Annotated in this window: 96 protein-coding genes and 2 pseudogenes (1 of these 98 running past the window's edge); 38 read left to right on the top strand and 60 right to left on the bottom strand. The window is 46.6% G+C overall.

Annotated elements, in window-relative coordinates; all coding sequences use genetic code 11:
- Window positions 1–1244 carry the 3' portion of a S46 family peptidase gene (locus MO387_RS08930; protein ID WP_107946543.1) on the top strand. Its footprint begins 955 nt before the window's first position, so the window shows 1244 of its 2199 coding nt (coding positions 956–2199); its start codon lies beyond the left edge, outside the window; the stop codon is at window positions 1242–1244.
- A gap of 257 nt (window positions 1245–1501) precedes the next feature.
- Here the strand turns inward: MO387_RS08930 and rplI are convergent, their stop codons facing one another.
- The 4 genes from rplI to rpsF are packed head-to-tail and all read right to left on the bottom strand — an operon-like array spanning window position 1502 to window position 2940.
- Entirely contained in the window at window positions 1502–1954 is a 453-nt protein-coding gene (rplI, locus tag MO387_RS08925; RefSeq protein WP_006083041.1) for a 50S ribosomal protein L9, read from the bottom strand.
- Window positions 1955–1990: 36 nt separating this feature from the next.
- Window positions 1991–2218: a 30S ribosomal protein S18 gene (gene rpsR / locus MO387_RS08920; protein ID WP_006083042.1), complete on the bottom strand. Its 228-nt coding sequence runs from the start codon at window positions 2216–2218 to the stop codon at window positions 1991–1993.
- A gap of 12 nt (window positions 2219–2230) precedes the next feature.
- Window positions 2231–2536, bottom strand: a complete 306-nt coding sequence (gene priB, locus MO387_RS08915; protein WP_006083043.1) for a primosomal replication protein N — start codon at window positions 2534–2536, stop codon at window positions 2231–2233.
- Window positions 2537–2544: 8 nt separating this feature from the next.
- Window positions 2545–2940 (bottom strand): 30S ribosomal protein S6, encoded by a 396-nt coding sequence (gene rpsF, locus MO387_RS08910; RefSeq protein WP_006083044.1) that lies wholly within the window; start codon window positions 2938–2940, stop codon window positions 2545–2547.
- A gap of 213 nt (window positions 2941–3153) precedes the next feature.
- Here rpsF and MO387_RS08905 point away from each other — a divergent pair, with 213 nt between their 5' ends.
- Both MO387_RS08905 and MO387_RS08900 read left to right on the top strand, forming a co-directional pair.
- Complete coding sequence (locus MO387_RS08905; RefSeq protein WP_107402640.1) at window positions 3154–3897, top strand: DUF481 domain-containing protein; 744 nt, start codon at window positions 3154–3156, stop codon at window positions 3895–3897.
- A 237-nt stretch (window positions 3898–4134) separates the two neighbouring features.
- Entirely contained in the window at window positions 4135–5577 is a 1443-nt protein-coding gene (locus tag MO387_RS08900; RefSeq protein ID WP_107946542.1) for an MFS transporter, read from the top strand.
- A gap of 135 nt (window positions 5578–5712) precedes the next feature.
- Here MO387_RS08900 and rlmB read toward each other — a convergent pair whose 3' ends face one another.
- The 8 genes from rlmB to zapE form a co-directional block, all read right to left on the bottom strand.
- Window positions 5713–6453 (bottom strand): 23S rRNA (guanosine(2251)-2'-O)-methyltransferase RlmB, encoded by a 741-nt coding sequence (gene rlmB / locus MO387_RS08895; protein ID WP_006083047.1) that lies wholly within the window; start codon window positions 6451–6453, stop codon window positions 5713–5715.
- On the bottom strand, window positions 6454–8877 hold the full coding sequence (rnr, locus tag MO387_RS08890) for a ribonuclease R (protein ID WP_107946541.1): 2424 nt from the start codon (window positions 8875–8877) through the stop codon (window positions 6454–6456).
- Between the two features lie 39 nt (window positions 8878–8916).
- Window positions 8917–9573 (bottom strand): flagellar protein MotX, encoded by a 657-nt coding sequence (gene motX, locus MO387_RS08885; RefSeq protein ID WP_011847814.1) that lies wholly within the window; start codon window positions 9571–9573, stop codon window positions 8917–8919.
- Window positions 9574–9685: 112 nt separating this feature from the next.
- The gene (locus MO387_RS08880; protein WP_006083050.1) at window positions 9686–10981 is read right to left on the bottom strand and encodes an adenylosuccinate synthase; all 1296 of its coding nucleotides are present in this window, start codon (window positions 10979–10981) and stop codon (window positions 9686–9688) included.
- 72 nt (window positions 10982–11053) lie between these two features.
- Window positions 11054–11242: a DUF2065 domain-containing protein gene (locus MO387_RS08875; RefSeq protein ID WP_006083051.1), complete on the bottom strand. Its 189-nt coding sequence runs from the start codon at window positions 11240–11242 to the stop codon at window positions 11054–11056.
- Between the two features lie 154 nt (window positions 11243–11396).
- Window positions 11397–11789: a 30S ribosomal protein S9 gene (rpsI, locus tag MO387_RS08870; protein ID WP_006083052.1), complete on the bottom strand. Its 393-nt coding sequence runs from the start codon at window positions 11787–11789 to the stop codon at window positions 11397–11399.
- 14 nt (window positions 11790–11803) lie between these two features.
- On the bottom strand, window positions 11804–12232 hold the full coding sequence (gene rplM / locus MO387_RS08865; RefSeq protein WP_006083053.1) for a 50S ribosomal protein L13: 429 nt from the start codon (window positions 12230–12232) through the stop codon (window positions 11804–11806).
- Between the two features lie 290 nt (window positions 12233–12522).
- On the bottom strand, window positions 12523–13635 hold the full coding sequence (gene zapE / locus MO387_RS08860; RefSeq protein ID WP_107946540.1) for a cell division protein ZapE: 1113 nt from the start codon (window positions 13633–13635) through the stop codon (window positions 12523–12525).
- 413 nt (window positions 13636–14048) lie between these two features.
- On the opposite strand from zapE, the gene degQ reads away from it, so the two are divergent.
- On the top strand, window positions 14049–15401 hold the full coding sequence (gene degQ / locus MO387_RS08855; RefSeq protein ID WP_107402643.1) for a Do family serine endopeptidase DegQ: 1353 nt from the start codon (window positions 14049–14051) through the stop codon (window positions 15399–15401).
- Window positions 15402–15516: 115 nt separating this feature from the next.
- Window positions 15517–16599, top strand: coding sequence for an outer membrane-stress sensor serine endopeptidase DegS (gene degS, locus MO387_RS08850; protein WP_006083056.1), 1083 nt, complete (start codon window positions 15517–15519; stop codon window positions 16597–16599).
- 103 nt (window positions 16600–16702) lie between these two features.
- Here degS and murA read toward each other — a convergent pair whose 3' ends face one another.
- The 8 genes from murA to MO387_RS08810 form a co-directional block, all read right to left on the bottom strand.
- Window positions 16703–17962 (bottom strand): UDP-N-acetylglucosamine 1-carboxyvinyltransferase, encoded by a 1260-nt coding sequence (murA, locus tag MO387_RS08845; RefSeq protein WP_006083057.1) that lies wholly within the window; start codon window positions 17960–17962, stop codon window positions 16703–16705.
- Between the two features lie 9 nt (window positions 17963–17971).
- Window positions 17972–18229 carry a BolA family protein gene (locus tag MO387_RS08840; RefSeq protein ID WP_006086065.1) on the bottom strand — a complete coding sequence of 86 codons (258 nt, stop codon included), beginning with the start codon at window positions 18227–18229 and terminating at the stop codon, window positions 17972–17974.
- Window positions 18230–18248: 19 nt separating this feature from the next.
- The gene (locus MO387_RS08835) at window positions 18249–18533 is read right to left on the bottom strand and encodes an STAS domain-containing protein (RefSeq protein ID WP_006086066.1); all 285 of its coding nucleotides are present in this window, start codon (window positions 18531–18533) and stop codon (window positions 18249–18251) included.
- On the bottom strand, window positions 18530–19192 hold the full coding sequence (locus tag MO387_RS08830) for an ABC transporter substrate-binding protein (protein ID WP_107946539.1): 663 nt from the start codon (window positions 19190–19192) through the stop codon (window positions 18530–18532). The genes MO387_RS08835 and MO387_RS08830 overlap by 4 nt, the downstream gene beginning before the upstream one ends.
- 11 nt (window positions 19193–19203) lie before the next feature.
- Entirely contained in the window at window positions 19204–19677 is a 474-nt protein-coding gene (gene mlaD / locus MO387_RS08825; protein ID WP_006083061.1) for an outer membrane lipid asymmetry maintenance protein MlaD, read from the bottom strand.
- 56 nt (window positions 19678–19733) lie between these two features.
- On the bottom strand, window positions 19734–20519 hold the full coding sequence (mlaE, locus tag MO387_RS08820) for a lipid asymmetry maintenance ABC transporter permease subunit MlaE (protein WP_006083062.1): 786 nt from the start codon (window positions 20517–20519) through the stop codon (window positions 19734–19736).
- The gene (mlaF, locus tag MO387_RS08815; protein ID WP_063882287.1) at window positions 20516–21334 is read right to left on the bottom strand and encodes a phospholipid ABC transporter ATP-binding protein MlaF; all 819 of its coding nucleotides are present in this window, start codon (window positions 21332–21334) and stop codon (window positions 20516–20518) included. Before mlaF ends, mlaE begins: the two co-directional genes overlap by 4 nt.
- 205 nt (window positions 21335–21539) lie before the next feature.
- Window positions 21540–21698 (bottom strand): hypothetical protein, encoded by a 159-nt coding sequence (locus tag MO387_RS08810; RefSeq protein ID WP_159074997.1) that lies wholly within the window; start codon window positions 21696–21698, stop codon window positions 21540–21542.
- 279 nt (window positions 21699–21977) lie between these two features.
- Here MO387_RS08810 and MO387_RS08805 point away from each other — a divergent pair, with 279 nt between their 5' ends.
- The 11 genes from MO387_RS08805 (at window position 21978) to mgtE (ending at window position 30498) form a co-directional block, all read left to right on the top strand.
- A complete protein-coding gene (locus MO387_RS08805; RefSeq protein WP_107946538.1) occupies window positions 21978–22955 on the top strand; it encodes a KpsF/GutQ family sugar-phosphate isomerase in 978 nt (325 codons plus the stop codon).
- Window positions 22955–23506, top strand: coding sequence for a 3-deoxy-manno-octulosonate-8-phosphatase KdsC (gene kdsC, locus MO387_RS08800; RefSeq protein WP_006083065.1), 552 nt, complete (start codon window positions 22955–22957; stop codon window positions 23504–23506). Before MO387_RS08805 ends, kdsC begins: the two co-directional genes overlap by 1 nt.
- Entirely contained in the window at window positions 23503–24063 is a 561-nt protein-coding gene (lptC, locus tag MO387_RS08795; RefSeq protein WP_006086071.1) for an LPS export ABC transporter periplasmic protein LptC, read from the top strand. Before kdsC ends, lptC begins: the two co-directional genes overlap by 4 nt.
- On the top strand, window positions 24050–24604 hold the full coding sequence (gene lptA / locus MO387_RS08790) for a lipopolysaccharide transport periplasmic protein LptA (RefSeq protein WP_107946537.1): 555 nt from the start codon (window positions 24050–24052) through the stop codon (window positions 24602–24604). The genes lptC and lptA overlap by 14 nt, the downstream gene beginning before the upstream one ends.
- Complete coding sequence (lptB, locus tag MO387_RS08785) at window positions 24601–25332, top strand: LPS export ABC transporter ATP-binding protein (protein ID WP_106649416.1); 732 nt, start codon at window positions 24601–24603, stop codon at window positions 25330–25332. Before lptA ends, lptB begins: the two co-directional genes overlap by 4 nt.
- 107 nt (window positions 25333–25439) lie before the next feature.
- Window positions 25440–26918: an RNA polymerase factor sigma-54 gene (locus tag MO387_RS08780; RefSeq protein ID WP_107946536.1), complete on the top strand. Its 1479-nt coding sequence runs from the start codon at window positions 25440–25442 to the stop codon at window positions 26916–26918.
- A gap of 28 nt (window positions 26919–26946) precedes the next feature.
- Entirely contained in the window at window positions 26947–27234 is a 288-nt protein-coding gene (hpf, locus tag MO387_RS08775) for a ribosome hibernation promoting factor (RefSeq protein WP_006083070.1), read from the top strand.
- A gap of 2 nt (window positions 27235–27236) precedes the next feature.
- Entirely contained in the window at window positions 27237–27680 is a 444-nt protein-coding gene (ptsN, locus tag MO387_RS08770; protein WP_006083071.1) for a PTS IIA-like nitrogen regulatory protein PtsN, read from the top strand.
- On the top strand, window positions 27677–28531 hold the full coding sequence (gene rapZ, locus MO387_RS08765; protein ID WP_006083072.1) for an RNase adapter RapZ: 855 nt from the start codon (window positions 27677–27679) through the stop codon (window positions 28529–28531). Before ptsN ends, rapZ begins: the two co-directional genes overlap by 4 nt.
- Window positions 28518–28793 carry an HPr family phosphocarrier protein gene (locus MO387_RS08760; protein ID WP_006083073.1) on the top strand — a complete coding sequence of 92 codons (276 nt, stop codon included), beginning with the start codon at window positions 28518–28520 and terminating at the stop codon, window positions 28791–28793. Before rapZ ends, MO387_RS08760 begins: the two co-directional genes overlap by 14 nt.
- A gap of 340 nt (window positions 28794–29133) precedes the next feature.
- The gene (gene mgtE / locus MO387_RS08755) at window positions 29134–30498 is read left to right on the top strand and encodes a magnesium transporter (RefSeq protein WP_063882291.1); all 1365 of its coding nucleotides are present in this window, start codon (window positions 29134–29136) and stop codon (window positions 30496–30498) included.
- A 97-nt stretch (window positions 30499–30595) separates the two neighbouring features.
- Here the strand turns inward: mgtE and MO387_RS08750 are convergent, their stop codons facing one another.
- Window positions 30596–31432: a molybdate ABC transporter substrate-binding protein gene (locus tag MO387_RS08750; RefSeq protein WP_107946535.1), complete on the bottom strand. Its 837-nt coding sequence runs from the start codon at window positions 31430–31432 to the stop codon at window positions 30596–30598.
- Between the two features lie 259 nt (window positions 31433–31691).
- Window positions 31692–32381, bottom strand: coding sequence for an OmpA family protein (locus MO387_RS08745; protein WP_107950119.1), 690 nt, complete (start codon window positions 32379–32381; stop codon window positions 31692–31694).
- A 939-nt stretch (window positions 32382–33320) separates the two neighbouring features.
- On the opposite strand from MO387_RS08745, the gene MO387_RS08740 reads away from it, so the two are divergent.
- Complete coding sequence (locus MO387_RS08740) at window positions 33321–33554, top strand: transposase (RefSeq protein WP_107946534.1); 234 nt, start codon at window positions 33321–33323, stop codon at window positions 33552–33554.
- A 537-nt stretch (window positions 33555–34091) separates the two neighbouring features.
- On the opposite strand, the gene MO387_RS08735 is transcribed toward MO387_RS08740, so the two are convergent.
- Together MO387_RS08735 and MO387_RS08730 are read right to left on the bottom strand one after the other, a co-directional pair.
- Entirely contained in the window at window positions 34092–34952 is an 861-nt protein-coding gene (locus tag MO387_RS08735; RefSeq protein WP_106649407.1) for a PA4780 family RIO1-like protein kinase, read from the bottom strand.
- A gap of 335 nt (window positions 34953–35287) precedes the next feature.
- A complete protein-coding gene (locus MO387_RS08730) occupies window positions 35288–35608 on the bottom strand; it encodes a hypothetical protein (RefSeq protein WP_107946533.1) in 321 nt (106 codons plus the stop codon).
- Between the two features lie 179 nt (window positions 35609–35787).
- Between MO387_RS08730 and MO387_RS08725 the strand changes: the two genes are divergently transcribed.
- On the top strand, window positions 35788–36336 hold the full coding sequence (locus MO387_RS08725) for a DUF2799 domain-containing protein (RefSeq protein WP_107946532.1): 549 nt from the start codon (window positions 35788–35790) through the stop codon (window positions 36334–36336).
- A gap of 129 nt (window positions 36337–36465) precedes the next feature.
- Here MO387_RS08725 and MO387_RS08720 read toward each other — a convergent pair whose 3' ends face one another.
- Window positions 36466–37227: a phosphatase PAP2 family protein gene (locus tag MO387_RS08720; RefSeq protein ID WP_107946531.1), complete on the bottom strand. Its 762-nt coding sequence runs from the start codon at window positions 37225–37227 to the stop codon at window positions 36466–36468.
- Between the two features lie 224 nt (window positions 37228–37451).
- Between MO387_RS08720 and MO387_RS08715 the strand changes: the two genes are divergently transcribed.
- Window positions 37452–39392: a bifunctional diguanylate cyclase/phosphodiesterase gene (locus MO387_RS08715; protein ID WP_107946530.1), complete on the top strand. Its 1941-nt coding sequence runs from the start codon at window positions 37452–37454 to the stop codon at window positions 39390–39392.
- A 525-nt stretch (window positions 39393–39917) separates the two neighbouring features.
- Here the strand turns inward: MO387_RS08715 and MO387_RS08710 are convergent.
- The 8 genes from MO387_RS08710 to MO387_RS08675 form a co-directional block, all read right to left on the bottom strand.
- Entirely contained in the window at window positions 39918–40595 is a 678-nt protein-coding gene (locus MO387_RS08710) for a hypothetical protein (protein WP_234420995.1), read from the bottom strand.
- 580 nt (window positions 40596–41175) lie between these two features.
- Entirely contained in the window at window positions 41176–42006 is an 831-nt protein-coding gene (locus MO387_RS08705; protein ID WP_107946527.1) for a hypothetical protein, read from the bottom strand.
- Between the two features lie 98 nt (window positions 42007–42104).
- Complete coding sequence (locus tag MO387_RS08700; protein ID WP_107946526.1) at window positions 42105–42812, bottom strand: LysE family transporter; 708 nt, start codon at window positions 42810–42812, stop codon at window positions 42105–42107.
- Window positions 42813–42948: 136 nt separating this feature from the next.
- Entirely contained in the window at window positions 42949–43791 is an 843-nt protein-coding gene (locus tag MO387_RS08695) for an AraC family transcriptional regulator (protein WP_107946525.1), read from the bottom strand.
- A 115-nt stretch (window positions 43792–43906) separates the two neighbouring features.
- Window positions 43907–44635 (bottom strand): hypothetical protein, encoded by a 729-nt coding sequence (locus MO387_RS08690; protein ID WP_107946524.1) that lies wholly within the window; start codon window positions 44633–44635, stop codon window positions 43907–43909.
- 171 nt (window positions 44636–44806) lie between these two features.
- Entirely contained in the window at window positions 44807–46444 is a 1638-nt protein-coding gene (locus MO387_RS08685) for an alkaline phosphatase (protein WP_107946523.1), read from the bottom strand.
- A 40-nt stretch (window positions 46445–46484) separates the two neighbouring features.
- The gene (locus MO387_RS08680) at window positions 46485–47981 is read right to left on the bottom strand and encodes an alkaline phosphatase (protein ID WP_107950117.1); all 1497 of its coding nucleotides are present in this window, start codon (window positions 47979–47981) and stop codon (window positions 46485–46487) included.
- Between the two features lie 207 nt (window positions 47982–48188).
- Window positions 48189–50219, bottom strand: coding sequence for a TonB-dependent receptor (locus MO387_RS08675; protein WP_325050875.1), 2031 nt, complete (start codon window positions 50217–50219; stop codon window positions 48189–48191).
- 353 nt (window positions 50220–50572) lie between these two features.
- On the opposite strand from MO387_RS08675, the gene MO387_RS08670 reads away from it, so the two are divergent.
- Together MO387_RS08670 and MO387_RS08665 are read left to right on the top strand one after the other, a co-directional pair.
- Entirely contained in the window at window positions 50573–51388 is an 816-nt protein-coding gene (locus tag MO387_RS08670; RefSeq protein ID WP_107946521.1) for a hypothetical protein, read from the top strand.
- 312 nt (window positions 51389–51700) lie between these two features.
- Window positions 51701–53695, top strand: a complete 1995-nt coding sequence (locus tag MO387_RS08665) for a diguanylate cyclase (protein ID WP_107946520.1) — start codon at window positions 51701–51703, stop codon at window positions 53693–53695.
- On the opposite strand, the gene MO387_RS08660 is transcribed toward MO387_RS08665, so the two are convergent.
- Together MO387_RS08660 and MO387_RS08655 are read right to left on the bottom strand one after the other, a co-directional pair.
- Entirely contained in the window at window positions 53692–54657 is a 966-nt protein-coding gene (locus tag MO387_RS08660; RefSeq protein WP_107946519.1) for a hypothetical protein, read from the bottom strand. The two genes, MO387_RS08665 and MO387_RS08660, sit on opposite strands and share 4 nt — an antisense overlap.
- A gap of 1 nt (window position 54658) precedes the next feature.
- Entirely contained in the window at window positions 54659–55045 is a 387-nt protein-coding gene (locus tag MO387_RS08655) for a PadR family transcriptional regulator (protein ID WP_106649388.1), read from the bottom strand.
- A 412-nt stretch (window positions 55046–55457) separates the two neighbouring features.
- Here MO387_RS08655 and MO387_RS08650 point away from each other — a divergent pair, with 412 nt between their 5' ends.
- The gene (locus MO387_RS08650; protein WP_107946518.1) at window positions 55458–56111 is read left to right on the top strand and encodes an excalibur calcium-binding domain-containing protein; all 654 of its coding nucleotides are present in this window, start codon (window positions 55458–55460) and stop codon (window positions 56109–56111) included.
- A 51-nt stretch (window positions 56112–56162) separates the two neighbouring features.
- A complete protein-coding gene (locus tag MO387_RS08645; RefSeq protein WP_106649386.1) occupies window positions 56163–56510 on the top strand; it encodes a thioredoxin family protein in 348 nt (115 codons plus the stop codon).
- A 19-nt stretch (window positions 56511–56529) separates the two neighbouring features.
- Here MO387_RS08645 and MO387_RS08640 read toward each other — a convergent pair whose 3' ends face one another.
- From MO387_RS08640 to MO387_RS08630, 3 genes are all read right to left on the bottom strand, one after another.
- Window positions 56530–57045: a NifB/NifX family molybdenum-iron cluster-binding protein gene (locus MO387_RS08640; protein ID WP_107946517.1), complete on the bottom strand. Its 516-nt coding sequence runs from the start codon at window positions 57043–57045 to the stop codon at window positions 56530–56532.
- Window positions 57042–57338, bottom strand: coding sequence for a DUF134 domain-containing protein (locus tag MO387_RS08635; RefSeq protein WP_012088215.1), 297 nt, complete (start codon window positions 57336–57338; stop codon window positions 57042–57044). The genes MO387_RS08640 and MO387_RS08635 overlap by 4 nt, the downstream gene beginning before the upstream one ends.
- A 471-nt stretch (window positions 57339–57809) precedes the next feature.
- The gene (locus tag MO387_RS08630) at window positions 57810–59306 is read right to left on the bottom strand and encodes an ATP-binding cassette domain-containing protein (RefSeq protein WP_107946516.1); all 1497 of its coding nucleotides are present in this window, start codon (window positions 59304–59306) and stop codon (window positions 57810–57812) included.
- Between the two features lie 166 nt (window positions 59307–59472).
- Between MO387_RS08630 and MO387_RS08625 the strand changes: the two genes are divergently transcribed.
- Window positions 59473–59724, top strand: coding sequence for a DUF2999 family protein (locus tag MO387_RS08625; RefSeq protein ID WP_107946515.1), 252 nt, complete (start codon window positions 59473–59475; stop codon window positions 59722–59724).
- A 107-nt stretch (window positions 59725–59831) separates the two neighbouring features.
- On the opposite strand, the pseudogene MO387_RS08620 reads toward MO387_RS08625, so the two are convergent.
- Together MO387_RS08620 and MO387_RS08615 are read right to left on the bottom strand one after the other, a co-directional pair.
- Window positions 59832–59954: pseudogene (locus MO387_RS08620) on the bottom strand (4-carboxymuconolactone decarboxylase); the annotation flags it as partial.
- Between the two features lie 105 nt (window positions 59955–60059).
- On the bottom strand, window positions 60060–60623 hold the full coding sequence (locus MO387_RS08615; protein WP_168825548.1) for a hypothetical protein: 564 nt from the start codon (window positions 60621–60623) through the stop codon (window positions 60060–60062).
- 659 nt (window positions 60624–61282) lie between these two features.
- On the opposite strand from MO387_RS08615, the gene MO387_RS08610 reads away from it, so the two are divergent.
- Both MO387_RS08610 and MO387_RS08605 read left to right on the top strand, forming a co-directional pair.
- Window positions 61283–62089, top strand: coding sequence for an NYN domain-containing protein (locus MO387_RS08610; protein WP_107946512.1), 807 nt, complete (start codon window positions 61283–61285; stop codon window positions 62087–62089).
- Between the two features lie 191 nt (window positions 62090–62280).
- Window positions 62281–64764, top strand: a complete 2484-nt coding sequence (locus MO387_RS08605) for a hypothetical protein (RefSeq protein WP_234420994.1) — start codon at window positions 62281–62283, stop codon at window positions 64762–64764.
- A gap of 934 nt (window positions 64765–65698) precedes the next feature.
- Here MO387_RS08605 and MO387_RS08600 read toward each other — a convergent pair.
- From MO387_RS08600 to MO387_RS08585, 4 genes are all read right to left on the bottom strand, one after another.
- Window positions 65699–67000, bottom strand: coding sequence for a HipA domain-containing protein (locus MO387_RS08600; RefSeq protein WP_107946511.1), 1302 nt, complete (start codon window positions 66998–67000; stop codon window positions 65699–65701).
- Window positions 67001–67003: 3 nt separating this feature from the next.
- Window positions 67004–67240: a type II toxin-antitoxin system antitoxin HipB gene (gene hipB, locus MO387_RS08595; RefSeq protein ID WP_107950115.1), complete on the bottom strand. Its 237-nt coding sequence runs from the start codon at window positions 67238–67240 to the stop codon at window positions 67004–67006.
- A gap of 411 nt (window positions 67241–67651) precedes the next feature.
- Entirely contained in the window at window positions 67652–69289 is a 1638-nt protein-coding gene (groL, locus tag MO387_RS08590; RefSeq protein WP_106649377.1) for a chaperonin GroEL, read from the bottom strand.
- Between the two features lie 57 nt (window positions 69290–69346).
- Window positions 69347–69637: a co-chaperone GroES gene (locus tag MO387_RS08585; protein ID WP_006086113.1), complete on the bottom strand. Its 291-nt coding sequence runs from the start codon at window positions 69635–69637 to the stop codon at window positions 69347–69349.
- A 224-nt stretch (window positions 69638–69861) separates the two neighbouring features.
- On the opposite strand from MO387_RS08585, the gene MO387_RS08580 reads away from it, so the two are divergent.
- Complete coding sequence (locus tag MO387_RS08580) at window positions 69862–71223, top strand: MATE family efflux transporter (RefSeq protein WP_106649376.1); 1362 nt, start codon at window positions 69862–69864, stop codon at window positions 71221–71223.
- Here the strand turns inward: MO387_RS08580 and MO387_RS08575 are convergent.
- Entirely contained in the window at window positions 71220–72221 is a 1002-nt protein-coding gene (locus MO387_RS08575; RefSeq protein ID WP_107946510.1) for a LysR family transcriptional regulator, read from the bottom strand. The genes MO387_RS08580 and MO387_RS08575 overlap by 4 nt on opposite strands.
- A gap of 128 nt (window positions 72222–72349) precedes the next feature.
- On the opposite strand from MO387_RS08575, the gene MO387_RS08570 reads away from it, so the two are divergent.
- From MO387_RS08570 to MO387_RS08560, 3 genes are all read left to right on the top strand, one after another.
- Window positions 72350–73432, top strand: a complete 1083-nt coding sequence (locus tag MO387_RS08570; RefSeq protein WP_107946509.1) for an efflux RND transporter periplasmic adaptor subunit — start codon at window positions 72350–72352, stop codon at window positions 73430–73432.
- A 3-nt stretch (window positions 73433–73435) separates the two neighbouring features.
- Window positions 73436–76525, top strand: a complete 3090-nt coding sequence (locus MO387_RS08565; RefSeq protein WP_107946508.1) for an efflux RND transporter permease subunit — start codon at window positions 73436–73438, stop codon at window positions 76523–76525.
- A gap of 195 nt (window positions 76526–76720) precedes the next feature.
- Window positions 76721–77257: a hypothetical protein gene (locus tag MO387_RS08560; RefSeq protein WP_006086118.1), complete on the top strand. Its 537-nt coding sequence runs from the start codon at window positions 76721–76723 to the stop codon at window positions 77255–77257.
- A gap of 125 nt (window positions 77258–77382) precedes the next feature.
- Here MO387_RS08560 and MO387_RS08555 read toward each other — a convergent pair whose 3' ends face one another.
- On the bottom strand, window positions 77383–77991 hold the full coding sequence (locus MO387_RS08555; RefSeq protein WP_006086119.1) for an FxsA family protein: 609 nt from the start codon (window positions 77989–77991) through the stop codon (window positions 77383–77385).
- A gap of 251 nt (window positions 77992–78242) precedes the next feature.
- Here MO387_RS08555 and cutA point away from each other — a divergent pair, with 251 nt between their 5' ends.
- The 5 genes from cutA (at window position 78243) to MO387_RS08530 (ending at window position 84895) form a co-directional block, all read left to right on the top strand.
- Window positions 78243–78566: a divalent-cation tolerance protein CutA gene (cutA, locus tag MO387_RS08550; RefSeq protein ID WP_011847865.1), complete on the top strand. Its 324-nt coding sequence runs from the start codon at window positions 78243–78245 to the stop codon at window positions 78564–78566.
- On the top strand, window positions 78563–80422 hold the full coding sequence (locus MO387_RS08545; protein WP_242326215.1) for a protein-disulfide reductase DsbD: 1860 nt from the start codon (window positions 78563–78565) through the stop codon (window positions 80420–80422). Before cutA ends, MO387_RS08545 begins: the two co-directional genes overlap by 4 nt.
- Before the next feature lie 181 nt (window positions 80423–80603).
- Entirely contained in the window at window positions 80604–82259 is a 1656-nt protein-coding gene (locus MO387_RS08540) for a cation:proton antiporter family protein (protein ID WP_242326213.1), read from the top strand.
- Window positions 82260–82554: 295 nt separating this feature from the next.
- The gene (galK, locus tag MO387_RS08535) at window positions 82555–83700 is read left to right on the top strand and encodes a galactokinase (RefSeq protein ID WP_107946504.1); all 1146 of its coding nucleotides are present in this window, start codon (window positions 82555–82557) and stop codon (window positions 83698–83700) included.
- Window positions 83701–83860: 160 nt separating this feature from the next.
- Entirely contained in the window at window positions 83861–84895 is a 1035-nt protein-coding gene (locus MO387_RS08530) for an aldose epimerase family protein (RefSeq protein ID WP_107946503.1), read from the top strand.
- Window positions 84896–85064: 169 nt separating this feature from the next.
- On the opposite strand, the gene MO387_RS08525 is transcribed toward MO387_RS08530, so the two are convergent.
- Complete coding sequence (locus MO387_RS08525) at window positions 85065–85469, bottom strand: hypothetical protein (RefSeq protein ID WP_107946502.1); 405 nt, start codon at window positions 85467–85469, stop codon at window positions 85065–85067.
- A gap of 498 nt (window positions 85470–85967) precedes the next feature.
- Window positions 85968–86969, bottom strand: a complete 1002-nt coding sequence (locus tag MO387_RS08520) for an NAD(P)H-quinone oxidoreductase (RefSeq protein ID WP_242326211.1) — start codon at window positions 86967–86969, stop codon at window positions 85968–85970.
- A gap of 455 nt (window positions 86970–87424) precedes the next feature.
- Here MO387_RS08520 and MO387_RS08515 point away from each other — a divergent pair, with 455 nt between their 5' ends.
- Window positions 87425–90550 carry a M9 family metallopeptidase gene (locus MO387_RS08515; RefSeq protein ID WP_242326210.1) on the top strand — a complete coding sequence of 1042 codons (3126 nt, stop codon included), beginning with the start codon at window positions 87425–87427 and terminating at the stop codon, window positions 90548–90550.
- Window positions 90551–90716: 166 nt separating this feature from the next.
- Here the strand turns inward: MO387_RS08515 and MO387_RS08510 are convergent, their stop codons facing one another.
- The 4 genes from MO387_RS08510 to MO387_RS08495 form a co-directional block, all read right to left on the bottom strand.
- Window positions 90717–92534: a sel1 repeat family protein gene (locus MO387_RS08510; RefSeq protein WP_242326208.1), complete on the bottom strand. Its 1818-nt coding sequence runs from the start codon at window positions 92532–92534 to the stop codon at window positions 90717–90719.
- 193 nt (window positions 92535–92727) lie between these two features.
- A complete protein-coding gene (locus MO387_RS08505; protein ID WP_242326206.1) occupies window positions 92728–95805 on the bottom strand; it encodes an efflux RND transporter permease subunit in 3078 nt (1025 codons plus the stop codon).
- Window positions 95805–97037, bottom strand: a complete 1233-nt coding sequence (locus MO387_RS08500) for an efflux RND transporter periplasmic adaptor subunit (protein ID WP_242326204.1) — start codon at window positions 97035–97037, stop codon at window positions 95805–95807. Before MO387_RS08500 ends, MO387_RS08505 begins: the two co-directional genes overlap by 1 nt.
- Before the next feature lie 295 nt (window positions 97038–97332).
- Complete coding sequence (locus tag MO387_RS08495; RefSeq protein WP_242326202.1) at window positions 97333–98688, bottom strand: leucine-rich repeat-containing protein kinase family protein; 1356 nt, start codon at window positions 98686–98688, stop codon at window positions 97333–97335.
- Between the two features lie 220 nt (window positions 98689–98908).
- On the opposite strand from MO387_RS08495, the gene MO387_RS08490 reads away from it, so the two are divergent.
- Window positions 98909–100360 (top strand): LysM peptidoglycan-binding domain-containing protein, encoded by a 1452-nt coding sequence (locus tag MO387_RS08490; protein WP_242326200.1) that lies wholly within the window; start codon window positions 98909–98911, stop codon window positions 100358–100360.
- A gap of 208 nt (window positions 100361–100568) precedes the next feature.
- Here the strand turns inward: MO387_RS08490 and MO387_RS08485 are convergent, their stop codons facing one another.
- Entirely contained in the window at window positions 100569–101690 is a 1122-nt protein-coding gene (locus tag MO387_RS08485; protein ID WP_347342541.1) for a sterol desaturase family protein, read from the bottom strand.
- Between the two features lie 159 nt (window positions 101691–101849).
- A complete protein-coding gene (locus tag MO387_RS08480) occupies window positions 101850–103223 on the bottom strand; it encodes a DUF4397 domain-containing protein (RefSeq protein WP_242326198.1) in 1374 nt (457 codons plus the stop codon).
- A 376-nt stretch (window positions 103224–103599) separates the two neighbouring features.
- Between MO387_RS08480 and MO387_RS08475 the strand changes: the two genes are divergently transcribed.
- Window positions 103600–106314 carry a DEAD/DEAH box helicase gene (locus tag MO387_RS08475; RefSeq protein WP_242326197.1) on the top strand — a complete coding sequence of 905 codons (2715 nt, stop codon included), beginning with the start codon at window positions 103600–103602 and terminating at the stop codon, window positions 106312–106314.
- A gap of 80 nt (window positions 106315–106394) precedes the next feature.
- Here the strand turns inward: MO387_RS08475 and MO387_RS08470 are convergent, their stop codons facing one another.
- From MO387_RS08470 to MO387_RS08445, 6 genes and pseudogenes are all read right to left on the bottom strand, one after another.
- Complete coding sequence (locus MO387_RS08470) at window positions 106395–107159, bottom strand: HNH endonuclease (protein WP_242326196.1); 765 nt, start codon at window positions 107157–107159, stop codon at window positions 106395–106397.
- Window positions 107160–107409: 250 nt separating this feature from the next.
- Window positions 107410–108369 (bottom strand): HTH-type transcriptional regulator YidZ, encoded by a 960-nt coding sequence (yidZ, locus tag MO387_RS08465; RefSeq protein WP_242326195.1) that lies wholly within the window; start codon window positions 108367–108369, stop codon window positions 107410–107412.
- Complete coding sequence (locus tag MO387_RS08460; protein ID WP_242326194.1) at window positions 108344–109537, bottom strand: MFS transporter; 1194 nt, start codon at window positions 109535–109537, stop codon at window positions 108344–108346. Before MO387_RS08460 ends, yidZ begins: the two co-directional genes overlap by 26 nt.
- Before the next feature lie 233 nt (window positions 109538–109770).
- Window positions 109771–112578, bottom strand: a complete 2808-nt coding sequence (locus tag MO387_RS08455; RefSeq protein ID WP_242326217.1) for a M16 family metallopeptidase — start codon at window positions 112576–112578, stop codon at window positions 109771–109773.
- A gap of 432 nt (window positions 112579–113010) precedes the next feature.
- Window positions 113011–115215, bottom strand: a complete 2205-nt coding sequence (locus MO387_RS08450; RefSeq protein WP_242326193.1) for a hypothetical protein — start codon at window positions 115213–115215, stop codon at window positions 113011–113013.
- Window positions 115216–115246: 31 nt separating this feature from the next.
- A pseudogene (locus MO387_RS08445) lies at window positions 115247–115343 on the bottom strand (IS5/IS1182 family transposase); the annotation flags it as partial.

Genomic DNA, 115343 nt, shown 5'->3' with positions numbered 1-115343 from the left:
TGGCCAACCGAATGAAGAAACTCAATGGCCTGTTAGCGGGTTTTAAAGCCACGGATATCGTGGGCATTAAACAAAGCCGTGAGGATAACTTTTTAGCTTGGCTTAAAAAAAATCCTAAGCTAAATCAAAACCTCATCGCTGAGTTAGAAGTGCTACTTGCCGAGCAACAACAGGCGTTCCAAAGTAATTACTACTTTACTAATGCCCAATCGAGCACCCTGTTAACCGCAGCAAACAGCTTGTATCGTCTTGCGAAAGAAAAACAAAAGCCCGATGCCGAACGTGAACAAGGCTATCAAGAGCGTGATTTAGCGATGCTGAGCTCGCGTCTTAAACGTATCGATTCGAGTTTCGATGTCAAAGTCGATAAGACATTGTGGTTACAGGATTTAAATGCTTACCTAGGCCAATCGAATCGCGTGGCAGCGCTCGATAAAATGTTAAGTGTTAATAGTAAAGACGTAGATCTTGCGGCTAAGCTCGATGGTTTGTATTCACTCACTACGCTCACAGACCAAGCCCAACGTCTGGCGTGGATGAATGCCGATATTAACGCCTTCGAAGCCAGTGCCGATCCCTTTATTCGTTTAGCCGTAGCACTTTACGACACTAATATGGCGCAGGAAAAAACGGAAAAAATCTTAGACGGTAAGTTATCCACTGCTCGCCCAGACTATATGGCCGCAGTGATCGAATACTATAAAGCCAACAACTGGCCAGTCTACCCTGACGCCAACGGTACGCTGCGTATCAGCTACGGTATGGTCGATGGTTATCAATCACGTGATGCACTCTACAAACAGCCGTTTACTCGTCTAGATGGCATAGTCGCGAAACACACAGGCGTAGAGCCCTACAATGCACCGAAAAAGCTCCTCGATGCGATTAGCGAACAACGTTTTGGCAATCATTTAGTGAAGTCGGTTTATCAAGATCCTCGCGGCTGGATTTGCAGACTCTTCTCTTGCTTAGACAAACCCGAAGAATTTAACTCTGTACCGGTTAACTTCTTATCGAGCGTGGACACCACAGGCGGCAACTCCGGCTCACCCGTCTTCAACGGTAAAGGAGAACTCGTTGGCCTTAACTTCGACTCCACCTATGAAGCGATTACTAAAGACTGGTTCTTCAACCCAACCATCACCCGTGCCGTGCACGTGGATATCCGCTATATCCTGTGGATGATGGATGAAGTCGACCATGCCGATAATCTGATTAAAGAACTAGATTTAGTAAGAAATTAACACCCAGAGCTGAATCAGTTGCTCTAAACAAAAAGCCGCTCACTGTTTTGCAGTAAGCGGCTTTTATTTGGGCTCGTATTTTGCACTTTGAGATGGTGAGATTGAATGAATAGGGGTATATCACCTAGCAATTATACTAATCGCATTAAATCCATCGCAGAGTCGATATCCAAACCTAAATACACTCAAATCCTAAATTTCAGCCATAAAAAAACACCGCCTAGACGGTGTCTTTTTATATTTAAAGCGAGTCGTAATTAAGCTTCTGCAACCACAGATACTTTAACAACAGCTTTAACTTCAGTGTGTAACTGAACTTCAACTTCGAAGTCGCCAGTAGTACGCAGAGCGCCTAATGGTAAACGAACTTCAGCTTTAGCCAGCTCAACACCAGCAGCAGTCACTGCATCAGCGATGTCACGGTTGCCAACTGAACCAAACAGTTTGCCTTCATCACCAGCTTTAGAAGCGATTACAACCGCTTCCAGTGCAGTGATTTTCTCAGCACGTAGGTTAGCAGCAGCTAATTCAGCAGCTAATTTAGCTTCTAATTCAGCGCGACGAGCTTCAAATACTTTAACGTTGCTTTCGTTAGCAACAACAGCTTTACCTTGTGGCAAAAGGAAGTTACGTGCGTAACCAGCCTTAACTGATACTTGGTCACCCAAGTTGCCTAGGTTAGCGATTTTATCAAGCAGAATAACGTTCATTATCAAATCCTCTATATTCGATTAGGAATACTGCAATTACTGATGTAAATCAGTATATGGCAGTAGAGAAAGATAACGAGCACGCTTGATAGCGCGAGCTAGTTGGCGCTGATATTTAGCACTAGTACCAGTGATACGGCTTGGAACAATCTTGCCGCTTTCAGTGATGTAGTTCTTTAAAGTAACGATATCTTTGTAATCAATTTCTGCAACACCTTCAGCGGTGAAACGGCAGAACTTGCGACGACGGAAATAACGTGCCATGTTGACAGTCTCCTAAGTTTTCAATTCGACATTTTCGGCATGGATAACTAAGCGGTTTTGACCATTGCGCCCCTGTTGAAGCGTCATAAAGCCTTGCACTTGTACTTCCACACCTGCTTTCAGATCTTCTGCGACGCTTTCAAAGCGTGGGCCACTCAATATCACTTGAATTTGTACGTAGACGTTGCGAAGCATATCTGCTTCATAACGCTGCGATTTGTGTTCCAACATTATCACACTGTGTGCAATACCTGCTGGGCTTTTAAAGCGTCTTGAACGAGTTATCGTTCCTGACAACACCAAGTTATTGGTGGTCACAGATTACCTTACTCAGCGATTTCTTCAGCGTGAGCTTCATCGTATGAGCGTTCGCCAGCTGGGCCACGACGTGAATCGCGCTCATCTCTAGCTTTAGCCATTGGAGATGCTTCAGTAACGGCAACTTTAGTACGCATTACCATGTTACGCAGAACTGCGTCGTTGAAACGGAAAGCTGTTTCTAGCTCTTCAATCGTCTCTGCTTTAGCTTCAACGTTCATCAGAACGTAGTGAGCTTTATGCAGATCAAGGATTGGGTAAGCCAGTTGACGACGGCCCCAATCTTCTAAACGGTGAATTGTGCCGTTAGCTTCGGTGATAACACCTGTGTAACGCTCAATCATACCTGGTACTTGTTCACTTTGATCTGGGTGAACCATAAATACGATTTCGTAATGACGCATTTATTGCTCCTTACGGTTATGTAGCCTCGGTATTGGCTCAGTCAAACCAAATGGAGGCAAGGAACGAAAAATAGTGACTGATTTGAGCGCGAGATAGTACAGAAAGCAAGCCAGAAACTCAAGCAATAACTTTGCCTCGCCAATCAATACAGGTATGATGGCGCTTCATCTATATTCGGACGTCTGACATCAGCTAACCAAGAATAAAATATAATGCTAAAAGTTATTGCGCCAATCTTTTTATTTTCCCTTTCATTTCCTGCGCTTGCGCTTGTTCCACCTGATTATCAGGAACCGCCCAGCGATTTTACCGCAGAAATCGAAGCGGGTTTGCAACTGAATACAGGCAATACCGAATCCAGCAGTTTTAACGGTCGAACCCAACTGATTTACGACACTAAGCAAACCAAGCAAGAAGCCACGCTCAAAGCCTACTTTGCCTCAGAAAAAAGCAAGACGACTTCCGAAAAATACGAACTCCAACTCCAGTCGAACTATAAACTCACTAAGGGTTATATCTTCGGACGCGGTGATTTCACTTGGGATCAATTCGGTAGTTACACGCAAATATCAACTATTTCGAGTGGTTACGGTTTTAATGCCATCAGTAGCTACAAGACCAAACTCAGTCTCGAAGTCGGCCCCGGTTATCGATATAACTTACCGGCCGAATCTGTCGATATTCCCAATCCTGATGCTGAGAAAGATATCATTTTGCGTACCGCTGCAAAGTTTTCTCAAAAACTGCAGGAATACAGCAGTCTCAATGCCGATTTAACTGCGGAAATGGGCGAGAACAACAATACCCTTACCTTAGACATGAACTACAAAAATCTGGTGTTCCAAGATTGGGCTTTTAAAATCGGCATGAACATCAAATACACTGAAGTGGTACCAGAAGGTAGCCAACAGACAGATACCATCACCACCTTTAACCTGCTTTATACCTTTAGATAACCGCTTTTAGATAATCCGAAGCAATACAAGAACACGACGCCAATGTCATCTTCGGCTGGCGTCAATGTTAAAGTTCCTCCGCCCCCTCTCAAGTCACTTCGACATAATCTAAGGATTTTTTGAGCAGAAATGCGCAATTAATCAAGATTTACCAACAATTTGCAACACAACATAAACACCAACCCCTGATATACTCACGGTTTATTATCAATCTTGTTTGTGTTTTCGGAGTTGTATATGACTAATCCGCTGCGCACTTTCGCCTCTTTATATAGCACCACCTTGTTAATGGTACTGGCCGGCGGTTTGCTCACAACTTACCTTGGGCTCAGGCTCTCGGTGATGAACGTGCCACAGATATGGATAGGTGGCATGATGTCGGCCTATTATGTTGGCCTTGTGGCGGGCTCTAAGATTGGTCATAGACTTATCGCCCAAGTGGGCCATATCCGCGCCTTCGTTGCCAGTGCAGGCATAGTCGCCGCATCTGCATTGGGTCATGCACTCGTGGATGAGCTAGCAGTTTGGCTGCTCCTCAGGCTCGTTGTCGGCATGGGCATGATGTGCCAATACATGGTGCTCGAAAGTTGGCTTAACGAACAAGCAGAAAGTAACCAAAGGGGCACAGTGTTCGCGAGTTATATGATCGTATCTTACTTCGGCTTGATCTTAGGCCAAGGCGCAATCAGCATCTTCCCCGAATTAGGCCTTGAGCCATTACTGCTGATCGCGATTTGTTTCTCACTCTGTATCGTACCGATTTCACTCACGCGTCGTCTTCACCCTGCGCCTTTGGTCCCAGCTCCACTCAAAATTGCCCATTACTGGAAAAAAGCGCCGCAGGCACTCACAACCATCGCGATTGGTAGCATGATAGTGGGTTCGTTTTATGGTCTCGCGCCCGCCTATGCTAGTAACTTAGGTTTGCCGCCTGAAAAAGTCGCCACTTATATGACTGCAACAATTTTAGCAGGATTACTGGCACAATGGCCTATGGGGAAACTGTCCGACATTATGTCCCGCAGTCGCCTTATTCGTATCAACTGTATATTGCTTGGCATCTTAGCCTTAGCCATCGCCTTAACGCCCTATCATCCAGTGATTTCGCTGGTGATGACCTTCCTGTTTGGTATTTTAGGTTTCACCTTCTATCCACTTGCTACGGCACTGGCTAACTCACGAGTCGAACAGAATGAGCGGGTCGGTTTATCTGCCACCATCTTATTAACCTTCGGCTTAGGGGCGAGTATCGGTCCATTGATCGCCTCAACGTTGATGCAATGGCTTGGCAACAGCATGTTATATGGCTTTATATCTGCCTGTACCTTGATCCTGTTTGTGCGACTACGTTACGTGCATTCGCAGCAAAAAGTCGAAACCAATGTCACCCAAGATTACATAATGGCGACGGGCGACCTAGTCTCTTCACCACTGGCGGCGGCGCTAGACCCTAGGGTTGATGTTGAATCGATTCAAGAGCATATGACGCCCAGTGCTAACCTAGATGAATCTGAGCATGATTTAGGGGCTGATGGCGTCGATGACGATATTATCGACCAAAATGACAGTGATGAGGAGCAACTCGCCTTCAGTTTCGATATCGAGCAAGCAGAGCCTGAAGCCGTTCAAACGGATGAAGCCGATAGCCATCAGGTCAACCTAGACAAAGCGCAGACATAAAAAGACCAACAAAAAAGACCGATTAACTGTTTAAAGTTAATCGGTCTTTTTATTACTGCAAGTACTAACTACAACAAAAACAAGTTGTTACTGCAAGCCTGACCGCATATACGAAATCAGGCAAGCGTGAGCATATTAGCTGCGGCGCTGACGCACAGCTTCAAATAAGCAAATACCGGTCGCAACCGATACGTTCAAGCTAGACACACTTCCGGCCATAGGGATAGAGATCAGTGAATCGCAAGACTCACGGCTTAAACGGCGTAAACCTTTATCTTCCGCACCCATGGCAATCGCCAGTGGCCCTTTAAGATCGGCTTGATAAAGCTCGCAATCCGCCTCGCCCGCCGTACCCACAATCCATACACCTTTATCCTGCAGGTGACGCATAGTGCGCGCAAGATTAGTCACTTGGAATAAAGGCACAGTTTCCGCCGCGCCACATGCCACTTTACTCACAGTCGCAGTTAAGCCGACTGAGTTGTCTTTAGGCACGATAATACCTTGCACGCCTGCCGCATCGGCATTACGTAGGCAAGCGCCTAAGTTATGGGGATCCGTCACGCCATCCAAAATCAGCAGAAATGGTTGCTCAGTGTTGGCAAGCAGCACATCTAGATCTTGCTCATTCAACACTTTCGCCGCTTTAACGCGCGCGACTATGCCTTGATGTTGGCTGCTTTCCGCTTTGTCATCCAAGGCTTTACGAGAAGCGACTTGAATCGTCGTGCCAAAGGCTTTGGCCTGATTGGCCAGCACAGTTAAGCGCTCATCGTCACGGCCTTGTAAGAGCCATAACTCGATAATGCGCTCAGGGCTGTGTTTTAACAGGGCTTCAACTGCGTGGATCCCAAAAATAATATCTTGTTTTTTCATTTATTTCTTTCTCGTGCTCCGCTTAGCGGCTTTTGGCTTTTTAGCCGGATCTTTTACTGCTGTCTTTTTCGCTTTAGTGCCCGCTTTAGCCTTAGGTTTGGCTTTGCCAGCTTCAGCCTTAGTGCTAGGCGTTGCGGTTTTGCCCGCTTTACCTTGCTTAGCGCCTTCACGATTAACACGCTCACGGGCTGTCATCGGCTTATCACGGCTGGCTGATGCTTTACGCTTGCCACCTTTGCCGTCATCGCCCAGCATGACTAAATCAATCTGTCTGTCATCTAAGTTAACAGCAGCGACCTTAACCGTCACAGGATCGCCCACTTGATAGACTTGGCCTGTATGCTCACCAATAAGGCGTTGACGCATAGGATCGAATTGGTAGTAATCACTACCAAGACTTGAGATATGCACTAAGCCATCGATAAACAGCTCATTTAAGCGTACGAACAAACCAAAGCTCGTCACTGAGGCAATCACAGCTTCAAAGGTATCGCCGACGTGATCTTGCATAAACTCGCACTTGAGCCAATCGCTAACATCGCGGGTCGCTTCATCGGCACGACGCTCTGTAGTCGAACACTCTTCGCCCAATTGGTCGAGTTCATCGAGTTGATAATGGTAGCCACCATCCTGCGTCCACTTCTCAGTGGCTTCGCCTCTTTCCTTCGCCAGTAAATAACGGATCACACGATGTAAGACTAAATCCGGATAACGGCGAATTGGCGAGGTAAAATGCGCATATTCTTCTAAGGCTAGACCGAAGTGACCTTCATTATCTGGAGTGTAAATGGCCTGACGCATAGAGCGCAGCAACATCACTTGGATAAGTTCAGCATCGGGACGGTCGGCAATTTGCAGCATCACGTTCTGGTAATCTGACGGCGTTGGCTCAAGTCCGCCAGGCATAGTCAAACCACGCTCAGCAAGGAACTCTTTAAAGTTCGCCAACTTTTGCTCAGATGGTGCTTCATGCACTCGGTACAGCACGTCGCCTTTGTGTTTCTTCACAAATTTAGCTGCAGAAACGTTGGCTAAAATCATGCATTCTTCAATGATTTTATGTGCTTGATTACGGCCACGCGGCACGATTTTATCAATCTTGCGCTGCTCATTGAAAATGAACTGCGTTTCCATGGTTTCAAACGCAATCGCACCACGCTCAGCTCTTTGCTCATCTAGCGCTAAATACAATGACTGTAAACACTGCAGATGCGGGAACAAGGCTTCATGCTCAGGCGCAATCGAGCCGCCTTCTAACATCTCCGCCACTTGGGTATAAGTGAAACGGGCATGGGAATACATCACCGCCGGATAAAACTTATAACCCGACAACTTGCCTTTGGCAGACACTGTCATCTCGGCGACCATACATAAACGGTCGACGTGAGGATTAAGCGAACATAGGCCGTTGGAGATTTTCTCCGGCAGCATAGGGATCACTTGTGATGGGAAATACACTGAGTTACCACGGGCACGCGCTTCAGTATCTAAGGCTGAATCGGTGCGAACATAATAACTAACGTCAGCAATAGCAACCCATAAACGCCAGCCGCCACCGGCTTTTTTCTCCGCATACACGGCATCGTCAAAATCGCGAGCGTCTTCACCGTCGATAGTCACTAATGGCAGATGACGTAAATCTACACGGCCGACTTTATCGGCATCGGTCACTTCATCGGGAATTCGGCGCAGTTTCTTTTCGATCACAGGTGACCAAGTATGGGGCAAGTCATAGTTACGCAGGGCGATTTCGATTTCCATCCCCGGCGCCATTTGCTTACCAAGCACTTCAGTCACTTTACCCGCAGCCTTAACAAAACGACCTGGGCGACGCGTTAATTCAACCACAACCACATCGCCTTGACGGGCGCCGTTGCGATCTTCATTCGCGACTAAGATTTCTTGGGTTATACGCTTATCATCGGCAATGACAAATGCCATACCGCTATCAACATGATAACGGCCAACAATCGCGGCACTGCGCGGCTGGATCAAACGCACCAAACGCGCTTCGCGGCGACCACGACGATCTGTGCCCGCTTTTTGCGCCAGCACTTTATCACCGTGGAAATACATCAGCATATCGCGGTTCGAAATAAATAAGTCATCACCGCCTTCATCGGGTTTGAAAAAGCCGAAGCCTTCTCTGTGTCCGAGTACAGTGCCGGGGATAAGATCCATTTTCTCGGGCAAGCCATAGCTCTGCCCACGGGTGAACACGAGTTCGCCATCGCGTTCCATCGCACGTAGGCGACGGCGCAGGGCCTCAAGCTGTTCTTCCTCTTGGATGTTTAACGCCGCGGCAATACTGTCACGAGTGATAGGTGATTTCTGAGAACGTAAGTAATCGATAATATACTCACGGCTTGGGATAGGGTTTTCGTACTTATCCTGTTCACGCTCAAAATGAGGGTCTTTGATCATTCAATATCCAAATAATGTGTCTCTAGATTAAGAGACCACTTAACGGGTTCGCAACTGTTCTTGCTGGGCCCGCGCCACTGCACTGGGGGGCATTTTAGCTGCTAACACCTGCAGTAAAGACAAGGCTTTTTTCTTCGTCGCCTCGTCCGCAAATACATCGTTATATAACCAGTGATAGGCCATCTCGTAATCCCTAGGACTACCATAACCTTCACCGAATAAACGCACTAACATCATACGAGCGGGTAAATCACCACTTGCAGCCGCAGGCAGTAAATAATGCACTGCTCTGTCTTTATTGCGGATGACAAATTTCCCACTCTGATAATACTCGGCAAGCTTTAACATCGCTTCTGAGCTACCTTGTTCGGCCGAGTCACGTAACAAAGCAATGCCCTTCACAGGGTTTGCCTTTACACAGGTTCCATAATTGAGCATTTCGCCCCACAGGAATTGATATAAAGGCTGTTTTAAGACTTGGGCTCGCGCCTCAATGTCTTGGACTAACTGGCAATCATCACGCTTCACTTTCGCTAAATATTGATCGCTGCGGATCAAATCAAGCAATTGATCTTGGCTATAAATATCCACCGCCTGCGTTTCAGCAAAGCACATTGAAGATACTAAGGGCAGTAGCGCAACTAGTGCTGTACGTAGCATAACGACTCTCAATGACAAAAGGGTGAATACTTGCATCGGCAGTATAACCTATTTCTTGAGCTTGAGCTGAATTTCTAACCGTAGAATTAAACAGAGAAAGGCATAAAGAAGCAGAGAAAAAGGCCGTGAAAAACGGCCTTAACAGGTCTTAATTGAACGGATTAACCAAAATCATGGTTTCGTTACGGTCAGGACCAGTAGAGATAATGTCGATTGGTGTTTCTAATAGCTCTTCAAGACGCTTGATATAATTGATCGCTGCCGGTGGCAGTTGCTCAATGGATGTCGCGCCAAAAGTCGACTCGCTCCAACCTGGCATAGTTTCATAAACAGGCGTAACCAGTTCATAACCTTCAGCCGCAAGCGGGGTCACTTTAGAGATAGTGCCATCAGGATTCTGATAACCCACACAAATTTTCACTTCTTTCAGACCATCAAGTACATCTAACTTAGTCAAGCAGAAGCCACTCACACTGTTGATTTGAACTGCGCGGCGCATTGCCACAGCATCCAACCAACCTGGACGACGCTTACGACCCGTTGTCGCACCAAACTCATGACCTTTAGTACCTAAATGATCACCAACTTCACATAACAGTTCAGTTGGGAATGGACCTGCACCCACGCGAGTGGTGTAAGCCTTCATGATACCTAAGACATAGTCTAAGTGACGCGGACCAAAACCTGAACCCGTCGCAACACCACCTGCAGTGGTATTTGAAGAGGTTACAAAAGGATAAGTTCCGTGGTCGATGTCGAGTAATGTACCTTGAGCGCCTTCGAACAGGATTGGCTCACCGGCTTTACGCGCAGTATCCAACAGTTCAGTCACGTCAACACACATGCTCTTCAGATAATCGGCCATAGCCAAAGCATCTGCTAGCGTTTGCTCGTAATCAACAGCTTCGACTTGATAGTACTCTGTCAGCATAAAGTTATGGTATTTCATAACTTCTTTCAGCTTTTCAGCAAACAGTTCAGCATTGAACAAGTCGCCTACTCGCAGACCGCGACGGGAGATCTTGTCTTCATACGCAGGTCCGATACCGCGGCCAGTTGTACCAATAGCTTTATTGCCACGTGCTTTTTCACGGGCGATATCTAAGGCGCAATGGAATGGTAGGATCAGCGGACACGCTTCAGAGATCAACAGACGTTCCTCAACAGGAACACCACGATCTTTCAGCATGTTGATCTCTTTCATCAGAGCGTCAGGTGCAAGCACCACACCGTTGCCAATAATGCATTTCACATTATCGCGCAGGATACCCGATGGGATCAGATGAAGAACGGTTTTATCACCATCGATAACCAAGGTATGACCAGCATTGTGGCCGCCTTGATAGCGAACTACATATTTTGCCTGTTCTGTTAGAAGGTCGACAATCTTACCTTTTCCTTCGTCACCCCATTGGGTGCCGAGAACAACTACGTTTTTGCCCATTATTTGCTGCAAGGTTGCGGTTAAAAAAGAATTTTAACAGATCTTAGTAAGCAAGGGCAAGCAGGCTGTTTTTTACGCAAAAATCACCAGGATCACCACTCCTGCCGTGACTAATGCGCCACCAAGTCGCTGGATAACCTGCTGATTTTGATGGGAGAGCTCATTTAAATAACGACGCCACTTGTTCGGAAAGAGTAAGGGTCCGACGCCCTCTAAAAGTAATACAAGTGCCACTGCCAGCATAAAAACTTGAAAAGTCATGCGCACCTCAAACTCAGTCGTGCAATACACATTTATTGTATATCAGCCCACCTCAACAACAGAGTCTCTTATTTAAATGAATTCGCCAGCACCGTAAATTTTAGCCAATAAAAAACCCAGCATAGACTGGGTTTTTTGATATTCCAAAAACGAATTAACGCTTAGAGAATTGTGGCTTACGACGTGCTTTACGTAGACCCACTTTCTTACGCTCAACTTTACGAGCGTCACGGGTAACGAAACCAGCAGAACGTAGTGATGGACGCAGTGCTTCATCTAATTGCATCAGAGCACGGGTAATACCGTGACGGATTGCGCCTGCTTGGCCAGTGATACCACCGCCTTTAACAGTTACATAGATGTCCAGCTTGTCAGTCATTTCAACTAACTCTAAAGGTTGACGAACAACCATACGAGCAGTTTCACGACCAAAATACTGATCCAAAGGACGTTGATTTACAACGATGTTGCCACTACCTGCTTTAGCGAAAACGCGAGCTGTAGAGGTTTTGCGACGGCCAGTGCCGTAGTACTGAGTTGCAGCCATTTGCTTAATCCCGTTTAGATATCAAGAACTTGAGGTTGTTGTGCAGTGTGGTTATGTTCTGCGCCAGCGTAAACTTTCAGTTTACGGAACATGGCACGGCCCAGAGGACCTTTTGGTAACATACCCTTAACTGCTTTCTCGATGATCATTTCTGGCTTTTGCGCTTGCAGCTTTTCAAAGCTGATTTGCTTAATGCCACCAGGGAAGCCTGAATGCGAGTAGTACGTTTTGCCTTTCGCTTTGTTACCAGTAACAGTCACTTTTTCAGCATTAACAACGATGATGTAATCACCGGTATCAACGTGTGGAGTGTATTCTGGCTTATGCTTACCGCGTAAACGGGTAGCAATTTCAGTAGCGATACGACCTAAAGTTTTGCCGTCTGCATCAACGACGAACCAGTCACGAGTTACGGTTTCTGGTGTAGCAGTAAAAGTCTTCATTATTACAAAAACCCAAAGTTAATTTTCTGTCTCACATGCTGTCTGCATTTGCAAACAACACAAAATTGCCTTTTAGCACCCCTTCGAGCACTGACTTCGGCTTACAACTTCCGCCCAATTGGCGGAGTAACGTGGGCAGGTGGCGGAGTATAGACAAAGCTGAGTTAAAAATCACCTGATATTTTGATAAAAATTATAAAATATCGACCAATCTGGCTTGTCATCCTAAGGATTAGCAAGCCAGTGGTGATTTAACACGGGAGTTAAAGCGAAACTCTTGCGCCGCAGGGTTAAGGCAGGTGCTCTGTTTTCAAATAATCGTGTGATTGCATCTCAATAAGACGCGAGCGACAACGTCTAAATTCGAAGTTAAGCAAGCCATCGGCGTAGATGTCTTCGAGTGGCACTTGGGCCGATACGATAAGCTTTACATTGCGCTCGTAAAACTCATCGACCATAGCTAAAAATCGTCTGGCGATATCATCACCGGTCAGAAATGCACCCATTTGCTCAATGCCGCTGACCAGTACAGTATGGTAAATCCGCGCCAATTCCATGTAGTCACGCTGACTTCGCGGACCATCACAGAGCGCTCTAAAATCGGCCAACAATACGCCCTGCGCCTGCTGACGAATACTGATACTACGACCTTCGATTTCGATGTCGGCGGTAAGCACCTCTGACTCAGGCGCTAACTGGCTAAAATAACGCATAAGATTGGCATCGGCTTGTGCGTCTAACGGATGATGATAAATCTCCGCTTGCTCAAGGGTGCGCAGTCGATAATCGATGCCAGAATCCACATTGAGTACTTCACAATGTTGATTAATTAAGGCAATCGCGGGTAAGAAACGTGCCCGCTGTAAGCCATTTTTATATAAGTCGTCGGGGATGATGTTAGACGTAGCGACCAGCACAACGCCTTCTTTAAATAGCGCTTGAAACAGCGTACCTAACAACATGGCATCGGTAATATCGGAGACAAAGAATTCATCGAAGCAGATAACGCGATATTTCGCGGCCATCTTTTTCGCAATCACCAGCAAGGGATCGCGCACGCCTTTCAGCTCATCTAAATCTAAATGTAGCTGATGCATAAAACGATGGAAGTGAGCCCGCAGCTTTTGATCGCCAGGCAAGGCATCAAAAAAAGTATCCATCAGATAGGTTTTACCGCGACCCACACCGCCCCAAAGATACAGGCCCTTAGGTGAAGCCGGCGCCGATTTTAAGCCTAATGCACTAAACAATTTCCCCACGACAGAAGTCGGCTCTTCCGCCGCCGTTAAGTCTTCATAGACACGTTGTAATGCTTTGACGGCAATTTCTTGGGCCGGATCATGGGAAAAACCGTCACGGGTAAGATCTTTTTGATAATGCTGCCAAGGGCTTAACTGAGGCACTTTTTAATTCTCTTATGTCCTTTACTAAAACTGCAACGATATTAGCACGGCCAATGTGACGCAGGATATATTAATGCAGAATACGACTTTTGCCTCAAGGTTAAACAGCATACAAACGACGAATAAACCTCTATGCTGTAGGTCATTTTAATCGGCAAGACTTGTTGTTTTCAGGGCTTGAAAAATGCGTATCTTGCCCACAGTTTTCCACTCAGCAACGAGCATGAAACAGCCGATAAAATAGGCTCAAAAAAATTAACATTTGTTAATATGATGAACTTTTTCAATTAGGTGCGTGTCCGAATGGTTACCTAGGCAAATAGCCGGTACCGATACAGATTTGATCTGGCACTCGCACAATAGCTGATGCATTACATCCAGATCGTTCAACCCTTATTTGGAGTTATGAATAGATGAAAACAAAATTATCTGTACTTTCAGCCGCAATGTTAGCCGCGACCCTGACTATGATGCCTGTCGTCTCACAGGCCGCCATTCCACAGACGGTTGAGGGACAATCCATTCCAAGTCTTGCGCCCATGCTTGAGCGTACGACACCTGCTGTTGTGTCCGTAGCCGTTACGGGTACTCATGTTTCAAAACAAAGAGTACCTGATGTTTTCCGTTACTTCTTTGGCCCCAATGCGCCGCAGGAGCAAGTGCAGGAACGTCCTTTTAGAGGCTTAGGCTCAGGCGTTATTATTGATGCCGAAAAAGGCTACATAGTCACTAACAACCACGTGATTGACGGTGCTGATGATATTCAAGTTGGTCTACATGACGGTCGTGAAGTAAAAGCCAAACTCATTGGTACTGACTCAGAGTCTGATATTGCATTGCTGCAAATTGAGGCAAAAAATCTTATCGCAATCAAGTCATCAGACTCTGACGACTTGCGTGTTGGTGACTTTGCCGTTGCCATTGGTAACCCCTTCGGTTTAGGGCAAACCGTGACTTCAGGTATTGTCAGTGCTTTAGGCCGTAGCGGTTTAGGCATAGAAATGCTGGAAAACTTTATTCAAACCGATGCCGCCATTAACAGTGGTAACTCGGGTGGTGCACTCGTTAACTTAAACGGGGAATTGATTGGGATTAACACCGCAATAGTAGCACCAGGCGGTGGTAACGTTGGTATCGGCTTTGCGATCCCTGCCAATATGGTGAAAAACTTGGTCGCACAAATTGCCGAACACGGTGAAGTACGCCGCGGAGTACTGGGGATTTCGGGACGCGATCTTGATAGCCAACTCGCCCAAGGCTTTGGTTTAGACACCCAGCACGGCGGCTTCGTGAATGAAGTCGCTAAAGACAGTGCCGCCGAGAAAGCCGGTATTAAAGCGGGTGATATCATTATCAGCGTCGATGGCCGTGGCATTAAGTCCTTCCAAGAACTGCGTGCCAAAGTCGCCACTATGGGCGCGGGTGCTAAGGTTGAGCTAGGACTCATCCGTGACGGCGATAAGAAAACCGTTAAGGTGACCTTAGGTGAAGCAAGCCAAACCAGTGAATCTGCGGCGGGCGCCGTGCATCCTATGTTGCAAGGTGCATCCTTAGAAAACTCATCTAAGGGCATTGAAATCACCGATGTCGCCCAAGGTTCACCTGCGGCAATGAGTGGCTTACAAAAAGGAGATGTGATTGTCGGTATTAACCGTACTGCAATTAAAGATCTTAAGGCACTTAAAGCACAACTAAAAGATCAAGAAGGTGCGGTGGCACTGAAGATCATGCGTGATAAGAGCATGTTGTATTTAGTCCTACGTTAATCGACTAAATAGGCCATTTTTTCTGCCACACATAAGCATAGGGAGCTTAGGTTCCCTATGCTTACATAGATTAAACATGTTAATCTAACTCACCTTTTTCAAGATCCATCCTGCCATGACGATAAAAGACACACTATTATATCTCGGTAAAGCCACCCTTTTTGGTCTTATCATGGCGGCCATGTTTTTATTGGTAACCCGTTATTTCGATAACCAGTCCCTCGGTAATAGTCTGCTACAAACCCGAGCCAACAACACAGTCGAGCTCTCCTTTGCCAAGGCGGTCCGCCGCGCAGCCCCTGCCGTTGTTAACATTTATAGCCTCAGCATAGATCAGAACCGCCCACTTAACTCGGGTTCGCTACAGGGCCTAGGTTCTGGGGTGATAATGAGCAAAGAAGGCTATATTCTTACGAATTATCATGTCATTAAAAAGGCCGACGAAATTGTTGTCGCCCTGCAAGATGGACGCAAATTTACCTCTGAAGTGGTTGGCTTCGATCCAGAAACCGATTTATCGGTACTCAAGATTGAAGGCGATAACTTACCGATTGTCCCCGTTAACCTCGACAGTCCGCCTCAAGTTGGTGATGTCGTACTCGCCATTGGTAATCCCTACAATTTGGGCCAAACCATTACCCAAGGTATCATCAGTGCCACAGGTCGTAACGGCTTAAGTTCAGGTTACTTAGACTTCTTACAAACCGACGCGGCGATTAATGCCGGTAACTCGGGCGGCGCACTGATTGACACCAACGGCAGCCTTATTGGTATTAATACCGCAGCATTCCAAGTGGGTGAAGAAGGCGGCGGCCATGGGATTAACTTCGCTATCCCGATTAAATTGGCCCACAGCATTATGGGCAAGTTGATTAAGAATGGCCGCGTGATCCGTGGTGCCTTAGGGATTTCTGGCGAGCCAATTAACCCTGTGGTGGCGCAGATCCTTAATCTACCCGACCTTAAAGGTGTGCTCGTTACAGGTGTCGATCCTAATGGCCCTGCGGCGCGTGCCCTCTTAATGCCAAGGGATGTGATTATTAAATACGATGGTGAAGATGTGCCAGGTGTTGAAATGCTGATGGACCGCATCGCTGAAACCACACCGGGTAAGAAAGTGATGATGACTGTGATACGCCAAGGGAAACAACAGGAGTTGCCCGTGATTATCGATGAAAAGGTTGTGGTCGATAACTAGAGCGGCACCCATCATTGCGTACGCAGACAACAAAAAACCAGCTTTTAAGCTGGTTTTTTAATGGGTCGAGATTTTAATCTCTCAGGCCTAGCTCAATAGCTCATTACTGAGTACGCACAACCTGCGCGCCTAAACCTTGGAACTTATTCTCAATGTGCTCATAACCGCGGTCTAAGTGATAAATACGATCAACAATCGTCTTACCATCGGCCACTAAGCCCGCAATCACCAGACTCGCTGACGCACGTAAATCCGTTGCCATCACCTGAGCACCACTCAAGGACTCAATCCCTTGGATGATGCAGGTATTACCTTCAAGCTCCATGGTTGCGCCCATACGAATAAGCTCTGGCACGTGCATAAAGCGGTTTTCGAAGATGGTCTCGGTAATGGTTGCCGTACCTTGCGCTAAAGCGTTGAGCACACAAAACTGCGCCTGCATATCCGTTGGAAAACCGGGATAAGGTGCCGTCTTGATATTGACCGCCTTTGGACGTTTACCTTGCATATCAAGCTCAATCCAATCTTCACCTGTAGTGATCTTAGCACCCGCATCTTCCAGCTTAGCGATAACTGACTCAAGTGATGCAGGATCGGCTTTTAGGCAACGAATACGCCCACGAGTTACCGCAGCAGCAACCAGGAACGAACCGGTTTCGATACGGTCTGGCATCACGCGGTAATTACAGCCCTGTAAACGCTCAACCCCTTGAATACGCAAGGTTGCACTGCCTACGCCGGTGATTTTTGCGCCCATGGCAATCAAGCAATTGGCCAAATCGATCACTTCAGGTTCGCGCGCCGCGTTTTCAATCACGGTTTCGCCATCGGCCAACGCCGCAGCCATCAGCAAGTTTTCGGTTGCACCGACACTGACCATGTCCATGAAAATGTGTGCGCCCTTAAGACGACCATCAACACGGGCTTTAATATAGCCTTCTTTCACTTCAATCTTGGCACCCATCATTTCGAGGCCATGTAAGTGTAAGTTAACCGGTCTTGCGCCAATGGCACAGCCGCCTGGCAATGACACGTCTGCGGTACCATAACGCGCCAATAACGGCCCTAAGATTAAGATAGACGCGCGCATGGTTTTCACGAGATCGTAGGGAGCGCAAAACTCATTCAGATTAGTGGTTGAAATGCGGATCTGTCCGTCGCCAAGCTCAGTCACTTCAGCACCGAGGCAGCGTAATAATTTACAGCTAGTAGTCACATCGCGAAGATTCGGCACGTTAGAAACCACAAAATCGGTTTCGGCCAATACGCCTGCCATCAGAATAGGCAGAGCCGCATTTTTAGCACCTGAAATGATCACATCACCGGCAAGCGGGGGGCTTGCCTGAATTGTTAGTTTATCCACTTTTCCTCACTAGCTAGGCATGTTGAAAACTTTTTCGCGTTTCCATTGAGTCGGCGTGAAAGTTTTGATCGTTAATGCATGTAATTCACCGCTGGCAATGTGTGCCGTCAACGGTGCATAAATGGCTTGTTGCTGTTTGACTCGGCTCATACCATCGAAGCATTCGCCTACGGCGATCACTTTATAATGGCTACCATCCGAGCTAGCGTGAACTTCTTCAAGCCCTAACGCATCACGTAAAATCTGTTCGATTAAGCTGCATTCCATGAAATCTATTACCCTATTCTCAATGCGCTTCTTCGGTAAAGAAGGCATGTAAATCATATAAATCGATGAGTTTTTTAAGTTGTGGTGAGGCAGAACTCAATTCAAGTTGGCTGCCATGTTCACGCACTAACGCCAGCAAAAATGCCATACCAGCGCTATCACTGTATTCAAGCCCAGATAAAGACAATATCTGAGTAGACTCGCCCAGCAGTTGTTGCCGCTGTGGCCAAAGTGTAATGACATCGGCTTGGGTTATGCGCCCTTTGAGATGACAAACTGTGCCTTGTTGCACAAATTCAATCACGACTGCGACTTCCCTGATTTAGCCTTGATGGTCACTTTTTCTTTGGTACGATCTTCGAGCATCTTAATCACAGGATCGATACCCTGCTGACGAATCAGATTCGAGATTTCAGACTGCTTAGAAGACAGTAAGCTCACACCTTCGGCGACTAAGTCGAATGCCTTCCATGAGTCATCTTTCAAACGGCGTGCCTTAAACAGCAGTTTGATTGGCGGACGACCGGCTTCTATGATCTGCACGTTCACATCCACCATTTTCTCTTTGCTAAAATCAACCCCAGGTGAAAATTCCACTTTTTGATTGGTATATTCAGTAAAGGCTTGGGCATAGGTCGACACTAAATAACCTTCAAAGGCATCGACGAAACGATTACGCTGATCTTCGGTTGAATCCTTAAGATATTGGCCTAAGACTTTGTAAGAAGCGTATTTATAATCAATATAAGGCATCAGCTCTTCACGAACGATCACCTTTAAATGATCTGAGTCAGCATCGATTAACGCTTTATCTTTATGAAAACGATCGAAGGTTTTATTAGCAACGGCTTTCACCATGGCATACGGGTCCTTAGTGTCGACCACCACATCGGCGGCGACAGCGCTCGTTGCCCCTAAAACCATCACTAACGGCAGTAAAAAACGAGATAAGTTTTTAAACATAGCGGTAACCCCTATTTATCCTTCGAACCCATACTATATAAGAACTGACCAATCAGTTCCTCCAACACTAATGCCGAGCGCGTGTCATCAATCTTATCGCCATCTTTGAGCATACTGACATCATCGTCGACAAAACCCGGTGTTAACCCTAAGAATTGCTCGCCCAATAAACCCGAAGTTAAAATTGCTAAACTACTGGTTTCTGGGAATTTATCGTAACGCTTATCCATCACTAAGGTGACCACAGCCACTAACTTAACGGGATCTAAATCAATGCCACTGACGCGGCCAACCACAACACCGCCGACCTTAACGGGCGAACGTACCTTCAAGCCACCAATATTGGTGAAATTGGCTTTTATGGTATAAGTGCTATCGCTGCTTTTAACTTCAATATTGGCGACGTTAAAGACTAAGACCAAAAAAGCGGCCAATCCAGTTAAAAGAAACACACCCACTAATAATTCAATTTTTCGTGTCAACATGTTCAGCTACCACTCTGTTAATCCATCTTACCTGTGTCGAAATCCGCAGTGTTCCGTTAGCGGCCAAACATCAGGGCTGTCAGTAAAAAATCTAATGCCAATACAGCGAGGCTCGACTGAACCACAGTCTGAGTCGTTGCACGGCTGATGCCTTCCGGATTTGGGATCACTTGATAACCGCGATATAACGCAATCCAAGTCACCACTACGGCAAACACACCACTCTTGATCAGGCAGTTAACTATGTCCTGACGCCATTCGACCGACGCCTGCAGAATCGACCAAAACGCCCCGCTGTCGATTCCTTTCCATTCCACGCCGACAATGTGACCACCGTAAATACCCACAGCGGTAAACATTAACGCCAGCAATGGCATACTGATCACCCCAGCCCAAAAGCGCGGTGCAATAATCTGCCTTAATGGGTCGATAGCCATCATCTCTAAACTCGAGAGCTGCTCGGTACTTTTCATTAAACCAATTTCAGCGGTTAAGGCTGAACCCGCACGTCCCGCAAACAAAAGTGCGGTAACCACGGGCCCTAACTCACGCAGTAAACTGAGCGCCACCATAGGGCCTAAGCTTTCTTCGGTGCCGAAGCCAACTAAGATGTTGTAGCCTTGCAGCGCCAACACCATGCCGATAAAAAGCCCTGAGACTAAAATAATCACCATAGATTGCACGCCGACCACATAAATCTGGCGTACTAATAGTGGAAAACCTTTGCGCACCCGTGGCCAGCGAAAAATCGCCCCCCACAACATGAGCCCTGCGCGGCCAAAACCGAGCACTAACTCAATCGCGCTACGGCCCAAGTCGGCAATACTGTCTATTAACTTCACTTGCCAACTCCTTTTGCCATTAATTCTTGTTGGTAATCATTCGCCGGATAATGGAACGGTACAGGGCCATCCGGCGCGCCTTGAATAAACTGTTTCAGCTGCGGATTGTCGGCGTACTTCAATTCTTCTGGCGTGCCGTGGGCGATGACTTTTTTGTCGGCCACCACATATACATAATCGGCAATACCGAGGACTTCATCCACATCGTGGGAGACCACAATGGAGGTCAGATTCAGCGCATCGGATAACTCACGAATAAGCTTCACTAACACGCCCATAGAGATAGGATCTTGGCCGGCAAAAGGTTCATCGTACATCACCATTTCAGGCTCAAGCGCGATGGCTCTAGCCAATGCCGCGCGGCGTTGCATACCACCGGATAACTCACTTGGCATCATCTGAGCGGCACCACGTAAACCTACGGCTTCAAGCTTCATCAGCACGATAGTGCGAATAATGTCTTCTGGCAGACCTGAATGTTCGCGCAGCGCAAACGCCACGTTATCGAACACATTAATGTCAGTAAACAGCGCGCCGCTCTGAAACAACATGCTCATCCGCTTACGCAGACTAAATAATTCATTGCGACTCACGCCATGGATATCGTGGCCATCAAATAGCACTTGTCCGTGGTCAGGCGTTAATTGGCCGCCGATCAACTTTAACAGGGTCGTTTTGCCTATGCCGCTCGGCCCCATGATCGCCGTCACCTTACCCCTTGGAATGGACAGGCTAATATCTTCATATATCACACGCTGACCGCGGCTAAACCCCAAATTACGGATCTCAACCAACGGCGTTTGTTCTTGAGTCATGCTTGATTCCGACATTTGCAAAGAGGTGATCCTAGTCTTCCTAGACTGACCAATCGAAGAGCCGCAAATTGTACGTAATTGCGCTTTAACCTACAACCGAATCGACACTATCGCCCTGCGATACTTTCAATTTGCCTCATTTACAGCGAAAATGCGCCCTAAGTTTTCACTCTGCACAAGTAAAATGTTATTTAATGTTTTCAACCTAGTTGCAGAATTGGCGATATTGGCTAATTCGTTCGCACTTAGCTCGCTCTTCGTCCACTTTTAGGTGCGATGCGTCGATATACGAGTGTGAAATAGAGGCATCCCGTGCGGTAAGACCCGCCGCGATACGGGATAAATCCATTGAAATAAACGACAAAGACGATGATATTGCTCAAGACCTTATACCGCTAAACAGGGTATTGTGCATGCATAGCTGCCGCAGCTGAACTTGACGAGTCGGATCAATCGCTCTAGCCTGCCGCAATTGTTTTGTTGTTTTAGGGAATTCACCACAACAAGACATAAGCTAAATCGTCTGAAAACAAACTAAAACTTGGCAGAAAGCCTATTACATATCATCTTTATCGCGTACCAAATTGTGCTATTCCAATCCCATCAATGGGGCGACAAAGACAATGCAAAAAGAGAGATAGACATGGTAGACAAATCACAACTGCGCCAATGGGGCTGTAAAGTTATCGACATTGAAAAGTCAGCCCTAGACAATCTTTATCAATATGTTGATTCGGCTGAATTTGCAGAAGCTTGCGAGTTGATCCTTAACTGCACAGGCAAAGTGATTGTCATGGGAATGGGCAAGTCGGGCCATATCGGCAATAAGATTTCTGCCACCCTCGCCAGCACAGGAACGCCCGCATTTTTTGTGCATCCGGGTGAAGCCAGCCACGGTGATCTCGGTGTATTAGCCGATAACGATGTGATTTTAGCGATTTCAAATTCCGGTGAGTCGAGCGAAATCCTCACCTTAATGCCCGTCATCCAACGTATGGGCGTACCCGTTATTGCGGTAACAGGTAAACCCGAATCGAACATGGCGCGCTTAGCTAAAGTGCATTTATGTATTGAAGTGCCAGAAGAGGCTTGCCCACTGGGACTCGCCCCAACATCAAGCACCACAGCGACCTTAGTGATGGGCGATGCCATTGCCATTGCGCTGCTACAAGCCAAAGGCTTTACCCGTGATGATTTTGCAATGTCCCATCCTGGCGGTGCTTTAGGACGCAAGTTATTGTTAAAAGTCTGCGATGTGATGCACAGCGGTGATGACTTACCGCTCGTTAACCACGATATTTGCATCACAGAAGCCCTGTACGAAATTTCCAAGAAAGGCTTAGGCATGACGGCAATTATTGATGATCAGCGCAAACTGGTCGGTATCTTCACCGATGGTGATTTACGCCGCGTTATCGATGCCGAAGTGAATCTGCGTACAACGCCCATCGCCGATGTGATGACCCGTAACTGCGTGACCATCACAGACGGTGTGTTGGCCGCCCAAGCGCTGCAAGTGATGGACTCAAAAAACATCAACGGATTAATTGTTATCGATAAAGACCGCCATCCTATCGGCGCTCTTAACATGCTAGACATGGTTAAAGCAGGAGTCATTTAATGCCACAGCAAGGATTTTACGGCCCAATCAGTGATGATGTGTGGCAACGCGCGCAAAAGATTAAACTGTTGATTTGTGACGTCGATGGAGTGTTTTCCGACGGCCGTATCTACTTAAGCAATAGCGGCGAAGAGCTAAAAGCCTTCCACACCCGCGACGGCTATGGCGTGCGCTCGATACTCACCAGCGGTTTTAATCTTGCGGTGATCACTGGACGTCAATCCAAAATCGTTGAAAACCGTATGACGGCGCTTGGCGTAACCCATATCTACCAAGGCGTAGACAATAAGTTCGAGCCCTATGAAGCATTGCTCGCACTCTATGGCGTTACCCCAGAAGAAGTGGCTTATATCGGTGATGATATTGTCGATCTGCCAGTGATGAATGTCGTCGGTTTAGCAGTCAGCGTAGCCGATGGTCATCCCTATGTTCGTCAGCACGCCCACTTTGTGACTACGCTCAATGGCGGCCACGGTGCCTTGCGTGAACTCACAGATCTATTGCTACTCAGTCAAAATAAATTCACTTCGGCCCATGGAATGAGTATATGAGTCGTGTGACACTCGCGATTATCGCTTTTTTTGGAACGGCATTAGTGCTTTATTGGCAAGTGCAGAACAAACACAGCGGTGATACCGATAACAGAGTAAAAGATCAAAATACCCCAGATTTCATCGTTGAAGATCTGCGCAGTGTTGAGTTCAATGAACACGGGCTAGTCAATAGCCGTGTGACGGCGAAACACATGGAACATTATGATTCAACGAATCAAACTTACTTTACTCAACCTGTTTATCTTGTTTATCCAGACCAAGGTAAAGCACAATGGCAACTCAGAGCAGATCAGGGCAAGCTAAACAAGGAAACGGGCAAGGTTGTATTAGAAAACAATGTTATTATTGATGCCATTAGCCCAGAAGAACCGATCCAGACCTTGTCCACCAGTTATCTGGAACTCGATCTCAATACGATGATAATGACCTCTGACCGCACCATTTACGTCACAGGGAAAGATTTTAATATTCAAGGCCAAGGCCTTTATGCCGACCTCAACGCGCAAGAAGTGCAATTGACCAGTCAGGTAGTAGGAACATATGAAGCAAAATAACGTATTACTTGCCAGCCTAATGCTAATAATGAGCATGAGCGCCTTTGCTAAAGTCGACGACCTGAAACAGGAAGTCAAAATCAAGGCTGTGAGCCAAACGGCAGATATCAAGAACAACCAGATCATCTTCTTTGGTCCGGTTGAAGTCACCCAAGGTTCGATTAAAATCCATGCAGATCAACTGCGTGCATTTTCTGCCGAAGGTGAAAATAGCAAAATTTTAGTGGCCACAGGTAACCCTGCGACGTACAGCCAAGTATTAGACGATGGCCGTCCAGCCTCGGCGAGCGCGAAAGAAATTCGTTACGATATGGCGAGCCGCACCCTGACACTGAAAGGCCAAGCTTCGTTAGATCAAGCAGGTAGCCAAGTGACGGGTAATGTGATCCGCTATAACATCATCCAGCAAAAATTGATTGCAGAAAGCACAGGTAGTGGTGACGATCGCGTGATCACTATTATTCAGCCAGAAAGCTATCAAGATGATGCCAAACCAGACGCGCCAGCGGATAAACCTGTGAAAAAGCAGGACTCTAAATGACCCAAATCACCCTAAGAGCACAAAATCTGGCGAAGAGTTATAAGAGTCGCCAAGTGGTTAAAGACGTCAGTCTGACGGTAAAAACCGGTCAGGTCGTTGGCCTACTCGGCCCAAACGGTGCGGGTAAAACCACCACCTTTTACATGGTCGTCGGTCTGGTTAAAAGCGATAAAGGCCACATCTTTATCGACGATGATGATTTAACCGCAGATCCTATGCACCTGCGCGCCCGCAAAGGCATAGGTTACTTGCCGCAGGAAGCCAGTATCTTCCGTAAGCTGACCGTCCATGACAACATCATGGCCGTACTGCAAACGCGCAAAGAATTGAAGAAAGAGCAAAGGGAAGAACAACTCGAGCATCTGCTCGAAGAATTCCACATCACCCACATCCGTGACAGCCAAGGCATGTCATTGTCGGGGGGCGAACGTCGCCGTGTCGAAATTGCACGGGCGTTAGCAGCAAATCCTAAGTTCATTTTGCTCGATGAACCCTTTGCGGGTGTCGATCCTATTTCAGTTATCGACATCAAAAAGATTATCGAACAGCTCAAAAGTCGTGGCCTTGGCGTGTTGATCACAGACCACAATGTCCGCGAGACATTAGATGTGTGTGAACATGCCTATATTGTGAGTCACGGAAACCTGATTGCCGAAGGAACACCTGCAGAGATCTTAGACAATCAGCAAGTTAGGGCTGTGTACTTAGGTGAACAATTCAGGCTATAGTTAATCAAGCGGAGCCAATGAAGGCAATTTGTGCCAGCATTGGGCTCCACTCAAGATGATAACAAGCGACCTCATCCAACAATAATAACGTAGGGATCAGCGGTAACATGAAAGCGTCACTCCAGCTCAAACTGGGTCAACAGTTAACCATGACGCCACAATTACAACAGGCCATTCGTCTGTTGCAACTGTCGTCATTAGAACTGCAGCAAGAGATCCAGCAAGCCTTAGATTCTAATCCCCTTCTCGAGCTGGAAGAGGATCAATTCGACGCCACTAAAGACCCTGTAAACCAAACGCTTTCCGATACGGATTTCAGTGAATCGAGCACTCTGCCGCCAGAGAAAGACAGCTCCACCATAGACACGGCAGAGTCCTTAACCAAAGAATCCATGCCCGACGAACTCCCCATGGACACCACCTGGGATGAAGTGTTCACCGCCTCCCCTAATTCTGGCCCCGGTGGCAGTCGTGAAGATGATATGCCCTTCCAAGGTGAGACCAGTGAAGGCTTGTATGAGCACTTAGAATGGCAAAAAAACCTCACGCCGTTTTCTGAAACCGATTTAGCCATTGCTACCGCCATTATTGATGCCATCGACGATCAGGGCTATCTCACCCAAAGCACTGATGAAATCCTCGAAGCTATGGGTAATCCTGAGGTCGAACTCGACGAAGTCGAAGCCGTACTCAAGCGCATTCAACATTTTGATCCCATTGGTGTGGCCGCCCGCGATTTAAGCGAGTGCCTGCTGATCCAACTGTCGCATTTCGCCGCTGACACTCCCCATCTAGAAAATGCCCGCATGTTGATCAAAGATCATTTAGATCTGATCGCCGCCCGCGATTTTAGATTGTTGATGCGTAAGACTAAATTAAAAGAGGATGAATTAAGGGACGGCATCGCGCTTATCCAAACCCTCAATCCCCGCCCAGGTTTATTGATTACGCCCAACGATGACGAATACGTCATCCCAGATGTGTCTGTGTCGAAGAAGAATGGCCGCTGGGTGGTTGAACTTAACCCAGACTGCATGCCAAAAATCAATGTAAATCAACATTATGCATCGATGGCGCGCAGTACTAAAAACCAAGCCGATAGCCAGTTTATTCGTGGCCATCTGCAAGAGGCTAAATGGTTTATCAAAAGCCTAGAAAGCCGTAACGACACTTTACTTAAAGTTGCGAATTGCATAGTGCAATATCAGCAAGGTTTCTTCGAATACGGTGAAGAAGCCATGAAACCTATGGTGCTTAACGATATTGCCGAAGCGGTAGAAATGCATGAGTCGACCATCTCACGGGTGACGACACAGAAATACATGCATACCCCTAAGGGACTTTTTGAACTAAAATACTTCTTCTCTAGCCACGTCGGTACTGACGATGGTGGGGAGTGCTCATCCACAGCAATCAGAGCCTTCATTAAGAAACTGGTTGCAGCGGAAAACCAGAAAAAACCATTGAGCGACAGTAAGATGGCACAACTTCTGGCAGAACAAGGGATCAACGTAGCCCGCAGAACCATTGCGAAGTACCGAGAGGCTATGCTCATTCCGCCTTCTAATCAGCGTAAAAGTTTATAACCTACAGTGGATATCGGAGGACGTTTCTATGCAAATAAACCTGAGTGGACACCATGTCGAAATTACCGAATCGTTACGCGCATATGTAGAAGAAAAGTTTTCAAAACTTGAACGCCATTTCGAACAGATCAATAATGTGCACGTTGTGCTCAATGTCGAGAAAATGCAACAGATTGCCGAAGCGAGAATAAATCTTATCGGTGGTGAAGTTTTTGCTACTTCAGAGCATGCTGACATGTATGCCGCTATAGACGCCCTGATTGACAAGCTTGATCGTCAGGTTATTAAACACAAAGAGAAGTTAACAAAACACTAATAATGGAACTTTGTACCATACTGCGGCCGGAGTGCACTACCTGCGCCACTCCGGGCAGCAAGAAAAAGGTACTGGAACTCATCAGCGACTTAGTCGCTGCCCAGTACCCGACCCTCTCATCTCAAGAGATATTCGAAAGCCTAGTGGCGCGCGAAAAGATGGGGAGCACAGGTATAGGTAACGGCATCGCCATTCCACATGGTCGACTAGCCGATATAGATCAGCCCATTGCCATACTCATTAAGTGTGAAGAGCCGATAGCATTCGATGCTATCGATAAGCAACCTGTTGATATTTTATTTGCACTACTGGTGCCTGCTGACCAATGTCAGCAACACTTAAGTACCTTGTCTTGCATGGCCGAAAAGCTGAGCGACAAGCAAATATTAAAGCAATTACGCAAGACGCATGATGAAACGGAACTCTATCAGGTAATCACTGGATGAAACTGGTCATAGTGTCGGGCCGCTCAGGCTCAGGCAAATCTGTCGCCCTAAGGGTACTCGAAGATCTCGGCTATTATTGTGTCGATAACCTTCCCTTGCCCTTAATCGGCACTTTGCTTGAGCAACTCAAAGGCAGTAACGATCTCGTCGCCATCAGTGTCGACGTGCGTAATATGCCTGAGCAGGATAAAGTCTTAGTGAAGCAACTCGCGAGCCTGCCTCCTGATACTGAGTTAACCAGCTTCTTCCTTAACTCCAGCGATAAAATTCTGCTCAAGCGTTACAGCGAAACCCGCCGTTTGCATCCTTTGTCGAAGAGCCAAGTCTCTTTGCAAGAAGCGATAAAGCTGGAAGGGAAGCTGCTCGAGCCTATGTCAAAACTGGTCGATCACTACATAGATACGTCGAATCTGAATATCTATGATTTAAGCGATCAAGTGAGACAAATTCTGCTCGGCAGCGTCGATAAAGAGTTAGTGATTAACTTCGAGTCCTTTGGCTTTAAGCACGGTATGCCAACCGAAGCCGACTTTATGTTCGATGTGCGCTTCCTGCCTAACCCACACTGGGAACTGGCGCTGCGTCCATTGACTGGCTTAGATGAACCCGTGGCTGAGTTCTTAAATCGTCAACCACTCGTGAATAAGTTCATCTGGCAAATCGAAAATTTACTGGAAACTTGGCTGCCGCATCTCGAACGCAACAATCGCAGTTATTTAACTGTGGCGATTGGCTGCACCGGTGGACAACACAGATCGGTTTACGTCGCAGAGCAATTGGCTAAACGCTTTAGTAACGGTAAACATAAAGTTTATGCCCGCCATCGAGAGCTGAATAATGCCAAAGCTTGAACGTCAGATCACCATCTGTAACAAACTGGGATTACATGCCCGTGCCGCCACTAAGTTGGTGGTACTGGCATCCGAGTTTGATGCGACCATCACCTTAATACAAGGCGATAAACAGGCATCCGCAGCCAGCGTGCTCGGCTTATTGATGCTTGAGACTGGCATGGGTAAAACCATTAAACTTATCGCCGAAGGCCCAGATGCTGAACCCGCTTTGGATGCCATTTGTGCCTTAATCGACGCTAAGTTTGACGAAGCCTGTTAGTTTGATTTCATACTCAGCGTTCCACACAGGCACTCAGATTAGTACACCTCACATTTAGCACTGCTGATTTGTGCAGTTCACATCTCGTTTCAAAAGCTTGGCGACACATTTGTCGCTCGACGACACGAACCATAGGCGATTACACTAGCGAGCATTACCGCTGACTCACCTTAGTCTTAGCCGCCTTAATCTATGCGTAAAACGCATGATCTATGCCAGAGCTCTCTATCTGTGACTGAAGCATAACTATCGCGAAGTCACCGCTAAGTCTCAGCCCTGCGCCAAGCAGCGCACTCTCGAACCAATTTGCCGCACAGTGGCGGACAACTATGGAGGACAAATGCCCGTAGATAACTCAGAAAACGATCACACCGGACATAGTCTCGACCAGTTAAATCAAGCGCTTAGCAGTGGCATGTTTGTGCACGTGCGTAACATGCTGCAAAAAATGGCCGCCTCCGATATCGCGCTGATCTTAGAATCCTCCCCCCCCAGCGCTAGACAAGTGCTGTGGCAGCTTATCGATCAGGAACAAATAGGCGACATACTCGACGAGTTAAGCGAGGAACTCAAAGATCCGCTGATCCGCAGCATGAGTCCTGAGCGGGTTGCGAAAGCGACGGCGAGCATGGACACCGATGATCTGGCCTATATTCTGCGAAGTCTTCCCGACGCCGTTTACAAGCAAGTGCTGCAGTCGATGACAGAACAAAACCGCCAGCGGGTAGAACAGGCTTTATCCTATCCCGATGAGACCGCCGGCAGCTTGATGAACACAGATACAGTCACCCTAAGACCCGATGTGAATATCGATGTGGTGCTACGCTATCTTCGTCAAAGGGGCAACCTGCCCGACACCACAGATACCTTATATGTGGTCGATAAACAGGACAAAGTGCTCGGCGGTGTCAGGCTGGCAGATCTGCTGACTTGCGCGCCAAGCACCACAATTCGCAACATCATGGACCCCGATATCCAAAGTATTCCGGTGAGCATGTCCGACAGTGAAGTGGCGCAGAAATTCGAACGCAATGACTGGGTATCAGCTCCCGTCGTTGACAGCGATGGCAAGCTGCTAGGACGGATCACAATCGATGACGTGGTCGATGTTATCCGCGAAGACGCCGAGCATTCCATGATGGGGATGGCGGGGATGGACGATGACGAGGATACTTTTGGCCCAGTGCTAAAAAGTACCCTACGTCGCTCACTCTGGCTCACGATTAACTTGTTCGCTGCACTGCTCGCCTCCTCTGTCAGCAATATGTTTGAAGGCACTATCGAGCAATTTGCTACCATCGCTATCTTGATGACAATTGTCCCTAGCATGGGCGGTGTGGCCGGTAATCAAACCTTAGCGCTCGTGATCCGCGGTATTGCCTTAGGCCATATAGGCCAAAGCAACGCCCGTTGGCTTATTGGTAAAGAATTATCGATTGGCTTTCTAAATGGCTTAATGTGGTCGATTTTGGTGTTTATTGCCGTATTGCTGTGGAAGGATGATATGGCACTGGCGGGCTTAATTGGTAGCGCCATGCTGATCAATATGACAGTGGCAGGTCTTGCAGGTGCGAGTATTCCATTGATTTTAAAACGCCTTAAAATCGATCCTGCCCTCGCGGGCGGCATGGTGCTAACCACAGTCACTGACGTGGTTGGTCTGTTCGCCTTCCTCGGATTAGCCACGCTCTACCTGATGCACTAACGCACTAATTCTTTAACGCTTTTACAGTTTGAGTTGATAACAAAAACGGCACCAAAAAGGATGCCGTTTTTTTATCTCGCTGAAAAACTAAATAAGGCTATTTTGCCGGAGGTTGAAAACCATAACTGCTCAGAATCGCTTGGCCTTTTGTCGATAGAATAAACTCAGCTAATGGCTTAGCGGCAGTATTAGCGCCTTGTAAAACCAGTAAACCATAGTCGGCCCCCACGGCGAGCTCCTGCGGTAAGTCAATGATTTGTAGACTCGGCACTTCTTGTTTAGCTAGCACAGCATTAGTGCAATAGGTTAAAAAGATATCCGCTTGTTTGTTTTCCATCACCCAGCCATAAGGATTGCGATCTTTAGGCGGTTTAGCACTCTCAGGGCCGCCCGTCAGTTGCAATGCCTTGGTCTCTAATGCGACTTTCGCATTGGGTTTTACCGCTTCTGCCTTAGCAAAAACGGCCCAGGCATAGTCCCCCGCCGGATCGGCTTTCGGGGTTGAAGTGCCAACTTTGACCTTAGGATCTAACAAGGTATCGAGTAGCGTTGCGCTCGTCACTTGGACATTATCTTGGGCAACCGCGCAGAGTTGATTACGGGCAAACATTTGCACTGCTTTACCCTGACCCGCATCCACTAACGCCTGCGGATGTTTCATGTTGGCCGAGGCAAAAATATCGACTTTCTCGCCCTCTTGAATGCGTTTCAACAATAAACCTGAGGGTGCATATTGCGCAGTAACACTCGTGTGCGACTGTGCTTGATAAGCGGCAATAATATCGTTCATCGCAGTTTTTAAGCTGCCAGCGGCGCGCAATTCTATCGGCGCAGCGCCCGTGGTCACTTCGGCTTTCATCGGTATTCCTTGTACAGCAGCCACCATGATGGCAGGGCTTAAACTCAAGGCGACTAACAGGTGTTTGCTTATCATAATCATATTCTCCTCTGGGCGCTAAAAGTCATTTTGGTGACTTATCCCCATACAGAACGTGAAATCGATAAAGGGATCAAGCTGAACTCATCCCAAGGCAAACCGCTGTGATGTGATTGTGGTGTAGATCACCCATAACACAGGTTAGCAAGGACAAATTGTCTAGCTAAAATCCGCGAGGCACTCATGGCTAAATATCCCGAACACGGACACAAAAAAGTCGCCCTCAGGCGACTTTTGTAAAACGGATAATGCTGAACTACTGACCCGTCGGCGTTAATACAATCTCAACACGGCGGTTTTGGGCGCGGCCATTGGCATTGGCATTCGATGCAATTGGACTCGCTTCACCCATGCCTTTTGATTTTACACGGGCAGAGGCGACGCCTTTGCTCATCAAGTAATTACCCACTTCGCCCGCACGCACTTGTGACAGACGTAAATTGTACGAGTCTGAGCCACTGCTGTCGGTATAACCTAATACGTTAAGCTGCGTTTTGCTGTATTCCTTGGCCACAAGCGCCACTGAGTTCAACACGCGTTTAGCGCCGTCACTTAACTCGGTTTGATCTACGCCGAAGGTGACTTCATTAGGCATGTTCAAAATGATGTTATCACCGCTACGGGTTACACTCACGCCAGTTGAAGCAAGTTGTTGGCGTAATTTGGTTTCTTGCACATCCATGTAATAACCAATACCACCACCGACTGCAGCGCCTGATGCCGCACCAATTAACGCACCTTTACCACGGTCGCTTTTACTCGAAGAGACGACGCCAATGGCAGCCCCTGCAACAGCACCAATCAATGCGCCACTGGTCGCTTTAGCGGTTTGCTCTTCGTTTGAATAAGGATTGATTGTTGTACAACCCGATGCAACTAACGCGGTCGTTAATACCACTATGGCTAACAGGGATGGTTTAGATTGCGCTGCCTGAAAACACTTCATCATTTATAACCTCTTTATATGATTGATGACTGTGAATACTGCTCAAAGGGCAAGAAATATCACTTCACACTAAATAATACGAATGACCTAGGGATTGCCACAAGGCAGGCAGTATATACCCAAACAACCTGAAGATGCAGGATTCAGCGGGAGTTTAACGCACTTTAGGCAAGGCGGTTATTTGCGGACCTAGTGGACTAAGTTAAAAATAACCAACGCAGCATAAAGTGCGTTAAAACCCGCCGGGACGGAGCGCCTAGGGCACTCCACTTCCGTGTTTCATCAATTCAAAAGGTGGCCGACATTCTGTCATTGATGCGCCTTGAATTGAAGCACCCTAGGCGCTCTGAAACTCGTATCTTCAGGTAGCTTGGGTATATAGACAATTACGCTCGAGACAATCCTTTATCCATATTCAATTCTGCTAATCCAGATTGTAGTCAGCAAAGATACAGATTTCGGGTTGCGATCGTGCCTTAGACAGCCCTGTACCATATCAAGCCGATGGCACCGAAATAGTGCGTCTTGCACTGTTTTTGGCAGCACTAAAAAATCACGCTGTTTTAATCGAATATACAACACAATGATTTTAATGAATAAAATAAAAATTAGAATATTGGCACGAATTTTACATACTACTAAGTGAGTAGACAGTCAGACGCGGTAGAAATCGCCGAAAACTCAAGTCGACTTCAACAGGATTAATCCAAATTAAATGGACCTATCGAGACAGAAAATGCACTCGAGTATTTAGGGTCATGAAGGAGGAAGTATGAAAACAGTCATGAACTTTATCGCACTATGTCGCCACGAATGGATCTGTCTGCGCCACCTAGGCCTGAGTCAGTGGGATTTAGAACAGCGTCAATATCCTCAATAACAGGCAACACAAACGCTCATATTTTAGTTAGAAAGCAGTAAGTAAAAGAGGGAACGCTCATGGGAATCTCAGAAAATAGTCTCAAGCTACATGTTATCACCGAGGTTAAAGTGCAAGGTCGCTTACTATCGGATGTTGCACGTCAATACGGTCTATCTGCCAAGGCAGTCTACCAATGGGTTCGGGAAAGCGATCTACAACCCCAGCAAAGAGAATGCGCATTAATGAGCGAGATTGCCCAACTGCAGAAAAGAATTAAACAGCTCAATAACGAGCTACGCACCATAGGTTAAGCGCTGCATGGCAATTGAGTGCCTGTACAACAAACTAAACGTGCCCGAATAGACAAGGCCGGACGAGATTGCATATCGCCCTGCTGATAACGCTAACGATGTAAAAGATGTGCTAACAACAATAATAACAGCGCCCTTTTTAGTCCGGCCTTGTCGTCCAAATTGATAGACCCAACGAAGATTGGGAAAGAGTATTAACAGCAACAAACGAATAGGGACAATGCAAAAGTTTCGGCAAGACTGGGGAGGGAGTTATCTCCCCCAAGATCAAATATGTGAATTGTGCTCCCCCAAGTCATGAACATATTTCTCTCTCTGGTCTTGTCATTTTATTCACAGTTCTATGATTGCTAGCTTGTTTGTAGCAACAAGGATGGCTCCAGCTTCTATTGGGGATTAAGCCAAGGATTGGCTAACGCCAAAAATTAAATAACAATAATAAAATCAACAATAAAAATAATAGTGACACTTAATTTTTAGCATAAAAAAGACGCTACTTTGAGCGTCTTTTTTATGGGCGAAAACAATGACTGACGATTAATAGTCTTCTTCGTTTGCCTCTTGGATTCTTTGTTTACGCTCTTGCGCCTCTTCAAAGGCCGCTTGAATTTCCTCTAACACGGCACTGACGTCGGCTTCGACCAACACTTCGGTAAACTCACCGGTTAATGGCGTTTCAGGTTTTAACTCACCCGCTTCAAACAGGGCCCAAATCTCTTTGGCGTATTGTGTTTTCAACAGCTCAGGAGCATACAGGCCATAGTATTGGGTCATATTATTCACATCACGCGCTAACATCCATTTGGCATGGTTATTCGCAGCGGCATCGACAGCTTGAGGCAAGTCAATAATCACAGGCCCTTCGCTATCGACTAGCACGTTAAACTCAGACAAGTCACCGTGCACTAACCCAGCACAAAGCATACGTTTGACATAGGTCATCACCAACGCATGATCTTTCAGGGCTTTTTCGGCCGACATACTGACATCGTTTAATCTCGGCGCCACATGTCCATCAGCATCCGTCACTAACTCCATCAGCAACACGCCATCGAAACAACCATAGGGTGTTGGTACACGCACACCTGCATTTGCTAAACGATAAAGCGCTTCAACCTCGGCATTTTGCCAAGCTTCTTCCTGCTGATCGCGGCCAAATTTAGACCCTTTTTCCATCGCACGCGCACGACGGCTATTGCGGACTTTTCGGCCTTCTTGATACAACACAGCTTGCTTAAAACTGCGCTTGTCCGCTTCTTTATAGACTTTGGCACAGCGGATATCATCACCACTGCGTACAACGTACACAGTCGCTTCTTTACCGCTCATTAACTGGCTAATGACCTCATCGACCAGTCCTTCATCAACCAGGGGTTGGATTCGTTTCGGAGTTTTCATAGCGCCCTTATACCTTACTTAGGCATGATATGGAATACTGCGGGCAAATCTTCATACAAAAGCGGTCTCCAGCGGAAGTTTGATGAATATAGTTCAGGATTATTAAACGAATTTTAAGTAAAAACTAATGCACTTGCGTGTTAAACACAATACCAGATTTACTGAGGACTTTGGCAAAGAAAGAGACTGAAAATGAAGCTTAAACTAAAAGAATATTCTTTTCCGCCAACCTGTATAAAGCAAGAGGTAAAACCACAGCCTCGATCCTGCTGCGAACATTCAAATTCAAGACCGCTCAAATAGATATCCGAGCTAGGTTTACGTAAAAACTTAACTCACACAAATAAGGCAATCACACTTCCCACAGTCGCTGCGGCTTTCAATATTTGCCCAGCGCTATAATAAGTATCGTTCGAATCGCGAGTGTCATTAGGGGCGGCATCATCGGGAGCTGGCAATAGTGGTTTGCTCGTCGCAGCAACATCGGAACTGGGCTCAGCTTTGGGAGCAGCCAAGCCTAAAGCGCCATAGGTAAAGGATTTTAGTCCACTTGGCTCTGCAATCTCGCGGGGTTGATGAACCGATTTGGCCGTCGGTAATGAAGCAGAATGCGCCGATGAAACGGGTGAAATCATAGCTAACCCCAAAGCAGACATGAAAGTGTTAATCGCAAACTAACATAATATCAGCCGGTTATCATGCATCCATCCGTTAAACTGTGATGGATTTTGCCCAAAAAAGCGCATCTAAGACAGAATCATCGGCGGTATATAAAACTAGATCTCCCCCAGAAGAGCCTTTATCCTAAACGCCACAACATATAGAGAACTTGTCCATGCATTATCCCAGCCTTTTCCTCGCCCTTTCGGTCCTATCGCTCACTCAATGCAGCAGCTTATCGATTGAAGAATGCGCCAATAGTGATTGGTTTGCCCTAGGACTGGCCGATGGCAACCGTGGGACGAGCGCAGGGCAATTGAATCAATATCAAAAAGATTGCCGAGAATTTAATCTCAGCGTCGATACCGCACAGTGGAAACAAGGATACCAGCAAGGGTTAGCCAGTTACTGTCTTCCCGAAAATGGCTACCGCGTGGGCTTAGCGGGAGAAAGCTATTATGGGGTTTGCAGCAATAACACCTTCGTTGAACGTTATAATCAGGGCCATCAACAATATCTAACGAACAAACGCTTATCTGAAATAGCCGATCGTTTAAATGCCATCGATAGAGAGATAAGCAGTCTTGATGGCAAGATCAATAATCTCACCGATAAGGCCGACTTATTGAAACAGAAAAACAGCCTACTCAATGAGAAGAACCAACTGTTAGATGAAAGATCTCGCCTACGCAGACCCGATATGCGCTTCGAATTGAGATTCTAAGCCATAAAAAAACACTGAGCCCAATTGGACTCAGTGCTTAGGTTAATCCTATAGGTTAGTAGCTTTAAATTAATAGCATAAATTAGTGGTATAGATTTAGTGGTATAGATTAGTCAGTTCCACAGTCCGCTATTTTTGCGGCAATCCAGCAGTGGATTTAACGTTTACCCTTTGGCTAACATCGGCAAATTTAGCTTTTTTTAACCCCGCTGGACGCAGGAAAAAACCATAGTAAAGTAGGCTCGCCGACGTCCATGCTATGGCTAAACTCCATAAGTCATGGCTCAAAAAATGGGCGCCACGTAACTCTTGGCCGATACCAAACACGAGTCCCAAACCCACCCCAAAAATCAAACCAAACTTAGCTAAATGCGGACGATACTCACGCAGCACGTAATATAAGGCAACCCAGGCAAACCCGCCGCTTGCATGGCCGCCAGGGAAACATTGACCAAATTCAGCGCCTTCAGGTAAACGGGCAAACAGGGATGAATGCAGCATATGGCCGCCAAACTCAATCACATCCCACGGGCAAGTCATGTGAGTAACGCTCTTGCCAATGCGTACCAGCAACACACTCGCCAATACGCTACAAAATAAATAAATCAAACCTTTGCGGTACGGCTTAATCCTGTCACTTCGAAAACTAAAGGCAATGCCGACTACAACGCTCACCGCCAGCAAGATAACAAAGTTACGCCCAGCAACGTGCAATACATTTTCAGTCAGCCAATGGCCTCTTAATGGCCAAGAGTCAACGCCACCCTGCCAATGAAATAACAAAGTCGCCACTTTCATATCAGCATGAGTCCATTCGAGCCCAATGATGATCGCCGCAAACACTAATAGTGGCGCGATTAGATGCCCTTTGGCAAAATCAATAAATGTCATCCTAACATTATCTTTCAAATCGTTACTCACGCATAAATCCACTGACTAGAATATCTTTTGTTAGCGTAGCGCTGAATTCTTATCTAAAACTTAAGAAACACAATCGTACGATGCTAACAAAAAACTTACATCTCAATACAAGTAAATTTCTGCAAAAAAACTCACAACATGAGTAAAAAGACTATAGTTTATAAATAATATCGCGCCTCTAGGACTGAGCATTCATGCCATACAATTTCGCCATTAATCAGTCTCAAAAAGATCGTTTATTCGCCGACATTGCTATCGACACAGACAAAATCGTGGTTCCCCAAGTCATGGTTGCTAACTGGCAACAAACCTTAGATTTGCTCTCTGAATTGGTCGACACTCCTGCCGCGTTGATCATGCGTGTCCATCAAACCGATATTGAAGTGTTTACCTCGAGCCGTACTCAAGGGAATCCCTATAAAAAACACGACAAAGACAGTTTAGGCCACGGACTTTACTGCGAGACTGTGATTAAAGCAGGCAAGGAACTCCACATTCCTAATGCCCTAAAAGATAAAAACTGGGATAAAAATCCGGATATTAAACTCGGCATGATTGCCTACTGTGGCTTGCCTTTACGTTGGCCCGATAACAGCGCCTTTGGCACTATCTGCATGCTCGATAACAAAGAGCATAATTACAGCCAACCGTTTCGCAGCTTACTCGCTCGTTTTCAAAATGGTATCGAAGCCAACCTAGTCACCCTCTATCAACAGGCTAAGCTGCAACTGCACAATCAAGAGTTAGAGCAAAAAGTGCAACAGCGCACCCATGAACTCGCCGAACTCAGTAGCAAGCTCATCAAAGAAATCGAAAAACGGACCTCCACCGAAACCTCACTGGAATACCACAAAAGCTATGATCCACTGACGGGATTACCCAATCGTATCAATTTGATTAATAGCCTTTCGACCATGCTAGAAGAAGTGGATCGCAAGGAAAAGATTTCAGTACTCTATCTGGGGCTACGTAATTTCAAATCCATCAACGACAGCTATGGCTATTTGATTGGCGATAAAATTCTCACTATTCTCAGCCACCGTTTACAACACTATGCCGATGAAAACACCTTCATAGCCCGTATTGCCGGTGCCGAATTTGTGATTATTCAAGCCCATAAACCTTCGAATAACGAAACTAATAGACTCATCAATAAAGTACTTAACTGCTGTAATACCCCCTTTGGCGTGGCGGATTTTGTGATCACTATTCCATCGAGCATGGGTATAGCTCAAGCGCCCATCGATGGCATAGATGCTGCCATTTTGCTGCAAAAAGCGGGGGCGGCGATGACGATAAGCAAAGCCGATGGCTCAACTCACAGCTTCTTTAATCAAGATACTCAAGCGGCTTTGAATCTACGCTATCAACTGGAATCTCACTTAGTCGATGCATTGAACAAAAACGAGTTAAGCCTTCATTACCAACCCTTTATTAACTTAAAAACTCAAAAAGTGATAGGCGCCGAAGCCCTGCTGCGCTGGCACAACCCGATTCTAGGCAATGTCGCCCCAGACAGATTTATCGCCTTAGCAGAACGTAATGGGCAGATTATAGATATTGGCAATTTTGTATTGCATAGCGCGCTGGCTCAGGCGGCAAAATGGTGTCGTGAGCTAGATCAGGAGTTTAAAATCGCCATCAATATCTCCCCTTTGCAAATGCGCAATCCTCGTTTTAGCGAGCACATAGCTGACTTACTCACCCTCTATCAATTGCCACCGACCGCCCTAGAGCTTGAAATCACCGAAGGCATGTTGATGCAGGACGAGCACATTGCCCACAACGCCATCCAAAAACTGCAGGAACTCGGGATCCGCATCTCCTTAGATGACTTTGGTACTGGCTATTCATCCCTAAGTTATCTACAAAAATACTCTTTCGACACCTTAAAAATAGATCGCTGTTTTATCAATAAACTCGAAGAAAACGAACAAGATAGGGAGCTCACTAAAGCGATTATTGCCATAGGCAAGAAACTGAACTTAGTCGTGATCGCCGAAGGCGTGGAAACCCTAGAACAAGATGCCTTTATTCGTCACGAGGAATGCGACTTAGGCCAAGGCTACCTGTACGGTAAACCCATTACCGCAACACAGTTTGAGCAGGCATTTATCCATAAAAAAGAGCATTAAGTTCATCCTTAATGCTCTTTTTATCTCACGAATAAAAATCGACTGCACAATACTGCGTGAATAGTCATTTCCACAGACAGTTATAAATTACATTGGGATAGATATGTGTTGAAGACTAATGTTTGGGACCAGTAATTTTAGTCGTTAGCAGTTTAGCGTCTGCTGATATCCACTCATATAGGTTTACCATGGTATTTGCTCGTCGACTCGCAGCCAGTCCGTCCTTGGATGCTCGACCACCCCGTCCATGGGGCGGACGGTCGTCTCGCTAATCACCATGGCGCACCTTTTTGGCATTAGCGTAATCTGTAGATTTAAAAGCCTTACGCTGCACGCTTTTGGACTTAAACGTGTTAGTTCCAACACTCTAACCTGTAATTTTCGGATTAAAATCTCTATATGTTAATGCCCCTATCAGAGGCAATAAAATAGCTGTCAAACACTGCAAAGAAGTGTAATAAACAGCTATTTTTTCCTTTGAATTTGCCAGAAAATTAATATGCCACTACAAATAACTATTTAATATTACTTTGTTGAAGGATTAGTTAAATCTATCATCCATGATCTTAAATCCTTCCATAAAACGATATCTCTTGGCAGCACTAATTCGTCCTTGTTCTTCACATCTACAGCAGATTCCGTTAATGGAACTAATTTTCCATTTTGCCTTACTTCGGATATATAAAAAGTATTATGAGGTAAATCATTAGGCGGGATCCGCCAATAACTTAAGGTCACTTTAGATTCTGAATCGCCGCTAAAGTAGGATGTAGTGAGCCAGTTACTTTTAAGTTTCGGAACTCGTGACAAGCAATCCTCGAATCTAGTTCTTTCATCTCCTTCACGTTTATAAATAACATCGTTAGCAAAACCACCACGTTCTTCAATAAAAAGAAGGTATCGTCGCCCTGGTATAAGTTCTTCTTTAGAGCCCAGGGTCAACTGGTCTGAATTGGGTTTAGACAAACTTTCATTTACCCTAACTTTATTCTTGTATCCGCAAAGCGATTTGTCGCCTAAACTTACCTTCCATTTGGGTGTATGTGTCCACTCAATCATTTCCGATGAAATAACAGTTACGTCAACGATGTTTTCAGCTGACAACACTGCCTGTGCTAAATCTTGACGAATAAAGCGTGCATCAGTGCTTCCTGCATACAGTAAAAAAAGAGCTAGTCCATAAGTAATAATCTGATTATTCATCAAAGCTAACCTTTGTCGCATTGAAACGTTCCAGTAATTGTGAACACTTTCTAACATTACTGAAACTTGGTCAATATGTCTGTAACTGGCAGAGCTAGTTTGATAAAGCGAAGCAAGCTTTGAGGTATCAGGGTGACAGTCAAATACAGGCCATTCCAGTATGAACTAAAGACAAGCATTTTTAGTAACATTATTAAAGTTTGGTCAACGACTATACGTTTCATTTAGCCTGTCTAGGTGCTCAAAACACGGAATTGGTTTAGCTAAGCTAACAGCGAAAAGGTTGGCTGAGATTGGCATTGTTGCAACAGTGACCGTTGGCGGCATGGATATCGCCGTCGAGCCTATAGGGATATATTTACGGCGAGTCACTGAGGTAATAATGACAATTCATGCTGCACAACTGAAGACAAAGTAAGATAACTTTGGGGCAATAGCTTTTTAGCTAAACGAACAGCGACAGGGTTAGTTAAGATTAGCACTGTTGCAACAGTGACCTTCTAAAACATGGATGATTAAAGCAGCGCCCATCAACCTAGGTCGCGGCTTTACATCTCACTATAGGGATAGGGAAACGAGACTAGTCTGCTTTGATGACGGCTTGTTTTAGTATTTCTTGGTCATTTTTATACACCACTAGCTCGCCTGGAGGGCTATCACTGGTGCCTAAGACGGTGACATAACAGTGATACTGGTATGGGCCGCTGCGAAATTGGAATGAATGATTCCCACCGCTACCGTCGAATACGAGTTTCCCCTTGTTCAGCACTAAATCTGGCTTTTCGCTCAATGACTTACCCTTTGCCCAAGCGGCATAACGATATTGGTTGTTGCCCATATTATCGACACGAATAGTAAACTTAGCGGTTTCCCAAGTGAATTCAGGGCTCACGAACTCACTCACGCTCGCATGTAATCCCGTTTGTTGCTTGGCGATTAGCTCAGCTTTCAGTTTTGCCTCTGCGGGTGTTTGAGCGTTAATGCCAATAATCTTGCCGTCAAAATCCAGCCACACCACACCGTTGCCGAGCATAATGCCGCGCCACCCCATAGTCTGCCAATCGGCTTCAACCTTAGAATGAGCAATCTGCCCAAGCAGCTGTGGATCGAAGACTTGGTTGAAACGTGCAACCATTTCCTGAGTATTTTGAATCGCTGGGATAGGATATTCACGTTTAAGTGGGTAAGCCACTCGCTTAGCAATGGCTTCTGGATCATTCGCTTTGGCCGCATCGATAAGCCCTTGCACCAGAGGAATATATTCCTTTGGTAATGCCTCGTCGGCCGCATTCACTGTGCTACTTAACCCCATAGCACCGAATATTAAGGCGGCATAACATAGGATTTGCATCAATTTAGCTTGGCCGAAAACAGCGTTTTTTATTGCCTTTAATGGTGAGGCGAGTGACATCTTTATCCCTTATATCCAAACGTCTCTGCTGAGACCAAAAACCAAGAATAACATAAGTACACAGGACAAAAACCTAAGCTGATTGACGCAATGCCTGACTAAACCGTCAGCAACAGGTTAGCGTAAATCGCCAGCGCGACCGACATAAAGATAACCCCAATAATTGCATCGATAATCGGTGTCAGTCGCTGCAATTTAAGTTGCACCTGCGCCTTAGATAACATCACAGCCACAAAGCCAAACCATGCTAGCGACAGCGATAACAACAAGATAGCGGCAGCGATTTTAGTGCTTGTGGTAACGCTTGGAGTAATCAAGGCCGAAAACAGGGTTAAGAAAAACACCAATGCTTTGGGATTCAATAGATTGGTATAAAGCCCAGTCAAAAAGCCTTGCCTGCGCGACATAGGTCCACCTAAGCCACCAGCAATAGACGCCGCGCCTTCAACGTCAGCAGAAAGAGCATCAACCTTTGTCCCAGCATTTGTACTGGCACTCACTTTACGTTTAGCCAGTATCGCAAGGCCTGCACGCAGGGCACCAAATCCCATCCAAGCTAGGTAAGACGCGCCTACGATTTGCACCAATAAATACAGAGTGTGCGAACTCTTAATGAGTAGACTCACGCCAGTTAGGCTCAAAATCGTGTGGGCTAAAATGGCCATTGAAATCCCCACGGCGGCGGCAATTGCCGTGCCCCTAGGCTGCTGAGTGGCAATCTTCACCATAATAGCGAAATCGGGTCCGGGGCTGATCAAGGCAACCGTGTGGATCACGGCCAAGGTGAGTAATAAAGATAAATCCATAGAGATGCGGCTCCGCAAGAAAAAGTAATAAACGATAACTGAGGCGGCCAGTATGGCCATTTGTCGCCGGGCTGAATTGTAATAAATTGCACGATTCTGTTTTATTCGAATCGGCAGTCGTCGAAAGACGGAAAAACTAGAGCATGCGCCGCTGAAATTGCACCGGCGATAATAGGAATGCCTGCTTAAAGGCTTTATTTAAATGGCTCTGGTCGAAAAATCCGAATTGCTGCGCCACATCCGCCACTAGAGCGCCATGGCTTAAGGATTTTTTCGCCAACTCTAAACGCACCCGCTTGAGATACGCATGGGGTGTCATCCCTGTTGCCTGTTTAAATTGCCGTAAAAACTGAAACTTACTTAAGCTCACTTCATTGGCTAAGGTTTCAAGCTGAGTATTATGCCAAGGCTCATCGTGAATTCGCTGCTTGACTAAGCTCACCTGTAACTTAGATAACCCCAGCTGTTGATTCGGTTTAGATATGCCAGATGAAACGCCGCTTGGGTAACGCTCCAGCAGCAGATGAATAAAGTTCAGTAAGTGGGACTCGCCAGCGAGCGCACTGCATTGGCCTTGGATCAATAGCTCGTGTAGCTGAATAAAATATTGATAAAGCGTTGGGTCATCCACCATAGGCGCGCTGAAAAAGTGCTCCTTCAAGCCCAGTTCTTGGCTGACTTCATTCATGTATTCCACGGGGATAGACATGACTTTCACCCGATAACCGTCGGCATCGCGGCTCTGGCCATCGTGGGTTTCGTCGGGATTTAAGGTCGATAGACTGTGCTGACCGAGTTGGTAACGACTGCCCTTATTCACAAACTGCTGCGCACCTTGGGTGACCACACCTAAGTGGTAATCCAGATGCACATGTTTATCAAAGCTGAAATGCGTGAATTCCGCCTGACTCAGTTCTATGCCTGATAAGCTGGGATGACGCCAATAGTTAATGTTTTCAATCGGTGTTGCTGTGCTCATCGCTCGCGGCTATTACCTATAAATCAGCATAAAAACTGGGGAAACTCAAATCCACTAAGGTTCATTCTAGCCTTCATTGTCAGCGCGGGAATAGTAAATTATTGCAGCCATATGGTTAATGCGAATGACTGCCGTGTCCGCCTTGGGCTTCAATCGCTTGGCCTTCGCTGTTGTAAAAACCGCTGCTGCCATGCTCGATAAAGCCTTGGTTGATCATCTTAGCGATAAAGGGATCGGACTCACTGTCGCCGACATCGGCAAAATCAATATCTTGATAATCTTGGGTTAATACCACAAAAGCATCGCTAGCAAATGGCTCTACGCCCACCAGCTTGTAGGCTAGATTCGGTTGAGATTGACCTAAGATAAACTCAGCGGGCAGGCCGATGGCATCAATCCATACCAGCTCACTCTCCAAGCCGTTAACCTTACCTTCAAAGCCTTGAGTCGCAAAACACGCCTCTTGTTTAGCATGTGTCTTGGTCATATGGGTCGGCAATGCGGGCGATACTACATGGTACAACTGGTCACGATCGTGCTGAATGTTGAGTGCGCGCAAGTCACCTTTGCGGTAAGTCACAGAACGTTTTTCAGCGGGGAAATAACGCACGTACTCGCCATTGTTCGACCATTGTTCAAATGTTGATCCATCACGCTGAATAATAAAGTCTTGTCCGTTACGGATGAGGGTCATTTGCCATTGCTGGCCCTTGCCATTGGTCACTTGATATTGAGCCTTTAAATGCTCGGCTTGTAGCGTTGGACACTGAGCCTCTTGCGCTGCCATAGCAACACTTGGCAGAACTAAGCTGGATAACATTAGAGCCAATAGACGGTTTTTCATTAGACTTCTCACTTGCTGAACAGGGTAAACACTTAAGCTTTTGTAAACGCTTTGGTATGTTAAATCGTTAGGCTAAAGGCCTATGGATGACATATGCCATCCATAGGCACTGCTTTTACTTAGCTATTACTGCACTATTTCTTACTTCACGATGCAGAGACTAAGCGGGTCTTACTTAACGGCAGCCGCTTCAGCTTTAGCCACTAAATTTGCCGCGCGATTCATCACGTGGAAAATGTGGTTCTGCTCAACCGTACCTTGGATAAGATCCGAACTTGGGCCGCGGGCGAAAATCGCCACATCTTCCCCAGCATGGGTTTCATCGCTTAATGGCACTAGGGCTTCTTGGTGGAATCCGGCGCTTTGGGTATCAACAAAGTTCAAATCCTTACGTCCTGAGTCCACTGGGAAGTTGTAACGCTCATCGCCACCTGTTGCTAATGACGCATAGCCCATGCCGTTAGCGTAACCGACTGTGGTATATGGCAAACCGTTAGCATCGGTAGAGTTAGTCACTTCAGCAACGCCATTGGCGTCGTTTGACTTCACTAAACCTAGGATAGGGTTACCACGGGTTGGATAACCTGCAATAGTGAACACATGGCTGTGATCCGCGGTAACCATTAACAAGGTATCGTTGGCCGAGGTTTTTTCCATCGCCACACGTACCGCTTCAGACAACGCCACTGTGTCATACAGCGCACGCGCCGCATTACCCGCATGGTGAGCGTGGTCGATACGGCCAGCTTCAACAATCAGCACGAAGCCTTTTGAGTTTTTCTTCAGAATATCAATCGACTTAGCGGTCATTTCCGCCAGTGATGGCTCGCCAGTCACGCCCGCTTCGGTGCGGTCGTAGTCGTATTCCATATGCGATGAGTTGAATAGGCCTAGCAAATGATCTGTGCTTGCTGCATCCACACTGAGGAAACCGTCTCTGTCTTGCACGTAAGCGGCGTTAGTGTATTTGCTCATCCACTCGGTTGTGAGGTCGCGGCCATCGTTACGCTTACCCGCTTTACCTTCTGGATCAATGGTCGTCTTAGGAATAAAGCTACGGCGACCGCCACCCATCATCACGTTAAGACCGCTGCCGTAGTTAAAGTCGAGCATTTGCGCGGCGATATCTTTACAGCCATTAGTCACAGCTTCGGCTGGTAGGTTTGAATCGGCTTCCCAGTCACGTTCTGGCACATGGGCGTAAGTCGCCGCTGGGGTTGCGTGGGTTAAACGCGCCGTTGTTACCACACCCGTTGCCATTCCCGCCATTGCGGCAAGCTCGAGTGACGTCACCAGATTTTGATCTTTAGTCGAAGCACAGTTAGCACGTACTACGCCTTCGGCCTGTGAAATCACACCGACATCGGTTTTGACACCTGTCATCATCGCCGACATAGTGCCTGCAGAATCCGGCGTTTGGCCGTCGACGTTATAGGTTTTAGAAAGACCCACATAGGGCAAAGTTTCGAAAGATAAGGAGTTTTCTTCGCCCGTTTTGCCTTTGAGCTGGCCTTCTAAAATACGTGCGGCGGTTATGGTCGATACGCCCATACCGTCACCCACAAACAGGATCACGTTTTTCGCGGCGCCCACATCATTGTTAACCGTTAAGCCTTCGGCTTTAGTCACGCGAGCTTGGGCATCGACATACCACTGATTCACAGCAGTCCAGTCTTTACCGTTGCTACCGTTCGAGCCATTTGATCCATTGCTACCCGGAGTGCCCGCGGCACCATTATCACCATCGCTACCGCATGCGGCTAAACCCAGCATGGCTGAAATCGCGACTACCAGTAATTTCTTATTCATTTTTTGCTCCAAAAGTGAGGACTCAGTAACTAATTCGGGATTAGTACTTAGTGCCGCCAAGCTGCTGCGCTTGGTTGATAATGTGGAAGATCACGTTCTGCTCAATCACGCCCTGAACCAGATTCGAACCTGGACCTCTGGCATGTAGGCTGATGTCTTCACCGGCGTGAGTCTCACTTTCCATTGGGATAAGCGCTTGTTGCATAAAATCTTTATCTTGCGTATCGACTGAGGTTAAGTCGTCACGCACACCCACCACAGCACCTGGGCCGTTGGTATAAGCCAGCGTGGTATAAGGCTTGTTGTCATTCGCTGTCGCTAATGTGCCATCGACGTTATGCACTAAACCTAAGATAGGGTTACCGCGTTTTGGGTAGCCTGCGATAGTGAACACATGGCTGTGGTCCGCTGTTACCATGATCAAGGTATCGTCGCTGCTGGTTGCATCCATTGCCGCTTTCACTGCATTAGATAATTCAACCGCATCGGTCAGGGCACGGCTCGCATTGCCCGCATGGTGACCATGGTCGATACGGCCAGATTCAACGATCAGCAAGTAGCCTTTATCGTTCTTCTTCAAAATATCGAGGGATTTGGCGGTCATTTCAGTCAGTGATGGCTCACCAGCTACGTCATCGGCGCGGTCTGCTTCGTATTCCATGTGCGATGGATTGAATAGGCCGAGTAAGTGATCTGTGTTGGCGGCATCAATGGCGTCGAAGCCTTTTTTGTCCCACACGTAGGCAGATTTGCTGAAGTTATCGACCCAAGCTTTGGTTAAGTCTTTGCCGTCTTTACGTTTACCGGCTTTGTTCTCACCGTCTGTCACTTCTTTCGGTAAGAAGTAGCTGCGACCGCCACCTAATGCCACAGTTAACGCATTAGCTTCATCGCGCATCACCAATTGGCTGGCGATGTCAGTACAGCCGTTCGCCACCGCTTCGGCAGGTAAGTTGAAATCGCCTTCCCAATCGCGCTCAGGTGATTTGGCATAGGTTGCCGCTGGCGTGGCGTGGGTTAAACGCGCCGTAGTGACTATGCCTGTTGATAATCCTTTGGCATTAGCAAGGTCGACCAGAGAAACAAGTTCATTGCCTTTTGAAGACAAACAGTTACCACGTAAGCTGGTATCTGAAATAGAAATAATACCCGCCTTGGTTTTAACGCCTGTCGCCATGGCCGTCATAGTGCCCGCAGAATCTGGCGTTTGTTGGTTAGTGTTATAGGTTTTCACTAACGCCGTATGGGGGAACTGTTCGAAACTTAAGAAGTTTTCTTCGCCGCCTTGGTTATCAGCTTTGTCCTGCCCTTGCAGAATACGGGCTGCCGTGAGCGTCGAAATACTCATGCCGTCACCGACAAATAAAATCACATTTTTAGCGGTTTTTTTAGTGTCAACTTGAGCTTTAGCCACCACGTTTGCCGCACTGTCTTTAAACCACTGGCTGTCTGTTTGCGTTGCGGGCAGGACTGCAGCGTGGGCCACAACCGTCATTAAGCTGCAGGAGATAGCTGCAGCGATCCGTTTAATATTCATCACGTTCATCACCGATTTATTATTGAGTGTATGAGGGTATTCCCTGTAGAGGCGACCCGATTTTCAGGCATTTATGTGACGAATAAGCGTGATTTAGATGGCGGTTTTATTGCAGCTAAGTGTCAGATTTATTTCAACTAACAATATGCCAGACGTTAAGTTTGACCACCAGCATGGTGGCCAAACTGATCAAAAGAAGGGGTAATCTTAGAAATGGTAACTCACGCTCACTCTTACCATACGCGGCTCAACGGGATGATAATGCTGATCTTCAACCCCTTCGGCGGCTTCACCGGGTAAGCGTGAGGCATAAAAGTAATCTATGTCGTGATCTTTACTATCGAACACATTGAGTAGCTCAAGCTTAGTGTCAAAGCGGCGGAACTCATACCCTAGCGCAAGGTTAACTAATGTGGTCGCATCGGCCTTGTGCTCATTAAAACTGTCGAGCACCCGCTCACCAAGGTGGCGCACCCGTACACTCGAATACAAACCATCGCCGTCGGGTCGATAGGTGATGCCCGCACTGGCAACAAAGGGAACCGCACCATCGATATACTTGCCCTCTTCAAGCTCGTTTTCAGTGAATCTGGCATTGGTCCAGGCCAACTCCATATCGATACTGACGGCATCATTCAACCAATAATAAGCCGTTAATTCAGCGCCATAACGTTCAGATGCGCGACTCGGTTCAGTGTTACCGGCATCGCCGACAAACACGAGTTCTGAATCTAATTGCAGATACCAAAGCGCGGCAGAGAAATTGATAAAGTCCCTATCATAATATTTCACCCCAAACTCACCGCCATTGGAGCGCACGAGCAGATCGACTTTCTCGACTCCATCGCCACTCACTGGATCGACGTTAATGGTCGCACCGCGGGCATCGTTCGAATGCAATCCTTGGCCCGCATTCACATACAACTCAAGATTATCGCTCCATAAATAGGAAGCGCCCGCCTTAAGACTGAACATGCCATCGGACGCATCACCACTGTTCAGCGGATTATCACTGTCGACCTGTACATCGAAATAGTCGTAACGCAGCCCAAGGTTGAAGCGCCATTGCTCTGCGGGCAGCCACTCCACTTTGCCAAATATGCCGCTCGACAACTCTTGCACTTCATCAAGCCTGACGGTATTCAACCTTTGTCGCGCCTGAGTGCTATACAAACCCACAGCGCCAATATCGTCATAACGCACATCGCCACCCACACTGTAATTCAGTTGAGTGCCGCCAAGGTAAGTGTGCCAGTCGCGTTTCAGATCGCCACCCCAAAGTGTGCGTTCATCGACTTGTTCAAACTCATCGCCATTAACGGGATCATTTAAGAAGTAGGTAAAATTAGAGAATAAATTCATGGTCGAGCGAATGGCATACACATTCCCCTGCCAATCGCCCGCATCGTAATTGGCTGAAATGCTATAGCGGCTTGAATCACCGCCGACGTCTGTATCTAACGAGCCGTAAAAATCGATTAATCCTGAGTCTACCGCACGGGCGGGAATTTGATCCGCCGAATTCCAACTGTTGTCGTAGGCCATCATAGTCACGCTCAAGTCACCCTCACCGAGCCGAGTTAAATAACGCCCGACGACACTGACCTTACTCACATCCTCATCGATATCCGTCCACGGACCATCATAGGCTTGTACTTCACCGCCAAGAATAAACCGCCCTATATCCGTGTTTAACTCCTGCGTCGCCACCAGCCGCTGGTAACCATATTCCCCCAAAGTCACACCTACTTGGTTGTGGGGCAATTGATCAGCCAGCAGCAATTGGGCGGCACCCGCACCGGAAAAATCGGCCACCTCGGGATAATAAGCCCCTTTGGCATAACGGATCTCACCGATAAGTTCTGGGATCAAAAAGTTAAGATCGGTATAACCCTGACCATGCCCATGGGTGCGCATATTCACCGGCATACCGTCGACGCGGGTATTAAAGTCAGTGCCATGGTCCAAGTTAAAGCCGCGTAGAAAATACTGATTCGCCTTACCCGAGCCGCTGTGCTGAGTGACTATCATACCTGGCACAAATTCAAGGATTTCCCCCGTGCGCAATAGTGGTCGACTCTCAATTTCAGCCGCGCCGACTATCCCCTCAGATGCCGAGGTGCTATGGCCTAAGGTATTAATCTGCCTGCCGCGCACCTCAAGGCGTTCAATATTGTCAGTCGCCGCATCAGCCATAACCACGCTGGATAAACTACAGAGAGGTAATAACCATGCCATTGATAACCAAAGTTTTGATAACCGCATTCCTGATAGTTCACGTCCCGACTTCATCCCTTATTTCCTAGTACAAGTAATAGATGACGCCGATTTAACGCCTAATTCACACGGAAAAAGCCGATCGAGCTCAAACTCTGATGAGTAAAAAAACAGCAAAATACCGGAAAATGTTAATTCTATGTGTTGTATCGCACATTTTTAAAGGCAAAAGGACAAAATGTCCGCCAGCAGATCACATTTCAATGTCCTATTGATGCGAGTTCATGGAAACGAGTGATTTAACTTGAATAAAAATGAACCCATTTATTAGGCTAGCTATACTCTAGAAAACTCAACACGTTTAGGGACAGGCTATGCAGCGACGGAGCAATATGCGCATTTTTTGGGGGGTGATAGTCCTATTCTTTTGTTTCTCAGTTCCTGCGATCTGTAAATCCACAGCAGAAACTACAACGGCGCTTGCAGCTAAACCTATTATTACCATGGCGTTTTATGAGGACCCCAAACACAACTTTTACTTTAAATGGGCTGAGCTGATATACACCCAAGCCTTTGAACGCTTAGGCTATGGCTTCGCCTATCAAGTGGTTCCCGCAGTCCGCGCCAGTATGATGGCTGACTCAGGAAAAGTGGATGGTGAACCGGGACGCGTATTTCATTATGGTGAAAAATTTACTAACCTAATTCGCATCGAAGAACCGGTTGTCGATACCCGTTTAATTGCCTTCGCACATAATCCCAACATCAAGATTACTAACTGGCAAGCACTGCAAAAGAGTCGATATAAGATCGAATACTATCGAGGCGTGTTCCTCGCAGAACAAAAGCTAAAAGGACTCATTCCAAAGGAACGCCTGACTGAATCCTCATCCCCTGTAAGCTCTTTTCGTAAAATACTCCGCGACCGGATCGATATCTATATTGATACAGAGGCAAGCTCATTAGATCTATTACAAACGCCAGAGTTTCGAGGTAGCGAGATCAGCGCGATTGCCACCCTAGAAGAACTCACCAGCTATGGTTACTTAAATAAACGTCACGCGGCACTCGCCGTTAATCTTGCTCGGGAGTTAAAACAGATGAAGCAAGAAGGCATATTTGAAACCTATAAACAGCAGGCAAAAAAATCACTTAATGATGCAGTGAATAATGGCGATGCCCCACAATAACTTAATCGGCATCGCCAATCTTGTTTCAATTATTTCATTGACTTAATTTCAAAGCGTTTTAGTGTTATCTAAAGTATGTCGCTGACATATATGGCTTAACTGACAGAACATGAATGAACTGGCAGTGTATTGACCAACAAAGAGGCTGACCCACAACCAAACGGTATTTAGATTTAGCATGTGGAACAATCAACCTAAGGAACAGATGAATAGCAAAATAGTCCTCAAAAATTGCAGACAAATCGATTTACCCCTTCTCCCTAAGCTGCCCACTCTGAAGTGGTATTGCTTTGCTGGCCGTGGAGCATAAGGATGGGGACTCAGTTCGCACGCACCTTCGCTAGGTTACGGCAACGAACTCGTTCAACCGTTGCTAAGGTTTTATTAATCATCAGCATGTTCGTAGGGATCTGCATCGCGCTCGTCGCCCTAGTGTATATTCAAGGCAATATATTTGATGGTGTACGCACCTATGTCCGTGGTGAAGGCTTATGGGCTAAGGCGCAAAAAGATGCGGTACTTTATCTCAACCACTATTCACACACCCAAAATGATGTGGACTTTCAGCGTTATCGTGCCGCGACGAGCGTCATGGAAGGCGATCATCGAGCTAGACAAGCCTTACTCGCCACACCCATTGATGAACAAGCCGCCAAACAGGGTTTTATTCAGGGCCTCAATGACGAACGGGATACCGACTCAATGATCTGGTTTTTCCGACACTTTCAATCCAATCATTATATGCAGCAAGCCATTCAGTTGTGGGGCTTAGCCGATCAACGCTTCGAGTTTGTGGTGCAACTCGCCGAAAATATGCGCATTGAAATCAATCAGCTTGGTGCTAGGCCCGAAGTTCTCGCACAATATCGCCAGCAATTGATTGATGCCAATGAAGAATTGCTCAGCCTAGAAATTGAATTTTCAGCTGTGCTCAGTGAAGGTGCGCGCTGGGTCAAGCAAATGACTTGGTTAATTAGCCTTGGTGCCCTATTGCTGTTTATCAGTATTGGGATCTTTGCCAGTCGGCAGATCATTCGTAACATCGCCAGATCCGAGCGCCTGTTACAGATAAGCGAATCTCGCTTCACTAGCCTGAAAAACTCCGACACTATCGGGATCATTTCATGGCAACTCGATGGCACTATACATGATGCCAATGATCATTTTCTCCAGATGCTCAATTTTGACCGTGCGGATTTAACTTCAGGCTTAATCAACTGGCGCTCAATTACCCCGCCTGAATATGAAACACGTGATGCCATTGCGATTACAGAGTTAGAACAGTTTGGCCGCTGCCAGCAATATGAAAAACAACTTATCAGCAAGAATGGCGTCTTAGTGCCAGTGATGCTAGCGGCGAGCTTTTTGAATGGCAGCAAACATGAAGGCGTAGCCTACTTTATGGACCTCACCGCCAGTAAGCAGGCCGAAGATAAACTCAGACTCGCGGCAACCGTTTTTAATGCCAGCACAGACGGCATAATGATCACCGATCCCCTGCTAAGCATTATCTCTATTAATCAAGCCTTTACCCATGTTACAGGTTTTACCAAACAGGATTTACACGGCGATGCCAACGACTTCCTCAATGATGGACACAATAACGATGACGCCCGCCAAGCCATGCGAAATCTGTTGCAGCAAGGCGAGCAATGGCAGGGAGAATTATTAAAAACGGTTAAATCAGGCGACTTACTGCCGCTGAGTGTACGCATCAATACAGTGCGAAATGAGCATGACCGCCTGACTCATTTTGTCATTGTGATTACCGACATTGCCGAACGTAAGGCAGAGGAAGAATATCTGCGTCATATCGCCCACCACGACGCCTTGACGAATCTGCCTAATCGCGTGTTATTTCACACTAAACTTGAACAAGCCATAGTGCATGCGCAACGCACTCAAAGCATTTTTGCGGTGTTATTTTTAGACTTAGATAATTTTAAGCCAGTGAATGATTCGTTTGGTCATGATGTGGGCGACAAATTACTGCAAGAAGTTGCGATGCGGCTACGCTCAAGTACTCGGCAAATGGATACCACCACTCGCCTAGGCGGCGATGAGTTTGTGATCTTGCTGGAACGCCTTGCCAATACCCACAATATCGCCCAACTGGTCCCTAAGATAACCCAAGCTATTTGCGCGCCCTACACTATCAATGGTCATCAAATCCATATTGGCGTCAGCGTCGGTTTGGCGCTTTATCCAGAAAACGGCACAGATGCAAAAAGCCTGATCAATCATGCAGATCAGGCCATGTATTCGATGAAAAAAATCAATAAGATTCAACGACAAAACTCAGTCTAAGTCTGACTAGCGAGTTTACGCCAACGCAATCCATCACGAATCACCTCATAGATGGGGAACATAGCGGCAATCACTAGACTATAACTGAGCCATTTATCTAGCTGCAGTAACGTAAATATCCCCTGTAATTCAGTTCCTTGGCTCTGTACTTGGGTTTGTAATAGTGGCGAGCTAAATGCCAGAAAGACTAAGAACGAGGCATAAGCAAGATTGATCCCCATATTTGCCAATAACAATTCACTGGTCCACACTCGGCGGCGTAACTGCCACAGACTATTGCCCATAGACAGCAAAATAATAGGGCTAAACCATTGCAGTAATTGCTGAGCATTGGCGCTAAAAATCACAGTGCGTGCGGCTAATTGCTCGCTACTCATCCACATAGAACACCATATCACCAGCAAGAGAAAGAGATACGTCGCCAGATCGGCAAACACATCACTTAAACTAATATGCTGCCAACCTGGGCCGACTTTTGGTAGGTTCTGCGGCTGCCATTTCTGGCAATTGCTGCCGGACAGCGGTTTTCCTTGAGCCGAAAAGCTCCAAAAAGACAAGCCAATTGCAGTAAAAGCTAGACAGGCATCGCCGATAAAACCACTAACGATATGCTGGATAAATCTGAATAGATTTCCCTCTGTTGAGCCCAACCATTGCGTCGTACCGCCCACCACCTGCAACACAAACAAGACACCCAACACCATGAAAAGTGTATGTTTAAACAGCGGAATATCCTCAGAGGCAATAATAGGCACTGCCGGTACAAATTGCTGCGCGACCTTACAGGGATGACCCATTTGCTTTAATACATCGGCAATTTGCGATTCACTCAATTCACCTTGTTCAGATAAGGCATCCAGTTGGTCGCAGATATTGGCTTTTAATTCACGGCCAATTTCCTGACGTTTGTTCTCGGGCAATTCACGCTGCACCGCGGCGATATAGCGATCGACTAATTCCATATCAAATCTCCTCTGCACTCTCGTCTGAGCGATTAATATCAGAGCCATTAGTGTCAGCGCTTTGCTCCAGTAAAAAAGCCAAGGCGCCATTAAGTTGCTGCCATTCATCGGTAAGTTGACTGAGCAACTCAGCGCCCAATGACGACAATTGGTAATAACGACGCTCACGCCCTTCGGCCTGTCGCCACTCACTATCCAACAATCCTTGATCGGCTAGGCGGCGCACTAAGGGATACAGAGTCCCCTCGTCAATATCGATACCGCCTTCCTGCAACTGTTTGCGGAGCGAATAGCCGTAATGGGCTTGTTTTAATAATCCCAGTACCGCCAACACTAATACCCCACGGCGCAACTCGAGTCGCATTTTGACTAGCTGTGAACTTGTCATAGTCGAATTCCTATCCTGAACACTGTGTCACACACACTGTGCGCCACACAGCAAATACTATGTAGCACACAGTAAGATTGCAAGTTTTTATTGCACACTTTTTGCGCTTTATGTTCAAAATAAACACAAGCAATTGTTTGTATTGAATTTAGAAAAATGCCAACCGCTTCTGCTAAGTGCTCACATATCCCCTACTCCATACGCTCAAAGCGAATGGCTCACACATAAGCAAATTCAGGATAAAAAATTGCAAAACTTCCTATGCTTGAGTAACTTAGCAGCCAACACGGGATAATCGACCAGTCAACCTAAAAACGGTTTGCTCCTCCAAGGGGATAAATCGGATCGACTCAAGTAAGTATTGATATCCAATAACTAAAACTATTAAGCGGTTAAATTAAGGACATAGAAAATGCTCATGGATAGAGGCGTGCTGGTACGCTGGAACGATGAAAAGGGATTTGGCTTTATTCAGCCTGAAAAAAACGCAGCCCAAGATGTGTTTATTCACATTTCGGTGCTAAAAAAGATGGCGAGAAAACCCATAGTGGGCGACAGCATTCTGTTTCAAACTGAAGTGCAAAATGACGGAAAAAGAAAAGCGGTTATCGCCTCGATTGAAGGCGTCGCTGTTATTTCAGCGAGTGCTACACCGCGCTCCCACTCTCATGTCCAAGCACGCAATGAAAACTTCAACTTCAACAACAAAAGCAAAGCGCATTCCCATAACCCACGAAAATCGTCATTTAATACGATAATCCCGCTGCTAATAATCGTGGCCATCGTTATCTTTGGCTTTAAACAATACCAAGAATTTAATGAAGCTCCTGCAATCGATGAAGTACCAGTCCTCACAAATGAAGACATTCAGCCAATGCCCATGTACGAAACGAAAGTGAGAACACAAGCAACGGCAACACCAAGTTTCCAATGTGAAGCGGGTAAAACCCATTGCAGCCACATGAGTTCCTGTGATGAGGCGACTTTCTACATCCAAAATTGCCCCAATACTCAAATGGATGGTGACGGTGATGGCATTCCCTGCGAGCGTCAGTGGTGCAGTTAGCGATGCGACACCCATGAATTCATACCCATAGCAACTTCTAAATAGCAACGCATGCACACCGATATCATTACGCACATTGATTCACCTGAGATACTGGAGTCCATGTTAACTGAGCATGCGGCGGTGCTGTTGTTATTTGGCGCGCCGGACTGCGGTGTGTGTCAAACGCTCAAACCGAGAATTGCTGAGATGTTAGCGCAAGCGTTCCCGCAGATGCGGATGGCCTATATTGATTGCCAAGCCCAAGGTGAGATAGCGGCGAGCCGCAATGTATTTGCCTTGCCTGTGGTGGAATGTGTGTTTTATGGCAAAACCTTTGGACGTTTTTCCAAGGTGTTTTCGTTAGCGGATATTCGAGGGGCGCTTGCCCGCCCCTATGGTTTAATCGTGACGGAATAATTCAAATTAAACACTGAGATTATTTGTTTACCAAGGGCCTAAACCCAGCGTAATGCACTGACTTATCGAGCTTAACCTGTACTGCTGGCGTGCTTATAAGACGTGTTGAGCCAGGTGCTGCTTTAGCTTTACCACTGCAACCACAGCCGTCACCTGTTGAATGACAACATCCGCCCTTGGCGGCATGTTTGAGTGAAGCGCGACCTTGGGATGCATCCGTCAACCTAAGATTCAAATCCGCCGCTTGTGCAAGTAAAGTCGCCACTGTTTGACTCGCACTACCTTTGCTCACGCTAACCCCCGCATCGAGCAACTTTCCTAACATGCGCTCACCGATATTCTGCACAAGTACAATGTCGGTACCTTGTTGAATAATCAGCTCTAATAAGGCTTTTTTAGCACTACAGTCACCCTCAATTGCCGGGTTATCGACCAGCTTGATCAGCTGAAGCTGTTCGTTATAAAAACCAATCTGTAGGGCTTTAGTAAAGTGACTGGCGAGGCGTTCGCGGCTCATCGGCATGGCAATAATCATGATAAATCCTTGTCTGTTTGGGTTGGCAGTCTCAAGGCTTGACCTTGAGTGATAGCCGTCGCCACCTTTTTACGGGCATTGGCGAGCAGGTAACCAAAGGTTTGCCGAGAGATCCCCATCAAGGCCGCGGCTTCGATCTGGCTTAATCTTTTAACATCACCCAGTTCGAGGGCCTCAAACTCATCGGCCTCTAATTGAATATGAGTTAATTTAACCGCAGGGATCCCATTAGGCTTAAATAGGCTACAGGGCACACAGCTCGATAATTGACGGCATTTTTTGGGTCTTGGCATAAATGTTTTATCTTTAAGTCGTCTTATATGTCTTGAAATCGTGTTTTAGGTCTTAGTGCACATCTTGTTTACAGCGCACGACACTCAGGCTTAACTTGGGCTCAACTAAAGCTCATCTAAGGCTCATCTCGCTAAGGGAGTCCATAGCTCTGGATTCTTAAGCGTGATAACTGACTTGATGAATAAGTTCGGTGGATGAACCATAAAACTGTCACGAGTTTCTGGCCTAGGCCAGAAACTATTATTCGCGCCAACGACATTAAAAACTGTAAGACGGCTCACAGTTACCTATATCAAGCATGACTAATTAACAGAACTGCTGCCTGGCGTGACTAACACACTCAATGGCTAGCGCCCATTAAGGTTAATCTTAACCTGCATTGGAGTGCCGAGAGATAATGACAAACTCTGCAAACAAATAAGCAGCCGTTAAGCTGCTGTGATAGGTGGCATTTACTGATTTAAACGGGTTTAATCCTCAGACTCACAGTAGTTCACCTGTACCGAATAGCCGTCATCTTGCTTGATGAAATCGACAAAGTTTTTAATCGCAGGTAAGGCATCTTCCCTATGGTGCGACACGTACAGCAATTGGCTCAGATGATGCTCGGCTATCATCTCCAGCGCCCGCATCACTAAGGTGCGATTGATAAAATCTAAGCCCTGATACGGCTCATCTAAAATCAGTAACAGTGGCTGTTTAATCAAGGCGCGACCTATTAGTAATAACCGCTGCTGACCATAATCGAGCTTCTTAAAGCTGGTGCTCGCCAACCCAGTCATGTGCAAAATCGCCAACCATTCCTTCGCCAAATCTAGCTGAGGTTTAGTGGGTTTCTGGTACAGGCCAATAGAGTCAAAAAAGCCCGAAAGCAGCACATCTAATGCCGAGCAACTGACGCGATATTGCAAGTGCAGCGCCGACGATACTATGCCAATCCGTTGTTTAATTTGCCAAATACTCTCGCCACTTCCGCGAGGTCGGCCAAAGAGTGTGATGTCGTTGCTATAGCATTGGGGATGGTCGCCTAAAATCAGCCCCAGCAAAGTGCTTTTACCGCAGCCATTTGGGCCACGAACTTGCCAATGTTGCCCCGCTTCAATGCGCCAATTCACGCCGCTGAAAATCAGCCCACTGACGTATTCCACTTTGCCATTTTTAATCTCGACCAGAGGATCAAACGCCTCGGCGTTATGCCTTTGCCGCTCCATCAAGGCCAAGAGTTCATCGCTACGCTGCGCCGATAACGCATTCAGCTGCGCCATCACAGGATGATTGTGCCATTGCTCAATCGACATCGACGGGCTGAGTTTGTGCACACTCTGCCCCGATTTGAGCATCTCGCCATTAAACAGCGCCACATGGCTGATGCACGGCGGCAATTCTTCTTGGCGCGAGGTGATGATCAGCAACTGAGTATGCGCGGCCACTTCACTCAGCAGCTCAGATAAACTCGCCTGATGTTCAACATCGAGCCCAGCATAAGGGTCATCTAAAATCAGTAATTGCGGTAACATTGCCAGCGCACGCGCCAGCATGACTCTGCGTGTTTCGCCCGTGGATAATTGCCGAAAACCGCGCAGGCGCAGCGGCTCAAGCCCAACCTTTTGTAATAATGCAGGGAGCTGCTTGGCATCTTGGCAGCATTCCAGCACTAAGGATTCGACACTCGAACCGTAATCCAGCTCGTCTTTTTCTAATTCGCGCTCCAGCAACGCTTGCTGCAACCCAAGTGACACCCAGCCGATACGTTGCGGCAGGCCAGCAATCGTCCCTTCATCGGGCAGAATGTCACCGGTTAATATTCGCCCGAGCAAGGAACCGCAATAACTGTCGGTCGCGAAAATCGCCCAATGTTCAGCAGGGTGCAGTTGCCATTCATCGACGACTAGCACCTCATTATCACGCCCGTATCGTAACTGTTTAACCAAAATACTTTTGTCTTGGTTCGCGACAACATCAAGCATAAACACAGTTCCTTTCTATTTTTAAGGGATGATAAAATCTAATGCGCTTAATAGCATAGGTAAAGCGTGGCAAAATCCAACGGGTACGCGTGTGTGAGTCAACCACTCTGGCAGAACTGTGATAAAATCGGCACCTGTTTAACTTTCATATCAACAAGGTAACGCAATGAACCCCATTATTGCCATCTTAAAAGAACACAAGGTCAGTGACGCTAAGATCAACGAGCTATTTCAAACATTAACCGACAATCCATTAATGGCGATGGGCACGCTCGGTCAATTAGGTATCCCAGCCGAAAAATTACAACAACTGCTGGGATTAGTGATGCAGAATCCGGCTTTAATTAAAGAGGCCGTACTTGAACTCGGTTTGGATTTTTCAAAAGTAGAAGCCGCAAAAGCCCAACTGCAAAAATAAGCACAGACGATTCAAGTTTGTAGCCATCATGCGCTAGGGGAATGCGCGTAAATCAGCTCCCCTAGCGAATGTTAAAACCACTAAACCTCAATTTAACTAAATCTCACAGAAACTAAACCTTGCAGCGGCTGGGTAAAATCCGTCGCACTATTGAGCGCCTTATCCACATAGCTATCGCCCATCACAGCACGACGCACCTCAAGACCCTTCTCGTATTGCTCTTCGTTCATCAATGCACCCTTTTTTGTTATGTGATTAAGCGAGTGATTAGACTTATTGAACCGCCGCCAACCAATCTGCCCTATATCCTTACCACCTATAACTGATAACTAACGTTAGATTGAGCGCACCCAAGAAACGAACTCTTCGGCGAGTCTGGGAGGGTTACAGGCCTCTGTCTGATCTGCGATCTCGTTATAGTACTCGAGCTCGTGAACTATGATGGGTACCGAACGACCGAAAACGCGACTAACGGTTAAGTTGGAATGGAGTGTAGAAGCGACAACGCATACTGCGGCAACAAATTGCTCGGTTATCTCCTGACCGAGCTCAAGGCAGCGATCAAAATCGACATCTTCCTCCGCATCACTGTACCCGAGACCGAGATCGGCCACCCAGCGAGCTAAGATATCCGCAGTCTGAGAGTCAGAATCCCCAAAGACGAGGAGTTCGTTTTGAAGCCAGAAGGCATAGTTCCATTTTGCTTCGTCAGAGCTAGAAGCCTTTGGAATCGAAGCATGCCACTCATCGACTGTGTTATAGCCGACTGTCAGCGTAGGTAGACGGGGATCGTCATATTCGTTGTTGATATAGAAAGACAATGCATAGATCTGCTCCGCCTCAGCGGTTGGTATACTCGCGAGCGCTTCGGTAATCGCACTCTGAAGCGCGGTAATCATTGGGATATTCATACTGGATTTCCTGCTCGTTTAATGCCGCATTTAGCGAATGAAAATAGTGAATTGTAATTGAGAATAAGAGCTTAACCCACTATTTTTGTTCAGCTTAAATGTCTGCCAATATATTAGTATTCAACCAGTTTTCCAGTTATCTGTATGCCATTTTACAAGCATACACTCTACAAATTTAACAATGGGTGGCTCGTTAAATTCCCAACAGGTCACTATTGCCGCTGTTCATCATATGCTGTACGCTAAGTTAAATTTTGATTAATAAACAATGCTTAAGCTGTTACTTAATCAATGCCTATTTAGTGTTAACGATAAATTCGTTGATTAAAATGGCGATAAAATGAGTCAGGGAAGATCCGCTCGACAAAGCGAACAAGGCAAGGACAAGCATTCTACACCTCTCCTTAAAGATGCTCCCCCTCTGAGTTAATTGTGATTCAGTTTAAGGTTTCACAAACCACAGACTGATAGCTTTGTTATTGTTTTTATTAAAATTTATTGTCTGCATTTGCGGTCTGGTAGCAAGAGCCATGGGCGGTAGCGTGCTTAAATCATTGGATAAAAAGCAATCATCATTAACTTCAAAGCTAAAACCAACTTCTCTTCTTAATGAACGAGTAAAAACAACTACATTCGTTGGAACAAAAATGCAGAATAAAGAAAAAATTGCGGTTTTCATTGATGCTGATAATGCTCCAGCTAAGAAGTTTGATGTAGTACTCGCTGAGCTTGCAAAACACGGATTAATCAGTATTCGAAAGGCTTATGGTAACTGGAAAAGCCCGAATCTAAAGCCTTGGGAAGATATCCTGCATGAATATGCCATTCAGCCTATTCAACAATTCGATTTAACCAAAGGTAAAAATGCCAGCGATATTGCTTTAGTTATTGATGCTATGGACATTCTTTACACTAAAGATATAGACATCATTTGCTTAATATCCTCGGATTGCGATTTTACCCCTTTGGTAACCCGAGCCTTAGCTGACGGCAAAACCGTTTTTGGTTTCGGAGAACGTAAAGCGCCAGCCGCTTTCGTAAATAGTTGCTCTCGCTTCCTCTACCTTGACGCAGAACCTGTTGCAGCTTCTGAAGAAATAGAGGTGATATCAGAATTAATCCAGCCTCCACAAACGACACCTGATTCAGTTAGTAAAACCGAGCAAATTCAGCCAAAAACCGCCACACCGCAAAAATGTAATTTAAAAAGTGACTCCAAACTGCTCAATATGTTGCGTCAAGCCATAGAAGCAACCGAAGAGGAAGATGGCTGGGCGCAACTTGGCCCAATAGGATCACATATCTCAAATCACAGCTCTTTCGATCAGCGAAACTACGGCTTTAAAAAGCTCAGCGATCTCTTTGCCGCAATCGATCTCTTCGAAATGCGTAAAACCCACGGCTCAGTGCTATGGGTAAGAGATATAAAAAGAGCAAAGAAGAATGGGAAATGAAATGCACAGTTAAATATTAACAATTATAGACAATATACTTTTAGTTCCATTTGCAAACAAAAACCAATCAAAATACAAAAAATAAACTGAAAATAATTAATAAACTACAAGAACCCTTAACTACCACAAAGAAACAAAGTAGAAAATTATTTTCAACTACATATTTTAAATTAATAACAAAGACCTACAACATGATTGAAAAATTAAACAAATACCCAGAGAATGAGCTAAGCAAGAAAATTATTGTCCCACTACTTAGTAAAATGTATAGCAAGTCTAAAGTTGAATTCACTGGAGGAGGCATTGAAAAAGGCCGTGATATTATCGTATATAACAAGGACTCATTTGGTTTTGATGAATACATTGGTATTCAAGTAAAAAAAATAAAGGCGACACCAAACTCAAGTGTAAATAGTTTCCAACAACTCTTAAATCAACTATCACAAATGAAAAATGAAGGTGTAATTTGTGGCATTAGCGGCCATAGAATTTCACTATCAAAATTGATGTTTATAACCCCATATACAATATCTGAGAAAACATACGACTCACATAAGGGCGCATTAAGAGAGGTTATAAAAAATGGAATACACATTATTGATGGGAATAAACTATCTGAACTCATAAATGAATATGTACCAGAATTAGTAAGTCAAATATTAGGGGAAAAAAACTACATAGGAAATGCAATACAACCTGCATTAACAAACAAGACATTATTATCTGCATTGAATTTCAAAAAAACAAAAAGTCTCTCCGAAATATACTGTAAGTCGAGTTTAGTTGTAGGTAACAACAGCAAAGAATACAACAACTTCAAACTAAAATACATCCCTAAAGGAAGCAGTTTAAAAGTTGACTTAATAAAAATTGGAGAAATCAATGATGACAATACAACAATCACAAAAGTTTTGGAACAATGCATTTTTGATATTGGAGATCTAGATAAATATACAAGGCTTCTACGCGAACACTTAGAAATAAAAGATAATATAGAAATCCTTAGAGAGCATGGAGATTCAATAGTATCTAAAATTAATGACATCATCAGAGAAAGCAAACATAGAGAAATGTATCCAACAATCGTTAAGTCAAAAGAGTTTTCTGACTTTATGAATAAGAGCATCGCAAATATAGAAATACCTACAAAATTCAATGAGCATGATTTTTTTAAAGAATATTACTTTATAAAAGAACAATACCTAGCAAGAGTTGCAACACTTGATAACATTAAAAAAAATAATGAACGCGATGATAAAATACCTAAAGAAGTTCTTATAAAAGCCTATCCAAAAGAAGTCGCGAATAGAATAAACTCAATAATATCAGACTTTGAAAGCTCTGAACACGATTTAGAGTTTAATATGAGAGATTATCTACTGCGTTCTTTAGAGATCTCAACAACACTGGATAAGATTTCGAACTACGCTGAAATAATATCCACTGAAAGATGTGAAAGCAAAAACAAGGCAAAATCAATAACGTTCGCTATCGACAAGGCTTTTGACACTGATTTAAATATTTTAATACTAGGCGAAGCTGGGAGCGGAAAAACAACAAACTTACAAATATATGCTCAAAAACTTTATAAAAACCACATTGATTCTTTGACAATATACGCAACCCTAAATGAGCTAGCTAAGTTAACTGGAGATGATAAGCAACTAGAAGTTGGAATTAAGAAATACCTAGAAAACTTAGGGATTAACAACATAACCAAGGAAAGTTTAAAAGAACACTTTAGAAAATCAAAAACAACATTGATTTTAGATAGTATAGATGAAGCAATTGTTGAATACCCTTGGATAATTAACGCTATTAATGAATTTTTTGGTGAAAATCCTAAATGCCAAATAATTACCTCATCAAGGTTCACTGTTGAACAAGTATCATCACTACCTTTTGCAAACATCTCACTATTACCGTTCGACGACACCCAAAGACAAGAGTTTTTTGAAAAATGGTTTAATGATAATGAAAAGTCATCCGCAATAACTAGCCATCTAAATCTCCACCCTGAACTAAAGAAAATTGTTACAAACCCATTGTCTGCTACTATTTTGGCAACATTGCAGGAATCTAACATTCCATTACCTAAAACAGAATCAAGTTTATATAGAAAAAGATTTGAGTTGGTAAGTGGAAAGTTTGACAATTTTAAAGGAGTTTGCAGAAGCGATATTGAGCCCGATGTTCTTTTATCTTGCGCACGATTTATAGCATTTAAAATGCATGTTGATAACAAACGAGATATAACCCATTCAGAAGCGCTTACAATAATCAGAAGCAAATTTGAAGATGAAGCATATGCATCTCTAATTTTAAAAGAATTAAAATCACCGTCAGAAATTCTTTTATTAAATTTTAATGGTTCTCTAGGTTTTGGACACTTAAGATTCCAAGAATATCTAACATCTGAACTACTTAACGACATGAGAAGCATTCCAATATATAAGAGAATAATTAACCCTTGGTGGCATGATGTTTTTTCGCTCTACTCTCAGCATGCACAAGAAATTGATTGGATAGTAAATGATGCATCAAATAATGCATATACTTTAAAAATAGCTGAACTGCTAAAAAAGATGATTGGGAATAGACCGTTAAATGAGGCAAGAAGTCTCACATCAAGATTAGAGATAGCAATCAGAGATGAAAAAAAATATATAAAATAGCAAAATCAAGGATGGGATAGGCGTAACTCTTTTTGGTTTAACACCCGACAAAGATGGGACATATATGGTCACCTCGGGTTTAGCAAGGCCAATGTCCTACTTTATTCAAATTAATTTGTGCTAATCGATAATTCAGAAAAAAAGGACAGGCATAACTCTTTTGGGTTTAACAGCCAACGCCAAGGCTACAGAAGTTCACCCTCCCCTCGGAGGTTGCCGCAGGGCATTTGCGTTCGTTGCGTGAGCGAGGCATGGATGCCGAGATAGCGTCAGTCGAATCAAGGACGAGCGTCTGACGCGATAGCATAAGGACGCTAAATGCCCAAGGGGCTTTCAACTCCGCTAGGGACGCCGAGGGATTTCCAAAAGGGGAACAGGCGCTTTTCCCCTTTTGGTCGGGTGTGGGGTGAAGCCCCACGACTTTGATTTAACTTTTATTTCTGCTTGGATTAACCAATCTAAAGCGCAGCACAAAATTCAAAAAGAAAAGATGGGACATCAAAGAAAAGATAGGACATCCATAACTCTTTTGGGATTAACAGCCGATACCAGGATCACAGAAGTTCACCCTCCCCTCGGAGTTGCCGCAGGGCATTTGCGTTCGTTGCGTGAGCGAGGCATGGATGCCGAGATAACGTCAGTCGAATCAGGGACGAGCGTCTGACGCGATAGCATAAGAACCCAAATGCCCAAGGGGCTTTCAACTCCGTTGGGGGCGTCTTGGAGAATCCAAGGAGGATAGGACGAGCAGTCCTCCTTGGTCGGGTGTGGGGTGAAGCCCCACGACTTTGACTTTGATTTAGCCTGCTAACACGACCAATGAAACTGGCAAAGATGGGACATCCATAACTCTTTTGAGTTTAACAGCCAACACAGTGGCTAAAAAAGTTCACCACCTTCGAAATTACCGCTGGGTCATAAGCTTTAGCTAGAGCTACACTTCCACATCCCTGACATCGGCGGCAAAACTAAAGTAACGATCACATCTCGCCAGCAACTGCGCTTTGTAATGAGCCACAAATGATGCTTCATCTTCATCAAGGGGCGGGAGCATTGAAATCACACCATCTATTGCCTGCGGTATTCTTCGCGCTATTGTCGTTAAGTTACTGATTAATAAATTTCTTGGTAAACCTAAGCCATCAATAAATGCAGCCAATTGATACGCGTAAATGCTATTTGGATCAAATTCGTCATCAATTGCCATCGCAAGCTGTTGTTCAAAATCCTCATACATAGCCACGCTGACCAAATCGTACCAAGGGGTTGGCTCCATTCCGCTTGGCGTCATAAAAAATGAGTAGTTTTTACCGTGTGCATCGGCATTGCCGGTCAGTAAATTGAACAGCGCCCACTGCAACATATCCTGCTTAGCGGCCACTGGATTACGGCATTTTGCGGCAAGACTAAATAGCCTGTTAAAACTTACCCCTTCTCGAATATCTTTAACATCGCGCCCCGAACCAAAATTACGTTCATATTTTTTGCTAACACTAAAACCAAGGGCTTGGCAGCTATCGACAATATGCCTTCTTAATACCCTTTGCTCATTTGGCATATAACGTCGGTCAAAGCGTTCGACACAGAGTACTTTGTAATCTCCAAAATGAACGATATCAACATTCGCCACATTCATTCCAATCGCCTTAGCTAAGCGCATCGTCATAAATTCATTGAGCACTAAATGGCGATACTTTTCGAATTTAACTATATGGGTCGATGACAGCACGCCTTCGGCAAATGCGAATTCTTTCCCGTTATAAAACAGGTTTAATTTAGGTTGAACACCCGCAACCGACAGTCGTGGTTTGCCGTCCCAAATTTCCATCGGCCACATTGTGGGATCTTCAATGCGCTGAATAACTTCTTCAGTCTTAATTGGCCGCAATTGTGTTTCAGGCAGCAAAGTCCCTTTAGGAACAAAAGCAACAGCACCAGCGGTATCCAGACCAATTGCACGGATCAAGGCAAAGGTATTTCCCTTGGAGACGCCAAGCGATTCAATTAGATAATCTAATCCTTTGTTTTCTGGCAATAAGTTAACCAAAAACATCGATATCTGATTGCTCGTTCCTGTGCCATCTAAGGGAATTGTCGGGGATAGTGGGAATCCACTTTGTTGCCAGTCTTTGGTGTAATGCACCGCAAAGGTGTCGGTCGTCGCATCAAAGGATAACTCCCCGATCATTAAATCACCGAGGTGCATCTCTAACGTGAGCTTTTTGGAAGTACTCATGGGTTAATACCAGCCGTTAGTTTCGGTGTCGCTGATTTGAGCCGCAACGATATCAATCCCCAGACCATCAAGAATTTTGAATACGGTTGAGATATAAACATCCTCACCTTTTTCAACTCGGATCAGCGTTTTTTTGGTTACGCCGCACAACATGGCCGCCACGTCTTGAGTAAGAGCAGCACTTTTCCTTCGTTCTTTAATTAACAAGCCGAGGGATTGTTGATTTAGCTGTGATGCCATTATCATCTCCAAAAGTGTAACTTCATACACCTTAGCCCTAAAACCAGCCCTATTCAATATAAAAGTGTACATAAGTACACTTTTTGATTGTTGAAAATGACAAGCCAACCAAAAGTGTACAATGTTACACCTTCATAGCTGTTTCAGTGCTTAAATCCCAAAAAGTGTAGGTAAGTACACCAGAAACGTTCTCACGTCGTTAGACCAAGAAAACAAAACCCCGACACTGTTTCCAGTATCGGGGTTTTCATTTTTCTCTTACAAGAATTTAGGTTTAAGCGATTAAGCTAAAGACCGCAGATGTTTTTGCGCAGGATAAAACGTTCAGTACAAGGCGCTGTGAGCGTAGCATACGTTGTGTGTATGTGAGCGAGCAGCAACGCCGTAATCAACGTTTTAAACCAGCTAGGATCACATCATGCCGCCCATTCCGCCCATCCCACCCATTCCGCCCATATCTGGCGCAGAGTTTTGTGGGATTTCAGCAACCATAGCTTCTGTAGTGATCATCAGACCTGCGATTGACGCAGCGAATTGCAATGCACAACGGGTCACTTTAGTTGGGTCAAGGATACCCATTTCTAACATGTCACCGTAAGTGTCGTTGCCGGCGTTGTAACCATAGTTACCGCTGCCGTTCTTCACTGTGTTAGCAACAACTGACGCTTCTTCACCCGCGTTAGTAGCGATTTGACGCAGTGGCGCTTCCATTGCACGCAGTGCGATAACCACACCGTGTTTTTGGTCTTCGTTTAATACTTCAACGTCAGCGATCTTAGAAGCTACGCGAACCAGAGCAACACCGCCGCCAGGAACCACGCCTTCTTCTACCGCAGCGCGAGTTGCATGCAGAGCATCTTCAACGCGGGCTTTTTTCTCTTTCATTTCAACTTCAGTCGCTGCGCCAACTTTAATCACTGCTACGCCGCCAGCTAGTTTAGCCATACGCTCTTGCAGTTTTTCTTTGTCGTAGTCAGAAGTTGATTCTTCAACTTGTTGTTTGATTTGGCTTACACGAGCAGCAATTTGTGTTTGCTCGCCGTTACCATCGATGATGGTAGTGTTGTCTTTAGTGATCACAACACGCTTAGCTGTACCTAAATCTTCCAACGTTGCTTTTTCAAGCTCTAGGCCGATTTCTTCAGCAATAACTGTACCGCCAGTCAGGATTGCTACGTCTTGCAGCATTGCCTTACGACGATCGCCAAAGCCAGGTGCTTTAACGGCAGCCACTTTCACGATACCGCGCATATTGTTCACAACTAAAGTTGCTAATGCTTCGCCTTCAACGTCTTCAGCAACGATAAGCAATGGCTTACCGGTTTTTGCCAGACCTTCAAGGATAGGTAACAGTTCGCGAATGTTAGAGATTTTCTTGTCTACTAACAGTACGAATGGGTGGTCTAACTCAACGCTGCCGGTTTCTGGCTTGTTGATGAAGTATGGAGACAGGTAGCCACGATCAAACTGCATACCTTCTACTACGTCCAATTCGTTTTCTAACGCTTGGCCTTCTTCAACTGTGATCACGCCTTCTTTGCCGACTTTTTCCATCGCAGTTGCGATGATTTCGCCGATAGATTCGTCAGAGTTTGCAGAGATAGTCGCAACTTGGGCAATCGCTTTTGAATCTGCACAAGGTTGTGATAAGGCTTTTAATTCAGCAACTGCAGCGATAACGGCTTTGTCGATACCGCGCTTCAGATCCATTGGGTTCATACCGGCTGCAACGGCTTTTAAGCCTTCAACGACAATGGCTTGAGCCAGTACAGTTGCAGTAGTAGTACCATCACCGGCGGCGTCGTTGGCTTTAGAAGCAACTTCTTTCACCATTTGCGCGCCCATGTTTTCGAATTTGTCTTCTAACTCGATTTCTTTGGCAACAGATACACCGTCTTTAGTGATCAGTGGTGAGCCGAAGCTCTTGTCTAATACCACGTTACGGCCTTTAGGGCCTAAGGTCACTTTTACTGCGTTCGCTAGAATATTTACGCCAGCCAGCATTCTTACGCGAGCGTCATTACCAAATACAACTTCTTTAGCTGCCATCTTGATTATCCTTTAAATTTTTAATGATTAATTGGAATGTCGAATTGATGCTGAGGATTAACCCACTACTGCCATCAGGTCAGCTTCCGACAGGATCAAAACTTCTTGTCCGTCGATTTTTTCTTTCTTAACGCCGTAACCTTCGTTGAAGATCACCACGTCACCCACTTTGACATCCAGTGGCTTAACTGTGCCATTTTCTAAAATACGGCCATTGCCCACAGCAAGGATTTCACCGCGAGTTGATTTTTCAGCGGCGCTACCGGTCAGTACTATGCCACCCGCTGATGTTGATTCAACTTCTAGACGCTTAACGATTACGCGGTCATGTAATGGACGAATATTCATCTATGAACTCTCCTAATGATTTGATGCCCTACAATCGAGCCTATTTGTGATTAAAAAAACAGACACGTCGGTCTGCTCTTTTGCTGTCTGAGATATGGGGCTGGCTGTGTCGAGATCCAAGGGCATTTACAAAAAAAACTTCAATTTTTTGATGTCGGTTTTTTCAAGTCGGCACAATCCTGCTAGAATCTCGCCTCCGCTCGCTAACAAGGCACTATTTTTCCATGAAAGACAGACACGGGCTGCTCACCGCGCCAATTGGTCGTGTACTGCTCAACATGAGCCTCCCCAACTTAATTGGCATTATGACCATTCTAGGTTTCAGCCTCGCTGACACTTTTTTTATCAGCCAATTGGGCACCGAAGCCTTAGCCGCCATTAGTTTTACCTTTCCAGTGACCTTAGTGATCTCGAGTATCGCCATTGGTATTGGCGCTGGTGTCTCGACTAATTTAGGCCGACTTATCGGTTCGGGTAATGCCCACAAGGCCAAAGTGTTCTTGCATGATGCCTTATTACTCACCTTTGGTTTGATTGCCAGTTTAGCCGCACTGGGTAGCATTTTTATCGAGCCGCTGTTTCGCTTACTTGGGGCAAACGATGACAGCTTGCCGCTGATCCACGACTATATGATTTACTGGTATGTCAGCGCGCCACTGCTGGTATTGTTGATGGTGGGCAATCAAGGCTTACGTTCCACCGGCGATACTCGCTCGCCAGCGATGATTATGGCGCTGGCGGCAGTCATTAACCTTATCCTCGATCCATTACTTATCTTCGGTATTGGGCCGTTTCCGCGCTTAGAAATCCAAGGCGCCGCGATAGCAACCCTGTTCGCTTGGTTGATTGCCTTATCTTTGTCGGGCTATTTGTTGATTGTTAGGCGCAAGATGCTCGAATGGGCGGCCTTTGACATCGACAGAATGCGCGCCAACTGGACTAAATTAGCCCATATCGCCCAGCCGGCAGCGCTGATGAATTTAATCAATCCATTAGCCAATGCCGTTATCATGGCGATGTTGGCGCATATCGACCATAGCGCAGTGGCAGCCTTTGGGGCTGGGACTCGCTTAGAGTCAGTGCTGTTAATAGTCGTGATGGCACTGTCGTCCAGCCTAATGCCCTTTATCGCGCAAAACTTAGGGGCAGGACAGCCACAAAGAGCGAAAGAAGCCCTGCTATTATCGATAAAATTTATTTTTGTTTTCCAAACCTTACTCTATATCCCGCTGATCTTTTTAGCTGAGCCTATCGCGCACTTATTCAGTACCGATCCGCTAGTGATCGAGTGGTTGAGTTTTTATATCTTAGTGCTGCCCTGCGCCTACGGACCTTTAGGCATAGTGATTATTGTCGCGACCTCGCTCAATGCTTACCACAGACCTATGAGTTCACTGGTGATCAACCTGTGCCGCTTAGTGCTACTTATGCTGCCGTTGGCGGCCTTGGGATCGTACATAGGTGACGTGAAAGGCCTGCTGCTGGCGCTGCCTGTGACCAATATTTTGATGGGGATTGCCTGTTACTGGCTGGCGCAGCGGATCTGTGAACCGACAAAGGTCACAACCGCTAACGCCATGAGCTAAAGGGAAACGAGTTCGATTTTTTGCCTAGAATGTGGCAAAACATCATCTGAAAACGCTTCTGAAGAGGCTTTGCAGGAGCGACGTGTACCTTGCTCACTCATATTAGTCGGCACGCCATTTGGCACTAACTCTTGCATTATGTAGTCGATAAAGCGTCGGCTGGCTAAACTCACATAACGTCTTGATGGATAAGCTAAGAAGCACTCGCCTTGGTGGGGCTGGATTTCAGGTAACAGCGTCACCAACTCACCGCTTTGGACATATTCCTCTACCACTTCAACGGGCGCATACACGATACCTCGCCCTTGCAACGCAAACTCAACTGCCACTTCAACACTGTTGGAGCAGAAATTGCCTCTGACTCTCACCTCTTGCTCTGATCCTATCCATAACTCATTGAAAATTTTTCCGTTGGATAATCGGAACAAGGAAACATTATGCGATTCAATTTGTTGTGGTGTTTTAGGCGTGCCGTGCGCCGCTAAATATTGAGGACTGGCGTAAAAACGTAAGTCAGTGGTAAAAATCGGCCGCACCACTAAATCTAAGGTATCCAACGCGGGCTCGACCACAAAAGCCACATCGAGATTATGTTTCACCATATCGACGGATTCTGAGCTACTGATGACTTCTAAGGTGAGTTTTGGGTGCATATCCATAAAGCGGAAAATGGCTTGCATCAAGATTTTCATGCTATGGATGGGGAACATTTGAATGCGCAGATGGCCACTGATCTCAGCATCATCATTGGTCATTTCAAATAGAGTTTCATCGAGCTGGGCCAGAATGTTTTGCGAGCGCTGGTAGAAATGGCTGCCCGCAGAGGTGAGCGTCATGGAGCGGCTCTGGCGGTGGAACAATTTAATATTCAGCTCATCTTCCAAGGCTTGCAAACGTCGACTCACGGTCGATTTGGGTAAGTTAAGTAAATCAGCCGCTTCAATCAAACTACCGGTTTCAGCAATTCGGTGGAATAACGCTAAGTCCTCTGTCTTCATTTTGGCCTTAAATTCAATCTCATTATGTGGGACTGATAATCCCAAAGTATCCCGTTTATTGCAACTACTTTAGCTGTTATCTTCGCGCTCAGAAATGCTGACAACTTGTTAACTAGGAAATCGCTACCATGAAATCATCTCGACTCTTGCCACTGGCTATGCTGCTTCCAGCCCTGCTCAGTGGTTGTTCGCCAGCGGAAAGTTCAGTGCAAGTGGACACTGTCCGTCCGGTTAAACTGTTTGAAGTGCTCAACGTAGAAGCTGGAGATTTTAGAACCTTTCCTGCCCGCGTTGCCGCCAATAGCCGCGCCGAATTGTCGTTCCGTATTTCTGGGCAACTCACCGAACTGACATTAGTCGAAGGCCAAAGAGTCGCTCAAGGTAGTCTGCTCGCCCAGCTTGACGATAGGGATGCCAAAAATAACTTAATGACCCGTGAGGCAGAGCACGAACTGTTAGCCGCCGACTTTAAACGTAAGGCCGAACTACTCAATCGTAAGCTGATTTCACAGTCTGAGTTTGATAGCACTCAAGCGCAGCTCAAATCGGCCAAGGCCGCCCTTGCGGCTGCGCGCGATCAACTGAGTTACACCCGCTTAACCGCGCCCTTTAGCGGCACGATTGCTAAACGTTTAGTGGATAACCACCAAATAGTGCAGGCTAATCAAGGGGTGTTAACACTGCAAAACAACAACTTGCTCGATGTGAGCATTCAAGTGCCCGAGGCGATGGCAGCGGGGCTGAAGCAATATACCGATCAAGCTCACTTTGCAGCTAAAGTGCGTTTTAGCGCCTTTCCCGAGCAGAGTTTCGACGCCAAATTTAAAGAATACTCCACCCAAGTCACCCCAGGTACTCAAGCCTATGAAGTGGTGTTTTCATTGCCTCAACCTCAAGATATTCAATTACTTCCGGGGATGAGCGCCGAGTTAACCTTAGCCTTAGTTAAAGATCCAAGCGCCCTTGCATCCAGCATAGTGCCCGTGACTGCCATCGATAAACGCGATCAAGATGGCCAAGTGCAAGTATGGGTTTATCAAACCCAATCGGGTGAAGTCAAACCCACTATGGTGACGCTAGGACGCGTAAGTAACCAAGGTGTTGAGATTTTAACGGGTATCAACAAGGGCGATCTTATCGTCAGCGCTGGGGTGTCTCAATTATCCGCAGGCATGAAAGTCAAACCACTACGCTGGCAGCGTGGAGTGTAATTGATGAACATTGCAGAGTATTCGATACGCCACAAAGTCATCAGTTGGATGTTTGTGTTGCTGCTACTCGTGGGTGGCGGCGTGAGTTTTACCGGTTTGGGGCAATTAGAATTCCCCGAATTTACCATTAAAGAAGCTTTAGTGATCACGGCTTACCACGGCGCATCACCTGAACAAGTTGAAGAAGAAGTCACACTGCCGCTCGAAGATGCCCTGCAGCAGCTCGATGCCATTAAGCATGTGACCTCGATTAACAGTGCGGGCCTGTCACAAATCCAAATCGAGATTAAAGAAAGCTACGACAAAACCAGCCTGCCACAGGTGTGGGATGAAGTGCGTCGCAAGGTCAACGACACAGCGGGGAGCTTGCCTCCGGGCACCACAGCGCCGCAGGTGATGGACGACTTTGGCGATGTGTATGGCATTTTATTTAATCTCTCAGGCCCTGATTACAGTAACCGCGAATTAAGCAATTACGCCGACTATCTGCGCCGTGAACTCGTGCTAGTACCCGGGGTGAAAAAAGTTTCAGTTGCTGGCAGCGTCACCGAGCAAGTCGTGATTGAAATCTCCCAGCAAAAGCTGTCGGCACTGGGATTAGATCAAAGCTATATCTATGGTTTAGTGAACAATCAAAACGTGGTCTCTAACGCGGGCAGCTTAGTGATTGGCGATAACCGTATCCGCATTCATCCCACGGGCGAATTTAGCAATGTGCAGGATCTGGCGCGCTTGATTGTCAGCCCACCGGGTAGCACTGAGCTAATTTACCTTGGCGACATTGCCAATATCGAAAAGGATTACGACGAAACCCCGAATGTGCTTTACCACAATAAGGGCGAAGCGGCGTTATCACTGGGGATTTCTTTCTCTAGTGGCGTGAACGTGGTCGAAGTCGGACAAAAGGTCAGTAACCGTTTAGCCGAGCTTGAATCCCAACGCCCAATCGGGATGAATTTAGCGACGGTTTACAACCAGAGTCAGGCGGTCGATGAGACAGTCAACGGCTTCTTAATCAATCTATTAGAATCGATTGCAATCGTGATCGCCGTGCTCCTGCTGTTTATGGGGCTGCGCTCGGGTCTGTTGATGGGTCTGATCTTACTGCTGACAATTCTGGGTACCTTTATCGTGATGAAAGTGCTGGGGATTGAGCTGCAACTCATCTCCCTCGGCGCACTCATTATCGCCCTTGGTATGTTGGTCGATAACGCCATTGTCGTTACTGAAGGCATTTTAATTGGTATCCGTCGCGGTAAGACCCGTTTAGAAGCGGCCAAACAGATAGTGTCCCAAACCCAGTGGCCGCTATTGAGCGCGACTGTGATTGCCATTATTGCCTTTGCCCCCATTGGCTTATCGCAAAATGCCGCCGGTGAGTTCTGCCGTTCTTTATTCCAAGTGTTGATGATTTCACTGTTTATCAGCTGGATCACCGCCATCACACTCACGCCGTTTTTCTGTCATCTGTTATTTAAAGATGCGCCGAGCGATGAAGAAGCCCAAGACCCCTACAAGGGCTGGTTCTTTAGCTTATATCGCGCAAGTTTAACCCTAGCGCTGCGCTTTAGATTGGTGAGTATTCTGCTGGTTATAGCCATGCTGTTCAGCGCTGTAGTGGGCTTTGGTCATATCAAGAATGTGTTCTTCCCTGCTTCTAACACGCCGATTTTCTTTGTGGATATCTGGATGCCAGAAGGGACAGATATTAAAGCGACCGAACGCTTTACCGCTGATATTGAGCGCCAGTTACTGCAACAGAACGAGCAAAAAGATATTGGGCTAAAACACTTAACCAGCGTTATCGGGCAAGGCTCGCAGCGCTTCGTCCTACCTTATCAGCCAGAAAAAGGCTATCCCGCCTTTGCCCAGTTGATCGTCGAAATGCAAGATCTAGCCGCCGTTAAAGCCTATATGCCAGAGTTAGAAACCTTGTTAAATCAACGTTTCCCACAGGCGCAATATCGCTTGAAAAACATGGAGAACGGCCCTTCGCCCGCCGCTAAAATTGAGGCACGCTTCTACGGTGATAATCCTGAAGTGCTGCGCGCTTTAGGCGCCCAAGCCGAGGCCATTTTCCACGCCGAACCGAGCATGGATGGCATACGTCACAACTGGCGTAATCAAGTGCCCTTGATCCGTCCACAACTGGAAAATGCCCAAGCACGGGAAACTGGGATCAGTAAGCAAGATCTCGACAATGCCCTATTGGTTAACTTTAGCGGTAAGCAAATTGGTTTATACCGAGAAACCAGCCACTTGTTGCCCATCGTCGCCAGAGCGCCCGCCGAAGAACGTTTGCAGGCCGACAGCCTATGGAAGTTGCAAATTTGGAGTAGCGAACACAACACCTTTGTGCCAGCCACCCAAGTGGTGAGTAGCTTTAACACTGAGTGGGAAAACCCGCTGGTGATGCGCCGAGATCGTATGCGTATGCTCGCTGTAATGGCCGATCCTAAGCTTGGCAGTGATGAAACCGCCGACTCTGTACTGCGTAAAGTAAAAGACAAGGTCGAAGCGATCGGCCTACCCGCAGGTTATCACTTGGAATGGGGCGGTGAATTTGAAACCGCAGGCGAAGCGCAAACCGCGGTATTCAGCTCGATTCCCATGGGTTATCTGGCGATGTTTTTAATCACTGTATTCCTATTCAACTCAGTGCGTCAGCCCTTAGTGATCTGGTTTACTGTGCCATTAGCCTTGATTGGGGTTTCCGCAGGACTCCTGTTATTCGACGCCCCCTTCAGCTTTATGGCGCTACTCGGCCTGCTGAGTTTGTCGGGTATGGTGATTAAAAACGGTATCGTCTTGGTCGATCAAATCAACCTCGAACTCAGTGAAGGCAAACCCGCTTATTTCGCCTTGGTCGACTCCTGTGTCAGCCGCGTGCGCCCCGTCATGATGGCGGCGATTACCACTATGCTCGGGATGATCCCACTGATCTCTGACGCCTTTTTCGGTTCAATGGCGATTACGATTATTTTCGGTCTCGGTTTTGCGTCACTGTTAACACTCATAGTACTGCCAGTTATGTACAGCCTAGTATTCAATATTAAAGCGACAGCGATAGGAGGTGAGTCACCTAACAAATAACACTCAACTTATAGCTCCGCAATTGTTCCAAAAACGCTTCCCGGCGCGGCCGGTCAGTCACTCGTGGCTGGCTGGTCATTTCTAATACATGTCCCACCCCTAGCTATTGCGATCTGTTGCGCTTATCTGACTTGCCATTTACACTTGATGGCGAGCGACAAGCTCAAGGAAGTGATTATTAAATAAGGAAGTTATATGAAGCTCATCAAGCTAGCTGTGCTGCTCGGCCTCGTTTTTATGGCGTATCAAAAATGGTATGCAGTCAAACCCCTCGAATCCCATTTATTAACTTCTGTCCCCGTGAAAGTGCACATGTTACCTAATCCCAAGGCGCTACATAAAAACTCGGGACAAGTCAGCGTCGAAACCATCACCACTCAAAAACAAGCTCAAGAACCACTGGTATTGAGCGTTATCGCCTACAGCTCCCAGTTTGAAACCATAGACGAAGAAGACATTACCGAGCTGTCCTTCGATGACACCAACACGCTAGCGAAAAAGTTTAAAGAGATGCAGGGAACAGATGAGCTGAAATTGACGCGCGGATATATCGAACACGGCGGGCAGCGGGGTTATGAGATCAGTATGGATATGGGTAAAGATCTTGGCACTTTAGTGCAGCATGCCTATGCCTACAATAATCACCTGCTGATTTTAACCGCCAGCTATGATGACAACGGCCAAAACCGTCGCACCGCAGAAGCCTTTCTCAACTCAGTGGAATTTTTATAACGAGTGGAAAAAAAGCACCAGCGGCGTAACTCAGAGGATTCTGAAGGCCGCTGGTATTGAAGCGAGGTTTGGGTAGAAGCTCAAACGAATAAACGCGTAAATCAAATTAGCTAGACCATAACAGACTAAGGCTTAGGATCTCTATCCTGCGCGTTATCTTGTTCTTTATTCTGATCTTTATCAGGCAGCTGATGACTCGCGGGCTTGATATCACTTGGATCGACTTTATGTTCGAAGTCGCCCTCAAACACATTACCGTCTTTCTTCACGCTATCATCAAACGGCGCTTGGCCAAATGGGTCCTGCGGCTTAGGCCCAAAGGGACTTTGGCCCGCTTGAAAGCCGCCGTGCATTCCGCCCTGTAACCCCGCCACAACCCGCAACTGCATGCGCTTAAACAGCAAGGCCGCAATGGGACGACGGGTGAATGGCGTCAGCAATAACAGGCCAATGGCATCGGTTACAAAACCGGGGATCACCAGTAAAATACCCGCCATGGCTAACATCATGCCTTCGACGATTTCTTGCCCCGGCGCTTCACCGCGAGCGAGTTTTTGCTGTACTTGCATTAAGGTGCTTAAACCTTGGCTGCGAACCAAAGAGACCCCGAGCACGGCGGTAAACAGCACTAAACCTATGGTAGTCCAAGTGCCAAGCACTTCACCCACACGGATCAGCACCGACAGCTCTATTACTGGGATCAGCACAAAGAGTAAAAATATAATGAAAAACATACCGACCTCAGGTTTATCTGACTATCTGTGTAAACTAAATGGGGACTATCCGGTCTTAATTCAAGTCAGGCTAAGCATTGCTACAGACTAAGGGGCTAATAACCTCTGATTGAGCAACGGATTTAACAACTGATATTTAGCTCACCCTTTTGTTAACGCGCTAATGTATGAGACCATTAAAACACGTAAAGTAGCCTAACTCAGTTGGCTTAAGCGAACTTTAAGATTCTTAAGAGACGATACCTAATACCATGCAGCATCAGTATTTAATGGTTAGCACTACCTGCCCCGATGAAGTACAAGCCAATACCTTGGCTCGGGCTTTAGTTGAGTCGCGTATTGCCGCTTGTGTTCATATCTCCGCCCCGATACGTTCAATTTATGCTTGGGAAGGGAAAATCTGCGAAGAACAAGAATTTAGCTTACAGATTAAATGTTTACAAAATCGATATTCAGAGTTAGAACAACTTGTGCTTAGACTTCACCCTTATCAAGTACCCGAAATTATTGCCGTGCCTGTGACTCACGGGCTACCAGCCTACTTAGATTGGATAAAAGACAACACTCAGCCATGAAAAAACTACTCAGCCTTATTTTCACGTCTTTATTGCTCCTCACGCCCTTAGCGCACAGTGAAGGGGTTTTCGGTAACAAATTCGACTTCATGAAGAGTGAACCGGAATTGATGCCTGTCGATCAAGCATTTGCCTTCGATTTCAAGCAAGAAGGTAATCAGGTCAAACTCAATTGGGTGATTGCCGACGGTTACTACATGTACCGCGACAAGCTTAAATTCAGTGTCAATGGCGCCGAACTAGGCACAGTGGCGCTGCCCAAGGGCAAGCCCCATGAAGATGAGTATTTTGGCGAGCAAGAAGTCTATTACACCTATGTGGATATTCCCGTTGCGCTGAAACAGGCCGATGAAAATGCCACGCTTACCGTCACTTTTATGGGCTGCGCCGAAGGCAAGTTGTGTTATCCACCGACCAAACGTGACGTGGTTCTAAAAGCAATTGCCGCCAACGATGGCTTAATCGCAGGTGCCGAAGCGAGCGAATCGACCGCCGCAGCAAAACCAGCAAGCACTGAGTCAGCCAGCATTGAACCGAGCACGGCCGATAAAGCCAATACCCAACCTATTACTCAGCAAGATACCCTGAGCCAAATGCTGTCAAACGACAGCCTGATTTGGACCTTAGTGATCTTCTTTGGTCTAGGTGTCGGTCTGGCATTAACGCCCTGCGTGTTCCCTATGTACCCGATTTTGTCTGGCATTATTGTTGGCCAAGGGCAAAAACTCTCAACCGCGAAAGCCTTTACCTTGTCTATGGCCTACGTCCAAGGCATGGCAATCACATACTCTATCTTAGGGTTAGTGGTCGCATCGGCAGGACTGAAATATCAAGCGGCATTGCAACATCCCGCCGTGTTAGTGGTTCTGGCGATTCTGTTCTTTGTGCTCAGCTTATCTATGTTTGGCCTGTACGATTTAAAACTGCCATCGAGCTGGCAGGAGAAGATGAACTCAGTATCGAACAACCAAAAAGGCGGCAACTTAGTTGGCGTATTCTTGATGGGCGTGATTTCAGGTCTGGTCGCATCACCTTGCACTACCGCGCCACTATCGGGTGCGCTCGTTTATGTGGCGCAAACCGGCGACTTACTCCAAGGCTTCCTAGCCCTGTATGTGCTGAGTATGGGTATGGGTTTACCTCTGCTGATTATCGGCACCTCAGGCGGTAAATTATTACCCAGAGCGGGCGCTTGGATGGACATCATCAAGACCGTCTTCGGCTTCCTGTTGATCGCTGTGTCTATCGTAATGCTCGGTCGTATTTGGACGGGCGTGGTATCCGATGTGCTTTGGTCACTATGGGGCGTGAGCTTCACCGGCTACTTGATGCATCAGAACAAACTCAGTCCCTTCAACTGGAAACAAACTGTCCGTTCAGTGCTATTAACTCTTACGCTACTGGCGAGTTTCTCCTACGGATTCCAAGCTGTGATGGGCCACTTTGGTTTTAATCACAATCCCGTAGGCACTGCGGCGACGACCGAAGAAGCCCATGGCTTTAAACGGATTAAATCCATTGAAGATCTTGAGCAAGAAATCGCTGCCGCTGCCGCCCAAGGTAAGCCTGTGATGCTGGATCTCTACGCCGATTGGTGTGTTGCCTGTAAAGAGTTTGAAGCCATCACCTTTAAGGATGCCGACGTGTTAGCCCGCATGAATAAAATCGTGCTGCTGCAAGCGGATGTGACTAAGAGTGACAAGGTTGATGTGGCCTTACTCGAAAAATACAATGTGCTCGGTTTACCTACGTTGTTAATGTTTAACGAACAAGGTGAGCAAAGGGAAGATTTACGTGTGACTGGTTTTATGGGCCCTAAAGATTTTGCCGCCCATTTAGATCATCTGGTGAAATAGTCACGGTTTAGACTTAGACCACTAAAGCAATTTCACTCTCGCAGGTTTTAACCAGCAAGTGTATTTGCCGCAACACCAATAGAAAGCGGACTTTTTTCATTAAAAGTCCGCTTTTTTGTTCCAGTGTCATAGATTTCTTATACAATCACTCATAATTTTGGACTTTTTAGATTGGAGCATCATGGAACCCGGTATCCTCATTATCACACTCATCTGCGGCATGCTCGTCAGCCGTATAGGACTACCACCGCTCATCGGCTACTTAGTGGCGGGCTTTGTACTATTCGTCCTCGGGATAGATAAAGAAAGCCTGCCATTGCTGCAAGAACTCGCCAGCCTAGGCGTGACTTTGCTGCTGTTTGCTATTGGTTTGAAACTCGATATTCGTAGCCTGTTCAAGGCCGAAGTGTGGGCGGGTTCGAGTGTGCACTTAGTTCTCTCAATCGTGGTTTTTGTGCCGATTCTGAAACTCTTCGGCTTACTGGGTTTAAGCCAACTCACGAGCCTTAACTTTGAGCAACTGACGTTAATCGCCTTCGCGTTAAGCTTCTCCAGTACCGTATTTGCGGTCAAAGTGTTAGAAGATAAGGGCGATGTCCAATCCCTCTACGGCCGGGTCGCCATTGGTATCTTGATTATGCAGGATATCTTCGCCGTACTGTTTTTAACAATTTCTAAGGGCGATGTACCTTCGGTATGGGCCTTCGCACTACTCTTACTGCCACTGGCTAAGCCGCTTATTTATAAAGCCTTCGACCGTGTCGGCCACGGTGAACTGTTAGTCCTTTTCGGCCTAGTGATGGCACTTGTGGTTGGTGCTTGGTTATTTGAATCTGTTGGCCTGAAACCCGATCTCGGCGCACTGATCATAGGTATCTTGTTGGCAGGCCACAAAAAGTCCTCAGAGCTGGCAAAATCCCTGTTCTATTTTAAAGAACTCTTCCTCGTGGCCTTCTTCTTAACGATTGGTCTCAACGGCTTACCTACGGTATCGGATATCGTGCTCGCGGCGCTGTTAGTGCTGTTAGTGCCACTTAAAATCCTGCTATTTGTTTATATTCTTACCCGCTTTAAGCTGCGTTCACGTACCTCTATGTTGGGCTCGTTCAACCTAGGTAACTTCAGTGAATTCGGTTTGATTGTCGCCGCCGTCGCCACCTATAAAGGTTGGTTGCCTCCCGAGTGGCTAGTGATCATCGCCGTGGCATTAAGCTTTAGCTTTTTACTCGCCGCGCCGCTTAACGCTACCGTAGGTAACATCTATCAACGATTCCAGCAGCGTTTAATCAAGCTTGAAAAACGCCCATTGCATCCAGAAGACAGACCGATAGCCATTGGCAATCCACGCTTCTTAATCTTAGGTATGGGCCGCATTGGTAGCGGCGCCTACGACGAACTCAGGGAACAATTTGACGGCGAAATTCTCGGCATTGAGCACAAGCAAGACTTAGTCGATTTACATAAAGCCAAGGGCCGCAACGTAGTGCAAGGTGACGCCGCGGATACCGACTTTTGGGAGAAACTCGACAGAGCGCCTAATCTTGAATTAGTGCTGCTGGCCATGCCGCACCACGCGGGAAATATGTTTGCGGTTGAGCAACTTAAAAAACTGAATTACCAAGGCAAGATCAGTGCGATTGTGCAGTACAGTGACGATGCCGCGGCACTTCGAGAGTCGGGCGTACACAGTGTTTACAACCTGTACGAAGCTGCGGGTGCCGGTTTTGTGGATCATGTGATTTACGAGCTGTTGCAAGACTCAGAAAAAAACGCCGCGCAAGCGGAAGAAACAGCGCAAGTGGCTGATCCTAAAATTAATGCAGAGTCCAATAGTTAAGTGCCTGCTAATGCTGCATTGAATTAAAATCACGCCATAACAAGCCGCACAAACGAGCAGTAACCTCCTCTGCAAGTTTGTGCGGCCTCCAACTAACTACTGACTAATCTTTACAAATCAATCGACTAGATAACGCACTGAATACGTTATTTTGACTTCCTATCACAGTATCGATTTTCTCATTACCGCCCATCGCCATTTCAGCAAAAAATCTCAGTTACATCACCGACTCAGTCGTGATATAAATCGATGACGGTAACGAAATTAGCTCAGCTTTTTTGGAATTTTTTACAGCATGTCAAACCCTGCGCAGCGCGCCACAAAGTTATTTGTCCAAACCTTTGGCACTAAAGCCGACGATTTATATCAAGCCCCTGGGCGCGTCAATCTGATCGGTGAGTACACGGATTACAACGACGGTTTTGTACTCCCCGCGGCCATTAATTTTCATACAGTGATTGCAGTAAAACGCCGTGACGACACTAAGTTTCGTGCCGTTGCCGATGCCTTCCCCGGACAAATTAAAGAGTGGACCTTCGGTCAAGAAAACGACATGGACCCGCAAGATGGCTGGGTGAATTACCTCAAAGGTTTTACTGCGGCTATGGCGCAAACGGGTTTATTAGCCAAGGGCTTAGACTTAGCCATTGTGGGCGATGTGCCACTTGCAGCAGGGTTATCCTCATCGGGCGCCTTGGTTGTCGCCTTCGGCACTGCCATCAGTGATACCAGCCAACTGCATTTATCGCCAATGGCGGTAGCGCAACTCGCACAGCGCGGCGAGCACAGGTATGTTGAATCGGCCTGTGGCATCATGGATCAAATGTGCAGCGCTATGGGTGAGCAAGACCACGCACTATTGATTGACTGCTTAGATCTGGACAGTGAAGCCATTCCTATCCCAGAAAACCTAAGCCTTATCATCATAGATGCCCATATTGAGAAACAACGTTTAGCCGCCACCAATCAACAACGTCGCAATGAATGCGCCCAAGCGGCAGAATACTTTGGCTTAGATGCGCTGCGTCACCTCGATTTACGTCGATTAGAAAGCGCAAAAGCCGATTTAGATGAAGTGTTATATCGCAGAGCGAAACACGTAGTCACAGAAAACCAAAGAACCCTAAGTGCTGCACGCGCGTTAGAGCAAAATAACATTGAAAAATTCAGCCGCTTAATGGCGGAATCCCATGTTTCACTGCGGGATGATTTTGAAGTGACACTGTCCGAATTTGATACTTTAGTTGAGATTGTCAGCCAAGTGATTGGCGAGCGTGGCGGTATCCGCATGACCGACGGCTGCGTGGTGGCTTTAGTCGATCATGAACTGACCGACGCTGTCGTTGCCGCTGTTGAACATGAATTTTTCGATAAAACCGCCATCGATGCCACTGTCTATTTATGTTCCGCCAGCGCTGGCGCGGGCCGCATAGACAATTAGCCAGAACGCGCTTAAAACAAAGAAAACCAATACAGTGACAACGCCGTCGATACCATACGAATTCATCACTGAACTTTATGCTGTTGATGGCAAATAATAGGGTTAACATACTCATTTAACACAATAAGCAGTGAGCATATTCAACACAGAGGGAAGCTAAATGGTACGTTTCAGTGTTTTGGATCCTTGGATCGATCCCCGTGGCGGCGAAATCGAGCGGGTTCGGATCGACAATGGCATACTCGCATTAGAAGTCATCAGCTTAGGCGGAATTATCCGCGCTCTGTGGACCCCAGATAAACACGGCGAACGTGCCAATATCGTCCTTGGTTGCGACAGCGCTGAAGATTACCTGACGCAATCGGCTCACTTAGGTGCCATTGCTGGCCGCTTTGCAAATCGCATCGCTAACGGCAAAATGCACTATCAAGGTCAAGATTATCAACTCGATGTCAACCAAGCGACCAACTGTTTACACGGCGGCCGTGAAGGATTTAACCGTAAAAACTGGCACTTAGGCCAACTGCCCGATGGTGTGCGCTTGACCTTAATGAGTCCAGACGGCGACATGGGTTTTCCCGGTAATTGCACGGTTCAGCTAGATTACCGCCTCGCAGGCAATAATCTCTATGTGGAGATCTTAGCCTCAGTGGATAAAGCCTGCCCCGTGAGCTTAACCCAGCACAGTTATTTCAACCTCGATGGTTCAGAGACCAATCACGAGCATTTGATGCAAATTGATGCCAAGCGTTATCTCACCATGAATGATGTCAGTGTTCCCACTGGGATTGCAGAGACGGCAGGGTCGATTTTCGACTTGAGTCAGCCGATACGTTTAGGCGACAAACTGCATGCCGCAGAACTCGCAAGCACGCGCGGTTATGATCACTGTTATATGATGAATGATCCAAACGGTTCACTTGCCCGCTTTGGCTGTTTAAGCAGTCCAGTGAGTGGTCGCGCTATGACGGTTTATACCAATCAACCGAGCGTGCAGCTCTACTGCGCTAACTTTTTAGATGGCACTGTAGGTCGCAATCAACAGGTATTAAATCAACATCATGGCGTGTGTTTAGAGCCGCAGATGCTGCCAGACTCACCGAATCAAGGCGAGCGCTTTGGTGATGATGTTTGGTTAGTACCTGGCAAGGTTTATCACCACATCAGCCGATATCAGTTCGATGCCGATGCGTAACCATTGCCTATAAAATAGCAATAAATTAACGGTAAATGGGGGCACGCTAAAATAGCGATGAATTGAGGTTAACACTCGGTTTCGCGGAAGGAAATAAAGCGATAAGGAATAAAATAAGCCCTATTTTATTCCTTACACTCACAGTGTTAGCCCTTAAGCCGACACTGTGTTAATCATCAAAATCATCGCCCCAATCATCGTCAAAATCCACGCCTACGGCATCGGATTCCACTTCTGGTTCAACTTCAGGCTTTGCCTTACGAACAGGCGCAGTTTCCTTCACGTTGTTTAAGTCAATACGAGCTTGATGCTTACTCATGAATTGAGCTCTAGCCGCCTTCCATGCACCACTAAACTTAGCCTCAGCAGCTTTTAACGCAGCCTCATCTAAGTCGTATAGGTTCACTTTGACGATATCTTCCACATACTCAATGATCGCATCACGATCGGAATTGTATAGGTAGATACGTCCTGGGGAGGCATCGGGCAACTGGTTGTCATGGACGACAATCGCGTTGCCTTTCGATGTTCTCAGCTCACCATACCAAACCTGTTTCTTTGCTGTGTTATACATATATGCTAATACCCTTAAATCAACACATACACTATGAGTTTTTTAGCCTGAATAAGCGAAGCATCGCTTGCTTTGATCCACGAATAGCGCCGGAAAGTCTCTGACGTTTTCAACTGGGTATTTTTACAGAATATTTCCGATAATCAATGCCTCATACCATGAAATTTTCACTAATTACGTATTAATTTCTGCCAAAGTACCCAAAAAGTTTAATCATTAACGACTTTAGTCTAAAAAATCGACGCGGCAAGTTTTATTCCCAATAAAAAGCAATCATATCGACTATGTTCGATGGGCATAAACTTTACGATTCGAAGTTGCAGTTCGAGGTTACTGCAAGGTTAAGCATCAGGTTTAACCATGACGATTTAACGACAGTAGCGCAAACGACTATTTACCCCTACGTTACTCAGCCACGCTTTTGCCTGAACGCTCTCAGACTTGCCTCAAATGGCCGCGACCTAAACAATCCATCGCAGCCAAACCAACGTGCCAAGCCTAAATGACCGTCAGTACCACCTTACCCCTGTGCTCACCCGACTCCATCAGCGCATGGGCTTTCGCGGCTTCGCCTAATGGGAAGGTCGCAAAAATATTGGGCACAATTTTATGGGCGTTTAACAGCGGCCAGACTTTCTCAAATAATTCGGCGGCAATGGCGGCTTTAGCCTCCACGCTTTGTGGTCTTAGGGTCGACCCTGTCCACATAATACGTTTTGCCATCAGACGGAAAATCTCCACTTCGGCCTTAGGGCCACGTTGCATCGCCACCGACACCATACGGCCGTCCATCGCTAAGGCTTGTAAATCGAGATTAATAAAATCGCCACCCGCGATATCAAAGACCACGTTCACGCCCTTATCTTGGGTGAGCGCCATGACGGGCTCAACAAAGTTTTGGGTGCGATAATTGATGACTTCAGCGGCGCCAAGGCTCAAGCAATAATCGCGCTTCTCATCTTGCCCCGTCGTGGCAATGACTTTTGAACCTAAGGCGCTGGCAAGTTGAATGGCCGTACTGCCGATACCGCCCGAGCCGCCGTGGATCAGTACCGTCTCGCCCGCTTTCAGTCCCGCACGCATAAACAGGTTGCCCCATACGGTGAAGAAGGTTTCTGGCAGCGCGGCGGCCTGCACATAACTAAAGCCCGTTGGGATAGGCAAACAATGGGCAGCATAGGTGAGGGCATACTCGCCATAGCCACCGCCCGGTACTAAGGCGCAAACCTTGTCGCCGATTTGCCATTGGCTCACGCCGTCACCGAGGGCACAAATATCACCCGCGACTTCAAGACCAATAATAAGTGATGCACCCGGTGGCGGTGGATACGCGCCCACCCTTTGTTTGACATCGGGGCCATTCACTCCAGCTGCATGTACGCGGATCAACACTTGACCAGCGGCGGGGATAGGCAGAGGCGAGCGCGATAATTGCATCACCTCGGGGGCACCGGGTTGCTCAACATAGATATGGGTGTATTCGCTTGGTAAAGCTGACATAAAAGCTCCTTTGGAATGGCATCGACCTCATCGCAGATGGCTTAGCGGTTCGAGTGCTTACAGCGGAAAGTGCATCTAACCTTAATGCGGCTAAGCTAGCGCAAATTCAAGCCAAATAGCCACTCTTATTCCACAAGGTATTCAATCAGGTATTTCATAAGGCATTCAATTAGGCCTTTCTAAGCTGTGGAGTCCAACAGACTCAGCTTCTGGCGCGAGTCCTTTGAGCAATAAGCTGAACAGAAAAGATGTATAAAACAAATTTACAGATAAATACTAGATATATTAAAAACTTACAGCCATCATTTGAACGCATTATTTGCTAGCTGCGATGTTTGTCGCGCTATTGTTATCACGCAAATAATCCAATGAGGTTTGATGCAAGCTTAGGTTCCACGCATCAAATAACGCCCAAGGAAGATCTGCTTTGCAGACTAGATAACTACGGATACACAATGAAAAACACACTGCTCTTCGCAGCTATTAGCTTAGCTTTTGCGACTCCCACTCTCGCCCATGACACTCATACGAGTCACCCATTAGGCAGCAACACACCCAGCAATCCACAAGCGCAACCCGCACCACGACCACCCTCGGCGCCCATTAGCCAAATAGAATCCCATAGACCGCTACTGCGGGAGACGCCATTGATGGCATCCCCGAATGAGCCAACTATGACAGAACAGACAATGACAGAACCGCCTAAGATCCATTCACGCAAGAAGCGAGAAGTATCTGAGCAACCGCCACTTAAGTTACAGAGTCGCAGCGCCGCACTGCAGAGCAATGACTGCAGTGACTTTGTCGGTAAATCGGGCCAAGCCCTAGTGGATCAATTGAGCCAATCGACACCCGAATGCGTCGGTAAGCTCTATAGCCTCAAAGGCAGTAGCGCCACCGCGCTGTTTAGCGAGGCCAATGTGATCAGTGTCGCCAACGCCATAGCCACTAAAGCCAAGGACTACACTGGGGTCGATGTTCAGCATCTTGAATCGCATATTTACTTTGTCCGCGCCGCCCTCTATGTGCAGTTTTACAGCCCAAATGATGTGCCCGCTTACAGCAGCGCCGCTAAGGCCAGCTTAAAATCGGCCCTCAACGCTTTATTTGCGAACGCTGCGATTTGGACTGTATCCGATGACAATGCTGGCGTGTTGAAAGAAGCCTTAATCCTGATTGACTCTGCCGAGCTCGGCGCCGATTTTAATCATGTCACCATAAAAGTGCTAACGGACTACGACGCTAACTGGCAAGCCAGTTTCGCCATGAACGCCGCAGCAAACTCAGTGTTTACCACCTTATTCCGCGCCCAGTGGAATGATGACATGCAGGCGCTGTTCGCTCGTGACCAAGGCATTTTAGATGTGCTGAATAACTTCCAACTCGAACATCGCGACTTGTTAGGCACCAATGCTGAGTATCTGTTAGTCAACTCAGTCAAAGAGTTATCTCGGCTGTATTACATTGATGCCATGCGCCCGCGAGTGACTCAGCTAGTTAAAAACATCCTCAGCAGCACCAGTAAAACCGAACCGAGCAAAGTGCTTTGGTACGCGGCGGCAGAAATGGCCGACTATTACGATCGCAGCCATTGTAACGATTACAATATCTGTGGTTTTAAGGCGCAGCTAGAGGCCGATACCCTACCGTTCAACTGGAAATGCTCCGACAGTCTCAAGATCCGCGCCCAAGATCTCTATCAAGATCAAGCCAAGTGGGCCTGTGATGTGCTGACCAGCCAAGAAAGCTATTTCCACAGCAAACTTGAAACGGGCATGCAACCTGTAGAGCAAGATAACAACGATGACTTAGAGCTAGTAATCTTTGGCAGCTCGTCTGAGTATAAATCCTTAGCCAACAGTATCTTTGGCATCAATACCGACAACGGCGGCATGTACCTTGAAGGCTCGCCCGCCGGACTCAAAAATCAGGCGCGTTTTATCGCCTATGAAGCCGAATGGCGCACGCCGGATTTCCATGTCTGGAACCTGCAACACGAATATGTGCACTACCTCGACGGGCGCTATAACCTGTTTGGTGACTTTAGTCTCGGCACGTCAGCCAATACTATTTGGTGGATTGAAGGCCTAGCGGAATATATCTCTTACCGTGACGCAAACCCAGCGGCGATTGCCATGGGCGAAACCGGTGAGTTCATGTTGTCGACCATATTCAAAAACAACTATGAATCGGGCCAAGACCGCATCTATCGCTGGGGTTATCTGGCGGTGCGCTTTATGTTTGAGCACCACAGAGACGATGTAAGACAGATTCTGGCCTACCTACGTAACGACCAATACGCTGAATATCAAACCTTTATGGATGGTATCGGTACACGTTACGACAACGAGTGGCAAGGTTGGCTCGCCAGCGGCTTGAGCACGGCTGACGATGGCATTGTCGATAAAGGCCCAAGTGATGTCGATGCTGAGCCCAGTGGCCGTGAAGGTAATTGGACTGGCCCTGCGGGCACTATCAGTAAGGATTACTCTCCTTGCCAAGTAACGAACGAAGCCTACCGTTACACTGAATCGGCTAGCCTGAAAATCGATGTGCCGATGGAATGCATCGACTCCAAACTCGGTCGCGCCAGTTTCAGTTTTACTAATACCGATCGCTCGGCCCAAGATCTGTGGATCAAGATTGGCGGCGGTTGGGGTGATGCCGACATTTATTTCGATTCTAGAGGCTGGGCAAGCCCAGAACAAAACCAAGGCGCGGGGATCGGCAATGGCAACTATCAAGTCATTAAAGTGCAGTTAAACCCTGACGAATATTGGCACTACATTACCTTGTCGGGGGACTTTGGCGGCGTCGATATGCAAGTCAGCACCACAGAACTGTTCGCTGATGTCGATCCCGATCTGGGAGATGGCGGCGTGGATCCTGAGCCACCAGCAAATTGCGGTGCAGTGACCTTAGATTACGGCCAGCTCACCCTAGGCAAAAACGAGTGTATCAGTGGTGGACGCAACAGCTTCTACTTCTGGGTTGAGGAAGATAATAGCCAGTTCACCGTCACCACTAAGGGCGGTTCTGGGGATGCCAATCTTTACTTCAATGCCAGTCAGTGGGCCGACGCCGATAATGCCGATGCCAAGAGCACCCAAGTGGGTAATCAAGAGTCGCTTAGCTTTAGTGCCAATCGCGGCTGGCGTTATATCACAGTGGACACTGCCACTGAGTTTAGCGGCGTCACTCTCACCCTCAATGCTGGTGCAAGCAACACGCCTACGCCAGCTCTCATCGCCAATGCCTGCGCGACGCAATCCCCCTTGAGTCATGGTGAGCTAAGTTCAGGCAAAGCCATCTGCACCGCCGATGGCCGCAGCGATTACTATCTTTGGGTGCCAGAAGGTACGAGTCAGTTAAGCATCAACTCCGCCCACGGCAGTGGTGATGTGAGCCTGTTTTCGGGGACAACTTGGGCCAATGCTCAACACTTCGATGCAGCGTCTGTCACGCCTGCTAACACTCAAGAAAGTATCACAGTCGATGCACCAAGCCTGGGTTGGTATTACATCACAGTGCAGAGTGAACCCCAGAGTTCAGGTGTCACACTGCAAGTCGATTTACGCTAGTTGGCTGTCGTTGTTTAAGCCAGAACGTTTAAATCTGCTTATTTAACTCTAGCCACTTAACACTAGAGGCTTAAATCAAGCAGCTGAATAAATAGCAAAATCCCTGCCATGGCAGGGATTTTTATTGGCTAAATGCTAACGAATACTCTTTTATATAAACATGACGTTATAAGCGCATCTCTTCAAGCACTTGCACTCTGTCCTTGGCCCTTGCTTCATAGTCATTTGAAAATCGCTCTGCAATTTCAATGCTCTGCTGATAAAGCGTTAACGCTGTTTTCGCATCGACCGCGCCGCCCTCGCCTTTATCTAATAAGGTTGCTAGCTGGAAGTATGCATTGCCTAAAATATCCGCCTGCAAACCTTGCTCAGCACCCAGCGTCGTTACTCTTGCTAACCAGTAGCGCGCATTAACCGCATCACGATGGGTTTCCGATAACAAGATATTGGCAAGTTCGGCTGCGGCATAGAGATCCCGCTCGGCGGCAATCTGCCAAAACTCCTCACCCGCAGCAAAATTATCCGCCAAATAGTAGTAATCGCTGGCCGCCGCATGGGCCAGTTCAGGCTTAGCTTTCACGCTCAGACGATAATTTTCCAGCGCTGCGTTAGCATCAGAATACGGCGAATAGGGTAACACTTGATAGAAAGCCATAAGGCTACTTGCCTCTGGCATTCCTTGGTCAACTAATTGATTTAACTGCTGCCACGCTTGCGTTTCTCTAACCTTATCCTCACCCGTATTAACGAGGCCACGCTCAATAACCGATAAAGGTAAACGGATTAACTCAAGCTTTGCCGTGTTATCACCAAAGCTTGCGGCGCGCCCGAGCCAATAGGTTTTTTCATCATTTCGCCCCGCGTAACCGGCTTGAGCACGCATCCAGTGCAAGGCTTCAATATCGCCCGCCTCTGCGGCTTCACGGTAATACTTTAGCGCCTTAGCCTCGTCCTTAGGCAAGGCGTGGCCCAACTCATAGATACGCGCCAATAAGCGCTTATCTTCGGCCTTGGCACTTTGAGCTAAGGTCTTGATTTGTGATTCAGGTTTGCCATAGGCATACAGTTTTACTTCACTGTTGGCATAAGCATATTGAGTGCCGTCGGGATACTTCACTTCAACCGTATCGGGCTGATACCAGACATCGACCTCGTAATGCTCGGCAATCTGTGGATTAAAGTTCACCCGCATCACCGCCTCCTCACCGCGCCGAACCGCTTGAGTATACGGGCTGGACCACAGGCTAGAAGTGCGCTGCAGGCTACTCTTCAGCCGTGCCTCGAAGGGCTTGTCTTCCTCTGGATAATGAATAAAAACCGGATAGTAAACTGGTGCTAACGATAACGGCGTGGTCGCCAGCAGAGAATTATCTGCCTCGCTGCCCGCATGAATAGGATCGATATTAAGCTCATGACTTAAATAAAAATCATCGTGGGATGACACTTGAGTCGGCAACGCCGTTTGGCTGGCAAGCTGAGCCGCATCTACCGAGGTGCCCTGCAACTTGGCGAGGTAATCCCGTTGTAGCGTTTTAGCTCTCTGCCACAACGGATGGTTCGGCAATATCGTCACATCGAGCATTAAATCCTCGAGATGCCACTGGCAATCACCGCCACCATTTAAGGCTAAGGGCAGCGAAAACTCACTCGCTTCACTGCCGCTACTGATGACTTGCCGTAGCACTGAGGTTTCTTCGAGTGTGGCGCGATAGGGATTGGCAAGATCGCCACTGGGAAAACGGATTTCCTTGCGGGTACAAATCGATGAGGCGTAATAACCGACGAGTTCTAATTGCGTATTGGCGGGCAACACACCGACAAACTCGAAACGCTGGCTGTCCGCCGGCGCCGTCACTTGATCGACTGGCAACTCACTGCGAAACAAGGACTCCCAAAAAGAGGCCATGACCGGAGAGGCAAACATCAGCCCAGCCGAACAAGCCAAATACAGGGGCGCCCTGTGAAAGCACTGTAACAAACTCATAATGCCAGCTCTCCGTCGCTGATGAGGCAAATCCACTCGCACTAAAACACTCGCTTAAATACAAAAAAGATCATTAAGTTATCGAAAAAATTAAGCCAACGCGCTTAGCTATTGGCTTAGATCATAACGTATTTACGGGCAAGTTGAACCCATGCTGTCGATCTAGTCTCGATAAACCCCAACGAATCTAGAACTAAGCTTTGGCGCTGCGCAGTCTTGCAAGTACATCCTTAGCTTTGAGCTCGGCCATAGCGACATAGGCCACAGGCACTACAAATAACGAGAAGAAGGTCCCCGCTAACAGGCCACCGACTAAGACTAACCCTATGTTGGCTAACCCTAATGAGCCAGGCCCAGAAGCCAGCGCTAAAGGAATGGCACTTAAAATCATGGTTAAAGACGTCATTAGAATCGGTCTTAAGCGAGATTTAGCACTGCTTCGCGCCGCCTCAATCGCACTCAAACCTTGGTCTTGTTGCTTGTTCGCAAACTCCACCAGCAAGATACCGTGTTTGGTCACTAACCCCACCAAAGTTAATAACCCTATCTGCGAGTAGATGTTCACGCTCTGGCCAAACAAGGTTAAGGTCAACAGCGCGCCAACAATACACAAAGGTACAGTCAGTAAGATAATTAAGGGATCAACGAAGCTTTCAAACTGCGCGGCTAAAATCAAATAGATAAACACCAGAGCCAGCAAAAATAGCGACTGAGTGCCCGCCTGTGAATCCATTAAATCTTTCACTACCCCATTGTATTTAAAGCCTTGGGCATCGTTGAGCAGTGTTGGCAGTTGCTCGTCTAAGTAAGCTTTGATTTCATCGGTGGAATAGCCGGGCATAACGTCCGCCGTCAGCTCGGCGCTATCAAGGCCCATAAAGGTCTTAATGTTCGATTCTGCCGTGGTCTGCTTAATCGACACAAACTGCGATAACGGCAGTGCTTGCCCAGATTCTGAGGTGACGTACAGCTTATTCAACACTTTGAAATCACTAAGCTTATCTAAGTTCACTTGCACTTGAATCGGATAAGTAAAGCCATCGGTGGCATGTAAGTCTGCCGCCTTAACTGAGCCCAAGAAGGTCGACAGCGCATTCGTCACATCGCCATAACTGACGCCCGAGAGGATAATGGCGTTGCGATCGATAGACAGATCGTAGCGCAGCTGATCCCTCAGCACCGAGTTACCCACGTTGTTCAGTCCAGGATAATCCTCGAGTAACTTTTGCACTTTGGCGGCAGTGTCATTGAGCTCGTCCTTGTTGCGGTCTAAGGTCGTTAACTCTAAGCGTAGATTATTGGCAATGCTGAGATTATTCGCCGAGCGAATGCTAAAGGACATGTTATAGGCAGAAACGCTTTCCTTTGATTTGCTCATCAAGTCGCTGATCACATCATCTATGCCCTCGCTGCGCTCACCCCAAGGTTTAAGCAGCACATGGTTCACTGGCTCGCCCTCGATGTAAGACAAGTTCGCCCCAACGGCGGGATGCTCATCCATCACGCCATTAAGCTCAGCATTATGGTTCAGATGATACTGGCGACCCACACCCGTTGGGCCATTGGACGCCACATCAATAAAACCAGAATCTTCCGCGGGTAAAAGTATTTTCGGCAACTGCCAGTAGGCGATGCCCGCAAGGCCGATAAGCACTACAGCCGCACCGAGCATTAAGCGCTTACGACCGAACCACTTATCCAGTTCTTTGATATACAAATCATTTAACTGCTGCAGCGCATGCTCGACTCGGCTAAACCATTTCGGCTGCTGCTCAGTGGTATTGATAAGATAGGCGCTCATCATAGGCGACAAAGTCAACGCCACCACGCCAGAGATCATCACGGCGGCGGCCAAGGTGAAGGAGAATTGCCTAAACAGATCGGCGGTTAACCCCGACATTAATCCTATCGGCAGATACACGGCCGCGAGCGTTAAGGTCATGGCAATGATCGGGAAGATGATTTCCTGACAGCCTTTAATCGCCGCGTTAAAAGGCGTTTCACCGTTTTCGATGTGGCGATAACAGTTCTCCACCACCACAATAGCGTCATCCACCACCAGACCGATGGCCAAAATTATTGCCAGAATGGTCAACACATTGATGCTAAAACCGAGGGCCGACATCACGGCAAACACCCCAATCACACACACGGGAATGGTAATGATAGGAATTGATGCCGCCCGCAGGCTGCCCAAAAATAACACCACAATCAGCGACACTAAGATCACCGCCTCAATCAGCGCAGAAAAGCCTTCGTCGATGGAAGCCTCAATAAAGTCGGCCTGATTGTAGGCCAAGGTCATCTCTAACCCTTGGGGTAAATGCTGCTGCATACGCGCAATTTCGGCCTTAATGTTCGAGGCCACGGTTACAGGATTCGCGTTACTTAGGGGTAAAATTTGCAGCGACATAGCGCTATGGCCGCCGATAGACAAGATACTCGGCGACAGACTTTCTTCGCCCATCACCACATCGGCGACGTCGGCCACTCGGATGATCTTGCCTTCGCTGACCTTGATCACTAAGTCCTTCACATCTTCGAGTGTTTCAACTTGATTCAAAGGGTTGATCGAGAAATCCCGCGATTTACCTTTAATCGCGCCCGAGGTGAAGCTGGCATTGTAGGAGCCTAAGGTGCCCACCACATCGGCAGCTTTAATATTCAACGCCTTCATTTGTTCAGGGTTGAGCCAGACTCTAACCGCCTTTTGTGAGCCGCCATAGGGCCCCCACACAGCGCCAACGCCTTGCACTTGCTTGAGCTGCGGCACTAGTTGCTGGCTAATGTAATCGTACATGGCCTGCTTTTCCATGCCGCCCGCGTTCACAAAGGTAATGATATTACTGGCAGAATCTGTGGCCGAGGTATCGTCGGTGACCGTTGGCTTATCTATCATGCTCTGGGGAAAATCGTTAATCCCTTCAACGCTGCTACGCAACTTATTCATTAAGTTGGTGTATTCAATATCGCTGGTATCGTCATTGAATTTAATGGTTAACGAGCAGCGCCCCTCGCTACAGTCAGTCGACATAGTATCGACCTTATCTATGCCCGAAGCTGCAGCAATCAACTTATCGGCCACATTGCTCGACATAAAATCGGCGCTCGCCCCTGCAATCGATGCATTCACAGATGCCGAGTGGGTGGTGTGCTCAGGAAAATATTGGATATCGAGTTTTTGAAAGGCAATCAAGCCCAGTAACACAGCCATAATGCTAAGTACGGAGGCGAAGATAGGATGACGAATACAGACTTCGGGTAAACGCATTATTCGGCCCCCTCAGTGCTAGGTTCAGGACTTGGAGTAGCACCCGCACCTGAGTTGGAACTGGAGGCTGCCGCTTTATCTGCCGTGTTTTTATCCTGAATGACTTTGATCTTGCTATCAGACTTGAGGTTTTGCATGCCCGTCTTAACCACGAGATCACCTTCGGCTAAACCTTCGGTCACGACCGCATAACCGTCATTAGTGTTTTGCGCGAGTTTAACCACTTGTTTTACGGCGCTATCGCCCCGCACTAACCAGACAAAGCGTTCGTCATTATTGGCGATAATCGAATTTTGCGGCACTAATAAGCGTTTAATCCCACGGCTATAGAACTGCTTAATATTGGCGAACATGCCGGGCGCCAGTTTGAACTCTGGGTTGTCGAGGGCGGCGTGCACTTCAACTCGTCCTGAGCTTTCATCCACCGCTGGAGCCACATAGTTAACTAATCCTTTGAACACCTTATTGCCATAAGCTTCGACCGTCACATTTACCTTCTGACCTTTTTGCGCCTTGCCAAAATCATTTTGGCTGATGGCATAACGGACTTCGACGGGATTTAAACTATAGAGTGTGACTAAAGCTGTACCTGCGCCAATTTGGCTGCCAATGGACTGACTAAAGCTTGTTAGCTGACCGTCGAAGGGCGCCTTGATCAAGTAATCGTTCATGGTCGCTTGTTTCTGGCGAAAATCGGCATCGGCCAGATTCACATTTTCCCGCAGCTCATCTACATCTTGCTTGGCGAGTGCGAAAGGCTCTTTGATCAGCAGGTCTTCAATACGCTCAAGCTTAGTTTTCGCCAGTGCTAAGGTGCTCTTGGCCTTGTCTAAATCGGCCTTGGCCTTAGTGTTATCTTGCTCGGCAATCACTTGGCCTTTCGTCACTTTGTCGCCGTTACTAAAATGGATGGCACTGATTTTTTCGCTGGCGTTAAAGTTGAGTATCGCCGAATCGATGGCGTTAATTTTACCGACTTCATTGACGACATCGGCAAAGGAGGTTTCTTTAATGGCCTCGACCGTCACAGGGATAACGTCGACCTTGTCCGCCGCAGATACGGCTATAGGGGTTAAGGTGAAAAAACTCGCCAGTAGAAACGTCAAAGGCGCGAATAAGGGCGCCTTTGGGAGATGATGGGGGCTTTTTAATGAAATATCGCATGCACTGCGTGCTCGTTCAGTCACTCTTTGTATAAACAGCGTTTGTGTAAACAGCGTTCGTGTAAACATAGTATGCAAACCTATCGTTCTTACTATTCAACGGACATCCTATCCGACAACAGCAAACCGGATTGAACCCAAGACTAATACCAAGTCCCCCAAAATGCCTGTTTCAGCAATTTGAGGTTATTTGGGTATACAGCCTATAGGCATAATCCCTGTCAGTGCCAGTAAAAATACTGTTACACATTCAAACAAAACAATGAGTTAACGAAAAACCTAATCGATAAAACTTAAATCACACAAAATCACACAAACCACAACAAACTAGAAACAGATGTAAAGTCAGCCTGTTAGCAAGCCACTATTTGCCTTTTAACAGGGCTTCGATGGCCTTTTTCACCTCTGCAAAACAGGGGCGCTGAGTCACATCTAACTGCATGCACTCATCCTTAATCGCACTCAACTTTCTATAGTGTTCAGGGCCAATCGAGGCACTCACATAGGCCGATGCATCCACATAGGCCAACAGATCCTCAATCAAGCAGCCCAGCGCACGCACTTCAATCGCTTCCATTGCCAAGCGCTCTACTGTAGACAGATTGCGTAAATTGGATGCCGCACCAAAATCACCAAACAACAGGTTCATCTGTTGATTAACCATAATGTTATGGGCGTAGACATCGCCGTGGCTCACTTGCTTGGCGTGCATGTGCGCCATCGCATCGGCCAATTGGAGTGCAATCTTAGTCACGTCATCAAGGCTAAACTGGGTATCAGCATGAAAGGTATCACGGGTGCAGGTTGCCAGACTTGGCGGTAAACCTAAATTGCTAAACCCGGGCGGAATGAGCTCCATCACTAAGCCCAATTGATCCTTCTGGCTGATGTGCGCCACCACCTTGATAAGGCTCGGGTGATCTCCCGTTGTGAGGCAGCAATCTAACTCGTCAGCGGGATACCCATCGCTGGTCACTTCACCCTTAAAGAGTTTTACCGCAATCTGCGATGACCCCGTCGCGGCTATCATGGCTTGATTCAACCAATCGCCACGGTAAATCACCCCAGAAGCCCCTTCGCCCAGCTTCTCAGCCAACTTGATATCATGCAGAGTCACGTTTGCCACTGTGGCCACATCAGCGTGGGGATCGACCAAGGTATGGCTGAACGGATTACCCGCAAAAGCGAGCCAAGTCAGCTTAGGCAAACCCAATAGCCAAGCTGGCAGCGCTTGCAGTTGATTGGCCGATAGACGCACTAATTCTAAGTTACGGCAATTAGCCATCGACTCGGGCAAAGCCGTTAACTGGTTGCCCGCTAAGGCTAATTTTTGTAGACGAGGTAAATCGCCCATAGCCGCAGGCAAGGTTTCGATTTGGTTATCGGTAAGAATGAGCCAGCGAGTTTGCAGCGGTAACGCGGCGGCAGTCACAGTACGGATTTGATTCGCCTTAAAGCCAATCATCTCTAAATTCGCACAGCGCCCTAATGCCTCGGGTAAGTGTTCGAAGCGGTTATTAGAAGCAAAGAGGATCCTTAAACGCGATAAACGGTGCAAGTCCTCGGGCAGAGTACTCAGTTGATTACTCGACAAATCGAGGATTTCGAGGCTATCGGCTAAGTCAAAAATCTCCCGCGGAAACTCGGTTAACTCCTCGACCAATTGTAAACGCGTGATCCCTTGTAACTGCCCTGCTCTTAACTGCGCTAACGTCTGCACTTTGCTACCCAAGTCAATGAAAAATCGCCGCTATGGTAGCGCATTAATGGTTAAAGCTAAACGCAAGATATATAGCCAAAGGGCGGCGCAATGCCCGCTAAACGGACGTTAAGCGGGCATTGCAAATAGGGGGAAACCGTGGGGAGCTATCCAGAAACGCGAAAACAGATTAGCATGTGCACCAATATGGAATGCCCAGTTAACTCATCACAGGACAATCATGCGGAAACATTTTCGCCAAACGCACTCTTTTACAGTGCTAATGCTAGCCATGTTTGTGGCCCAATTGAGCGGTTGCGCGACCACGTCGGCAAGCCCATCAACCACAGAATTCAATGCCCCAGCAAATGATGTGAGTAACGCTAACGAGCACTCGCCACAACACCAGCAGCACACGCCACCCGCTGTGGTTGAGCAGTACAGCGACGTTTGGGAAAAGATCCAACACGCCAATACCATTGACGTACATGACGATGCCGAAGTACGCAAACAGCGTAACTTTTTCGATGATAAACAGAAATTTATGAACCAAGTCGGCGAACGCGCCGAGCCCTTTTTGTATTACATCGTCAGCCAGCTCGAAGCCCGTAACATGCCATTAGAATTGGCGTTATTACCCATAGTCGAAAGTGGTTACAATCCACTGGCACAGGCAAACGGCCCGGCTGGACTGTGGCAGATGATCCCCGCCACAGGGCGTAATTTTGGCTTAACGGTTAACTCTGCCTACGACGGTCGCAAAGATGCGCTGGCCTCAACCGATGCCGTGCTCGACTATCTACAGCATTTATACGACACCTTAGATCACGACTGGATCAACGCCGTCGCCGCCTACAATACCGGTGAATTGGTGATTAAAGCCGCCATCGACAAGAACAAAGCCAAGGGCAAACCGACGGACTTTTGGTCGTTGGGCATTCCCGCTAAGCGCGTACAAACTGTGCCTAAGTGGCTGGCGTTTATTCAAATTATTCGCGCCCCTAATCATTACAATCTAAAAGTACGGCCGATAGCTAACCGCCCTTTCTTGGATAGAGTACCTGCGCCCAATGGCGTGGATATCGGCCAAATCGCCAATGCGGCAGGGTTGAGCAAGGCAGAATTTAAAACCTATAACCCTGGCTTTCGCCAAGGCGTGATCCCGAGCAAAGGCAAATATCAAATCGCCTTACCGCTGGAAAACATAGGTCAATATCAAGAAAATCACGACAAACTCTACGCCCAAAAACGCTATGACAGCCAAAGCTACATAGTTAAATCTGGCGACAGCCTAGGCACAATCGCGGCTAAGTTTGATACGTCAGTCAAAGCATTAAAACAGGCTAATAATCTGACCACTGACCGTCTCAAAGTCGGCCAAGAGCTCACACTATTAACGCCAATGGCAGCCAATGATAATGTGCCTGAACCCGCTAAAACCAACACTAAGGCCGATAGCAAAGTCAGCAGCAAGTCATCGACTAAAGCAAATGCCAGTGGCACTAAAGCCGCCAGCTCAAAATCGGCCGACAAACCAGCGGCAAAAGCCAAAACCTACAAGGTGAAATCCGGCGATTCACTGGATAAAATCGCCCGTAAGAATAAGGTCAAACTGGCTGATTTAATGAAGTGGAACCAGCTCAATGGCAAGAGCATTATTAAGCCAGGTCAAGAACTGAAAATCAGCGAATAACGCTTACGGCGTTAACAGCAAAAAGCCCAGCAAAGCGCAAATTAAAAACGCTGTGTTGGGCTTTTTTGTGTCCCACGCTTACAGGAAGAGTGGCTTATTCCTTATGACTTGCGACTTGCGACTTGCGACTTGCGACTTGCGAAGAGTCACTTGCGAACAGTCACTTCAAACCCATCTTTTAAAATAAGTCACTTCAAATACAACGCTGCTATTTTGTGTCTTTCTTCGCTAAACCAAGAGGATACAATTGCTGCTTAAACATGCCAACAGGCATGTAATCGCCAACGACACCATATTGCTCTGGCCACTCTTTCTGACCTCGAACGGCGGTCCCAAAGAGGTAATCTAAAAAAGAAAAATGGGCAGCATAGTTACGATCGATAGCCGCCTTATCGGAAGCATGATGCCAATGGTGGAACTGCGGGCTGACGATTAAGTAACGTAGCCAACCGAAGTTAACTTGGACATTGGCATGATTAAAGACAGCCTGCACGCCAACGATAATCACATAAATACTGATAATGTCTTTAGAGAATCCCAAGATAAAAATCGGCGTGAGCACTAAACAACGGGTAGCGATCAACTCAAACATATGTTGCCGAGATCCCGCCAACCAATCTAAATGCTTGGCGCTATGGTGCACCGAATGGAAGCGCCACAGGAAAGGAATTTCATGGTAAGCGCGATGCGCTGCATATTGCATTAAATCGGCGACCAATAGGATCAACAGCAGTTGCAACACAAAGGGCAGACCCGCGATAAAGCTTTGCACTGTGCTGGAAATGGCCCAAGAAAAGCTCGACTGCACAAATTGGTTTGCCACCAATAATACAAATCCAATCGCTAAATGATTCACCAGAAAATGATTTAAATCCCCTTGCCACTCGGGTCTCAATATTGGCTGTTCAGGTTTATGGGGTAACCATTTCTCGATAAAAATGAAAATTAAGGTTGAGCCTAATAAGTCTAAAATAAACCAATCTAACCCCAGTGAGACCTTATGATTGGCAAAAGGCTCAACCTCGACTTGATGACCACCAAAGGCAATCGCCAAGCTCACAAATACCCAAGCCACAAAGCCAAATCGTTTATTTTTATTTCGAATAAAATTTAATAAACCTAAGCTGCCCGACACCACTAAGGCGACAAATATCAAACTGCGAATAATATCGACGTTATAACTTTGGCGTAATTCGGGGGTAGTCAGGTATTCAGGGAAATGAAACGCCAATACACCTAAAAACGATAATATGGCTAACATGCACGCTATGGTGCCGCTAATACTGCCTTCACCAATTTCGAAATGGCCATCTTTAAATCCTTTGCTAATCACAGTGAACTCCTTTTCCTATGCTGCTCGCGTTATCCACACAACCACCACTCAGCTTAATTTTTGCCGATTAGCCTACATTAACCCCACTGCCACAATCAATAAAAAGCGCTACCTAAGTAGCGCTCTTGTATTAGCTAAGTTCACTCACCTTAACGGTTAGAGCTTAATCAAGTTATAACCAAAGCTAGTGGCAGCATCTTTATTCAGCACCATAGTGACATTATCTTCATTGCTGAAATCCATTAAATCGGAGGCATAGACAACGGTTTTAGTGCCGTTTTCGACTGCGATAACTTTAATAGAATATTCGCCTGCAGGCACAGTCACTGACTGAGGGCTCGCAGGATTGACTGCAGTGATTTTATTTACCGCAGTTTCAATCGTGTCATTTGCTTTTAAGAAATATACAGTGAGATTGCTTTTATCGGCAAAACTCACGATGTCAAACTTAAAGCTATAGGGACTTGGAGTCTGAGTTTGCTTCATCTCCATCGCCTTCACTTGGCTGCCCTGCTCTGTCGCCTGCTCGTAAATGAAGATGGTTTTAATATCATCTTGATTAAGGGTGATCAGCACATTGTCGAGTAATTTAGCTTGGCTAGTATGGTCAAGTACGCTCACACCAAAGTCATTAAACTCGGCGCCTTGGTAAGCTGTTACGCCGAAGGGGGCCACATTGCTAAATAGCGCTTCTTGCTTACTACTCACTACTTTTACATCAACATTATGTGTAGCCAAGCCATTGAATACCCTAAAATCTACACTGCTTTCGAGGGCGACATGGTTACGCACATTGGTGGTTGAGTCGACGCTGTCTAAACTGATTTTAGCGGCTGAAGCGCCAAAGCTTTCCCTTAAAATCAACTTATAAGGCACCTTGGTTTTAAAGTTAATGCTTGCCGTGGTGTAACTGATATTGGTCGTACCCGCCGCAGTCAGATAAATTTTATAGTCGCCCGTATCTAAAATCTGTGGTGTTGAAACCTCACCATAGGAGACGCTGCCTAGCATCACTGCATCGGCAAAGCCTTTATCCGCTTTGGCAATATAGGCATCGTAGGCAGGTGCATCAGTCGCAGTGTGTGCAATCAATAATTGCATCTTGCTCTTGTCCGCTTCGGCATTTTGTTTATCGAGCTCGGTACGCGAGTAATTGATATTCAAAAGGGCTGGCGAGGCAAAATCCCCATGCAATACAAAGAAATGGTCGGTTGCCGTTTTTAAATCGATATTCTCTTTGTAGAGTGAAATATCTTTATTTGCCGCATCCTTACCCATCACCTCTACCTCACTCACACCGGGGGTAGATGTAAATCGTGGCATCGCATCTGCGTAGCTCACGCTTTCATAGGTTTTATCGCCAATCTTCAGCGCGGTAGCAGTGCTCCCCACTGTCGCATTATAGAATTGCACATAAGTATCAGTTTTAGAGGTATCCTCATCCTTGTCATTATCAGAACCACCGCAAGCGGTCACGCCTAAACAGGCGAAGGTCAAAACCGCGAATCCCTTTAGCTTACTTTTTATCATTGTTTCCCTCATTAGCAGACAAAAATTCAGTTCAGTCTACGCAGTTATACAATGACAACAATGGCAATTTCCACTAAAAACAAAAAACAAATATTTCACAAACTCAAACACTTAACAAACATTTCAATAACACACAAAATACTGATACAAACGCCACTTTTCGGGCCCTTAATTGATACAAATGCGATTGCTGATACCTTAGTTCACATCTACAAAAACGCTTCCGCTCCAGAGCAATAAGGCTGGCATATCGAATACCTCTCTTTTAGGCTATTGCGACCATGGAGAAATCATCCACAGTTGGTGCAAACCTTGTTCGACTTATGCGATTGAGTTACTCTCGCACCGCCAATTAAGCCTTTGGGATGGATAGGGTTTGCAAGGGATTCTTAACTACTACAAACAGTGTTTTCAACACGATAGTGCTGAAATTAACCTTTGGTCTAGCCACAAACTTGCTGAGCAAGAAAAGCTATTGCTCCAAGGTGAAGACGAGTTAAGCAGTGGCTTTCTGCCTCGCTTGCCGGTGCCATTTGCTCCTGCCTCCGCATTAATGGCGCGTAGTGCCTTGTATCTACGTGAAAAAGTATTATTGCACTCTTGTCTGTTTTTCTGCGGCACTGTCGAGCTTAATGGCGAAAAACGTAAAGTCGTCACGCCATTGCTGTACCGCGAATGCCAATTGCAGGCCGATGGCGATAACATTTACCTCGAATCTAATAACAGCTTCTCTGGCGGCGGGCCATTCACCATCAATGAAGCCCTGTTAGAAAAATTAGTCGTTGAAGGACACAGCTTAAGTCAAGAGTTACGCGATAATCCAACGGATGTCAGTGGCTGGATAGCTTGGCTGCGGGCGGGCCAAGCCGATGTTGATACCAGTCATTTATTGCATTTTCCCAAGCTGATCGATGAGACTGAATTCACTGGCTTATGCCGTAAACGTGGGCGGTTTATGGTTAGTCGCAGCCAAATTATTCTTGCAGAGCGTTCGCAGGCAAGTCGCGGCATATTGCACGAACTCGACAATCTCATCACAGCGCCTTCACACTCTGCGCCGCTTCAAGCGCTGTTTGGGCAAGCGCCAACTCGAGATTCAGTTAGTCACAATGTCGATACCCAAGAGAATTACCTTCCAGGGCTATTAAGCCGCGCACAAATTCAAGCCTTAAAGGTGGCGGCCAATCAAACTTTGGGGCAAATATCGGGTCCACCGGGAACGGGTAAAAGTTACACCATAGCCACAGTGGCGGCGGAGCAGGTATTAAGGGGTAAATCTGTCCTCATCGTAGCCCACACAGATGTTGCCGTTGATGTGATTGCCGATAAGTTGCAGCAACAATTCCAGCTTGGGAGCAGCCTTATTCGAGCTGGCTCGCCGCAGTTTATTAAAGTCCTTAAAAACCAGATAGATGAAATGCTGCATGGTCAGCATCCTGCGACTGCTGAAACCCTCTCAGATATCCTACTACTCAATGCAAAACAGCAACTTAATACTGTGACTCGCGAGCAAACCAAAATGGAAGCCGGTTTTATACACCATTGCCGCCACGCCATACGTCGCGGCCAAAAACTGGCGACCTTACAACAAGGACAATCACGCTGGCGCTTAGGATTTTACAACTGGGCTTACCGTGCCGGGATTAAACAGTTTGCTCAGCAATGGGATGTGCTCGATAAATTAACCGCCCTTATCGCCCAAAAAGAAGACTTAAGCCTCAAATACTTACAATTGGCCACTCACTATCGATTAAACCAATTGCTCAAACATAAGCGCAGTACGCTGGTGAGTTTTGCCAGTGCACTTCGCGCTCGGCAGTCCGCTAAGCAACTCGACGGTTTCTACAAAACGGATTTTGATGCCTTAAAGCAAACCTTTCCCATTTGGTTATCTAGCCTTGCCAGCTTGCATAAAGTGCTGCCAATGGAGCAGCAAATGTTTGATCTAGTGATTATTGATGAAGCCACCCAAGCCAATATTGCCGCATGTTTACCAGCATTGCAGCGGGCAAAAGCAGCACTTGTGGTGGGCGACAGTAAACAGCTGCGCCATTTCTCGTTTTTATCCCGCGCAAAACAAACCCAAATCCAAACCCAACTTGGACTTGCTGCGGATTGCCGCGGCCTAATGAGCTACCGTGATGCCAGTATGCTCGACTTAGTATCACAATCCCTTGCGAGCCAATCCCAAGTGGTATTTTTAAATGAGCATTTTCGGAGTAAACCTGAGCTGATCCAATTTAGTAATCAGCAGTTTTATCAAGGTATGCTGAAGATTATGCAGCACAGACCCTGCACAAGTTCAGGGCACTTACACAGAGTCCAGGTGACTGGCAACCGTGATAGCAAGGGCATTAACGCCATAGAAGCGGAGGCATTAATTGAAAAGTTAGCTCAACTGATTGATGAACAAGAGAATGCATTAGTGCCCGCCAGCATTGGAGTGCTCTCCTGCTTTCGCAATCAGACGGAGTATTTATCCCAGCAAATCCTCGCACGCTTTAGCACGCAGCAAATAGAACGTCATCAATTACGGATTGCCACGCCCTTTGGTTTTCAAGGGGAAGAGCGCGATATTATGCTGCTGTCGTTTAGCATTACGGCCAACGACAGCCGCGCTGCCGTGTATTTAAATCGAGCCGATATGTTCAATGTCGCCATCACCCGCGCTAAACAAATGCAGTGGCTATTTTTATCGGTACAAGCGCATGAGCTCCCCAACAATAATTTACTGGCAACTTACTTAGCATCGGCGGGCCAATTTCAAGCGGCGCACAATTATGTCGATGCCCTCGATAGCTTCGGCCAGTCGGTGGCACAGGCGATTGAAGCAAAAGGCATAACAGTCTGGCGCGCCTACCATATGGCGGGACTCGAACTGGATATTCTGTGCCGTTATGGTGACCAATATTTAGCGATAGATTTAATCGGTTACCCAGGACCATGGGCGGACTTTTTCGATATTGAACTGTATAAACTGTTACAGCGTGCGGGGATTAAACTCATCCCAGTCAGCTACGGACTGTGGTGTCAGCAGCGGGAACTGTGCATCCAATATATTTGCCAGCAATTGGGTATAACGCCCGTCTAAGGAGCAGACAACGCAACAACTAAACTCAATCACAACAACCTTAATCGCTGCGGTTGAATGGGACAGCCCCTCCCCATACCTTATGCGCCCGCCCCCGCATAGTTTTCTTGAACGATTCCCATAGCTGACTGAACAGCAACGCTGTAGTCCTCAAACTTTTGTTTATAAAAGTAGAAAAATGCGACTCCGAACTCAGCCAACTCAATGAATATAAAGTTATTCGTAGAATGGAAAAAATGAAAATCTTTGTTTGTTGTATGGATAACACAAAGGGAATTAAGCCTATCTGCCTTGGATTTCACACTCAATACTTGCAATGCCGAACGAATATTTGAAAACACCTTTGCAGGACTAGTGTCCATAGGACCTTGAAACATTGCTATCGGCATTTTGCCAATGAAAGGAATATATTCTCCCCCTTTTACCCTATTTAAGTTTCTTCTCAGGTCAAGCACTTGAAATTTATACTCTAATGTCTCTAACCATAGGATGATTAACTCTAAGGTATCTTGGGAGAATTGTTGGTGACTGACATCGACTCTCTGAAATTCATGCTTCAAATGCCTCTCTAGGTAACCAAGTAAATTAGAGTTGCAATCTTTGCATGCTGGTAGTGTGGTTTTATTGTACGTTTGAGAAATACCGTTAGTTGTTGTTTCAAAAGTTCGTTTAGTACAACGATTATAGATCCATTGAGGAATCACGTGCTCCCTAGTCAACTGCTCTTGAGAGCCACAAATGATGCATATTTCTGCTGAGTGATCAGCAATGATTGCATCAATCACTTTTATCTTATTTGCTCTAATTTTCTTTCGAAGCTTAATCAGCCTTAACTGAATGCTCATTTGAAAAATTACTCCTAAATGGCAGGACACTTAGCCTTTTATCAGTGTGCAGTGCCATCACCTTATTTGAATAGCAAAAGCGCGCATAGTTAATTACTTGTAATAAATAGAACTTACCAGCTTTTGATCACATGTGCCATGCGAAAAACCGTGCAATATTGAATACGAGGGGATAACGATCCGGTTCTCTAGCCACTTGTTGTGATTAACTAAAAGCAGAATATTTGTAGGGCAATGATGGTTAACAGCCTTAATCATGCTGTTGATAAATCGCTTTTATCCTGTTTCGCAGCCAAGTGATTTTAGGGTTGTGGCTGTTTCTCTTATGCCAAATCAAGGTAAAAGGAATGGCAAGTTTATCAAGATATTCACCACTTATCGGGATCGGGCGACTGACTAAGTCAGGATGTAATTGACGAGCATATTGCTCACAATATTGCGGCGCGATTACCATCATACTGTGGTGAGGCTGAGCCGCGACAAACAGTGACTGCTCAAAACTGGCCAAGGTGAGCACTATATTGCGACTTAAACCAAGCTCGATAAGCACATCATCTAAGGCCCAGGCTTCGCTCTTTTCCCACAAGATATTGATATGCGAGTATTTTAAGAAAGTGTCTATATTCCACTCTTCCTGCAAGGCGGGATGATCGCGGCGCAAATACACCTGAGGAAGATCGGTAAATAAAACCTCAAAATCGATAAAATAAGGCAATAAATCAAGGGACTCCTTGGAGCGAGGATGACTTTCTCGGCCAGTAAAACCTATGTCAGCCTCACCGCGAATAATGGCCTCCAGTGAATCATAATCCCAATTTCGTACTTTCACTTTTGCATCAGGGTAGTGTTGGTAAATAGCCTGCGTTAATTGATTAAGCATAATGAGCGACAAAGGTGACTCAAGCATTAGCTCAAAACTGAGCCCTTTTGCCATATCGTCCCCGCGCTTGCCCATAAGCTGTTTGCCCATTTGTAACCAATCGGCTAAGTCATGCTCCATGCTTTGGGCCAATGGCGTTAACTGCAATCCCTGAGGCGTTTTAATGAATAGTGGGTCGTCAAACCAATCACGCAATTTCGCCAAGGATTTACTCACGGTTGATGGGGTGACATTGAGCTTTTTAGCGGCCTTAGTCACACTCCGCTCTTGTAAGAGAAGTTGTAGAGTAAACAATAGATTAAGGTCAAGACGTGCGAGTGATTTCTTCATCTAGATAAACGCTCGGTGCTGTAGGCACACATAATATGAGTAAGGTACTGATAACAGAGCCCAAGGCTAATATCAGCAACAATATGTTAAGTGGACTAATACCTATTAATCCCATCAGCCAAATATACAGTGCTGAAGTACAAACCTGTGCAATACCTAACAATGAACTTGCCACCCCAGCACGCGATGCAAAGGGGCTCAGTGCTTGGCTCATAGTCACACCAAATCCAATAGCGAATCCGCTACAGACAAAACCAAAGCCTAATAAATTCACATTAAGGCTAAAATATTGCACCTGAGTTAGCACAAACACTAGCGCGGCAGCTGCAAATAACAGCTGTGAAATCAACATCAAACTTTTTTCTTTAAGCACAGCAAGTGCAAAAGGAGTCGAGAACGATACCAGCATACTCACTAACGCTGTCAATGCCATAACATTAGAGTATTGCCCGCGGTCAAACCCCATCTGCCCCATGATCAGCATGGGAGACACATTGACATAACTGAGAATCGTAGTCACACCTAGAGTCGTCATAACAAGCCGGCTGAGGAAAAAGGACTGACGAAAAGATTCTTGCGGCGCCAACTGACGATTAACATCCTCAATCCTACTCTGCACAGGCTTAGTCTCCCGTAATATAAAAATACATAACAAACAGACTAATAGTCCCATGCCAGCCATAGTGCTAAACAGACTCTGCCAAGGGAACTTGAGCATAATTACATGCCCAATAACAGGTGCAATGACCGGGATAATGCACGTAATACCATTGATCATTGAGAGCACTTTAGCTCGGCGCTTATCGTCCAAGGTGTCGCGTAAAATAGCAAAGGCGACAACGTAACAGGAACCAGCACCAATTCCCTGCATAAAACGTATGAGTAAGAACTGATTGCTTGTCTCAGCCATACCACCTAAATACGAAGCTAAGGCAAAGACAATAGCGCCGAATAGAGTGACAGGCTTGCGCCCTAATCGGTCCGCTACGCTGCCAGCAAAAAGCATGGTTGCCGCCATTCCGCCAAGATACACAGAAAAAGCGATATGCAACTGTGCTTCACTCGCGCCTAAATCCTGCGCGATTTGCGGTAAACCAACCAAGTACATATCTATCCCAGTTGGATACAGAAGCACTAAACAAAAACTACACAAAAGATATCGCAACATATACCTCACCCATCTCCTCGCAAATAAGTTGCGCTTAGAGTAGTGGGGCGACCGCAGTTAAGTGAGTGGCTTTTTCGACAACAGGTATTTCCGTTTGCGACCAAGGGATATAGGCCGTGGAATTGGCCCTAAATTGAAGGAACAGAAGGAATAGAAACAAAATATCCCCTGCACTGGCTAGCACAGGGGATATGGCGGCGAATGGTCAATCTTCTATTCTATGAACCCAACACTCATTGCTGAGGTGTTAAGGGTGCAGGAAGGACTTGGATGGTTAAACTACCCTCTGCTGGCAAATATTGCTGTGCCAGTTTACTAAGCTCTGCCGGTGTCATCTTCTGCGCCAACGCTTGTCTTTGTTTGAAAGCAGCAAAGCGTCCAGGATAACTCTGGGCTTTTGACGCTAAATCTAACCAAAAACCATTGCTCTGCGGCGCGGCTTGCATCCATTCAAGCACAGGTTGGCGGGCTCGGTTAAGTAAGTCTTCGCTAATCCCCTGCGGCTGCTTGACTTGGTTAACTGCAGCGGTGAAATACTCGGCCACCGTTGGCAACATGGCTTGAGTCGTCACGCTAAACAAACCTAAGTAACCATAACCGCTGGCATTGAAATCACTATAAGAAAAGGCCGATGGCGAATAACTCGCGCCCGCTTTTTCTCTCACATTCTCCGTTAATAAAATGCCGAGCACTTGCTCCAGCAATCCCAATCCCGCATGTTGGCTCAAGTGAGTCATATCCGTTGTTGGCCACACCATGGCCAGCGCCGCTGAATCTGGATGACCATAGTGTGTTAACGTCATCTTAGCAGGCACTTTCGGGAACACAGGCACTAGCGATTGGCCATGTTCAGTGGGGCTGCGTTTGATTGCCCCGAGGGTTTCTGCTACAGCGGCGATGGCGCTGGCTTCGTCGAAATCACCCACTATGGCGATTTCAATTGCCCCTTGCTCTACGGCTGAATGGAAACTCGGCGCCAGCTCTGCAAACTGACGTTTTAAAATTTCTTCCGGTTCACCATAACCATAACGTTTATCACCACTGTGGGAGATACGGTCAAACTGATTAGAAAACTCAGTTTGCGGGTTGCTATGGAGACTTTGCTGCTCAGCAATCACTTGCTCGCGGAACAATTGCTCAGCCTGCTTATTCATGCCGGGTTCAATCAAAAAGGCCGTCATTAAACCGAGCTGCGTGCGCAGTTCTGCAGCATTGGTACTAATCTCACCGCCAAAACTCTGCTCACGCACGCCTAGGTTGATGGAAATATCTTGCCCAGCAAAAATCTCCTGCAGGCTTTCATAATCATGGGCCTTGAGTCCACCCTGCACAAACGCACTGTTAAACAGATAAGATAAGCCATCTAACTCAGGGAATGGCACTTCACCAAAGCCTATGTTGAGGCTGACCAAAGTAGTGCCTTTATTAAAGTCAGTAGGCTTAAGATTAAGGCGTACGCCATTGGAAAATTGTAGCTGGCGAATGCCCGTTTCGGCATCGCGACTATCGGCCACTAACTTGCCTTGATCGCCAAATTGAGTGTATGCAAACTCGTCAATCGCCTTAGTTGCTGGCGCACTCACAGCTTGTTTGCGGCTTTTCTCATAGCTAGCGATAAGCTGTTTTTCAACATTTTCGATGGGCTTATTGCTCGTCAGATACAGATACGGCGTAGCATTCCATGTCTGATTAAACACTTGCTTTAGCTTTTGCGGCGTCACTGTTGGCAGTATTTTTTCAAAAAATGCCAGCTGCCACTCAGGCTCTACAGGCACGCGATTTTCCGCGACCGAATACACTAACCCCTCGGCAATATTCACACTGTGGATAGTAGTGCTACCCGCTGCGCTGAGCTGATACCCTTTGTGCATACGTTTGATTTGTTGGTCAATTTCCTGCTGACTAAAACCAAACTCTTGTGCTTGGCGCAGGGTTTGCTCCAATATTGCTATGCCCTCTTGCCAGTTATTCTCCTGCGTACCTAAGCTCATTTGAGTGCCATAGGCGATATCAAATTGATCCCCAACCTGCAGGCTAACGCCAGATAAACCTTGGCTATGCAGTAACTGCGACTCCATTCTGCGATACAAGATGCCGTGGGCGAGTTCAAGCAGTATTTCCTGCTCTCGCACGGCAGGGCTGTCGGCTGGATATGCCATAGGCTTGAGCATACCGAGTGAAACCGAGGTCGATAGGCTAGGATCGAAAAATGCCGCCGCCTCGACGCGTTGACGCTCTGCGACAGTGCCCAGCGTTTGCGGCTTAACCTTCGCCGCCAAAGGCGCGGCCTGCCAACTGGCAAACTGTTGTTTTATCTTTTGTTCAACTGCGGCTACCTCGATATCACCCACCACAATTAAGGTGGTGCGTGAGGGCGTGTAAAAACCTTGGTATAAAGACAGCAGCATCTCGCGAGTAGCATTCTTGATGCTGTTCGCCTCACCCACAGGTAAGCGCTTTGACAACAGTGTATCTGGCATTAAAAACTGTAATTGATTGCGGTAATTCTCCAGATCCGCACCGCTACGCTCACGCAGTTCAGCCAATACCACAGCTTTTTCACGCTCGATAAGCGCCGGGTCGAGTAATAAATTACTGCCAATTTCGCGCATTAAAAACAAAGCGGTATCGACTTTATCTTGGCTATTACTTGGCAAGTTGAATTGATAAACCGTCTGCTGAAACTCAGTCACAGCATTGGTATCGGCGCCAAAACTCAGACCAAGACGCTGCAATGTCGGGATCATCTCCCCCGCAGCCAAACCCGTCGAGCCATTAAAGGCCATGTGTTCAAGAAAATGCACTAACCCCTGCTCGGTATCAGACTCCACCACTGAGCCTACGTCCACCCGCATGCGTACTATGACAGCCTGCTCTGGCGTCTTATTGCTCAATAATAAATAGCGCATGCCATTGGCAAGTTCACCGGTCTGGATTCGCCCACTCATGGGCAAGTCGGCCGTCCCCATCCACTGCGGCTCTTCGCTCGCCTGTAGCGGCAACGCCACACTTAATAATGCCAGCAGTAACCACTGACGCATCAAACTAATCACCTTGAAATTGTTCATTAAAATTCGCACTTTTCCCCCAAAATCAAATAAGAAACCTAGGAAGCGCACACCTAAGTTTCAGATAAAATAAGCTTTCACTATAGTACCTAAAGCACTTTAAGTCACAAAATCAATACCTTATTCCGTACTAAAAATAGTTTATAGCCTTGATATCTAGTAGGAATATGCTGAAAAATAATGAGTGAGGAGTAAACGATTTTTAATGAAATGGACAGTTAAGATAGTATTAGGTCATAGGTTCCATTTCTGAAAATGACATGCCGCTCTTATTATCTGAATTCTGGTCTGTGTTTAACGAAAATAATAGAGGGAATTTAAATTCCCCCTATACAACTATCACACTAAAGAGAGAGGTTTTATCTCTCACAAGCTCAAGAATCAGCTAACCGCCCTAATGAAGTATTAAGGTAACCACTGATAACTTTCACCATACTCAACACCATCGTCTTGTAGCAACCACGTCCAGACTGCTGCCCAGCTTGCAACCCCATCATATGCTGTATGACTAACTGTTGCTGATGTATCATGACAAGCGAGATCTTGATTACGACTATCCTGATATCCTAGGCTACCGTCAATCTGGAAACCTAAAATTGTAATACAACTACCCAGATAGTTTTCTGGCAAGGTCCAACTAACACTAAACTCCCCACCTAATGCAGCCTGAGCGAGTGTTGAAACCGCAGAACCGCCCTTAGAAACTGAAGTAATCGTGGGATAAAGCTCTGCAGCCTTACTCTCGGCAATGGCTGCAGTGGTTGGAATAGCCTTTAAAGCAATACTATACCCAGAACCTATAGTGTTCAGATTACTGTCATATGCCTGCATAGTGTAATTCCGTCCGACTTGAAGCATATTCCGAGCGAAACAAGCATCACTACTGTTATCACTGCAATCAGGTAGCCACTGACCAGTACCAATTCGTTCATCATTAAGAATTTCATAACTCGCTACATCAAAAATAGCCCCCATGAAACCGTCAAAACTATTGGTATAAGTGTAACTAAGGCCTGGGCCAGATATACCTATATAGGCAATATTGCCATTAGGGCTATCAAAATTAAATTCGATATGGCTGTCATATACATAACTGCCATCCGTTTTTGAACGAAATACTTGAGGGATCATTGATAGATCCCCCTCAGCCTGATTGCCTGCCAACTTCCAGTTTGCACCATCTTTAAACGCATGCATTTCAAAAGTTTCGCCACTAGGACCTTGTGCGTCGTAAACAGCACCACCAATCAACCAATCAGTATCTGAAACTTTCTCAATAATTTGATACTGCCCAATAGTCCAACCCATTCCAGGATCATTAAGCAAGATGTCGTTTGGATCTGTCGAACCGCTTTCCTTAAAGTTTGCATGAAAATGTGCAAGATATACTGGATCGTTTACTGCAGGAATTTCGGACGCAAACATGGCAGCGAATGCATTAAAACGGGCAATGATAGCGTCAAAGTCACTTAACGCAGCGGTAATATTACCAGGTTCCGGCAACACACTGTTATCCGTTGTAGAAGTTAGATCATCACTAATACTTTGTTGTGTAAGCACATTCAAGATTGTTGCCACATTACTAACTGGATCAATATCTACGCGAAGCACATCGAGTGCTGCATCAAGCCCAGTATGGTCAGCGTTAAAGGATTCAGTTAATAAATTAATGCTTGCATCCAGTCCAAGTGCCGCAAGGACTGGTAATAAACGTGCGGTTAATGTCGCTCTAGCCGCCTCGACAGCCTCACTGCTTAAATCACCAAAATTGGGAGCATCAAAGTAATTAGTGGTGATTTGCCCCAAAACATTAGCCAGAATCAAGTCCGTAAATGGCGTAATGTTAATTGTTCCACCTAAATCAGCGGTTTGAGCGACGGAACTATAATTAACGACTCTTCCTCCAACCGTACCACGTGCATTTACAAGCAATGGAGGAACCATATCGGTAACATCAATAGAATAACTACCATTAAGTCCTATAGCTGAATTGCGTAAAAGACCATTCACATCCTTAATCCAAACTTGCCCAATAATTGGGGCACCAGCAGCTGCAGTGCCAGAAATACTATTCAGGGCAATAAAAGAGACAGTAACGGAGCAATCAGCAGTTACATCGCCTGTTGTATAGGTACTATCAACCAAAGCCCCGTTACAACCACTCGCACTACTAATACCAAAGCCACTCTGCGGAGTTAAGGTAAAACTAGTCGTCGAGCCATGGTCAACTGTGGCACTCATTGGACTCACAGATCCTCCGCTCCCGACGGTTACACTTACAGTATGTTGGTCGATTGCAAAAGTCGCATTTACACTGCAAGCAGCTGTAATAACTCCTGTAGTATATGTAGAACCTGACAAGCTACCATTGCAACCCGTAACAGTATTAATGTGATAGTTACTATCAGCTGTTAAGGTAAAATTTGTTGTCCCTCCCTCAGTAACATCAATACTCAACGGGCTAATACTGCCACCGCTTGCCGTTGCTGTTACAGTAAAAGAAGGCTTCTCTGACGAAGGTTCATCGTCATCATTAGAATTACACGCTGTCAAGCTGACAGCAGCTAGTACAATGCCGAGCAGATGTTTAGTAGAAATACAATGATACATTTAGGGCCTGTTGATCTTTGCTGTTCATAATTTAGCCAACCCACATTGGCAGCCATATAAGGCAGCAAGCCAAGGCCAGTGTACTTGCATAATTCCGGGCTAATTTATCATACCTTGTTGCTACTGAG

Source organism: Shewanella sp. N2AIL, from assembly GCF_022690845.1.
Lineage (GTDB): Bacteria > Pseudomonadota > Gammaproteobacteria > Enterobacterales > Shewanellaceae > Shewanella > Shewanella baltica.
Note: the sequence above shows the minus strand (reverse complement) of the source record. Positions and strands in the feature narration are given on the sequence as shown.

What these genes read in the sequence shown, in the direction of transcription:
- mlaD (WP_006083061.1), bottom strand. Translation starts at nt 19,677, where the DNA reads ATGTTGACACGAAAAATTGAATTATTAGTGGGTGTGTTTCTTTTAACT.
- groL (WP_106649377.1), bottom strand. Translation starts at nt 69,289, where the DNA reads ATGGCAGCTAAAGAAGTTGTATTTGGTAATGACGCTCGCGTAAGAATG.
- MO387_RS08580 (WP_106649376.1), top strand. Translation starts at nt 69,862, where the DNA reads ATGAAAGACAGACACGGGCTGCTCACCGCGCCAATTGGTCGTGTACTG.
- yidZ (WP_242326195.1), bottom strand. Translation starts at nt 108,369, where the DNA reads ATGAAGAAATCACTCGCACGTCTTGACCTTAATCTATTGTTTACTCTA.
- MO387_RS08570 (WP_107946509.1), top strand. Translation starts at nt 72,350, where the DNA reads ATGAAATCATCTCGACTCTTGCCACTGGCTATGCTGCTTCCAGCCCTG.
- rapZ (WP_006083072.1), top strand. Translation starts at nt 27,677, where the DNA reads ATGAAACTGGTCATAGTGTCGGGCCGCTCAGGCTCAGGCAAATCTGTC.
- MO387_RS08780 (WP_107946536.1), top strand. Translation starts at nt 25,440, where the DNA reads ATGAAAGCGTCACTCCAGCTCAAACTGGGTCAACAGTTAACCATGACG.
- MO387_RS08655 (WP_106649388.1), bottom strand. Translation starts at nt 55,045, where the DNA reads ATGACAAGTTCACAGCTAGTCAAAATGCGACTCGAGTTGCGCCGTGGG.
- lptC (WP_006086071.1), top strand. Translation starts at nt 23,503, where the DNA reads ATGAGTCGTGTGACACTCGCGATTATCGCTTTTTTTGGAACGGCATTA.
- MO387_RS08730 (WP_107946533.1), bottom strand. Translation starts at nt 35,608, where the DNA reads ATGTCTGCTTTGGGGTTAGCTATGATTTCACCCGTTTCATCGGCGCAT.
- MO387_RS08710 (WP_234420995.1), bottom strand. Translation starts at nt 40,595, where the DNA reads ATGAATAATCAGATTATTACTTATGGACTAGCTCTTTTTTTACTGTAT.
- MO387_RS08685 (WP_107946523.1), bottom strand. Translation starts at nt 46,444, where the DNA reads ATGAATAAGAAATTACTGGTAGTCGCGATTTCAGCCATGCTGGGTTTA.
- MO387_RS08505 (WP_242326206.1), bottom strand. Translation starts at nt 95,805, where the DNA reads ATGCGTTTACCCGAAGTCTGTATTCGTCATCCTATCTTCGCCTCCGTA.
- MO387_RS08510 (WP_242326208.1), bottom strand. Translation starts at nt 92,534, where the DNA reads ATGAGTTTGTTACAGTGCTTTCACAGGGCGCCCCTGTATTTGGCTTGT.
- MO387_RS08900 (WP_107946542.1), top strand. Translation starts at nt 4,135, where the DNA reads ATGACTAATCCGCTGCGCACTTTCGCCTCTTTATATAGCACCACCTTG.
- motX (WP_011847814.1), bottom strand. Translation starts at nt 9,573, where the DNA reads ATGCAAGTATTCACCCTTTTGTCATTGAGAGTCGTTATGCTACGTACA.
- MO387_RS08880 (WP_006083050.1), bottom strand. Translation starts at nt 10,981, where the DNA reads ATGGGCAAAAACGTAGTTGTTCTCGGCACCCAATGGGGTGACGAAGGA.
- MO387_RS08705 (WP_107946527.1), bottom strand. Translation starts at nt 42,006, where the DNA reads ATGTCACTCGCCTCACCATTAAAGGCAATAAAAAACGCTGTTTTCGGC.
- MO387_RS08520 (WP_242326211.1), bottom strand. Translation starts at nt 86,969, where the DNA reads ATGTCAGCTTTACCAAGCGAATACACCCATATCTATGTTGAGCAACCC.
- MO387_RS08660 (WP_107946519.1), bottom strand. Translation starts at nt 54,657, where the DNA reads ATGGAATTAGTCGATCGCTATATCGCCGCGGTGCAGCGTGAATTGCCC.
- MO387_RS08540 (WP_242326213.1), top strand. Translation starts at nt 80,604, where the DNA reads ATGGAACCCGGTATCCTCATTATCACACTCATCTGCGGCATGCTCGTC.
- MO387_RS08695 (WP_107946525.1), bottom strand. Translation starts at nt 43,791, where the DNA reads ATGAGCACAGCAACACCGATTGAAAACATTAACTATTGGCGTCATCCC.
- MO387_RS08740 (WP_107946534.1), top strand. Translation starts at nt 33,321, where the DNA reads ATGGGAATCTCAGAAAATAGTCTCAAGCTACATGTTATCACCGAGGTT.
- lptA (WP_107946537.1), top strand. Translation starts at nt 24,050, where the DNA reads ATGAAGCAAAATAACGTATTACTTGCCAGCCTAATGCTAATAATGAGC.
- MO387_RS08515 (WP_242326210.1), top strand. Translation starts at nt 87,425, where the DNA reads ATGAAAAACACACTGCTCTTCGCAGCTATTAGCTTAGCTTTTGCGACT.
- MO387_RS08715 (WP_107946530.1), top strand. Translation starts at nt 37,452, where the DNA reads ATGCCATACAATTTCGCCATTAATCAGTCTCAAAAAGATCGTTTATTC.
- MO387_RS08830 (WP_107946539.1), bottom strand. Translation starts at nt 19,192, where the DNA reads ATGTTTAAAAACTTATCTCGTTTTTTACTGCCGTTAGTGATGGTTTTA.
- MO387_RS08545 (WP_242326215.1), top strand. Translation starts at nt 78,563, where the DNA reads ATGAAAAAACTACTCAGCCTTATTTTCACGTCTTTATTGCTCCTCACG.
- MO387_RS08575 (WP_107946510.1), bottom strand. Translation starts at nt 72,221, where the DNA reads ATGAAGACAGAGGACTTAGCGTTATTCCACCGAATTGCTGAAACCGGT.
- MO387_RS08530 (WP_107946503.1), top strand. Translation starts at nt 83,861, where the DNA reads ATGGTACGTTTCAGTGTTTTGGATCCTTGGATCGATCCCCGTGGCGGC.
- degS (WP_006083056.1), top strand. Translation starts at nt 15,517, where the DNA reads ATGACGATAAAAGACACACTATTATATCTCGGTAAAGCCACCCTTTTT.
- kdsC (WP_006083065.1), top strand. Translation starts at nt 22,955, where the DNA reads ATGCCACAGCAAGGATTTTACGGCCCAATCAGTGATGATGTGTGGCAA.
- MO387_RS08460 (WP_242326194.1), bottom strand. Translation starts at nt 109,537, where the DNA reads ATGTTGCGATATCTTTTGTGTAGTTTTTGTTTAGTGCTTCTGTATCCA.
- MO387_RS08665 (WP_107946520.1), top strand. Translation starts at nt 51,701, where the DNA reads ATGGGGACTCAGTTCGCACGCACCTTCGCTAGGTTACGGCAACGAACT.
- MO387_RS08750 (WP_107946535.1), bottom strand. Translation starts at nt 31,432, where the DNA reads ATGATAAGCAAACACCTGTTAGTCGCCTTGAGTTTAAGCCCTGCCATC.
- MO387_RS08670 (WP_107946521.1), top strand. Translation starts at nt 50,573, where the DNA reads ATGCAGCGACGGAGCAATATGCGCATTTTTTGGGGGGTGATAGTCCTA.
- MO387_RS08625 (WP_107946515.1), top strand. Translation starts at nt 59,473, where the DNA reads ATGAACCCCATTATTGCCATCTTAAAAGAACACAAGGTCAGTGACGCT.
- MO387_RS08615 (WP_168825548.1), bottom strand. Translation starts at nt 60,623, where the DNA reads ATGATTACCGCGCTTCAGAGTGCGATTACCGAAGCGCTCGCGAGTATA.
- MO387_RS08470 (WP_242326196.1), bottom strand. Translation starts at nt 107,159, where the DNA reads ATGAGCATTCAGTTAAGGCTGATTAAGCTTCGAAAGAAAATTAGAGCA.
- rplM (WP_006083053.1), bottom strand. Translation starts at nt 12,232, where the DNA reads ATGAAGACTTTTACTGCTACACCAGAAACCGTAACTCGTGACTGGTTC.
- MO387_RS08760 (WP_006083073.1), top strand. Translation starts at nt 28,518, where the DNA reads ATGCCAAAGCTTGAACGTCAGATCACCATCTGTAACAAACTGGGATTA.
- mgtE (WP_063882291.1), top strand. Translation starts at nt 29,134, where the DNA reads ATGCCCGTAGATAACTCAGAAAACGATCACACCGGACATAGTCTCGAC.
- galK (WP_107946504.1), top strand. Translation starts at nt 82,555, where the DNA reads ATGTCAAACCCTGCGCAGCGCGCCACAAAGTTATTTGTCCAAACCTTT.
- mlaF (WP_063882287.1), bottom strand. Translation starts at nt 21,334, where the DNA reads ATGACTCAAGAACAAACGCCGTTGGTTGAGATCCGTAATTTGGGGTTT.
- hpf (WP_006083070.1), top strand. Translation starts at nt 26,947, where the DNA reads ATGCAAATAAACCTGAGTGGACACCATGTCGAAATTACCGAATCGTTA.
- MO387_RS08745 (WP_107950119.1), bottom strand. Translation starts at nt 32,381, where the DNA reads ATGAAGTGTTTTCAGGCAGCGCAATCTAAACCATCCCTGTTAGCCATA.
- degQ (WP_107402643.1), top strand. Translation starts at nt 14,049, where the DNA reads ATGAAAACAAAATTATCTGTACTTTCAGCCGCAATGTTAGCCGCGACC.
- MO387_RS08565 (WP_107946508.1), top strand. Translation starts at nt 73,436, where the DNA reads ATGAACATTGCAGAGTATTCGATACGCCACAAAGTCATCAGTTGGATG.
- MO387_RS08735 (WP_106649407.1), bottom strand. Translation starts at nt 34,952, where the DNA reads ATGAAAACTCCGAAACGAATCCAACCCCTGGTTGATGAAGGACTGGTC.
- MO387_RS08560 (WP_006086118.1), top strand. Translation starts at nt 76,721, where the DNA reads ATGAAGCTCATCAAGCTAGCTGTGCTGCTCGGCCTCGTTTTTATGGCG.
- rpsI (WP_006083052.1), bottom strand. Translation starts at nt 11,789, where the DNA reads ATGGCTGCAACTCAGTACTACGGCACTGGCCGTCGCAAAACCTCTACA.
- MO387_RS08500 (WP_242326204.1), bottom strand. Translation starts at nt 97,037, where the DNA reads ATGTTTACACGAACGCTGTTTACACAAACGCTGTTTATACAAAGAGTG.
- MO387_RS08725 (WP_107946532.1), top strand. Translation starts at nt 35,788, where the DNA reads ATGCATTATCCCAGCCTTTTCCTCGCCCTTTCGGTCCTATCGCTCACT.
- MO387_RS08875 (WP_006083051.1), bottom strand. Translation starts at nt 11,242, where the DNA reads ATGACTTTTCAAGTTTTTATGCTGGCAGTGGCACTTGTATTACTTTTA.
- MO387_RS08490 (WP_242326200.1), top strand. Translation starts at nt 98,909, where the DNA reads ATGCGGAAACATTTTCGCCAAACGCACTCTTTTACAGTGCTAATGCTA.
- MO387_RS08840 (WP_006086065.1), bottom strand. Translation starts at nt 18,229, where the DNA reads ATGGAATGCAGCTTAATCGAACAGATTTTACGTGATGCGTTAGGGCTT.
- rlmB (WP_006083047.1), bottom strand. Translation starts at nt 6,453, where the DNA reads ATGAAAAAACAAGATATTATTTTTGGGATCCACGCAGTTGAAGCCCTG.
- MO387_RS08450 (WP_242326193.1), bottom strand. Translation starts at nt 115,215, where the DNA reads ATGTATCATTGTATTTCTACTAAACATCTGCTCGGCATTGTACTAGCT.
- MO387_RS08680 (WP_107950117.1), bottom strand. Translation starts at nt 47,981, where the DNA reads ATGAATATTAAACGGATCGCTGCAGCTATCTCCTGCAGCTTAATGACG.
- rpsR (WP_006083042.1), bottom strand. Translation starts at nt 2,218, where the DNA reads ATGGCACGTTATTTCCGTCGTCGCAAGTTCTGCCGTTTCACCGCTGAA.
- MO387_RS08605 (WP_234420994.1), top strand. Translation starts at nt 62,281, where the DNA reads ATGATTGAAAAATTAAACAAATACCCAGAGAATGAGCTAAGCAAGAAA.
- MO387_RS08610 (WP_107946512.1), top strand. Translation starts at nt 61,283, where the DNA reads ATGCAGAATAAAGAAAAAATTGCGGTTTTCATTGATGCTGATAATGCT.
- cutA (WP_011847865.1), top strand. Translation starts at nt 78,243, where the DNA reads ATGCAGCATCAGTATTTAATGGTTAGCACTACCTGCCCCGATGAAGTA.
- MO387_RS08690 (WP_107946524.1), bottom strand. Translation starts at nt 44,635, where the DNA reads ATGAAAAACCGTCTATTGGCTCTAATGTTATCCAGCTTAGTTCTGCCA.
- MO387_RS08650 (WP_107946518.1), top strand. Translation starts at nt 55,458, where the DNA reads ATGCTCATGGATAGAGGCGTGCTGGTACGCTGGAACGATGAAAAGGGA.
- MO387_RS08675 (WP_325050875.1), bottom strand. Translation starts at nt 50,219, where the DNA reads ATGGCATGGTTATTACCTCTCTGTAGTTTATCCAGCGTGGTTATGGCT.
- rplI (WP_006083041.1), bottom strand. Translation starts at nt 1,954, where the DNA reads ATGAACGTTATTCTGCTTGATAAAATCGCTAACCTAGGCAACTTGGGT.
- MO387_RS08635 (WP_012088215.1), bottom strand. Translation starts at nt 57,338, where the DNA reads ATGCCAAGACCCAAAAAATGCCGTCAATTATCGAGCTGTGTGCCCTGT.
- ptsN (WP_006083071.1), top strand. Translation starts at nt 27,237, where the DNA reads ATGGAACTTTGTACCATACTGCGGCCGGAGTGCACTACCTGCGCCACT.
- MO387_RS08525 (WP_107946502.1), bottom strand. Translation starts at nt 85,469, where the DNA reads ATGTATAACACAGCAAAGAAACAGGTTTGGTATGGTGAGCTGAGAACA.
- rpsF (WP_006083044.1), bottom strand. Translation starts at nt 2,940, where the DNA reads ATGCGTCATTACGAAATCGTATTTATGGTTCACCCAGATCAAAGTGAA.
- lptB (WP_106649416.1), top strand. Translation starts at nt 24,601, where the DNA reads ATGACCCAAATCACCCTAAGAGCACAAAATCTGGCGAAGAGTTATAAG.
- MO387_RS08720 (WP_107946531.1), bottom strand. Translation starts at nt 37,227, where the DNA reads ATGACATTTATTGATTTTGCCAAAGGGCATCTAATCGCGCCACTATTA.
- MO387_RS08455 (WP_242326217.1), bottom strand. Translation starts at nt 112,578, where the DNA reads ATGCGTCAGTGGTTACTGCTGGCATTATTAAGTGTGGCGTTGCCGCTA.
- MO387_RS08640 (WP_107946517.1), bottom strand. Translation starts at nt 57,045, where the DNA reads ATGATTATTGCCATGCCGATGAGCCGCGAACGCCTCGCCAGTCACTTT.
- MO387_RS08555 (WP_006086119.1), bottom strand. Translation starts at nt 77,991, where the DNA reads ATGTTTTTCATTATATTTTTACTCTTTGTGCTGATCCCAGTAATAGAG.
- MO387_RS08480 (WP_242326198.1), bottom strand. Translation starts at nt 103,223, where the DNA reads ATGATAAAAAGTAAGCTAAAGGGATTCGCGGTTTTGACCTTCGCCTGT.
- MO387_RS08645 (WP_106649386.1), top strand. Translation starts at nt 56,163, where the DNA reads ATGCACACCGATATCATTACGCACATTGATTCACCTGAGATACTGGAG.
- rnr (WP_107946541.1), bottom strand. Translation starts at nt 8,877, where the DNA reads ATGATCAAAGACCCTCATTTTGAGCGTGAACAGGATAAGTACGAAAAC.
- MO387_RS08585 (WP_006086113.1), bottom strand. Translation starts at nt 69,637, where the DNA reads ATGAATATTCGTCCATTACATGACCGCGTAATCGTTAAGCGTCTAGAA.
- MO387_RS08600 (WP_107946511.1), bottom strand. Translation starts at nt 67,000, where the DNA reads ATGAGTACTTCCAAAAAGCTCACGTTAGAGATGCACCTCGGTGATTTA.
- MO387_RS08700 (WP_107946526.1), bottom strand. Translation starts at nt 42,812, where the DNA reads ATGGATTTATCTTTATTACTCACCTTGGCCGTGATCCACACGGTTGCC.
- MO387_RS08905 (WP_107402640.1), top strand. Translation starts at nt 3,154, where the DNA reads ATGCTAAAAGTTATTGCGCCAATCTTTTTATTTTCCCTTTCATTTCCT.
- hipB (WP_107950115.1), bottom strand. Translation starts at nt 67,240, where the DNA reads ATGGCATCACAGCTAAATCAACAATCCCTCGGCTTGTTAATTAAAGAA.
- MO387_RS08630 (WP_107946516.1), bottom strand. Translation starts at nt 59,306, where the DNA reads ATGCTTGATGTTGTCGCGAACCAAGACAAAAGTATTTTGGTTAAACAG.
- MO387_RS08805 (WP_107946538.1), top strand. Translation starts at nt 21,978, where the DNA reads ATGGTAGACAAATCACAACTGCGCCAATGGGGCTGTAAAGTTATCGAC.